The organism is Ruegeria sp. HKCCSP351 (assembly GCF_017872535.1).
GTDB lineage: Bacteria > Pseudomonadota > Alphaproteobacteria > Rhodobacterales > Rhodobacteraceae > Ruegeria.
This window is the reverse complement of record NZ_JAEDOV010000009.1, coordinates 1-115,343: the sequence shown is the minus strand read 5'-3', so window position 1 is coordinate 115,343 and position 115,343 is coordinate 1. Positions and strand designations below refer to the sequence as shown.

General features: G+C 56.1%; 108 protein-coding genes and 2 pseudogenes (1 of these 110 running past the window's edge). 67 read left to right on the top strand and 43 right to left on the bottom strand.

Annotated elements, in window-relative coordinates:
* The 8 genes from I9182_RS17150 to I9182_RS17115 all read left to right on the top strand — a co-directional run.
* On the top strand, positions 1–191 hold the 3' portion of the coding sequence (locus I9182_RS17150) for a citryl-CoA lyase (RefSeq protein ID WP_209506756.1). 625 nt of this gene lie to the left of the window's left edge; the window shows 191 of its 816 coding nt (coding positions 626–816); its start codon lies beyond the left edge, outside the window; its stop codon occupies positions 189–191.
* Positions 178–1,368 (top strand): Gfo/Idh/MocA family oxidoreductase, encoded by a 1,191-nt coding sequence (locus I9182_RS17145; protein WP_209599102.1) that lies wholly within the window; start codon positions 178–180, stop codon positions 1,366–1,368. Before I9182_RS17150 ends, I9182_RS17145 begins: the two co-directional genes overlap by 14 nt.
* Complete coding sequence (locus I9182_RS17140) at positions 1,358–2,032, top strand: hypothetical protein (RefSeq protein ID WP_209599101.1); 675 nt, start codon at positions 1,358–1,360, stop codon at positions 2,030–2,032. Before I9182_RS17145 ends, I9182_RS17140 begins: the two co-directional genes overlap by 11 nt.
* Positions 2,025–3,215, top strand: a complete 1,191-nt coding sequence (locus I9182_RS17135) for a Gfo/Idh/MocA family oxidoreductase (RefSeq protein WP_209599100.1) — start codon at positions 2,025–2,027, stop codon at positions 3,213–3,215. Before I9182_RS17140 ends, I9182_RS17135 begins: the two co-directional genes overlap by 8 nt.
* Positions 3,216–3,368: 153 nt before the next feature.
* Positions 3,369–4,283, top strand: a complete 915-nt coding sequence (locus I9182_RS17130) for a sugar phosphate isomerase/epimerase (RefSeq protein ID WP_209506760.1) — start codon at positions 3,369–3,371, stop codon at positions 4,281–4,283.
* Positions 4,264–5,673 carry an aldehyde dehydrogenase family protein gene (locus I9182_RS17125; protein ID WP_209506761.1) on the top strand — a complete coding sequence of 470 codons (1,410 nt, stop codon included), beginning with the start codon at positions 4,264–4,266 and terminating at the stop codon, positions 5,671–5,673. Before I9182_RS17130 ends, I9182_RS17125 begins: the two co-directional genes overlap by 20 nt.
* Positions 5,673–7,454, top strand: a complete 1,782-nt coding sequence (locus I9182_RS17120) for a thiamine pyrophosphate-binding protein (RefSeq protein ID WP_209599099.1) — start codon at positions 5,673–5,675, stop codon at positions 7,452–7,454. The genes I9182_RS17125 and I9182_RS17120 overlap by 1 nt, the downstream gene beginning before the upstream one ends.
* Positions 7,455–7,792: 338 nt before the next feature.
* Positions 7,793–7,951, top strand: coding sequence for a hypothetical protein (locus tag I9182_RS17115; RefSeq protein ID WP_209599098.1), 159 nt, complete (start codon positions 7,793–7,795; stop codon positions 7,949–7,951).
* A 124-nt stretch (positions 7,952–8,075) separates the two neighbouring features.
* Here the strand turns inward: I9182_RS17115 and I9182_RS17110 are convergent, their stop codons facing one another.
* From I9182_RS17110 to I9182_RS20455, 5 genes and pseudogenes are all read right to left on the bottom strand, one after another.
* Entirely contained in the window at positions 8,076–9,029 is a 954-nt protein-coding gene (locus I9182_RS17110) for a phosphotransferase (protein WP_209599097.1), read from the bottom strand.
* A complete protein-coding gene (locus I9182_RS17105) occupies positions 9,026–10,315 on the bottom strand; it encodes an aminotransferase class III-fold pyridoxal phosphate-dependent enzyme (RefSeq protein WP_245222699.1) in 1,290 nt (429 codons plus the stop codon). Before I9182_RS17105 ends, I9182_RS17110 begins: the two co-directional genes overlap by 4 nt.
* A 148-nt stretch (positions 10,316–10,463) precedes the next feature.
* Positions 10,464–11,819 (bottom strand): aminotransferase class III-fold pyridoxal phosphate-dependent enzyme, encoded by a 1,356-nt coding sequence (locus I9182_RS17100; RefSeq protein WP_209599096.1) that lies wholly within the window; start codon positions 11,817–11,819, stop codon positions 10,464–10,466.
* The gene (locus tag I9182_RS17095) at positions 11,816–12,430 is read right to left on the bottom strand and encodes an IclR family transcriptional regulator C-terminal domain-containing protein (RefSeq protein WP_245222709.1); all 615 of its coding nucleotides are present in this window, start codon (positions 12,428–12,430) and stop codon (positions 11,816–11,818) included. The genes I9182_RS17100 and I9182_RS17095 overlap by 4 nt, the downstream gene beginning before the upstream one ends.
* 48 nt (positions 12,431–12,478) lie before the next feature.
* Positions 12,479–12,625 (bottom strand): annotated as a pseudogene (locus I9182_RS20455) (helix-turn-helix domain-containing protein); the annotation flags it as partial.
* A gap of 113 nt (positions 12,626–12,738) precedes the next feature.
* Here I9182_RS20455 and I9182_RS17090 point away from each other — a divergent pair.
* The 12 genes from I9182_RS17090 to I9182_RS17035 all read left to right on the top strand — a co-directional run bounded on the left by I9182_RS17090 (position 12,739) and on the right by I9182_RS17035 (position 26,352).
* A complete protein-coding gene (locus I9182_RS17090; protein WP_209599094.1) occupies positions 12,739–13,683 on the top strand; it encodes a tripartite tricarboxylate transporter substrate-binding protein in 945 nt (314 codons plus the stop codon).
* 73 nt (positions 13,684–13,756) lie between these two features.
* Positions 13,757–14,296: a tripartite tricarboxylate transporter TctB family protein gene (locus tag I9182_RS17085; protein WP_209506767.1), complete on the top strand. Its 540-nt coding sequence runs from the start codon at positions 13,757–13,759 to the stop codon at positions 14,294–14,296.
* A gap of 12 nt (positions 14,297–14,308) precedes the next feature.
* Positions 14,309–15,826 (top strand): tripartite tricarboxylate transporter permease, encoded by a 1,518-nt coding sequence (locus tag I9182_RS17080; protein WP_209506768.1) that lies wholly within the window; start codon positions 14,309–14,311, stop codon positions 15,824–15,826.
* A gap of 4 nt (positions 15,827–15,830) precedes the next feature.
* Positions 15,831–17,315 carry an aldehyde dehydrogenase family protein gene (locus I9182_RS17075; RefSeq protein ID WP_209599093.1) on the top strand — a complete coding sequence of 495 codons (1,485 nt, stop codon included), beginning with the start codon at positions 15,831–15,833 and terminating at the stop codon, positions 17,313–17,315.
* Entirely contained in the window at positions 17,312–18,547 is a 1,236-nt protein-coding gene (locus I9182_RS17070; protein ID WP_209599092.1) for a Tm-1-like ATP-binding domain-containing protein, read from the top strand. The genes I9182_RS17075 and I9182_RS17070 overlap by 4 nt, the downstream gene beginning before the upstream one ends.
* Positions 18,548–18,960: 413 nt before the next feature.
* Positions 18,961–19,710, top strand: a complete 750-nt coding sequence (locus I9182_RS17065) for an FCD domain-containing protein (RefSeq protein WP_348540342.1) — start codon at positions 18,961–18,963, stop codon at positions 19,708–19,710.
* Positions 19,703–20,854, top strand: coding sequence for an aminotransferase class I/II-fold pyridoxal phosphate-dependent enzyme (locus I9182_RS17060; protein ID WP_209506771.1), 1,152 nt, complete (start codon positions 19,703–19,705; stop codon positions 20,852–20,854). The genes I9182_RS17065 and I9182_RS17060 overlap by 8 nt, the downstream gene beginning before the upstream one ends.
* Before the next feature lie 35 nt (positions 20,855–20,889).
* Positions 20,890–22,149 (top strand): sugar ABC transporter substrate-binding protein, encoded by a 1,260-nt coding sequence (locus tag I9182_RS17055; protein ID WP_209599091.1) that lies wholly within the window; start codon positions 20,890–20,892, stop codon positions 22,147–22,149.
* Positions 22,131–23,081 carry a sugar ABC transporter permease gene (locus I9182_RS17050; RefSeq protein ID WP_209599090.1) on the top strand — a complete coding sequence of 317 codons (951 nt, stop codon included), beginning with the start codon at positions 22,131–22,133 and terminating at the stop codon, positions 23,079–23,081. Before I9182_RS17055 ends, I9182_RS17050 begins: the two co-directional genes overlap by 19 nt.
* 10 nt (positions 23,082–23,091) lie before the next feature.
* Positions 23,092–23,934 carry a carbohydrate ABC transporter permease gene (locus I9182_RS17045; RefSeq protein WP_209506774.1) on the top strand — a complete coding sequence of 281 codons (843 nt, stop codon included), beginning with the start codon at positions 23,092–23,094 and terminating at the stop codon, positions 23,932–23,934.
* 11 nt (positions 23,935–23,945) lie between these two features.
* The gene (gene ugpC / locus I9182_RS17040; protein ID WP_209599089.1) at positions 23,946–25,013 is read left to right on the top strand and encodes a sn-glycerol-3-phosphate ABC transporter ATP-binding protein UgpC; all 1,068 of its coding nucleotides are present in this window, start codon (positions 23,946–23,948) and stop codon (positions 25,011–25,013) included.
* Between the two features lie 67 nt (positions 25,014–25,080).
* Positions 25,081–26,352: an AGE family epimerase/isomerase gene (locus I9182_RS17035; protein ID WP_209599088.1), complete on the top strand. Its 1,272-nt coding sequence runs from the start codon at positions 25,081–25,083 to the stop codon at positions 26,350–26,352.
* Between the two features lie 338 nt (positions 26,353–26,690).
* Here I9182_RS17035 and I9182_RS17030 read toward each other — a convergent pair whose 3' ends face one another.
* From I9182_RS17030 to I9182_RS17015, 4 genes are read right to left on the bottom strand one after another with little or no spacing between them, the layout of a single operon-like run.
* Complete coding sequence (locus I9182_RS17030; protein WP_209599087.1) at positions 26,691–27,062, bottom strand: hypothetical protein; 372 nt, start codon at positions 27,060–27,062, stop codon at positions 26,691–26,693.
* Between the two features lie 48 nt (positions 27,063–27,110).
* Positions 27,111–27,329, bottom strand: coding sequence for a glycine zipper 2TM domain-containing protein (locus tag I9182_RS17025; protein WP_245220605.1), 219 nt, complete (start codon positions 27,327–27,329; stop codon positions 27,111–27,113).
* A 20-nt stretch (positions 27,330–27,349) separates the two neighbouring features.
* Entirely contained in the window at positions 27,350–28,354 is a 1,005-nt protein-coding gene (locus I9182_RS17020) for a DUF1214 domain-containing protein (RefSeq protein WP_209599086.1), read from the bottom strand.
* A gap of 15 nt (positions 28,355–28,369) precedes the next feature.
* The gene (locus tag I9182_RS17015; RefSeq protein WP_209599085.1) at positions 28,370–29,434 is read right to left on the bottom strand and encodes a DUF1214 domain-containing protein; all 1,065 of its coding nucleotides are present in this window, start codon (positions 29,432–29,434) and stop codon (positions 28,370–28,372) included.
* Between the two features lie 150 nt (positions 29,435–29,584).
* Between I9182_RS17015 and I9182_RS17010 the strand changes: the two genes are divergently transcribed.
* Both I9182_RS17010 and I9182_RS17005 read left to right on the top strand, forming a co-directional pair.
* Positions 29,585–30,610, top strand: a complete 1,026-nt coding sequence (locus I9182_RS17010; RefSeq protein WP_209599084.1) for an AraC family transcriptional regulator — start codon at positions 29,585–29,587, stop codon at positions 30,608–30,610.
* A 263-nt stretch (positions 30,611–30,873) separates the two neighbouring features.
* A complete protein-coding gene (locus I9182_RS17005) occupies positions 30,874–32,049 on the top strand; it encodes an alpha/beta hydrolase (protein ID WP_209599083.1) in 1,176 nt (391 codons plus the stop codon).
* Positions 32,050–32,195: 146 nt separating this feature from the next.
* Here the strand turns inward: I9182_RS17005 and I9182_RS17000 are convergent, their stop codons facing one another.
* The 3 genes from I9182_RS17000 to I9182_RS16990 form a co-directional block, all read right to left on the bottom strand.
* The gene (locus I9182_RS17000) at positions 32,196–33,065 is read right to left on the bottom strand and encodes an EamA family transporter (protein WP_209599082.1); all 870 of its coding nucleotides are present in this window, start codon (positions 33,063–33,065) and stop codon (positions 32,196–32,198) included.
* A 3-nt stretch (positions 33,066–33,068) separates the two neighbouring features.
* Entirely contained in the window at positions 33,069–33,854 is a 786-nt protein-coding gene (locus tag I9182_RS16995) for a phosphodiesterase (RefSeq protein WP_209599081.1), read from the bottom strand.
* 137 nt (positions 33,855–33,991) lie between these two features.
* Positions 33,992–34,627 carry a TetR family transcriptional regulator C-terminal domain-containing protein gene (locus I9182_RS16990; protein WP_348540408.1) on the bottom strand — a complete coding sequence of 212 codons (636 nt, stop codon included), beginning with the start codon at positions 34,625–34,627 and terminating at the stop codon, positions 33,992–33,994.
* Between the two features lie 139 nt (positions 34,628–34,766).
* Between I9182_RS16990 and I9182_RS16985 the strand changes: the two genes are divergently transcribed.
* From I9182_RS16985 to I9182_RS16955, 7 genes are read left to right on the top strand one after another with little or no spacing between them, the layout of a single operon-like run.
* Positions 34,767–35,624, top strand: coding sequence for an ABC transporter permease (locus I9182_RS16985; RefSeq protein WP_209506785.1), 858 nt, complete (start codon positions 34,767–34,769; stop codon positions 35,622–35,624).
* The gene (locus I9182_RS16980; protein ID WP_209599079.1) at positions 35,621–36,409 is read left to right on the top strand and encodes an ABC transporter permease; all 789 of its coding nucleotides are present in this window, start codon (positions 35,621–35,623) and stop codon (positions 36,407–36,409) included. Before I9182_RS16985 ends, I9182_RS16980 begins: the two co-directional genes overlap by 4 nt.
* Positions 36,406–37,503, top strand: coding sequence for an ABC transporter ATP-binding protein (locus I9182_RS16975; RefSeq protein WP_209599078.1), 1,098 nt, complete (start codon positions 36,406–36,408; stop codon positions 37,501–37,503). The genes I9182_RS16980 and I9182_RS16975 overlap by 4 nt, the downstream gene beginning before the upstream one ends.
* 17 nt (positions 37,504–37,520) lie before the next feature.
* Positions 37,521–38,582, top strand: coding sequence for an extracellular solute-binding protein (locus I9182_RS16970; protein ID WP_209599077.1), 1,062 nt, complete (start codon positions 37,521–37,523; stop codon positions 38,580–38,582).
* Between the two features lie 60 nt (positions 38,583–38,642).
* On the top strand, positions 38,643–40,709 hold the full coding sequence (locus I9182_RS16965) for an FAD-dependent oxidoreductase (protein WP_209599076.1): 2,067 nt from the start codon (positions 38,643–38,645) through the stop codon (positions 40,707–40,709).
* A complete protein-coding gene (locus tag I9182_RS16960; protein ID WP_209599075.1) occupies positions 40,706–42,280 on the top strand; it encodes a trimethylamine methyltransferase family protein in 1,575 nt (524 codons plus the stop codon). Before I9182_RS16965 ends, I9182_RS16960 begins: the two co-directional genes overlap by 4 nt.
* Entirely contained in the window at positions 42,273–43,637 is a 1,365-nt protein-coding gene (locus tag I9182_RS16955; protein ID WP_209599074.1) for an aminotransferase, read from the top strand. The genes I9182_RS16960 and I9182_RS16955 overlap by 8 nt, the downstream gene beginning before the upstream one ends.
* A 118-nt stretch (positions 43,638–43,755) precedes the next feature.
* On the opposite strand, the gene I9182_RS16950 is transcribed toward I9182_RS16955, so the two are convergent.
* Together I9182_RS16950 and I9182_RS16945 are read right to left on the bottom strand one after the other, a co-directional pair.
* The gene (locus tag I9182_RS16950) at positions 43,756–45,735 is read right to left on the bottom strand and encodes a bifunctional 2',3'-cyclic-nucleotide 2'-phosphodiesterase/3'-nucleotidase (RefSeq protein ID WP_209599073.1); all 1,980 of its coding nucleotides are present in this window, start codon (positions 45,733–45,735) and stop codon (positions 43,756–43,758) included.
* 544 nt (positions 45,736–46,279) lie between these two features.
* Positions 46,280–47,191: a PhzF family phenazine biosynthesis protein gene (locus tag I9182_RS16945; RefSeq protein WP_209599072.1), complete on the bottom strand. Its 912-nt coding sequence runs from the start codon at positions 47,189–47,191 to the stop codon at positions 46,280–46,282.
* Between the two features lie 129 nt (positions 47,192–47,320).
* On the opposite strand from I9182_RS16945, the gene I9182_RS16940 reads away from it, so the two are divergent.
* Complete coding sequence (locus I9182_RS16940) at positions 47,321–48,223, top strand: LysR family transcriptional regulator (RefSeq protein WP_209599071.1); 903 nt, start codon at positions 47,321–47,323, stop codon at positions 48,221–48,223.
* A 154-nt stretch (positions 48,224–48,377) separates the two neighbouring features.
* Positions 48,378–48,710, top strand: coding sequence for a YegP family protein (locus I9182_RS16935; protein ID WP_209506795.1), 333 nt, complete (start codon positions 48,378–48,380; stop codon positions 48,708–48,710).
* A gap of 198 nt (positions 48,711–48,908) precedes the next feature.
* On the opposite strand, the gene I9182_RS16930 is transcribed toward I9182_RS16935, so the two are convergent.
* Both I9182_RS16930 and I9182_RS16925 read right to left on the bottom strand, forming a co-directional pair.
* A complete protein-coding gene (locus tag I9182_RS16930) occupies positions 48,909–50,561 on the bottom strand; it encodes a pyridoxamine 5'-phosphate oxidase family protein (protein WP_209599070.1) in 1,653 nt (550 codons plus the stop codon).
* Between the two features lie 73 nt (positions 50,562–50,634).
* Positions 50,635–51,255, bottom strand: coding sequence for a glutathione S-transferase (locus I9182_RS16925; protein WP_209599069.1), 621 nt, complete (start codon positions 51,253–51,255; stop codon positions 50,635–50,637).
* 171 nt (positions 51,256–51,426) lie between these two features.
* Between I9182_RS16925 and I9182_RS16920 the strand changes: the two genes are divergently transcribed.
* On the top strand, positions 51,427–52,314 hold the full coding sequence (locus I9182_RS16920; RefSeq protein ID WP_209599068.1) for a LysR family transcriptional regulator: 888 nt from the start codon (positions 51,427–51,429) through the stop codon (positions 52,312–52,314).
* 129 nt (positions 52,315–52,443) lie between these two features.
* On the opposite strand, the gene I9182_RS16915 is transcribed toward I9182_RS16920, so the two are convergent.
* The 4 genes from I9182_RS16915 to I9182_RS16900 are packed head-to-tail and all read right to left on the bottom strand — an operon-like array spanning position 52,444 to position 55,554.
* Positions 52,444–53,217 carry an ABC transporter permease subunit gene (locus I9182_RS16915; RefSeq protein WP_209599067.1) on the bottom strand — a complete coding sequence of 258 codons (774 nt, stop codon included), beginning with the start codon at positions 53,215–53,217 and terminating at the stop codon, positions 52,444–52,446.
* On the bottom strand, positions 53,214–53,966 hold the full coding sequence (locus I9182_RS16910) for an ABC transporter permease (RefSeq protein ID WP_209599066.1): 753 nt from the start codon (positions 53,964–53,966) through the stop codon (positions 53,214–53,216). Before I9182_RS16910 ends, I9182_RS16915 begins: the two co-directional genes overlap by 4 nt.
* 8 nt (positions 53,967–53,974) lie before the next feature.
* Positions 53,975–54,748, bottom strand: a complete 774-nt coding sequence (locus I9182_RS16905; protein ID WP_209506801.1) for a transporter substrate-binding domain-containing protein — start codon at positions 54,746–54,748, stop codon at positions 53,975–53,977.
* Between the two features lie 29 nt (positions 54,749–54,777).
* A complete protein-coding gene (locus I9182_RS16900; RefSeq protein WP_209599065.1) occupies positions 54,778–55,554 on the bottom strand; it encodes an ATP-binding cassette domain-containing protein in 777 nt (258 codons plus the stop codon).
* Between the two features lie 95 nt (positions 55,555–55,649).
* Between I9182_RS16900 and I9182_RS16895 the strand changes: the two genes are divergently transcribed.
* From I9182_RS16895 to I9182_RS16865, 7 genes are all read left to right on the top strand, one after another.
* Positions 55,650–56,288 carry a TetR/AcrR family transcriptional regulator gene (locus tag I9182_RS16895; RefSeq protein ID WP_209506803.1) on the top strand — a complete coding sequence of 213 codons (639 nt, stop codon included), beginning with the start codon at positions 55,650–55,652 and terminating at the stop codon, positions 56,286–56,288.
* A gap of 8 nt (positions 56,289–56,296) precedes the next feature.
* On the top strand, positions 56,297–57,484 hold the full coding sequence (locus I9182_RS16890) for a pyridoxal phosphate-dependent aminotransferase (RefSeq protein ID WP_209599064.1): 1,188 nt from the start codon (positions 56,297–56,299) through the stop codon (positions 57,482–57,484).
* Positions 57,481–59,079, top strand: coding sequence for a 5-guanidino-2-oxopentanoate decarboxylase (locus I9182_RS16885; protein ID WP_209599063.1), 1,599 nt, complete (start codon positions 57,481–57,483; stop codon positions 59,077–59,079). Before I9182_RS16890 ends, I9182_RS16885 begins: the two co-directional genes overlap by 4 nt.
* A 15-nt stretch (positions 59,080–59,094) precedes the next feature.
* Positions 59,095–59,877: an arginine deiminase family protein gene (locus I9182_RS16880; RefSeq protein ID WP_209599062.1), complete on the top strand. Its 783-nt coding sequence runs from the start codon at positions 59,095–59,097 to the stop codon at positions 59,875–59,877.
* Between the two features lie 405 nt (positions 59,878–60,282).
* Entirely contained in the window at positions 60,283–61,302 is a 1,020-nt protein-coding gene (locus tag I9182_RS16875) for a putative 2-aminoethylphosphonate ABC transporter substrate-binding protein (RefSeq protein ID WP_209506807.1), read from the top strand.
* A gap of 132 nt (positions 61,303–61,434) precedes the next feature.
* Positions 61,435–62,550, top strand: coding sequence for a putative 2-aminoethylphosphonate ABC transporter ATP-binding protein (locus I9182_RS16870; RefSeq protein ID WP_209599061.1), 1,116 nt, complete (start codon positions 61,435–61,437; stop codon positions 62,548–62,550).
* Positions 62,547–64,568: a putative 2-aminoethylphosphonate ABC transporter permease subunit gene (locus I9182_RS16865; protein WP_245220606.1), complete on the top strand. Its 2,022-nt coding sequence runs from the start codon at positions 62,547–62,549 to the stop codon at positions 64,566–64,568. The genes I9182_RS16870 and I9182_RS16865 overlap by 4 nt, the downstream gene beginning before the upstream one ends.
* A gap of 27 nt (positions 64,569–64,595) precedes the next feature.
* Here I9182_RS16865 and I9182_RS16860 read toward each other — a convergent pair whose 3' ends face one another.
* Positions 64,596–65,486, bottom strand: coding sequence for a LysR substrate-binding domain-containing protein (locus I9182_RS16860; RefSeq protein WP_209599060.1), 891 nt, complete (start codon positions 65,484–65,486; stop codon positions 64,596–64,598).
* Positions 65,487–65,606: 120 nt separating this feature from the next.
* Here I9182_RS16860 and I9182_RS16855 point away from each other — a divergent pair, with 120 nt between their 5' ends.
* The 4 genes from I9182_RS16855 to I9182_RS16840 all read left to right on the top strand — a co-directional run bounded on the left by I9182_RS16855 (position 65,607) and on the right by I9182_RS16840 (position 70,983).
* Positions 65,607–66,794 (top strand): 2-aminoethylphosphonate--pyruvate transaminase, encoded by a 1,188-nt coding sequence (locus tag I9182_RS16855; RefSeq protein ID WP_209599059.1) that lies wholly within the window; start codon positions 65,607–65,609, stop codon positions 66,792–66,794.
* Positions 66,795–66,812: 18 nt separating this feature from the next.
* Entirely contained in the window at positions 66,813–68,057 is a 1,245-nt protein-coding gene (gene phnA, locus I9182_RS16850; RefSeq protein ID WP_209599058.1) for a phosphonoacetate hydrolase, read from the top strand.
* Positions 68,058–68,060: 3 nt separating this feature from the next.
* Positions 68,061–69,524, top strand: coding sequence for a phosphonoacetaldehyde dehydrogenase (phnY, locus tag I9182_RS16845; RefSeq protein WP_245220607.1), 1,464 nt, complete (start codon positions 68,061–68,063; stop codon positions 69,522–69,524).
* A 106-nt stretch (positions 69,525–69,630) separates the two neighbouring features.
* Positions 69,631–70,983, top strand: coding sequence for an aspartate aminotransferase family protein (locus I9182_RS16840; protein WP_209599057.1), 1,353 nt, complete (start codon positions 69,631–69,633; stop codon positions 70,981–70,983).
* 425 nt (positions 70,984–71,408) lie between these two features.
* Here I9182_RS16840 and I9182_RS16835 read toward each other — a convergent pair.
* From I9182_RS16835 to pobA, 9 genes and pseudogenes are all read right to left on the bottom strand, one after another.
* A pseudogene (locus I9182_RS16835) lies at positions 71,409–72,066 on the bottom strand (transposase); the annotation flags it as partial.
* A 149-nt stretch (positions 72,067–72,215) separates the two neighbouring features.
* Complete coding sequence (locus I9182_RS16830) at positions 72,216–72,485, bottom strand: hypothetical protein (protein WP_209599056.1); 270 nt, start codon at positions 72,483–72,485, stop codon at positions 72,216–72,218.
* 267 nt (positions 72,486–72,752) lie between these two features.
* Positions 72,753–73,814 (bottom strand): 3-carboxy-cis,cis-muconate cycloisomerase, encoded by a 1,062-nt coding sequence (locus I9182_RS16825; RefSeq protein WP_209599055.1) that lies wholly within the window; start codon positions 73,812–73,814, stop codon positions 72,753–72,755.
* 66 nt (positions 73,815–73,880) lie between these two features.
* Positions 73,881–74,702: a 3-keto-5-aminohexanoate cleavage protein gene (locus I9182_RS16820; RefSeq protein WP_209599054.1), complete on the bottom strand. Its 822-nt coding sequence runs from the start codon at positions 74,700–74,702 to the stop codon at positions 73,881–73,883.
* A 48-nt stretch (positions 74,703–74,750) separates the two neighbouring features.
* Positions 74,751–75,368, bottom strand: coding sequence for a protocatechuate 3,4-dioxygenase subunit alpha (pcaG, locus tag I9182_RS16815; RefSeq protein ID WP_209599053.1), 618 nt, complete (start codon positions 75,366–75,368; stop codon positions 74,751–74,753).
* Between the two features lie 2 nt (positions 75,369–75,370).
* Positions 75,371–76,099 carry a protocatechuate 3,4-dioxygenase subunit beta gene (gene pcaH / locus I9182_RS16810; protein ID WP_209599052.1) on the bottom strand — a complete coding sequence of 243 codons (729 nt, stop codon included), beginning with the start codon at positions 76,097–76,099 and terminating at the stop codon, positions 75,371–75,373.
* 52 nt (positions 76,100–76,151) lie between these two features.
* Positions 76,152–76,529: a 4-carboxymuconolactone decarboxylase gene (pcaC, locus tag I9182_RS16805; protein ID WP_209599051.1), complete on the bottom strand. Its 378-nt coding sequence runs from the start codon at positions 76,527–76,529 to the stop codon at positions 76,152–76,154.
* Positions 76,522–77,310 (bottom strand): 3-oxoadipate enol-lactonase, encoded by a 789-nt coding sequence (pcaD, locus tag I9182_RS16800; RefSeq protein ID WP_209599050.1) that lies wholly within the window; start codon positions 77,308–77,310, stop codon positions 76,522–76,524. The genes pcaC and pcaD overlap by 8 nt, the downstream gene beginning before the upstream one ends.
* Complete coding sequence (gene pobA, locus I9182_RS16795; RefSeq protein ID WP_209599049.1) at positions 77,310–78,479, bottom strand: 4-hydroxybenzoate 3-monooxygenase; 1,170 nt, start codon at positions 78,477–78,479, stop codon at positions 77,310–77,312. The genes pcaD and pobA overlap by 1 nt, the downstream gene beginning before the upstream one ends.
* Before the next feature lie 97 nt (positions 78,480–78,576).
* Between pobA and pcaQ the strand changes: the two genes are divergently transcribed.
* The 9 genes from pcaQ to I9182_RS16750 all read left to right on the top strand — a co-directional run bounded on the left by pcaQ (position 78,577) and on the right by I9182_RS16750 (position 87,993).
* A complete protein-coding gene (pcaQ, locus tag I9182_RS16790) occupies positions 78,577–79,518 on the top strand; it encodes a pca operon transcription factor PcaQ (RefSeq protein ID WP_209599048.1) in 942 nt (313 codons plus the stop codon).
* 44 nt (positions 79,519–79,562) lie between these two features.
* On the top strand, positions 79,563–80,270 hold the full coding sequence (locus tag I9182_RS16785; protein ID WP_209599047.1) for a class II aldolase/adducin family protein: 708 nt from the start codon (positions 79,563–79,565) through the stop codon (positions 80,268–80,270).
* A gap of 197 nt (positions 80,271–80,467) precedes the next feature.
* Complete coding sequence (locus I9182_RS16780; RefSeq protein ID WP_209506822.1) at positions 80,468–81,493, top strand: LacI family DNA-binding transcriptional regulator; 1,026 nt, start codon at positions 80,468–80,470, stop codon at positions 81,491–81,493.
* Positions 81,494–81,586: 93 nt separating this feature from the next.
* Complete coding sequence (locus I9182_RS16775) at positions 81,587–82,891, top strand: sugar ABC transporter substrate-binding protein (protein WP_209506823.1); 1,305 nt, start codon at positions 81,587–81,589, stop codon at positions 82,889–82,891.
* A gap of 106 nt (positions 82,892–82,997) precedes the next feature.
* On the top strand, positions 82,998–83,864 hold the full coding sequence (locus I9182_RS16770; protein WP_209506824.1) for a sugar ABC transporter permease: 867 nt from the start codon (positions 82,998–83,000) through the stop codon (positions 83,862–83,864).
* A 12-nt stretch (positions 83,865–83,876) separates the two neighbouring features.
* Positions 83,877–84,707 (top strand): carbohydrate ABC transporter permease, encoded by an 831-nt coding sequence (locus I9182_RS16765; RefSeq protein ID WP_209506825.1) that lies wholly within the window; start codon positions 83,877–83,879, stop codon positions 84,705–84,707.
* 12 nt (positions 84,708–84,719) lie between these two features.
* A complete protein-coding gene (locus I9182_RS16760) occupies positions 84,720–85,724 on the top strand; it encodes an ABC transporter ATP-binding protein (RefSeq protein WP_209599046.1) in 1,005 nt (334 codons plus the stop codon).
* Complete coding sequence (locus I9182_RS16755) at positions 85,721–86,494, top strand: L-iditol 2-dehydrogenase (RefSeq protein WP_209599045.1); 774 nt, start codon at positions 85,721–85,723, stop codon at positions 86,492–86,494. The genes I9182_RS16760 and I9182_RS16755 overlap by 4 nt, the downstream gene beginning before the upstream one ends.
* The gene (locus tag I9182_RS16750; protein WP_209599044.1) at positions 86,494–87,993 is read left to right on the top strand and encodes a mannitol dehydrogenase family protein; all 1,500 of its coding nucleotides are present in this window, start codon (positions 86,494–86,496) and stop codon (positions 87,991–87,993) included. The genes I9182_RS16755 and I9182_RS16750 overlap by 1 nt, the downstream gene beginning before the upstream one ends.
* Here the strand turns inward: I9182_RS16750 and I9182_RS16745 are convergent.
* The 3 genes from I9182_RS16745 to I9182_RS16735 are packed head-to-tail and all read right to left on the bottom strand — an operon-like array spanning position 87,972 to position 90,662.
* Entirely contained in the window at positions 87,972–88,316 is a 345-nt protein-coding gene (locus tag I9182_RS16745; RefSeq protein ID WP_209599043.1) for an EamA family transporter, read from the bottom strand. The genes I9182_RS16750 and I9182_RS16745 overlap by 22 nt on opposite strands.
* Complete coding sequence (gene argE, locus I9182_RS16740) at positions 88,317–89,474, bottom strand: acetylornithine deacetylase (RefSeq protein ID WP_209599042.1); 1,158 nt, start codon at positions 89,472–89,474, stop codon at positions 88,317–88,319.
* 3 nt (positions 89,475–89,477) lie between these two features.
* The gene (locus tag I9182_RS16735; RefSeq protein WP_209599130.1) at positions 89,478–90,662 is read right to left on the bottom strand and encodes a M24 family metallopeptidase; all 1,185 of its coding nucleotides are present in this window, start codon (positions 90,660–90,662) and stop codon (positions 89,478–89,480) included.
* Between the two features lie 493 nt (positions 90,663–91,155).
* On the opposite strand from I9182_RS16735, the gene I9182_RS16730 reads away from it, so the two are divergent.
* The 7 genes from I9182_RS16730 (at position 91,156) to I9182_RS16700 (ending at position 98,424) form a co-directional block, all read left to right on the top strand.
* Entirely contained in the window at positions 91,156–91,530 is a 375-nt protein-coding gene (locus I9182_RS16730; protein ID WP_209599041.1) for a hypothetical protein, read from the top strand.
* A gap of 304 nt (positions 91,531–91,834) precedes the next feature.
* Positions 91,835–93,418 (top strand): ABC transporter substrate-binding protein, encoded by a 1,584-nt coding sequence (locus I9182_RS16725; protein ID WP_209599040.1) that lies wholly within the window; start codon positions 91,835–91,837, stop codon positions 93,416–93,418.
* A 67-nt stretch (positions 93,419–93,485) separates the two neighbouring features.
* The gene (locus tag I9182_RS16720) at positions 93,486–94,580 is read left to right on the top strand and encodes a Xaa-Pro peptidase family protein (RefSeq protein ID WP_209599039.1); all 1,095 of its coding nucleotides are present in this window, start codon (positions 93,486–93,488) and stop codon (positions 94,578–94,580) included.
* A complete protein-coding gene (locus tag I9182_RS16715; protein ID WP_209506834.1) occupies positions 94,580–95,587 on the top strand; it encodes an ABC transporter permease subunit in 1,008 nt (335 codons plus the stop codon). Before I9182_RS16720 ends, I9182_RS16715 begins: the two co-directional genes overlap by 1 nt.
* A complete protein-coding gene (locus tag I9182_RS16710) occupies positions 95,587–96,489 on the top strand; it encodes an ABC transporter permease subunit (protein ID WP_209506835.1) in 903 nt (300 codons plus the stop codon). Before I9182_RS16715 ends, I9182_RS16710 begins: the two co-directional genes overlap by 1 nt.
* A 4-nt stretch (positions 96,490–96,493) precedes the next feature.
* Positions 96,494–97,471 carry an ABC transporter ATP-binding protein gene (locus I9182_RS16705; RefSeq protein WP_209506836.1) on the top strand — a complete coding sequence of 326 codons (978 nt, stop codon included), beginning with the start codon at positions 96,494–96,496 and terminating at the stop codon, positions 97,469–97,471.
* Positions 97,468–98,424 carry a dipeptide ABC transporter ATP-binding protein gene (locus tag I9182_RS16700; RefSeq protein WP_209599038.1) on the top strand — a complete coding sequence of 319 codons (957 nt, stop codon included), beginning with the start codon at positions 97,468–97,470 and terminating at the stop codon, positions 98,422–98,424. Before I9182_RS16705 ends, I9182_RS16700 begins: the two co-directional genes overlap by 4 nt.
* A gap of 73 nt (positions 98,425–98,497) precedes the next feature.
* On the opposite strand, the gene I9182_RS16695 is transcribed toward I9182_RS16700, so the two are convergent.
* Positions 98,498–99,268 carry a transporter substrate-binding domain-containing protein gene (locus I9182_RS16695; protein WP_209506838.1) on the bottom strand — a complete coding sequence of 257 codons (771 nt, stop codon included), beginning with the start codon at positions 99,266–99,268 and terminating at the stop codon, positions 98,498–98,500.
* 121 nt (positions 99,269–99,389) lie between these two features.
* Here I9182_RS16695 and I9182_RS16690 point away from each other — a divergent pair, with 121 nt between their 5' ends.
* Genes I9182_RS16690 through I9182_RS16680 form a run of 3 tightly spaced genes read left to right on the top strand, consistent with a single transcriptional unit; the run spans position 99,390 to position 101,244 of the window.
* Positions 99,390–100,130, top strand: a complete 741-nt coding sequence (locus tag I9182_RS16690; protein ID WP_209599037.1) for an amino acid ABC transporter ATP-binding protein — start codon at positions 99,390–99,392, stop codon at positions 100,128–100,130.
* A gap of 8 nt (positions 100,131–100,138) precedes the next feature.
* Positions 100,139–100,897 carry an amino acid ABC transporter permease gene (locus tag I9182_RS16685; RefSeq protein WP_209506840.1) on the top strand — a complete coding sequence of 253 codons (759 nt, stop codon included), beginning with the start codon at positions 100,139–100,141 and terminating at the stop codon, positions 100,895–100,897.
* 11 nt (positions 100,898–100,908) lie between these two features.
* A complete protein-coding gene (locus I9182_RS16680) occupies positions 100,909–101,244 on the top strand; it encodes a carboxymuconolactone decarboxylase family protein (protein WP_209599036.1) in 336 nt (111 codons plus the stop codon).
* Between the two features lie 31 nt (positions 101,245–101,275).
* Here I9182_RS16680 and I9182_RS16675 read toward each other — a convergent pair whose 3' ends face one another.
* Positions 101,276–102,208: a hydrogen peroxide-inducible genes activator gene (locus tag I9182_RS16675; protein ID WP_209599035.1), complete on the bottom strand. Its 933-nt coding sequence runs from the start codon at positions 102,206–102,208 to the stop codon at positions 101,276–101,278.
* A gap of 107 nt (positions 102,209–102,315) precedes the next feature.
* Between I9182_RS16675 and katG the strand changes: the two genes are divergently transcribed.
* Complete coding sequence (gene katG, locus I9182_RS16670) at positions 102,316–104,496, top strand: catalase/peroxidase HPI (RefSeq protein WP_209599034.1); 2,181 nt, start codon at positions 102,316–102,318, stop codon at positions 104,494–104,496.
* A gap of 69 nt (positions 104,497–104,565) precedes the next feature.
* On the opposite strand, the gene I9182_RS16665 is transcribed toward katG, so the two are convergent.
* From I9182_RS16665 to I9182_RS16640, 6 genes are all read right to left on the bottom strand, one after another.
* On the bottom strand, positions 104,566–105,408 hold the full coding sequence (locus tag I9182_RS16665; protein ID WP_209599033.1) for a fumarylacetoacetate hydrolase family protein: 843 nt from the start codon (positions 105,406–105,408) through the stop codon (positions 104,566–104,568).
* Between the two features lie 18 nt (positions 105,409–105,426).
* Positions 105,427–106,182, bottom strand: a complete 756-nt coding sequence (locus tag I9182_RS16660; RefSeq protein WP_209506845.1) for an SDR family oxidoreductase — start codon at positions 106,180–106,182, stop codon at positions 105,427–105,429.
* A gap of 133 nt (positions 106,183–106,315) precedes the next feature.
* Entirely contained in the window at positions 106,316–107,146 is an 831-nt protein-coding gene (locus I9182_RS16655; RefSeq protein ID WP_209599032.1) for an amidohydrolase family protein, read from the bottom strand.
* Positions 107,143–107,571, bottom strand: coding sequence for an RbsD/FucU domain-containing protein (locus I9182_RS16650; RefSeq protein ID WP_209599031.1), 429 nt, complete (start codon positions 107,569–107,571; stop codon positions 107,143–107,145). Before I9182_RS16650 ends, I9182_RS16655 begins: the two co-directional genes overlap by 4 nt.
* The gene (locus I9182_RS16645) at positions 107,561–108,613 is read right to left on the bottom strand and encodes an aldo/keto reductase (RefSeq protein WP_209599030.1); all 1,053 of its coding nucleotides are present in this window, start codon (positions 108,611–108,613) and stop codon (positions 107,561–107,563) included. Before I9182_RS16645 ends, I9182_RS16650 begins: the two co-directional genes overlap by 11 nt.
* Positions 108,610–109,347, bottom strand: coding sequence for a GntR family transcriptional regulator (locus I9182_RS16640; protein WP_209599029.1), 738 nt, complete (start codon positions 109,345–109,347; stop codon positions 108,610–108,612). The genes I9182_RS16645 and I9182_RS16640 overlap by 4 nt, the downstream gene beginning before the upstream one ends.
* Before the next feature lie 81 nt (positions 109,348–109,428).
* On the opposite strand from I9182_RS16640, the gene I9182_RS16635 reads away from it, so the two are divergent.
* Genes I9182_RS16635 through I9182_RS16620 form a run of 4 tightly spaced genes read left to right on the top strand, consistent with a single transcriptional unit; the run spans position 109,429 to position 114,544 of the window.
* Positions 109,429–110,982 carry an altronate dehydratase family protein gene (locus I9182_RS16635; RefSeq protein WP_209599028.1) on the top strand — a complete coding sequence of 518 codons (1,554 nt, stop codon included), beginning with the start codon at positions 109,429–109,431 and terminating at the stop codon, positions 110,980–110,982.
* A 41-nt stretch (positions 110,983–111,023) separates the two neighbouring features.
* Entirely contained in the window at positions 111,024–112,547 is a 1,524-nt protein-coding gene (locus tag I9182_RS16630) for a sugar ABC transporter ATP-binding protein (RefSeq protein WP_209599027.1), read from the top strand.
* Positions 112,547–113,554, top strand: a complete 1,008-nt coding sequence (locus I9182_RS16625; protein WP_209599026.1) for an ABC transporter permease — start codon at positions 112,547–112,549, stop codon at positions 113,552–113,554. Before I9182_RS16630 ends, I9182_RS16625 begins: the two co-directional genes overlap by 1 nt.
* Positions 113,555–113,599: 45 nt before the next feature.
* On the top strand, positions 113,600–114,544 hold the full coding sequence (locus I9182_RS16620) for an ABC transporter substrate-binding protein (protein WP_209599025.1): 945 nt from the start codon (positions 113,600–113,602) through the stop codon (positions 114,542–114,544).
* A gap of 54 nt (positions 114,545–114,598) precedes the next feature.
* Here the strand turns inward: I9182_RS16620 and I9182_RS16615 are convergent, their stop codons facing one another.
* Both I9182_RS16615 and I9182_RS16610 read right to left on the bottom strand, forming a co-directional pair.
* A complete protein-coding gene (locus I9182_RS16615; protein ID WP_209599024.1) occupies positions 114,599–114,898 on the bottom strand; it encodes a CcdB family protein in 300 nt (99 codons plus the stop codon).
* Positions 114,898–115,128 carry a type II toxin-antitoxin system CcdA family antitoxin gene (locus tag I9182_RS16610; RefSeq protein WP_209599023.1) on the bottom strand — a complete coding sequence of 77 codons (231 nt, stop codon included), beginning with the start codon at positions 115,126–115,128 and terminating at the stop codon, positions 114,898–114,900. Before I9182_RS16610 ends, I9182_RS16615 begins: the two co-directional genes overlap by 1 nt.
* Positions 115,129–115,343 lie beyond the last annotated feature (215 nt).

The following is a 115,343-nucleotide window of genomic DNA, read 5'->3' as shown; positions in this document are numbered from 1 at the left end:
ACGGCGCAACAGCTGTGATCTTCTGCGAGCTTGGCTTTCCCGCGCCCTTGTCGCGGGGGCTGTTCTGCCTGTCCCGCTCGGTCGGAATACTCGCCCACGCTTGGGAACAGATGAACCAAGGTGGCCGCAACAAAGGGCCCATGCCCCCGAATTACTTACCCCTCTACGAAGACAGGAATGATGACACGTGAGACATCGAAATCCTTCCGGGTCGGCCTTATCGGTTGTGGTCGTATCAGCGATATCTATTTAAAAACAATATCTAAATTCTCAAGTGTCGAGGTCGTGGCTTGTGCAAGCCTTGATCCTTCGGAAAGCCGCGCCAAAGCGGATCAATACGGCATCGCCAAGGCCTGCACGCCAGATGAAGTGTTTGACGATCCAACGATAGACTGCGTTCTGAATCTGACAATTCCGGCGGCGCATGCGGAAATCAGTTTGCGCGCGTTGGAGGCGGGCAAGCATGTCTATTCCGAGAAGCCGCTGGTTATGAATCGAACGGATGGTAAGGCGATCCTGCACATGGCCTCTGAAAAGGGGCTCCTGGTCGGTTGCGCGCCCGACACATTTCTGGGCGGTCGCTGGCAGACCGTTCGGCGCTTGATCGAAGAGGGTGCCATTGGCAAACCGACAGGGGTTTTTGCCCATGTCGGGACCCACGGGACGGAGCGCCACCATCCCAACCCGGATTTCTACTATAAGGCGGGTGGTGGGCCATTGCTGGACTTGGGCCCCTATTACCTGACCGCGATGATTTTTTGCCTTGGGCAAATTGACCGGGTCGCCGGAATGGCGCGGCGCACGTTCGACAAAAGGATGATCGAAAACGGCCCTCGCAGCGGCGAATGGATAGATGTCGAGGTGGACACGCACTCTCTAAGCCTGCTGCAGTTCTTTTCCGGAGCAATAGGGTCGATGACCATGAGCTTCGACGTCTGGGACAGCGAAACCCCACGGTTCGAAATCTACGGTGAAACCGGCACCATCAGTATCCCTGACCCTGACCCGGTTCACGGAGCCAACATCTTTCAGGGGGATGTCTGCTTGAAGACGCGGGACACCTCGCGCTGGTCTCATCAGCCTCGTCCAACTGGTCGCGAAGACTGGCAGGTGGTCGAAAACAAACACGGGTTCAATGAAGACAGCCGCGGGCTCGGCCTTTTGGATCTGGCCCTGGCGGCGCAAGAAGGACGCCAACCGCGCGCAAGTGGTTCGCTGGCCTACCATGTTTTCGAGGTGATGGACGCGATTGAGCGGGCACCGAAATTCGGGGCCTATCAGACAATAGAAAGTCGTTGCGCGGCTCCGGAGCCTTTGCCGGTCGATTTTCTGAACGGTGAGAGGAAGGAGTCGGCCCATGCCGATTGAGACACTCGACTTTGCCCAGCCATTCTTTCGCGTGCAGCACATAACTGACGAGCGCAGAATTTCTATCGAGGGTCGCGCCATCGTCCTTAACCTTGGGGGACGAAATCTCTCTGTCGAGGATCAGACCATTGCACCGCTTTCGTCTGTGATCGTGCAAGACAGCGCGTTTGACGGCGTGGAACGTGCAGTCATTGTCCACGGTTTCGACGCCCATGCCGATGACAACGAGTTGTTCGCAAAGGTGAAAGATACGTGGCCATCTGCTTTTGATATCCGCCAAGAGGAGCGTCTGCGCGGTGTCAGCCATTACATGTCGCCAAAAGTCTTTGTGGGTAATGTTGGACTGACCATGTACCATTCCGGCTCGGTCCCTTTGAATGTCGGATTGCATAAGGATCATCCGTTCTGCCCGGTACCGGGGTTTCGCGAAGTGCATACTCAAATCGTAGGCTTCGGCAAAATGCAGCAATGCCGTGAGCGGGATGTTGAAACCCTTTACCTCGAAGAATTCATGGCCCCTGGCACGACGCACAAACCGATGTATGACGCCGAAGGCAACTATCCCTGGCATCAGTACGAGACGATTACCCCCAGCATTTTCATGGCGGTAGAAATACTACCCGAGGGGGTATGGGTCCCGGAAATGGAGGTTCAGAATGGCTGAGAGACTATTACCAGAAAACCTGAACTTTGATGGTCCTTTCCCCCGCTTGTCTCGCCGTTTGCGGTTAGGCGTTGTTGGCGGAGGACGTATCTCTGTCACGCAAGCAACGGCCGCGCGGATGACCGACCGGTGGGAGGTCGTCGCAGGAGCGCTCAGTTCTGACGCAGCGCGCAGTAAGGCGCGTGGGGCCGAGTGGTTCCTGCCGGCCGACCGGTGCTACGCGTCGTTCGAAGAGATGGCACAGGCCGAGGCGGCACGTACGGATGGCGTAGATGCCGTCATGATCACTACCCCGAACCACGTTCATTTTGAAGGTTCCAAAGCGTTTATGGAGGCAGGTATTGATGTACTGTGCGACAAGCCCCTGACCAACGAAGTTGCCGAGGCCGAGGGGCTTGAGGAGATCGCCGCGCGCACGGGACAGGTCTTTGCCGTCGGATATGCGATGTCGTGCTTTCCAGTGATCCGGCAAGCCAAGCAAATCGTGGCCGACGGAGCTATCGGTAAAATAAACCAAATCCACGTCGAGTTCATGCAAGACTGGATGACGCCCGAAGATGTGGCTGATGCGCCTCATGTAAAGTGGCGGCTGGACCCCAAGATTTCTGGTCCAACCAGCTGTGTCGGCGATATCGGCACCCATGCCGCGCATCTCGCCAGTTTTGTCTCGGGCTTGCCCTTGACCGACCTGCGGGCCGAGTTTCATGTCTGCGGCGCGCCAAAGCCTTTGGAAGACACGGTGTTGATGTTCACTCGTTACCAAAATGAGGTTCCGGGAACTTTGATGGCAACACGACTTGCCCCCGGAAATCGGGGTGGGTTGCGGTTGCGGATCTTCGGGAGCGAAGGAGGTCTGGAGTGGGACTTGGAGAATTCAGAACAGCTGAAATTCAATCGGTTTGGTGAGCCGGATCGTATCATCAGCCGAGGTCACGGGCACGGTATGGGACCCGGTGCGGAACGTCTGATTCGTACCGCGCGCGGCTTTCCTGAAGGGATTATTGAAGCTTGGGCTAATCTTTATACTGAGTTCGCAATGGCCGTAGCCGCGCGTCGGGATGGCGTAACCGTTCCGACCGATTGGCTTGCTTATCCCAGTGTCGAACAAGGCGCAGACGGTGTCCGATTCATTGACGCCTCTGTGCGCTCTCACCAGTCCGGAGGGGGCTGGGTCACTCTCTAAGGCTCTGCTTACACGAATGTAAAACACGCCCGGGCCGTTGCCCGGGCGTTTTCATTTCCTTCCCAGCATTAAAAGTTGATATTTTATAAAATACCAGATATTTTTAATAACGTGTGATGAAATAAGATTCGCAGGCACGTGGAGCTGTCGTTCATGGTGAAACCCGAAGAGGCAGGCGCAAGCCCCTCTCTCTATTCTTTGGCGCATCTGACGCTGATTGGCTGTACGCCGCCCGAGTTGGTCTATATCGCCGCACGGGCCGGTTACGATGCCGTCAGTCCCCGATTTATTCCGATGCATGTGCCCGGTGAATTCACTCAATCCCCAATCGACAAGGCACAGGTGCAGGCTACCAAAACTGCTCTCACTACCACCGGTTTGAAAGTCCTTGATGTCGAGCTTGCGCGCATCACCGAAGATGTCGATCCGCGCAGTTTTGAGCCTTCGTTGGAGATCGGTGGGAAACTCGGCGCCAAACGTATGATCATGAGCGCGTGGACCAACACCCGCGATGATCGTGATTTCCTGATCGACGTATATTCCGAGACCTGCGAACTGGCGGCGCCGTATGGTCTAACTGTGGACCTAGAATTTCCAAGCTTCTCTCGCTTGCGCACTCTGGATGAGGCGCTGGACATAGTCCGCGCCTCTGATCAGCCGAATGGAGGTATTCTGGTCGATACGCTTTATCTGCACCTCAGCCGTGTGGATTTGGGAGAGCTCTTGCACGTCCCCTCAGACCTGTTTCACTTCCTGCATATCTCTGATTGCCTGCCCGGCATCGCCGATACGCGTGAGGGCATGATCCAACTGGCCCGTGATGCGCGGCTATATCCCGGTGAGGGATGGATCGATTTCACCGGCATCATCGAACGGATGCCACCCGTCGACTATTCAATTGAACTGCCCAACCAAAGCCGCGTGGCCGAGTTGGGATATGAAGAACACGCGCGTCGCTGTCTCAGCCACGCCAAGCGAACATTCGGCGAGGCGCGGTCACAGCGTCGTATGCCCGATGCTGCAATTCCAAAACACCAAGAGGATCATCATGGGCAAAGAGCTCACTGAAAACGACTGCAACATGGCGGCCGACATGCTGGCACGCGCCCGCGCCGCCATGGCCGAGATCGAGGGTTGGGATCAGGGCAGGTTGGACCGCCTGTCCCAAGCAATCGCGTGGTATGCGGGGAACGAGAAAACCTTCACGCGCCTGGCCCAGCAAGGCGTGGACGAAAGCGGCATCGGAGATCGTGAAGGGCGTCCAGCGAAACGGTTCAAAATCCACATGGTACTGCGTGATGTCTTGCGCACGCCCTCGACGGGGATCGTCGAAGTCGACGAAGAAAAGGGGCTCGTGAAATACGCCAAACCTGCCGGTGTGATCGCATCCTTGATTCCCATGACTAACCCTGCGATGACACCGCCAGTGACCGGCGTGTCCGCCGCGAACGCCCGGAATGCGGTCATCTTCAGCCCGCACCCGCGAACCGCCCATACCACCTTTGAGATGGTCGAGGTCATGCGCGCAGCCTGCCGCGCCGCCGGTGCCCCCGAAGACCTATTCCAGTCGATCCGCAAACCATCGATCCCGTTAACACAGCACCTCATGGAGATTTGTGACCTGACACTGGCGACGGGTGGCAAGCCCATGGTCAAAGCGGCATATAGTTCAGGGCGTCCAGCCTATGGCGTCGGCGCGGGCAATTCATCCATTGTCATCGATGAGACAGCCGACTTGGACATCGCCGCTCAGAACACACGCATTTCAAAGACCTCCGACTTTGGGTCGGGCTGCTCGGCCGACGGCAACATCATTATCCAGCGTTCGGTTTACGACGATATGGTCAAGGCGCTGGAGGCCGAAGGTGGATACCTGTGTTCGGACGAAGAGAAGGCCATGCTCGAAGAGGTCATGTGGGACGAAAAGGGCAACCGCACGTTCCCGACCATCGCCTGTCCGCCTCAGCAAACGGCCAAGGTAGCCGGGTTCTCGATCCCAGAAGATCGCAAATTCCTGATGGTTGAAAATCAGGGGCAAATCGGGCCTCAGCACAAGTTTTCGAAGGAAAAACTGACCACGCTGATGGCGCTATATCACTTCGACACATTCGATGACGCGCTGGAAACGGTCAGCCAGATCTACAACACTGGGGGCAAGGGCCATTCCTGCGGCATCTACAGCCACAATGACGATCACATCGACCGGTTGGCGCGCCTGGCTCCAGTCAGCCGCATGATGGTTCGACAGCCTCAGTCCAAGGCCAATGCGGGTGCCTGGACTAACGGTATGCCTATGACCAGCAGCCTTGGTTGCGGCATTTGGGGCGGAAACATCACCAATGAAAATGTCACCATGAAACACATGATGAACTACACCTGGGTCAGCCGTCCGATCCCCGAGGATCGCCCCTCGGAGCAGGACCTGTTCGGTGAGTTCTACGGACAGGAGGTCGCGTGATGGACGGAGCGAAACTGGACGGCAAAACCGTTGCCGAACATATCGTTGACTTTCTCGAACGCCGTGAGGTCAAGCACGTTTTCGGCCTGTGCGGGCACACGAACATTGCGGTTCTGGCTGCGCTGGCGGAAAGTTCCATCGATTTCGTCACAGTACGACACGAACAAATCGCCAGCCATGCGGCGGACGCTTATGCCCGCGTGACGGGCAAGGCCTCGGTGGTCTTGTCCCACCTCTCCCCGGGGCTGACTAACTGCGCCACCGGGGTCGCCAACGCGGCACTGGACTGTATCCCGATGGTGGTGATCGCAGGCGATATTCCCACGCATTACTACGGCAAACATCCGCATCAAGAGGTGAACCTGCACGCAGACGCTGCCCAGTGGGAGATCTATCGCCCCTTTGTCAAACGCGCTTGGCGGGTAGATCGGGCAGACCTGATGGCCGAGATTCTGGAAAAGGCGTTTCACCTCGCCGAAAGCGGCCAGCCCGGGCCGGTGCTTGTCAATGTGCCGATGGACATCTTCTCCGAGGTGATCCCCTCGGACAGCTTCGACCGTATCCGCGATAACACGCGCGCGCTCAAAAAACCGTCGATTGACGATGAAACAGCGCGAGAGATTGTCGAAGCGTTGGCTACAGCCGAAAACCCGGTTGCTTACGTCGGCGGTGGTATCCTTCTGGCGAAAGCCGGTGAGGAGTTGCGCGAGTTCGTTGAACATTTGGGCTTGCCCGTCGCACATTCCCTGATGGGCAAAGGTGCGCTGCGGGACGACCACCCACTTGTGCTAGGAATGACTGGGTTTTGGGGCACCGAATTGGTAAACCAATCCTGCCTGAATGCGGACTACATCTTTGCCGTGGGAACACGGTTTAAAGAGGCAGATTGTTCCAGCTGGTATCCTGGCTATACGTTCAACATCCCCGGGTCCAAGGTCATTCATATCGACATTGAACCGCAGGAGATTGGTCGGAACTATCCCACCGAGATCGGAGTCGTTGCTGACGCCAAGGCCGCGTTACGTGTCCTCAATCGGGTCGCCCGCGAGATGTATCCGGACGGTTTCAACCGCCCCGCGCTGGAACAGAAGATCGCAGACTTCCGAACGGACTTCAAAGCGCGCAACGTGGACATGGTGACCTCATCGGCCTTTCCGATGATGCCCGAGCGCATTCTGGCAGATACCCGCAAGGCACTGCCCGATGATGCCATCATCACCACGGACGTTGGGTGGAACAAGAACGGTGTCGGACAGCAATTTAATATCCTGACCCCCGGTTCAATCCTGACCCCGGGCGGGTTCGCGACGATGGGCTTTGGCCCTCCGGGAGCGATCGGCGCAAAACTGGCAGCCCCTGACCGTGTGGTGATAAGTCTTGTTGGCGATGGGGGGTTCGGTCAGAACCCGTCGATGCTGGCAACCGCGGTCGAGCTTGATCTGGGCATTATCTGGCTGGTTATGAACAACAACGCCTTCGGCACTATCGCAGGCCTTCAAAAGGCGCATTACGGTCTGACATATGGGACCACGTTCCCCGGATCAGCCGCAGCTCCTGCAAACGGACCGGGTTATGCAGACATTGCACGAGCTTATGGTGCAGAAGGGCACAGGCTTAGTGCTGCTGATGAATTGTTGCCCGCATTGGAAGCGGCAATCGCCAGCGGCAAACCAACCGTTCTTGATGTCCCAATGATCAACAATCCAACACCAACGACCGGGCACTGGAACATCTTGGACATTTACTCACCCGACAAAGAGATCTCTCACGTGGCGACCTGAAGATGCTGGGCGCGGCCAACCGCGCCCAACACTTGGAGTTAAAAATGTGTCGCAGACTTTGGGCTAGGAATGACGAGAGTGCCTACTCTGAGCCTCTGGTCGACAGAGTAAGCTGGATCAGGCATTAGAATAGTCTTTTTCAAACGTCCGCACTTCCTGAACTAAGAAACCATGTAAGCCATATAATTTTTTAGCGAAGTTCCTCTCTGACCGAAGCAGGGTCCTGTTCATCCAGTTCTTTTTTGCCGTTTACAGTATCCTGTTCTCTGAAATCGGGTCGAGCGCGAAGGTCTTTTCAATACTCGCTTGCATCATTCGTCAATTGCTTTGTCACACACGTGGCAGTTAACACCGTGGCTCAGGCAGCGTTGGATCATGCGGTGCAAAATGAATGGCCAACTACCGCCATTGTCGTTCATCCGCGCAGGTACTTGGTGCACTTGGTTTATCGGGTGCCGCTGGTCCTGACAGCAATCAGTGCGTCCCGGCAGGTCTGACAGAGATCATTCTGAGTTATGAGTGAAAAATACGCACTACCGACTTGAACGACATTGGCGAATGAAAGCACCGCATCTGCATTGCGTACTTTAAAGCGGTCTGTTGTTTCGTCGATCCGATAGCTCAATCCCTTGTAACTTGATGATACCGCTCGAGATACGCAACCGCCAGTTCCTTGGCTTGCGCGATGAAACGTGCATTTCGGGTTTGTGTCGGATCTTCGTCTGCGCGCGTGATATTCCAGCCCACATAGGTCGCGGCGCGAAGAGCGAGAAACAGCAGAAAGTGGTTTGTGTTCATTGGGCGAGTACGCGTATATCCGTCGATCATCGCAGCTTTGAAAGCCGGATAACCTGGGTCCCAGCGATGTTTCAGCAGCGCCGTGGCCAGTTCAAACACGCGGAAACCGAAGCCGCCATCGTCAAAGTCGATAAGATGCAATGCGTCGGCCGAGCACATAACATTGCCAGGCACGAGATCAGCGTGGATGAGACCATAATCCAACGTTGCAGAAAGCCGCGTCAGATGATCCCGGGCTTTGGTTCTAAAGGCGAGGAAAAGCGCTTTCTCGTCAGGTGTGAGCCCTGGATTGTCCCAAAACCTGCCCCACATGGGATCTTTGCCGACAAGTCCATCAATATCCCAATGCGGTCTGTCACATCCCTTAGCGCTCGGCCAATGGTCACTAGTGTCATGAAGTTGAGCCATGGTCTGACCGAGGCGAAAGAAGAGGTCACATTGTTGGGATAACGGCAAGGACAATAAAGCTACATCAAGAGTTTTACCATCCAGCCATGTCAGGATGTCGACTTGTGTCCCTGAGACAAACTGTAAATTTGGACCGGCAAGACTTGGAACCGGGGCGGGTACTGAGAGGCCTGCGTGATCCAGCCAAGCCATCCAAGCAAGTTCCGCTTGCAGCTGTGCGTCTGTTCGATAGCCTCGGCGGTGGAGTCGGAGGACATACCGATCCAACGGTGTATCAACGCGGTAGATGGCGTTTTCCCGTTCTGCGATGAGCGTCGTTTCTGTGTTCTCGAGACCCCAGAGAGATAATGCGAGTTCAACATTGGTCATGGGTGCAGCGGCACCTCGTTCAGGACCAAGTCCAGCGTATCGACCAACAAATCGGCGTTCTCTTTGGAAAATGGCATTGGTGGTCGTATTTTCAGCGTGTTCTTATGGCGCCCTAATCTGGACAACAGAATTCCATGTTGTCGCATCGCATTGATAACGCGATCTGTGAATTCGGTCGCAGGTGTCTTGCTGTCGCGAACTATGACCATCTCGGTTCCGAAAATCAGGCCGGACCCACGGACGTCCCCGATGACATCATGCCGTTTGGCTATCGCCCACAACCTTTCGCGGGCATAGTCCCCGACACGTTTTGCGTTTTCAATAAGTGCCCTGTTCTCGATCTCTTCAAGTACGGCCATCGCAGCGGCACAAGAGACGGGGTTTCCGCCGAAGGTGTTGAAATAACGATAACCCTTTCGGAAAGCCGCGACTGTATCTGCATTCGCAACCACGCCCCCAACCGGATGACCATTGGCCATCGGTTTTCCCATGGTCACAATATCAGGGATGACACCCATCTTTTCATGGGCCCACATATGCGTGCCTGTGCGGCCAAAGCCCGACTGAACTTCGTCACATATCAACATGCCCCCTGCGTTACGCACAATGTCCGCCACGGGTTTCAGCCAGCCATCCGGATTGTTGGGAAAACCCTCGTTCAGGAAGTAGGGGCAAACGACAAGGGCCGCAAAACCGGTACCGTCAGCTTTCAGCTGTGCAATCTGGGCCGCTACTGTGTTGGCGAAGTGAACCCCGTTGGCGTCAGGTGAACGGTAACTGTCCGGGGCATCGACAAAGCGGAAGTACTTTTCCAGACCAAAGCTCACAGAGGGCAAGTTAGACTTACTGAGCTGGCTAACGAGTGAGGTATTTCCATGATAAGTGGCATCCGTGGCGATGATACCGCGTTTGCCGGTGACGGCCTCGGCCATCCGCAAGGCGATGTCATTGGCCTCGGACCCGGTGCAGGTCAAGATTGCCGTATCCAACGTAGCGGCCATCGTTCCAGTCAGACGCTCGATATACTCAAGGATTCCCTCGTGCAGATAGCGTGTGTGGGTGTTCAATGTGCTGGCTTGCTGACAAATCGCTTCGACCACCCGGGGGTTACAATGCCCGACATGCGGCACGTTGTTATAGCAATCCAGGTACTTGCGGCCGCCCGCATCCCAGAGCCACACCCCGTCGCCTTTCACAATGTGGACGGGTTCCTCATAGAATGTCGAAACATTTGGCCCCATCAGCCGCCTGCGCGCGGCCACCAGATCTGCTGTACTGCGGGTCAAAGCTTAATCCCCATTCCGTCATGACCTGAGCTCAACGACGATGTTGTGGCCGTTGATCGCACGTGAGGTTTTTGGCGCATCGCGGTTCCGGCCCGGATCGCAGGTCTGCTATTTGCCCCCGGAAAGGCAATGCCGGTCTCGGGCACGCTTAGCGTTCCATTGCGGCTGTGAAACCGGCGTCAAGCGCGGCCAGGATTAAGCTGGCATCGCCCTCGGTCAGCACCAAAGGGGGTGAAAGGATCAAGTTAGGTCCCGAGACCCGTACCATTGCTCCGTTCTGATAGGCCACCTCCTGAACGGTTGACGCGGTTGGTGTGTCTATCGGTTTTTGGGTGTTACGGTCGCTGACCATTTCGACTGCAGTCATCAGGCCGTAGCCACCACGCACATCCCCGATGATGTCGTATTTCTTCATCAGTGCGATGCAACCCTCATAAAGCTGGGTGCCGCGTGCCACTGCGTTTTCGACCACGTTGAGCCGTTTGGTTTCCGCAAGGCAAGCAAGCGCAGCGGCAGCCCCGACTGGATGGCCGGAATAGGTGTAACCATGGCCAATCTTGGCGTCAGGGTTGTTTTCGAAGGCCTCGACCATCCGGTCGCCAAGCATCACCGCACCAAACGGGAAGTATCCGTTGGTAATCGCCTTCGCTGTGGCCATCATGTCTGGCTGGATGCCCCAAAGGCGGGCACCAGACCATGCGCCGGTACGGCCATAGGCTGTGATGACTTCGTCCGTGATCAGCAGGATCCCGTTTCGGTTACAAATCTCTTGCACTGCAGGAGCGAAGGACGGATGCGGCGGGATCACGCCACCCGCCCCAAGGATTGGTTCCATGATCATGGCTGCGATTGTGTTGGCTCCCTGAAACGCAATCTCGTCTTCCAATGCCTGTAGGCATAGCTGTGCCAGCTTCTCGGGGTCTGTTTCGTTGAAAGGGTTGCGATATGTGTAAGGCGCCGGGATGTGGAAACAGCCAGGCAACAAAGGCTCGTAAGCGTTGCGAAAATTCGCGTTTCCGTTGACAGAGGCCCCGCCGACATGCGTTCCGTGGTATCCTTTCTTTAGGCTGAGGAATTTTGTGCGCCCGGCCTCACCCCGAAGCTTGTGGTATTGCCGCGCGAGGCGCAAAGTCGTCTCGACGCTGTCCGAACCGCCCGAGGTGAAGAACGCACGCGAAAGGCCGTCGGGTGCAAAGAATGCGTTTAGCTCAAACGAGAGCTCGATGGCGACGTCATTCGAAGTGCCGCGAAACGTGGAATAATAGGGGAGGGTGTCAAGCTGGGCAGCAATTGCATCTTTGACGGGTTGGCAAGAATAGCCGAGATTGACGTTCCAGAGACCGCCAACGCCGTCGACCACCCGATGCCCGTCGACGTCAATAATTGATACACCTTCTGAACCGGTTATAATCTTCGGCGGATGGTCTGCACTGTCCTTCGGAGAGGTCATCGGGTGCCACATCAGACGACCGTTGTGTTCTTTCAGGAAATTTGAGTCTTTCATGATGCAGGTTCCATTGCATTCGATTGCTTGACGGAGTGAGCCCAGGCCGCCTCGACATGGGCGGGAATTACTCCGCCCCAGTTTCGGGTAATCTCGCGTGCGGCGATGATCAGCTCTGCCAGGATCGTCTGCTCTAACTTCGGGGTGAAGCGCGTGGCGACAGAAGCAACAGCCACCGCGCCGGCGAATTGACCTGTTTGGTCAAAGACCGGGGCTGACAGCCCATAGGTTTCTTCCGCATAACTTTTATATGCGCGCCCAATTCCGGTTGCGCGGGCGGCGTCAACCAATGAGGTCAGGCCATCGGTATCAGTTGGTGTGTTCGCGGTGAATCTTTCAAGATCCTGTGCCGCGACACAGAGAAGATCTTCTGGCCCAAACGCCAGTGCGCACAGGCCGGATGCAGTCGCATGAAGGGGAAAGGTGTTCAGATCAATGACGGCACGGATCGCGTGGCGAGGGGATTCGCATTCGCATAGCCCATAAAGGGTTTGCCCGGAGAGTACTGTGGCATGCGCAGTCTCGCCCGTCGCATCCGCGAGGGCGGCAAGAGCGTGGCGTGCGCCTTCTTTACGGGGAACCGTGGCCTCGCGTATCTGCGCAAGTTGCATGACCGCAGGACCTAAGCGGTACTGCTTGGTAAGTGCATTTTGTTCAATAAACCCTGCATTTTCAAGGGATTGAAGATGTCGATATGTTGTCGCCTTGTCTCTTTTTGCAATCCGGCACAGCTGCGACAACCCGATTTCCGGGCGAGAGATCGAGAAGTAAGACAGCAGTTCAAGAGCTTTCGTAGCCGACGACATTGAGAACCTTTCAATTGCGGGGCGCAAAAAAAGTTTGACAGAAGTTCATTAACAAGGCAACCTTTTTTATAAAACAACGGTTCGTTATATGAACCACCAACTGGGAGCGCGAAATGTTGAAACTAACCAAATCCGCAACGGCCATGGCGATTGCGATTTCAGCGGTTGCTGGAGCAGCGCAGGCAGAATATCCGGAAAAACCCGTTGAGTTTGTTGTTCCATGGCCTCCGGGCGACCTGGAAGATGTCTTGACGCGTATGATCGCCGAGGACTTCTCAGAGGCTTATGGCGTTCCCACCGCTGTCGTGAACAAGCCCGGTGGCGGCGGTGGTCCATTCCCCGGTGCGATTGAAGTCGCAAATGCCCCCGCTGATGGCTATACGATTGGGTCATTCATCATCGCCATCCCGGTTGTGGGCCCGCAAATCGGTATCCCAGAGCTGAACCCCGACCCTTTCGTGCCGCTTGGCAACTTTCTAACCTATCCTTTTGTGATCGCGACGAGCGGTGACTCGGGCTATACGACTATGGAAGAACTGGCGGCCTACGCACAGGACAACGACGTTGTGCTCGGTCACTTCGGCGCGCCATTGGTTCCGACGCAGGTGACGCTTGGGCTGGCCAAGGAGATGGGTTTCTCCTACGCCTCTGACGCCGCTTTTGACGCGCTTGACTGCAACACTCTGGCGTCGGGCGACGTCGATGTCATCAACACTACGCTGCAGCTGATCCTGCCCTGCCTCGAAGATGTGAGCGTTCTGGCATCCATCGGGTCCGAGCGCATCAATTTGACGCCGGACACACCGACTGTGGCAGAACTTGCACCTACTCTGGACGTGTCTCTCTGGAATGGACTTTTTGTCCGTGCCGACACTCCTCAGGACGTGCAGGACAAAATCATCGCAGTCGCGGAAAAGACCGTGATGTCCGACCGCGCCCAAGCGCTGGCTGCCGAGACTGGCGCATTGGTTTACTGGCAGCCTGCAGCGGACGTAGTCTCGCAAATTGAGAAGGATACGCAGACTCTGGCCGGAATCGAATCCATGCTGTCCGAATAGGGCTGGACCTGCCTGCTGGGCAGCATTGGACTGCCCAGCCATCCACCTGCTTTCTCCTGCAACGGATAAATCCATGTCGCGCGTCAAAACGCTCCAGTCGCTCTTCAAGCGCTACCGCAGGCCCGGCGATATTGTCTTCGCGTGGCTAGTTCTAGTCGTCTCGGTCTTTCTTCTGTCGCAACTGATGGACCAAACCGCGTGGCGCAATGGCGGGAAACTGTTTGCGCAACCCCGGTTCTGGCCAGCGGTGTCGCTGAGCGGTATGGTCATCTTTGCCGCGTTTCACCTTTTGGGATCCGCCTTGTCCGAGCGCTTAGATGGCCGCTGGCAAGAAGTTCAGCTCTGGCTCGCGTCGTTGGAATATGCAGGCTGGTTTGTCCTGTATGCTCTGGTCGTTCCGTATTTGGGCTATCTGCCGTCCACCGTCTTGTTCGCTTTGGCATTGTCCTTGCGTGCCGGTTACCGAAAGGTTTCTACCCTGATCGCTGCGACCTTTTCGGCGGTGGTGATCGTGCTTCTGTTCAAGACCTTTCTGAAAGTCAATCTGCCGTCAGGGCTGATCTACGAGAGCTTGCCCGAGGGTCTGCGGCAGATCATGCTGACGCATTTCTAGAGGCCGCAAAATATGGAAAACCTGATTGCCGGACTGGAAATGCTTGCGCGCTGGGATGTCATGCTGGCCTTGCTCGTGGGTTCAATCGGCGGCGTGATTATCGGAGCAATTCCCGGCGTCGGACCGGCTGTCGCTATTGCGATTTTGCTACCGGCGACATTCTCCCTAGATCCAATCGTTGGTCTTACGATGCTGTTGGGAATTTACGGATCGTCAATGTACGGAGGTGCTATTCCAGCAGTTCTGATCAACACGCCAGGCACGGCGGTAAACGCCCTGACCTCGTATGATGGCTATCCGATGACAGAACGGGGTGAGGCACACCGTGCGGTATCACTCGCATATTCAGCATCGTTCTGGGGTGGCATATTTGGCATTCTGTGCCTGATCCTGCTGTCTCCGGTGCTTGCTTTAATCGCGCCAATGTTTGGTAGCCGAGAAATCTTTCTTGCCGCTTTGTTAGGCATCATTCTAGTGATCCTTGCGCATCGGGGGCAGATCTTTGCAGCAGGTTTGTTGGCGATGTTCGGAATCTTCCTGCAGACCATTGGCCTTGACGCAGTGACATACACACAACGCTACACGTTTGGGCTATCGTTCTTATCGTCGGGGGTGAACCTTATTGTGGTGGTGTTGGGCCTCTTCGCGCTCAGCCAAGCTTTTTTTCTATTAACAACACCCGACAGCAGCCCCGACGCCCAGCCAGTTACCGGCCGGATGGGGGCCGGTATTAAGGAACTGCTGGGCCACAAGCGCGTAGCAACTGTTGCGTCGAGCTTTGGTGTCCTGTTGGGGATGATCCCTGGCACGGGCGAGTTCACAGCCCAGTTCATGTCCTACACTTATGCGCAAAAAACTTCGAAAGATCCGGATAGTTTCGGTAAAGGATCCCCGGAAGGTCTGATTGCTTCGGAGGCGGCCAACAATGCGGTTCCGGCTGCGGCAATGATCCCGCTGCTTGCGCTTGGCATTCCGGGTGAGGCGCTGACAGCGATGATGCTGTCGGTCTTTTATGTTCACAATGTTATCCCGGGACCGCAGCTGTTCCAGAACAATATTGATCTGGTCTACGGCCTCTACTTTGCGCTGATCGCTTTGAACGTCATCGTTATGGTCTTTCTGCTGTTTTCGACAAACCTTATGACCAGGATTATCCGCGTACCGACTCGCTTTCTGGGTGTGATGATCTTGTTGTTGTCCTTTGTGGGTGTCTATTCGCTCCGCAATTCACTGACCGACTGCATGATCTCGGCAGGCTTTGGCGTGTTGGGCCTTGTTCTAAAGCGACTGAACTTGCCGATTGTCCCAATCATTCTGGGCATGGTCCTTGGTGGTATCATGGAGGTAAAGCTGCGCTCGGCTCTGCCGCGGTTGAAGACGCCACTGGACATGATCGACCGACCGATTGCGGCAATAATATTCGGTCTGATCGTCATTGTTCTGGCTCTGCACTTACGGACGCTGATCAAGGAATGGCGCGCTCATCAGCCGGAAGAAGACCACGACATGCACGACAGCCATACGAGGTAACTTGATGGATCAGTCCAAGATCGATGCCCTGCGGGCCCGACCGGTGGCCGCGTTTGATCACTTGATCGACGGCAGGCATGTCGCCGCTTCCGATGGTGGGCGGATGGAGATAATCTCGCCAATCGACGGGACGGTCCTGACCACGGTAGCGGCTGGTACACCTGCCGACATGGAAGCAGCAATCGCATCAGCCCGCGCCGCTTTCGACGATGGCCGCTGGGCGGGTCAACCACCAGCCGCTCGCAAGAAAGTGCTGTTGAAATGGGCCGATCTGATCGAGGTCAATGCCTTGGAACTGGCTGTCCTTGGTGTGCGCGACAATGGAACCGAAATCAGCATGGCGCTGAAGGCCGAGCCCCTCTCTGCCGCCGCGACGATCCGGTACTACGCAGAAGCCCTCGACAAGATTTATGGCGAGATCGCTCCGACACCCGGCAACATCCTCGGCATGATCTATAAAGAGCCTGTGGGTGTCGTGGGGGCAATCATCCCTTGGAACTTTCCGCTGATGATCGGTGCGTGGAAGCTGGGACCTGCTTTGGCGGTGGGCAATTCTGTGGTCCTAAAACCGGCCGAAACCGCGTCGCTGTCGTTAATGCGGATGGCGGACCTGGCGCTAGAAGCCGGACTGCCACCCGGTGTCCTTAACGCAGTCACTGGCAAGGGCCATGTCGTAGGCGAGACATTGGGCTTGTCGATGGATGTGGATGTCCTTGTTTTTACTGGCTCGGGGATGACGGGGCGGCGGCTGATGGAATATTCAGCGCGGTCCAATTTGAAACGGGTGTATCTGGAGTTGGGCGGCAAGTCCCCCAACATAGTCTTTGCCGACGCCCCAGATCTGGATGAAGCCGCCAAGGTTACGGCCGCCGGGATCTTCCGTAATGCAGGTCAAGTTTGCGTGGCTGGGTCGCGTCTGCTGGTTGAGGATGCGATCCATGACGATTTTGTCGCCGCTGTCGTAAAGGTGTCCGAAGCAATGCGTGTGGGTGATCCGTTGAGGATCGACACTCAAATCGGGGCTGTAAATTCAGAAGCGCAGTTGCAAGCGAACCTTGCTTTCGTTGACACCGCAACACGGGAAGGTGGGCGGGTTGTCATGGGTGGATCCCGTGTTTTGCAAGACACGGGCGGCTACTACATGGCCCCGACAATCGTGACCGGTGTGACCCGCGACGCGACTTTGGCACAAAAGGAAGTGTTCGGTCCGGTTCTGGGCGTTACCTCGTTCGCAACAGAGGAAGAAGCAATCTCATTGGCTAATTCCACAGTTTTCGGGCTTGCCGGGGCGGCATGGACCAGCAACCTCAGCCGCGCTCACCACATGGTAAAGTCCGTTCGAACCGGGGTCATGCATATCAACACATATGGCGGGGCCGATGGTACGGTGCCATTGGGTGGTGTAGGGCAATCCGGAAATGGATCCGATAAGTCTTTGCATGCCATCGAGAAATACGTGAATCTTAAAACCGCGTGGATAAAGCTATGAATGACGCAAAAACAATTCTGGTCATTGGCACCTTTGACACCAAAGATGATGAGCTTGGCTTCCTTTCGGGCGTGATCCGCGACCAGGGCGGCAAAGTCCTGACGATGGATGTCTCAGTACTTGGAGACCCGTCAAAGCCTACGGACTACTCGAAACATGATGTCGCCGCAGAAGGTGGCAGCACGATACAGGCCGCTATCGATAGCGGTGATGAAAACCACGCGATGCAAATCATGGCCCGAGGTGCCAGTCTGCTGGCGGCGCGCCTTCACGCCGAAGGACAATTTGACGGCATGATTGTGCTGGGCGGTACGATGGGTACGGATCTTGCGCTGGACGTGGCCTCGGCTCTGCCACTCGGCACCCCAAAATACATCGTCTCTACGGTATCCTTTTCGCCACTGATCCCTGCCGAAAGACTAGCTGCTGACACGCAGATGATCCTCTGGGCTGGTGGGCTGTATGGTTTGAACTCGGTCTGCAAGGCCTCCCTCAGTCAGGCTGCGGGCGCTGTACTAGGTGCTGCCAAGGCGGCGCAGAGGCCAAACCCTGACAAGCCGCTTGTTGGAATGACGTCACTTGGCACCTCTGCACTGAAATACGTGATCCCGCTGAAACCCGCGCTAGAGGCGCGCGGTTTCGAAGTGGCTGTATTCCATGCGACCGGCATGGGCGGGCGCGCCTTTGAAAGCCTCGCAGCACAAGGAGCCTTTGCCTGTGTGTTCGATTTCTGCACGCAGGAGCTGGGCAACCATGTCAACGGATCAAACATCTCGGCTGGTGCGGATCGATTGACAAATGCCGGGTTGACCGGAACGCCACAGATCGTATCTCCCGGGTGCTATGATCTGGTCGATGTGGTTGGCTGGCAGCCTGTTGCAACAAAGTGGGATAGTCACCTCAAGCACGCCCACAACCGCCTGATTACTTCGGTCGTTCTGCAAGCCGCCGAAACGAACCTGGTGGCGCTGGCCCACTGTGATCAACTCGCCAAGGCGAAGGGGCCCACAGCGATCATTCTGCCTGAGCATGGCCTGGGGGAATGGGATCGCGAGGGCGCGGACCTCCATAATCCAGATGGCCTTAAGGCGTTTCTAACAGGAATTGAAGCCAACTTACCCAAGACGGTCGAGGCACACAGGCTGGCTTGTCATATCAACGACAAGGCATTCTCGGACAAGGCGCTGGAGATTTTCGACGGCTGGCGGGCCGACGGGACAATCTCTGTCTAGTTGCACGCCGACACTTAGATGGCCAGAAGATCGATCGGTGCGGTATCGGTGGCCAAGATTCTAGATTGCACCTGCGGTATCGGAACCTGAAGGTCGCAATCCAAATCCCCACACGCGCCTGAAGGGTTTCCGTTTTCCAAACTCGGTTAATCCCTATGCAATTCAGTTGCTTGACTGCTGATCCCCTCGTCTTCGCGACTATGGGGACCAGGTCAGCAGCTTCAGATATTGGGCCGCTACACCTTCCTTCGCTTACCTGTGAAAGGTGACGATCCTGCTGCAATGGACCGCAGATAATCTGCGCTGAACCTTTCCGGTTTGCCTTACGAAAAAATTTAATGTCCGACATTATAGTTTATTTTGTCGGACATTAAATGTATCAATGATTGGACCATGATTCGGAGCAGTGGCACGTGGAAACAAGAACACCTCCACAAGAAACGGCTGAGAGTGTCGGCAATTCCCTGAAGCCGCTGCCGCCTGGCAGTAGTAGCCGGGACGTTCTGGATGCTCTCTCTGGAATGATCGAACTGGAAGGTTTGAAAGTAGGCGATCGCCTGCCGCCAGAGATCGAAATTGCAAATCAGCTTGGGATCGGACGGGCGAAGGTTCGCGAGGCCCTGACAAGCTGGCAGAACATGGGCATCGTTGTGCGGAATAAGAAAGCCGGGACGCGATTGGCGGCCGAGGTATCTGCCAACACGATCCACCTTCCATTCACGCTGAAGCTCGAAGCCGAAAGCCTTTTGCGGACGCACGCCGTGCGTCGGCCACTGGAAATTGAGGCAGCAAGGTTGGCAGCACTGAATTGCTCAGACTCGCAGCGGCTTTTGATTTCGGCCCGCGTTGCAGAACTCATAGCTGTTCATTCTGCGGGTGAGGACTGGCGTCAGGCAGACTACCGGTTTCACGCTTCACTGCACGAAGCGTGCGGAAACCCATTGTTCGGTCAGCTAATCCGGCAGATTCAAGAAGCCTTTAACGAAGTATACGAAGCACCATTCGGCCAACCGCACTTGGGTCAAGCCACAATTCCAATGCACACGCAACTTGCCGAAGCAGTCGTCGCTGGCAGAGCAGAAGAAGCCGCAAGGATTGTCGGTGAGATCATGGACATGGTCGAAGCAGAAGTCCTGGAAATCATGGAAAGTCAGAATGTCTGATTACAAAGACCTTGCAACGCGTCTTGCAGCAATCTTCCCGGACGCGGCAGGTTCGGTCACGCCGCCTATTGTTCAAACCTCACTATTCACTTTCGACAATTATCAGAGTTTTGAAGACCGGATGGCGGGAAGATCAGAAACAGCCATCTACACGCGCGTGGAAAACCCGACCGTCGCCGCGTTTGAAACGCTCATGGCTGAAGCCGAACAAGGTCAGACAGCCGTTGCATTTGCTTCCGGGATGGCCGCAATTTCTTCGACGCTGCTGGCATTTGTCAAACCCGGTGACCGGATTGCCTGCGTCGAACATGTCTATCCGGACACATTCCGGTTTATGGAGCGCATCCTGCGCCCGTTCGGGGTGCATATCGACTATCACGTGCCGGAGCGTTTCGAAAACGACCCCGAACTGCTTGCCGATGTAACGCTAGCCTATCTGGAGAGTCCCGGTTCCGTCGTTTTTGAGGCGATGGATCTGCGCCGCGTCGCAGAGCATGCCAGACGCCACAATGTGCTGACGATGATCGATAATTCATGGGCAAGCCCGGTATTCCAACGCCCCCTCACACTGGGCATCGATATCGTCATCCACTCAGCCTCGAAATATATCTCGGGGCACTCGGACACGGTTGCGGGCGTGGTGGTTGCCTCCAAAAACCATATCGCCCGCATCCGTGATCTGACACTTCCTTTGCTTGGTGCTAAACTGGCACCTTTTGAAGCGTTCCTGTTGACGCGCGGCCTGCGTACTTTGCATGCGCGCATGATGCAGCATCAGGCGACTGCCAACATCTTCGTCGATCGCCTGGCCACTGCTTCGCAGGTGAGGCGAGTCAACTCACCCGGGGCCAACGACGTTCCCGGGTTGACGGGGCGGTCCGGACTTATGTCGGTTGAGTTTGATGACAGTGTCGACATCGCAAAGTTTTCTGATGCTTTGAACCTATTCCGCCTCGGCGTGAGCTGGGGCGGCTTCGAAAGTCTGATCCTGCCTGCGCGCGTTGGGCTTGCTCAGGCTGGCGAACAGAACTCAATGCAGAAATTTGGGGTCTCACCCAATCTGGTGCGCCTGAGTTTGGGGCTCGAGTCGGCAGAAGATCTATGGGCCGATTTTGCTTCGGCTCTCGCCGAAAGTACGGCTTAGAACTGTTCGCTCAATAAAATCAACAGGAGGAAAACATGAAAAAACTACTATCAGGAATGACGGCTGCGGCCGTGTTCATGGGTTCGGCATCTTATGCCGAGACCACACTGAAACTGGTCGAGGTTATTACGAGCCCCGAGCGTACAGAGGTGCTTCAGGGGCTGGTTGATGAATTTGAAGCCAATAATCCCGACGTCACTGTCGAGATTGTATCGCTGCCGTGGGGCAACGCGTTCGAAAAGCTGGCGACAATGGTGGCAGGTGGCGACATCCCGGATGTGGTTGAAATGCCCGATACCTGGCAGGCTCTTTATGCCGGGTCCGATCAGCTGGTCAGTCTCAAGGACCATGTCGCTGGATGGGAACACGGGGCAACGCTGACAGACAAGACCGTTGCCATGGGCAGCCAGGCGGGTGATCTCTATATGATCCCGTACGGCTTCTACCTGCGGGCGATGTTCTACAACAAAAAACTGCTGGCCGAAGCCGGTATCGACACCCCTCCGACTACGATGGAAGAGTTCAAGGCTGCCTCTGCCGCGGTGTCCGAGCTTGACGGCAAGTACGGATACTGTCTGCGCGGTGGTCCCGGTGGAACAAATGGCTGGATCATGTTCGCCGCAGCCATGAACGGCACCAACGAGTTTTTCACAAAAGACGGTGTCAGCCGCATCAACGAGCCCGGCTCGGTCGAAGGCATCCAGTTCATGATCGACATGTATCAGAACGGATATGCGCCCAAGGACGCCGTCAGTTGGGGCTTTAACGAGATTGTGGCTGGTTTTTATTCCGGCACCTGTGCGTTCCTCGATCAGGACCCGGATGCACTGATCGCTATTGCCGAGCGGATGCCTGCCGAAGATTTCGCGGTCATTCCGATGCCTGTTGGACCTTCGGGCAAAGCTTTCCCGACCATTGGGTTCGCAGGCTGGTCGATCTTCAATGCAACTGAACATGAAGACGAAGCCTTTGATCTGGTTGCGGCCCTGTCGACGCCCAAAGCCAACGCCACGTGGGCAAAGCGTGTTGGCGTCATTCCGATCCACAAAGGCGCCGATCAGGATCCTCATTTCCAGACCGAGCAATTCAAAGGCTGGTTCGAAGAACTGAACGGTGAGCAATATGTGCCGACAACAATGCCAACCAACCTGGAGCAGTGGGGCTATTTTGGCAGCACACTTCTGCTGGAAACCAGTCAGGAAGCCCTGTTGGGACAGCGCAGTGCGCAGGACGTCGCGGATGAGTGGGCAGAGTTCCTCACCGACGAGCATGCCAAGTGGAAGGCAAAACAGTGATTTCGCGCATTCAGAAAACTGTCAGGCCCGGGGAAACCCGGGCACGACGCTCGCTCTACCTGCAATACATGGTCGAGCCTTTTTTCTATTTGTCGCCCGCAGTTCTTTTGATCGGTGCGGTGATCATGGTTCCGCTAATCATCGGAATCTCATATTCGTTCCAATCCATTGAGCTGTTAAAGCCTTTTGCTTCTGGCTGGATCGGTTTTGAAAACTACGGTGACCTGTGGCGAGACCGCAAGTTCTGGATCGCGATGGAGAACACGCTGTTCTGGACCTTTTGGTCGATAACGTTCCAGTTTCTGCTTGGCCTTGGCCTTGCTATGCTTTTGAATACGCAGTTCTTTGGAAAGAAACTTTTTCAGGCGCTTGTTTTCCTACCCTGGGCTGTCCCGACCTTCCTTTCCGCGCTGACTTGGGCGTGGCTTTTTAACCCTGTCATCGGCCCGCTGCCGCATTGGCTGGCCGCGCTTGGCATTCTGTCAGAGCCCTACAATATCCTTGGCGACCCCAAGCTTGCCATGTGGGGTCCGATCACGGCAAATATCTGGTTCGGCGTGCCGTTCTTTGCGATCACGCTGCTGGCGGCTTTGCAATCAATACCCGATGAGCTTTATGAGGCCGCAGAAGTCGATGGCGCGACCCCCTGGCAGACCTTCACCAAGATCACGTTGCCGTTTCTTGCTCCGATGATCGCGATCACCGTGATGCTGCGGACAATCTGGATCGCCAACTTTGCCGACCTGATCTATGTGATGACCGGTGGCGGGCCTGCGAATTCGACGCAAATCCTGTCGACCTATATCTTCACCACCGCTTTTCGCAAATTGGACTTCGGTTACGCGTCAACCATTGCTGTGGCGCTGCTGCTGATCCTTCTGATCTATGCCGTTATCCTGCTCTGGCTTCGCAAGAAGCTGGTCAAGATTTGAGGAGTTGGCCATGTCAGCTGTCAGGAAACCCAACCCCCTGCTGGTTGTGGGCAAATACGCGGCACTTGCGTTCTATCTGATCTTTGCGTTGTTCCCGCTTTATTGGTTGCTCAAGATCGGGTTGACCCCGGACGCGCTGATCTTTTCAGAGGGCACCCGGCTGTTTCCAAGCGAGGTCACCTTTTCAAATTTCAAGACGGTCATTTTTCAGACCGACTTTGTGGCCTATTTCCGGAACTCTCTTGTGGTGTCGCTGGGGGCTGCGTTCTTTACTACTCTGTTTGCGGCTGGGGCGGGCTATGCCTTTTCGCGCTTCGTTTTCGCGGGCAAACGCATCATCATTGCCTTGATGCTTATCACCCAGATGTTCCCGCTTCTGATGATCATTGCACCGATCTATAAGATTGTTGCCGACCTCGGACTGCTGAATTCGCTGACAAGTCTGATCGTTGTCTATACTGCGTTCAACATCCCCTTTGCTACTTTCCTGATGCAGTCTTTCTTTGATGGCATTCCCAAAGATCTGGAAGACGCGGCGATGATGGATGGCTGTACGCGGTTTCAGGCGCTGCGCAAAGTGGTGTTCCCACTGACATTGCCCGGTCTCGGGGCGACGCTTGGATTTGTCTTTACTGCCGCATGGTCCGAGCTGTTGTTTGCGTTGATGCTGATTTCAAAGAACGACGCGATGACATTCCCGGTTGGCTTGTTGACATTTGTTTCCAAATTCTCGGTCGATTGGGGGCAAATGATGGCGGCCGGCGTGCTGGCACTGATCCCCAGTTGCCTCTTTTTCATCTTCATTCAACGCTATCTCGTGCAGGGCCTCACGTCCGGCGCGGTCAAAGGATAGGAGGCCAGATCATGGCACGTATCGAACTTCGTGACGTTGCAAAACGCTATGGATCCGTTGAGGTCCTGCGCAACATCAACCTTGAAATTCAGGATGGTGAGTTCATCGTTCTGGTCGGCCCGTCAGGCTGCGGCAAGTCCACTTTGCTGCGCATGGTTGCTGGTCTTGAACCGATATCAGGCGGCGACTTTCTGATCGATGGCGAGCGTATGAACGATGTGAGGCCAAGAGATCGGGACATCGCGATGGTATTTCAATCGTATGCGCTTTACCCGCATATGGATGTTGCGCGGAACATGGGTTTTTCGATGGAAATCCGCAAAGCTCCGGTGGCTGAACGCATATCAAAGGTCGCCCAGGCGGCAGAGACGCTGGGGTTGACCAAATTGACGGATCGCTTGCCCAAGGCCCTTTCGGGTGGTCAACGTCAGCGGGTTGCCATGGGGCGGGCCATCATCCGGGACCCACGCGCCTTTCTGTTTGACGAGCCTTTGTCAAACCTTGACGCGGCTTTGCGTGTCGAGATGCGGCTGGAGATTGCGCGGCTGCATCAAAAACTAGGTGCGACCATGATCTATGTGACCCATGATCAAGTCGAAGCGTTGACGCTGGCAGATCGGATCGTTGTTCTGAACGCAGGGGATATCCAGCAAGTCGGCAGCCCGCTCGAGCTTTATGAAAGACCGGCCAACAAGTTTGTTGCGCAATTTATCGGCTCACCCACCATGAATGTTGTGCCCGCTCTGGGAACCGAAACAGGTGTGAATGTCGGGAATGGGGTTGAAATCAGGATGCTCGATCAACCCCTTACCGCTCAGGCGAAAGAACTGGGTGTAAGGCCGGAACATATCGATGTTGTGGACAACGGTGCCGGTGATCTGTCGGCCGTGGCGGATGTTGTTGAACATCTGGGATCGGACACGAACATTTACGTCAATGCCGAGGGGATAGGCCCCATGATGGTGCGCAAGCATGGCAATATCCCCGTGAAATCCGGGGACCATCTCGGTTTGCGTATTCAAGCGCAGAATGCACATCTGTTTGCTTCGGATGGTACAGCGTTGCGACGGGCTTGCTGAGATGGTGGATAATTTAGAAGATCGGGCTTCGTCGCACGCGACAGAACTCCATCCGCGGGATCTTTAGATGAACGAAAACCAGCTGTTGCTACCTGGGTCGCAGTCCGAAGCCGGGTTTTGGATTGAAACGTCAAGACATCGCGATTGGTTGATGAACGAGGCCAAGCGGCAACTTACGTTCTTCAGCGCGAGTTGCCGGGATGAGCCTGGGTTTCATACACTTGGTCACGATGGCAGCCCTCTGCCCGGCAAGCTGCAGGAGCTGCACACGACGACCCGGTTGATTCATTCTTATGCACTAGGACATCTGTCTGGTTTTAAAGGCGCTGAACGGATCATTGATCACGGCATGACATTTCTCGAAAGCCATCACCGAGATCGCGACCACGGCGGATATCTCTGGGCGTTGGATGGGGATCAGATCAAGGATGACCGCAAGCTTGCTTATGGGCATGTCTTTGTCCTTCTTGCCTCGGCAAGTGCGAAACTGGCGGGTCACCCCGATGCAGACAAGCTAATGACAGATGTCCGAAGTGTTCTGGAAAAACACTTCTGGGACGAAGAAGCAGGCCTGTTTCGCGATGAATGGAACAGGGATTGGACGCCGTTTTCCACATATCGTGGAATGAATGCGAATATGCACGGCGTTGAGGCGATGCTGGCGGCCTTTGAGGCCACAGGGGACGAGATTTATCTGTTCCGGGCTGGTCGCATTCTGGACTTCTTCATTGGTAAAATAGCACCCAGTGAAAACTGGCGGCTTCCCGAACACTATTCGTCTGATTGGCAGATCAACCGGGATTATGCGGGTGACCCGATGTTCAGACCTTCCGGAACAACGCCGGGGCATTCGTTCGAACTGGGGCGGCTTCAGCTTCAGCATTGGGATTTGTCGGGCCGAACCGACCCCAATGCTCTGGATAGGGCGCGCCGCTTGATTGCGCAGGCTTTGAATGATGCGTGGCTGCCTGGCGGCGGTTTGGCCTATACACTCGATTTTGATGGCCGCGTTGCCAATGCATCGCGGTTCTGGTGGCCCATCACCGAAGCCATTGGGGCGGTTGCGGCTCTGATCGCGCTAGACAGAAGGCCAGAAGACGAGGAGTGGTACAGAAAGCTCTGGACCTATGCGAATGAAACATTTGTGGATCATCAGCATGGCGGCTGGTTTCCAGCAGTGGATGGGGCAGGCGCTGTAGTGACATCTATTTTTGACGGCAAGCCGGACATCTATCACTCGTTGCAAGCCTGTCTGTTTCCGCTGTCAGGACGTCTGTCGAGGATGATACCGCTTGAGAAACCGGAATACTCCGACAAGCCTCAGACGCCGTTTTCTTAGTCTGCTCAAAGGTTCACTTTGCGGGGTCTGTTGTGGTGAACCGCACGGAACTGCCAAGAGCTTTGGTGGTGGTTGATCAATACATAACACCGCGTATGCCGGTTAGTGACCGGTTTTGGCAATAAAAAGGAGCGCGACATGACAGACACGTATCAGTGATGCACGCGGCTGGAATGCAGGCTGTCGTCTTCCAGACCTGCCGGGGTTGATTTTGCCTTGTAAGGAGCGTTTCTTTCACACCTTGAGTTAGATGCCCTTCATCACCCGATCTGCCACAGCTTTTCGCAGCGTCCCGTCTCATCTTCTAACCATGCTATGATGCGCCGAAGCGTTCTCGTTTATTCGAACTCTTCAAACGTCTCTCGCACAGCATCGTCAACGGCCCCGGCCAGCAACCTGCCACCATCGTTGTCGCAGGCGTCTTCAAGCTCTTCGACGAACTCGGTCTTGAGATCGCCCAGATATTCTTCGGGGACGGTGGCCACGACATCGATCTGACGGTTGTAGAGCGACACCATCGCCATCAGACGCACGATCTGGCTTACCTGATCGGGGTCATCCTCATGCTCTGCAAGAACACTGGCGCAGCTAAAATGCATGAACGGTGCAGCTGTGGCGATGATTTCGTCCATCTCCGCATCGGCAGAGGCAGTGCTCGCCAGCGCGGTCATGCATATCCCAAAAATGGCCGAATGGGGAACAAGTTTCATGTGATCTACCTCATTTGTCTAATAGCGTTCGGCACGCGCAGCGTGGCCCTAGCGTTTTTTACGATAGCCGGCGATGGCTCCGACGACGGCTCCGGCCTTTGCCCCGTCACTGCCGGAAACAAGATACCCAACACCAGCCCCCACGACCGCACCGCCAACTGTGTTCTTTGTTCGTTTTGACTGGGCCTCTGCTGGTAGTGGTAAGGCCAGGATTGCAGCCATCAGCAAGGCGAGTGCGGTGGCCTGTGACTTTGTTGAAAACGGCATATCTCGGTCTCCTTATCGGTTCAGTTGACTCGTTCGGCCGATGGAAAGGTCCAAGTTCCATCCAGAATTTCGGCGCGCGGCTGGTACAGGCGGACGGTGTAGTTCCAGTTTGGCGGGGTCGGGATACAGTTGTTCCGGCCATCGTCACATGCGCCGAAATTGATAGTGTATGACCCGTCCTCGTTGGGCTTGGCTGAAACGTTGTTGTAACTGTTGCGGCCAAGCTCGTTCGGCTCAAGATAGCCGTCGGCATTGTAAACTGTGATCGACCAAAACGCGTCGACCGGGACGTCGCTGACCGTAATCGCATGGGGTGTTTCACCATCATTTGCATCGACACTGGCGATAACGGCCGATGCCGTGCTCGCCGGTTGCCCGGCCCAACCAGCGATGGCGCCGACCAGGTGATCGATCGGGTCGACCTCGTCCTTGCGGCCAAAGGCATTGGCAGCATCAAAGCCGACCGCGCTTGCCAAATCGTTCACCGCCTTGCGCGCTTCGACCAGGCTTTCCATATCCCAGTCCGGAGCCTCGAACGGGCCGTTGCCACCGCCGCTGAGCACGATTCCATCCTGCGCCGCATGTGCCTTGGTCAGATCTTCTGCGTCAGCAGCATCAACAAATGTCCGGAATAGGATAAACGCAAAGCGTGTGCCGACATTTTCCTCGGTCAGGTCATAGGTGCCCGGCGTTGCCTCGACAAAGGCATAGTGATCCTGGCTGATAGCTAGCATCGACTGAAAGCGACCATCGCTTTCGGGCAAAGTAATTTGAACCGGCTGGGATAGGTCTAGGATCACCGCGGAATAAAGCGTGTCCTGATTTGCGCGGATGATCGGCTGCGGAGCATCCGCTGAAACCAGCGCACGTTCGTGCACGATTTCGCCCACGCCTACCCCATAGGCGGCAAGATTTGCCCGGATCATCGTGTCAGATTCCGCCCGCACAAGGTTGTGGATGCGCACCTGTTCAGACACGGCAACAGAGGGCGCGCAAAGCGCAAGGGCAAAAAGAAGACGTCGCATGAGAAATCCTTTCCGTTAATTCAAAAGGCGGGCCGGGGGGAAGCTCCACGTCCCATCCAGAACCTCGGGCCCGGGCTGATACATACGCACGGTATAGTTCCAGCCCTCCATGATCGGCAGGCAGTTGACCCGCCCATCCAAACACCCGCCCAGGTGAATGGTCATTGATCCATCACCATTGCGCGCACCTGTCACCGAATTGACGTTATAGGCGTCTTGTGCGTTGGGCTGGAAAAAGCCCCTGGCGTTATAAAGGCTGACAGACCAGAACGCCCCGACCGGCACCTCGGCGGGGACATCGATGCGATACTCGGCCACTGGCAGATTGGGCTCGACACCGACGTAATAGGCCTCATGTTCGGGCAACCCGCCCCAACCGCCAGCGGTGCCGATCAGATGCCGGACCGCCTGAACCTGATCACGCGCGCCGAACATATGGGAACTGTCCGGCACATAGGGGCCAAGGGCCAAAATGCTTTTTAACAGCCCCTCAAAACTGGCTTCGTCATAATTAGGAAGGATGAACGGACGGGCCGATCCGGCCTCGACCAGCATCTGGTCCTGCAACGCGTTGACGGCGGCCACATCCGAAGGATCAGCGGCATCGACCAGCACACGCATGAAGACGACGACATAGGGCGTGCCGAAAGTCTCGACATCCAGCGCATAGGTACCACCGCCGTGAATCACCTCTTCGATGTAGTGATCCTGATTGAGGACCATTGCGGTCATATAGCGGCCATCTGCATTTGGCAGCGTCAGGGTTGCGCCTTCGCTGATGTCGATAACAGCGGTGCTGTACAGCGTGTCGCGGTTCATCCGGATTGTTGGTTGATCATCCACCGGGGTCGGCTCGCGAAAGTGAAAGAACCTGTTCACGCCTCCGGCCAGAGACACATATTTGCCCAGCTCAAGATCAGTCGCGGCGCGGATGAAATTGTCGATGGTAATCGGGATCTCGCGGCTGTCACTTAAACTGTCGACGGTTGTATCCATTTCCTGCGCGTACGCCGCCTGAATCCAGATCGTGGCCAGCAACGTCAGCGACAGACTGATTGAGACGGGGGAAGACTTACTCACAAACATGTCCCTTATGAAATCAGAGGTTTCGTCGGTGATTACGGGTTCGGGGAATGGCGGTGTAACCCGTTGTCGCAGAGCGATTGTGCAGCGCCCTTATGGGTTGTGTCACCGGACAATTCCCGACAAACTAACCCAATGCGCCGAAACATGGTTACAATTCGCGAGTTGGCCCATGTCGTGGAACTGCTTGAAGATTTCGCAGGGGCAAGCACCGTCACTGACGCACTTCAAGCGGCCGGCCTGGACCGTTCTGTTTTATCTCTGAAAGCGGGTTTTGCACCCTACGCATCAGAGGGCATTCTGGTCGAATCGGTGGCCCGAGCGATGGGCGACAGGCTTCTTGGTGCCCGGATTGGCCGCATATTCGATTACGCGCGCTATGGTGCGTATTCCAGTTTTGTGCTGAGCGCGCCTGACCTGGCTACCGCGCTGGCGCGTGGGGCACGTGCGTTCTTGCTGATACACCCAGGTTCAGAGATCGTATTCCGTCAGACCGAGACACATGTCGTGGTCGGGCGCAGCGCGGTCGGGCTGACGGTCATGGGTCACAGACACCTGGACGAAGGCTCGGTGTTTGTCCTCGTCACCGTTATTCGCCATTTTCTGGGCAAAGGCTGGCACCCGGACTGGATTGAACTGCCACATGAGGCGCGCGTCGATGTCCCGCAGATCGAAGAGATGATTGGGGCCTCAGTGCGTCTTCGGGACAGCCCGCCTAGTATTGCCATCCGACTGAGAGATTTGCAAACGCGCAACTGTTCGCCCCGCAGTCTGGATGCGAACATCGACCTTGATGATCTGGCGGCGTTGATGGGCGTTAATCCTGTACAGACCATTGGGGATGCAGTGGAACAGATATTGCAGATCACTGTCGCAAACGCGGACATGTCCGAGGAAACCGTAGCAAGCCATCTTGCGATAGGGCCGCGAACCCTGCAGCGCGCGCTGCGTCAGGAAGGTACGTCCTTCAATGCCGTCCAATCCCGCTTTGCAAAAAGCAAGGCACAGCATCTGCTGACTCACACCGACAGGTCAATTGACCAGATCGCCAGTACGCTTGGTTATAAAGACCCCCGCAGCTTCCGACGCGCTTTCAACCGCTGGACAGGCGTTTCGCCCTCTCTCTACCGAACCCAGCGGCGCACAGGATCTGACCCAGTTCTGGCGGACTAGACCCATTGAGGTCGCGCCGGGTGCGGGCGCCGGGCATCGAAACCGGACCCCTTTTGCGACTGATACCTATGGTCGCGCGTGGCAATAAACGTTTGCCAATGTCGAACTATTTGCAAAAGAAATGTGTGAAATCTTGTGCCGCGAGTTCACAAAGCGGCGGGAACATCCGGAGCGAAAAGGGTCTGATGCATAGGTTTTGGTGGCTATTGATCTGTGTCGCCCTGACAGGGTGTGCGGCGAAAACCTACAATGAAATTGACATCATGCCTTCGCCAACGGTCTTTGCCAATGGCACGCTCGACCCGTTCGGGGATGTGACCGAGGGCAATTTTGAGGCGCGGACGCGTCTGTTTTACGCAACCGACCGCCAGCCTGCGGAACCGGACGACCCACAGAAAAGCTATAATAACGCACGGGGGCACGTGTTGCGGGCGGGTGTCGCGCAGATTGCGTCGGACCCGCCGCTTGAAAGCTGGGAAAACGCAAGGCGCATCACGCTCGCCGCGGCGCGGGATCGGGATTATAGGCTGCGTGTGGCGGGTGTGACCGAGACCGGCATTCTGCCATTCAGCGCAATCAAATACATGGATACGCCACCCAGCCGTGCCGAAGTCGAATCTGCTGGTCGCCGTTTTGCGTCACAAATCAATGCGCAATTGGCGCAATCGGCCAACAACGACATTTTCATTTACATCCACGGCTATAATGTGGATTTCGACTATTCCACCCTGGTCTCAAGCCAGTTGCAGCATTTCCTGGGCTATCAGGGTGCTTTCATAAGTTACAATTGGACAGCAACCCCAAGTACGCTGGCCTATTTCCGCGATCAGGAATCGGCGCTGGCCTCGCGACGCTATCTGCGCGAGCTGATTGCCTTTCTTTCGACCCATACCGATGCCCGTCGCATTCACCTGATCGGCTACAGCGCCGGGACTAGGCTGGCCTTTGATGCCGCTTATCAAATCGCGTTGGGAGCCGAGGAAAACGCGCGGTTGGGCAAACTCATCCTGATTGGCAGCGACCTGGACCGCGCTTATTTCCTTCATGCTATCGAGGACGGTCTTCTCGATGCGGTTACGGACCTGACGATCTATCAGTCGCAAACGGATTCCGCGCTGGCGATCTCTAGGTTTGTCTTTGGCCGCAAGCGCGTCGGAGAGACCTCGCCGCCCGGCGAAGCAGTGCCTGCGGTGCAAGCGGAACTGGCCCGGACCCCAAGGCTGCATGTCATCGACGTGACGGATGCCGAAGAGGCGGGCACCGGCAACGGGCATTGGTACTTCAGATCTTCGCCATGGGCCAGCAGCGATCTTTTCCTGTCATTGTTGACCGACAAAGACCCAGCCGCGCGCGGCCTGGTGCGCGCATCCGGAGAGATCATCTGGCGATTTCCAGAAGACTATCCGCAAAGGATCAAGGAACTGGGGCGCTTTTACTGAAGGAAAGGAACCGTCAGGTTTTCCCGGCTGCATAGCGCTTTAGACCGTCTGATCTTGACCCGCGTAGTCGGAATTCCTGAGTGTTGGCCGCCGCAGTATAGCGTTTTCTCCCGCCCCGAAGCACGGCAGTTTCAGCGGAAACAGGGTTAACCTCGGGACAGCGTAATCAACAGGATTCCCAATGCGATCAGGCTGGCCCAGCCGATACGGTGCAGAAAACGGGATTCCTTGAGGATGATCGCTGCGAGGGTCACCGAAACCGGGATTGAAGCTTGCCGGACCGCACTAACTGTGGCGGCCTCAGCCCCAAGCTGAAAAGCGGTCAGGATGAACAGGTAAGACACGTAGGAAACGATCCCGGCAAATACGATCCGCACCGGTGCCTGTGCCCAGCCCCGCACGACCCCCATGAAAGGGGCTGACAAGTGGCGATCTTCCCACGCCCTGATGCCAGCAAGCAGCGGTGTCACCAGAGTATAGGTGAAAAACAGGAAAGGTGCCGGATTGGTCAGTTTCATGGCGTGGGCATCGCTTAGCGAATAAGCAGCCGATCCCAGCATCGCCATACTTGCCAGCGAGAATGCTCTGTGATCGTGCAGCAGCCCGCCGGGCGACTTCTGGATCATCAGGCTGCCTAGAAGGACCAGCGCGATTCCCACCAATGTGAACCACGAATAATGCTGATCAAGAGCCAGCCAGCTGAAGGCGACAATAGCAATCGGCGACGAACGGATGATCGGGTAATAGACCGAAAGGTTCCCACGTCTCAGGGCCGACAACGTGCCGTAGTAATAGAAGGTTAGTCCAAGGACCGAAATCGCGACAAAGGGCCAGACCTCATAAGGTAAGCTCAGATCATGTCCCATGACCAGCGTATGAACCGCAGCCATGATCACCCAGGTCAGAGAAACTCCGACATAGCATGACACCGGATGCGCAACCCCTTTCAGCATAAGGTCGCGCAGCGGGTGGGTTGCCGCCGAAACGAGAACCAATGCGATCCAGTAGGTCTCCATACCTCAGGTCTGATGCAATGGGTTGCGGTGCAGGAAAGTGTTGAAATGCACTGTCAACTGATCCTCGCCAATCTGTACGACGCCGTAGGCCGGAGGTTCGTCGCAGAACTCGCCATCGACACTGGCCGCATTCAACGGAATCTGGTGGTTGAGGCTGGGCAGGCTGGTGAATGGAAAGCCGCGCCAATTTACGTAGGTCATGCGGTGTACATGGCCGTAAAATACATGCCGAATATTGTGCCCGTGTTTGAGGGCATCAGCAAAGGCGTCCGCCTCGACCAGCCTGATTTCGTCCACCAGGGGAATGCCAAGGTCAAAGGGTGGGTGGTGCAGAAACACATAGGTTGGCTTGTCCTGGGCTAGGATCAGTTGCTGCCTGAGCCAGTCCAACCGGGCAGGGCAAAGCTGCCCTTCATGCACATCGCGCCCGTCTTTGGTTGAATCGAGAAACAAGAAAACACCCTCATCCGTTTCGAACCGGTGCTGGACAAACCCGTTGGCATCCTTTGGATGATCCGGGAAGACCGATTGGAAAACAGCTCGGTCGTCGTGATTTCCTATCAGCAGAAAAGAGCGGAGCGGAAAGGCGACCATTCTCGCCTTGAGCGCCCGATAGGCCTCTTCCTCGGCAAATTCAGCCAAATCGCCAGAGATGACACAGAACGCCGCATCGGAATGCCATCGAATGATATCGTTCAAACAGGCGTCCAGCCGCTGGGACGGAAAGCCGCCATTTAGCCGACCGGAGTCGCGGACGAGGTGAATGTCAGTGATGTGAATGAACTTCAACCGCTATTTTCCCCGATTATTGTAATAAACAAGGTATCGACGAAGCTTGCCGATCGCACGGATTTAGTAAGAAATTCCCTGGGATCACTCGCACATACGCGACAAGTTTGGTAGTCGAATTTGAGTGCCGCCATCACCTAACTCTCAAATCTTCCGGGAAAGAGTCCGCATAAAAACCTTCGAACAAGGTTGACAGAGCGGCGGCGTGAAAATCCCTGCATGTCGGTTAGGTAATTCACCCACATCCCCTCCAGCAAGGCCAGCGTTCCGCTGGTTGCGTCATCTACCAAGTTCGGGTCACGCCCTTTTTGTGGGGCTATATCTGTGAACGCGGACCGCAAGGTTTCGACAAGTTTGTCATCCTGCGTGCTGCTGTATCGGGCGATACCTGGATGAGAGCTTGCGATACCCCGAAACGCATGCCAGATTTTAGTACTGCGGGGATTGAGCAGAGCTTCTGACAGGTCGGCCTCAATCACTGCCATAACACGATCTTCGGGCTTTGCGCTCGCGCCCAGATCCGTTCTTCTGTCCATCTCGGCATAATACTCGGTGCTGAAATGTTGGGCGGCTGCGGTCAGCAAATTGTCCTTACCCCCGAAATGCAAATGGATCATTCCGCGCGACAGACCGGAACGCTCGCAGATTCGGCTGACCGAGGTATCGGTAACCCCAATATCGGCAATCGTGTCCAGAGTCGCGTCGATCAGTAGCTGTTTGTTGGCTTCCGGATCCCGCTTCGAACCACGTTTTTGTTCCTTGGTGATTTGCACTTTATTCAATGTTACCAACCGCTTGCGAATGCCTCATAGAGGTGGCTCACAGGAATATTGACACGAAAGACATTTCTGGCGCAACATTTAATGGACGATCGTCCATTAGTAACTCGTGAATTGCGGGAAGGGAGGTTGGGTGATCTTTCGTAGTGAAGCGTCCCGGGGATATACCCTCAGCGCGCCAGCCACGGCTTACGTGGGCTTTCTGGTCGCGGCGCCATTGGTGATCCTGATTGCCTATTCATTCTGGACCCAAACCTATGTGACGCTCGACAAGACACCAACGCTGAAGAATTACAGCGATGCGTTTGCGGATCCGCTGGTCCGGCACCTGATGCTTCGGTCGATCTGGATTGCCGGAGCGGTGACCATAGTCACCGTCGCGCTGGCCTATCCCATCGCGTATTTTATCGCGATGAAGGCCCAGAAAAAGACCATCTGGTTATTACTGATCACCATTCCATTTTGGTCCAGCTATTTGCTGCGCGTATTTGCCTGGAAACTCATTTTGGGTTTCAACGGCGTTATGAACTCTGCGCTTCTGGCGCTGGGTCTGATCAACGAGCCTCTCGACTTCCTGCTCTACAACGAATTCGCAGTTGTGCTGACGCTCGCTCATGCCTGGGCTCCATTTGCGATCCTACCGATCTATGTCTCATTGCAGAAAATCGATCCCAGTCTGCTTGAGGCTGCAACAGATCTTGGAAACAGCCCCATTCAACGTTTTATGCGGGTGACGCTGCCGCTGACGATCCCAGGTATCATTGCTGCTTGCCTGATCATCTTCATCCCTACAGTCGGTGATTATGTGACCCCGGCTCTGGTTGGTGGTTCAGATGGGAAGATGATCGCCAATCTTATTCAGGTGCAGTTCGGGGCCGCCAACAACTGGCCACTTGGGGCTACGCTATCGTTAATCGCGATGCTGTCGGTGGGCTTTGTGGCCATCGTGTTTGTCATGTCCGCCACGCGGCTGGGGAGGCGGATCAGATGAGACGTCCTACGACCCTGACAGCCTATGCGTTCCTGTATCTGCTGTTTCTGTACCTGCCGGTTTTGTTCCTGCCTTTGTTCTCTTTCAACAGCGGCACAATCGTTGCGTTCCCGATCAAGGGCTGGACACTGGACTGGTATCGTAAGCTAGGCGAGCAGGACACGTTGATCCAGGCGCTTTGGAACTCGCTTGCCGTCGGAACTGTTGTTGCCCTTCTGTCGACCGCCATGGGGCTGTTCGCCGCCCGTGCCTTTGTTCGGTACCGTTTTCGGGGTCAACGCGCGGCAGAAGGTCTGGTGATGCTGCCTTTGGTGATCCCAGGTATTATCGTCGCCTCTTCAATGCTGGTCCTGTTTCTGTTTCTTGGTCTCAAGCCGTCATTGCTGACAGTCATTCTGGGCCATACGTTTCTCGCGCTGCCGTTCTCTGTCTCGATCCTGAAATCCGCTTTTGATGACTTCGACGCATCCCTGGAGGAAGCATCTTACGATCTGGGCGTCGGAGTGTTCGAAACCTTCCGTCGCGTGACGCTTCCGGTCGTCGCTCCCGGTATCGTAGCCAGCGTTTTGGTCACGTTCACAGTCAGTTTCGATGAATTCGTCCTCGCCTTTTTCCTGTCCGGCAACCAGCCAACCCTGCCGGTTTACATCTGGAGCCAGATACGCTTCCCCGCCAAGCTTCCAAACGTTTTGGCACTGGGATCGATCCTGTTGCTAACCTCGGTCCTTCTTCTGGTTCTGGCCGAATACTTCCGCCGCCGTTCATCCGCATCAGAGGTCCGATGACAAAAAGAAACATCATAGAGCTCAGGGACGTTGAAAAGCGCTACGGCACATTTGTGGCCGCGAGCGGAATAAACCTTGACCTCAAAGAGGGCGAGTTCTTTTCGCTCCTCGGTCCTTCGGGATGTGGCAAGACCACGGTTTTACGCATGATCGCGGGCTTTCAGGAACCCACCAGGGGAAAGGTGCTGATTGACGGTCAGGATATGGAGGGGGTGCCCGCCAACAACCGCCCAACGAATATGGTTTTCCAAAGCTACGCAATCTTCCCGCATCTCAATGTCGGGAACAACGTTGCCTTCGGGTTGCGGGGCAAAGCGCCCAAGGCCGAGATCGACCAGCGCGTCGCCGAAGCCTTGGAAATGGTCGAACTGGGTGGTCTTCAGGATCGCGGTGCAAGCGAGTTGTCGGGCGGGCAGCGTCAAAGGGTGGCGCTTGCCCGCGCGCTGATTATGCGGCCAAAGGTGTTACTTCTGGATGAACCCCTGTCAGCGCTCGACAAGAAGCTGCGCGAACAGATGCAGTTCGAAATGCGCAATCTGCAACAGTCGCTTGGCATTACCTTTGTGATGGTCACGCATGATCAGTACGAGGCGATGACCATGTCCGACCGTATCGGCGTGATGTTCAATGGACAACTCAAACAGGTGGACACGCCAACAACGCTTTATGCCCGACCCTGCGACCAGCAAGTGGCCAACTTCATCGGTGAGATGAACATATTGCCAGCCCAATTGCTGGGTGAAAACGGTGACGCGTTGTCAATCGATGCGGCTGCTTTCGGGCGGATGGATATCGAGAGAAATCCCAATGTGGCGACCAGCGCCAGAAACATGAATATTGGTATTCGGCCGGAACAGCTGGAGATTGCTGTAGACCGCCCTGAAGACTACCCATCAACGGTTCAGGGTACTGTCAGCAACGTCGCCTTCTACGGTGAGAATATTCACTACCACATTCAGGTGGCTGGGGCCGAGAAACCAATCTCGGTCTCGGTTCCAAACTATTTTCATACGGTCGATTTCAAACGCGGCGACGCTGTTTGGCTTGGGCTTCAGGCGGCCAGTGTGATCGATCTTGGTACGAACTCGGAATAAAACAGAGGGAGGATAGAATGAAACTTCAGGGAATTGCGGCCTTCGCATGTGCGACGGCGTTAACGACAGGCAGTGCCAGTGCAGGCGGTGCCGATCTGACGGTTTTTGACTGGTCGGGATATGAAGATCCCGGGTTCTTTGCCAGTTACATGGAAAAATACGGGGACGAAGCGCCAAGCTACTCCTATTTCGGAAGCCAGGAAGAAGCCTTTACCAAGCTGAGCTCCGGTTTTACTGCTGATCTGGCGCATCCTTGTTCCGACGCGGTCAGAAAATGGGTCGCACCCGATCTGATTCAGCCTTTGGATGAAAGCAAGCTGACCAACTGGGTGGATGTGCTGCCCGAGATCAAAGAGGTCGACGCCATCGTTCTGGACGGCCAGCTTTACATGCTGCCGTTCGAATGGGGGAACACGGGCCTTATCTATCGCACCGACAAGATCTCGGGGGATGATATCTCGCTGCAACTGATGGCGGACCCGGCCTATGCAGGCAAAATCGCCATCCCGGATGCCGCATCGTCAGCTTATGCCCTGGCCGCGCTGGCCACCGGAAACGCGGATGACTACACCGACCTGAGTGATGAGCAATTCAAGGAAGCATCGGATTTCCTGCGCGCGATCCACCCGAATATGCGCTTTTACTGGTCCGACGCGGGTCAGTTTGACCAAGCCATGACCAGTGGCGAGATCGAAATGGGGTGGGCCTGGAACCAGTCCGAACTGAATCTGATCTGGAACGAAGTGCCCGCCGCCATGATGCGTGACGTGGACAAAGGCATTGCGACCTGGGCGTGTGGCTATGTGCATCTGAAATCGTCCACGACACCGGTCGATCAGGTCTATGACCTTTTGAACGCGCTTACGGACCCTGCCAGTGGTCAGTACATCATCGACAACTGGGGCTATCCGCATTCCAACGCAAAAGCGTTCGAAATCGCCGATCAGGCCAATATCGAAGCCTATGGTTTTTCCGATCCCAAAAGCTTCTTCGAAGGCAGCTTGTTCTTTGATGCTGTGAACCCCGAGCTTGAGGCAAAGATGCTGGCCGAATTCGAGCGGATCAAAGCCGGCTTCTAACACAACCCATCATCCGGGGCCTAAGGGCTCCGGAATCCAACAACAGGAAAACGCGTGATTATGTCGAACGCGAACCCATATGCTCTGCTTTTCGAACCGATCCGGATCGGGCCGGTGACAGCCAGAAACCGCTTTTATCAGGTGCCGCATTGCACCGGGATGGGGCATCTCAGGCCGCGGGCGGACGCTGCCGTGCGGGGCATGAAAGCAGAAGGTGGCTGGGCCGTGGTGTCCAATCAGGAAACCGAGATTCACCCGACCTCGGACTTGTCCCCGTTCCCCGAAGGGCGATTGTGGGATGCACGCGATGTACCTACGCTGCGGCTGATGACTGATGCAGTGCATGCACATGGCGCGTTGGCGGCCATCCAGCTGGTTCATAACGGCAACCACGCGCAAAACCTGCTGACCCGCGCTCCGGTTCTTGCACCGTCCGAGATGTCTGTGGATACGACGCAACCAAAGCACGCGCAGGCCATGGACAAGGCCGACATCCGGGAACTCCGCCGTTGGCACCGCGACGCGGCCCTGCGCGCGAAAGAGGCCGGGTTTGACATCGTTTATGTCTATGCCGGGCACAACATGACATTGGCGCAACATTTCATGCTGTCCCATATGAACCAGCGCAGCGATGAATATGGGGGGTCGCTTGAAAATCGTGTGCGGCTGACCCGTGAGTTGCTGGAAGATACCCACGATGCCATAGGCGACAGCTGTGCCGTCGCGTTCCGCTTTGCCATTGACGAGATGATGGGCGCCGACGGTATGCAGGCAGCAGAAGAAGGCAGGGCCGTTGTCGAGCTATTGGCCGATCTTCCCGATCTGTGGGACGTGAATGTGGCGGATTGGTCCAATGACAGCGCAACGACCCGTTTCCAGCCTGAAGATGGCTATCAGAACGCGTTTCTGTCCCACGTCAAACAGATCACCCGAAAACCTGTTGTTGGCGTTGGCCGACTGACGTCCCCGGACATGATGCTGTCGATGGTCAAAAAGGGAATTGTCGACCTCATCGGTGCCGCGCGGCCATCCATTGCGGACCCTTTCATTCCAAAAAAGATCGAGGAAGGCAGGATCGACGAAATCCGCGAATGCATCGGCTGCAATATCTGCGTGTCGTCGGACAATCTGGGTATTCCGATCCGTTGCACACAAAACCCGACCATGGGCGAGGAATGGCGCCGCGGCTGGCACCCCGAGATCATCGCGCCAAAAAAAAGCGACGCAGAAGTGCTGGTCATCGGCGGCGGACCTGCGGGGTTGGAATGCACGATGCAATTGGCACGACGCGGGTACAATGTGACACTGGCCGAGGCCTCGGCCGAACTTGGTGGACGGGTTGGAAGGGAAAGTAGACTTCCCGGCCTCGCCGCTTGGTCGCGGGTGGTTGACTATCGCCTGAACGATCTGAAACAGCGGGCCAATGTTCAGTTATTCACTGACAGCAAGCTCGAAGCCAGACAAGTCGCCGAGCTTGGCATCGAACATGTCTTTGTTGCAACCGGCAGCCATTGGCGTGCCGATGGAGTGGGTCGCAATACGCAACGCCGCCTGCCTAGGGTCACGCCGGATGCCAAGGTGTTGACGCCTGATGACATCATGAAAGGCGTTCTGCCCCCGGACGGCCCGGTGATGATCTATGATGATGATCACATCTATCTGGCGGGGGTGATTGCCGAGAAATTGGCGACAGCCGGATATCAGGTCATTTTTGCCACGCCAGAGAGTTTGGTTTCAGCCTACGCCGTTCATACTTTGGAACAGTCCCGCATTCAGGCCCGAATGATCGAACTGGGGGTGGATATCCGCTGCAATCAGGTGCTTGCGGCGGTTCAGGGCGACGCGGTGCGGATCGGCTGTGTCTTTTCTGGTCGCGAAACTGAAATCCCGTGCGCCTCAACTGTTCTGGTGACCGAGCGCCAGCGTGAAACCGCCCTTTTCGACAGCCTGAAGGGCGCCGGTTTGAAGACGCTTGACCTCATTGGTGATGCCGCGTCGCCGGGATTGATCGCAGACGCGGTTTTTGCCGGCCATCGCGCCGCCCGCGACTTCGAGCGCCCAAAGGCCGATGCAGACAAAGACTGGTTTCGCCGTGAGATTATTGATTTGGCAGAGGATGCGACATGAACAGCACCAATGAAACAACCCGTTCACGTCGTCGCGGGGGCGGCGGGCGCGCAGCGCGTCTGAAGGTACAAGAGACGACCACGGGTAACGAAGCCGTACGTGGGGGTCTGAGCGGCGGACGCTATAGACCTCTGAGTCAAACCGACATGGAGAACATCCATCATGCAGCCCTGACCGTCCTGGAACAAACCGGCATTACCGATCATTTCCCCGAGTTGCTTGAGCTGGTGCTTCCCAAAGGTGCAGTGCTGAGTGACCTGAACCGCCTGTGCTTTCCACGCGCCTTGATGGAAGACATCCTGGCGGGTGCTGCCAAGGAGTTTTACGTCTATGCCCGAGGGGAACGCGAAGGCAAGGACGACATGCATTGCACGGCAGAAAGCGTCTATTTCGCCAATTCCGGTACCGCGGTGACAACATTCGATTCCAAAACCAAAACCTATCGTCCGTCGATTCTGCGTGATGTTTATGATTTCACCCGCTTGGTAGACCGTTTGGAAAACATCCACATGCTGGGCGACACAGTTCTGGCGACGGATGTGACCGATGATTTCACCCATGACATGAACACCATTTATGCCATGCTTGCAGGTAGCCAAAAGCCCGCCTGCCTAACGTTCCGCGACCGCAGCCACATCCCACATGCCATCCGCATGTTTGACCTGGCTCAGGGCGGCGAGGGGGCTTTCCTGAAAAAGCCAAGCGTCATATTTGGCGGCTGCCCCATTGTTTCCCCTCTGCGGATCGGCAAGGAAAACATGGAAATCCTGATCGATACTGCCAAGCTGGGCCTGACTGTCGATCTGGCCGTGCCGCCTCAAGCCGGGGCCACGGCTCCGGCGACGCTTGCGGGAACGCTGGTTCAGACCGTGGCCGAAACACTTGCCTGTGTCGCCATCGTCAACCTGATCACGCCGGGTTGCCCCATCTGCTTTGCGGCCTGGCCCTTCATTACGGACCTGCGCAGCGGGTCTTTTACTGGCGGCAGCGGCGAACAGGCGCTGATCGGTGCCGCAGCAATTCAGATGGGCAACTTCTACGGCCTTCCTACCTCGGTGGGTGCAGGTATGACCGATGCAAAAATACCTGATGCGCAATACGGGCTGGAAAAGGCGCTGACCTTTACCCTTGCAGCGCATGCCGGTGCCAATCGCCTGTGCGAGTTTGGTGGCATGATCGGTAGTCTTATGGGGTGCAGCTTTGAAAGCATGGTGATCGATGACGAAGCGGGCGGCATGATTCTGCGATCGTTGCGCGGGATAGAGGTTACCGATGAAACCATGGCGGTGGATGTGATCCACCAATGTGCCATAGATCCGGGTCATTTCCTCGGCAATCCTCACACGCTGAGCTATATGAACAGCGAGTTCGTCTACCCTCAGCTGATGGACCGTGAGCGCACGGATACTTGGGAGAATGAGGGGAAAACTGATCTGTTGGACCGCGCCCGCGACAAGGCGAATTCCATCCTCGACAGCCATTTCCCGAACTATTTTGGCGCCTTGGACGCTCGGGTGCGCGAAGAATTCCCCATTATACTTAGCGCAGAAAGTATGGCCCGCCATGGATAACTCAAACGCCAAGCAATGGGACAATGATCACTTCCTGCATCCGTGGGAAGGGATGGAGGCTTTGGGTGAAAACGACCGCACGTTTATCGAAGGAGCCAGCGGCATTCATCTGATAAACGAAAAGGGCGAACGCCTGATCGACGGACCGGGGGGTATGTGGTGTACTCAGATCGGGTATGGGCGCGCGGAAATGGCCGAAGCAATGGCCGAGCAAGCCCGGAACCTTGCCTATTTCTCACCCTTCAACAACACCAACTCGACTGCGGCACATTTTGCCCGCGAAATCGCCAAACGCGCGCCGGGCGACCTGAATAATGTCTTCTTTACAACCGGCGGTTCGACTGCGGTTGATACAGCCATCCGGTTTGTTCATTTCCGCAACAACCTTGTGGGTCGGCCGGAGAAAAAGAAAATCATTTCAAGGCAAAAAGCCTATCACGGAAGCACATATCTGGCAGCCAGCGTCAGTGGGAAGGAACGTGACAGGCTCTGGCTCGACAAGGCCGACGACCTGGCGCATTTCCTGCCGAACGTGAACCCACTTTACCGCACGCCTGGTCAAAGCGATGAAAATTTTCTGAACGAGAAAGTTGCTGATCTCGAAAACGCCATTGTGGCACTTGGCCCGGAAAACGTTGCCGCTTTTATCGCTGAGCCGGTTTTGGCCTCGGGCGGCGTCATTGTGCCACCAATTGGGTATCACGCACGCTGCCTGAACATCTGCAGGAAGTATGATGTTCTGTATATTTCCGACGAGGTCGTTACGGCTTTCGGGCGATTGGGTCATTGGTTCGCCTCCGAAGCTGTCTTTGGCATTCAACCTGACATAATTACCTGCGCCAAGGGGATGACATCCGGGTATGCGCCGATGGGGGCCGCGATTATCTCAGACCGGTTGATTGCGGATGTTGCGGGAAAAGATGCCACCTTTTCGAATGGATATACCTATTCGGGCCATCCGGTCAGCGCGGCAGCCGGGTTGAAAAACATCGAGATTATCGAGCGGGAAAAGATACTCGAACACGTTCGAGAAGTCGGTCCGGTTTTTCAGGATCAACTTCAGCAGTTACGTCAGATTGACATCGTGGCTGATGCGCGTGGGATGGGATTGATGGGGTGTGTTCAGTGCTCAGTCGATGGCGATCCCCGAAGCGAGCTGGGGCGCGACTATGAGATTGGCAGCCGTATCGATATGGAATGCCAAAAACGCGGTCTGCTTGTACGGCCCGTGATCAACATGTGTGTTCTTTCACCGCCCCTCATCATTTCAAAAAGCGAAATCGAACATATGTTTGCTATTCTGCGAGAAGGGCTAGAAGCGACATCCGAATGGCTCGGCAAGATTAGTGACCGGTGAATGGTGCGGGCAATCTGGCGCTAGATTTTGCAGAACTGGATGGACAGACATTTTGTACTCACCCACTACCAGTGTAAATGGTGGTGGGTGAGATTATCTAAGCAGCAAGCCGGTTAGATCAAAGTTTAATGCGGAAGGCTGCGAAACCGTCTGCGCCTTCCCCTGCGTCCTCGATTGTCACACCTTTGACATCGCCCATATAGTCGCGGGCTTTTGGACCGGTCTCGAACAACACAGTGGTGTCCGCCAGCGGCGAAAACGACCAGTTGGCATCCGCTTTGGGATCGATTGTGCCCTGTTCGACAATGTAGCGCACAATGACGTCGCGGTTGGTGTCCGGTGCTTCGAACACGATCGTGTCGCCCAATGCGCCCGGGAACGCGCCGCCGCCTGATGCGCGGTAATTGTTGGTGGCAATGATGAATTCCATGTCATCCGTGACAGGGGCCCCATTGAAGGCAAGGTTCACGATCCGGGCCGCATCGGGATTCACCTCTTCACCCTTTGGTCCAAAGCGCGACGGCTGTGACAGGTCAATCTGATAGGTCACGCCGTCCATCACGTCGAAATTGTACGACGGGAACTCGGGGTTCAGAAGGATCGCATCCTTGGATCCGGCCTCGACCTGATTGAACATTCCGGCCGAGCGTTCCAGCCAGCCACGCACCTGCGCTCCGTTCACTCGAACAGCGCGGACCGTGTTTGGATAGAGGTACAGATCGGCCACGTTCTTGATGGCAACGTCCCCGACCGGGACATCGGTGTAATACTCCGGACCGCCTCGGCCGCCAGCCTTGAACGGTGCCGCTGCAGACAGGATCGGCAGCCCTTCATGCTCGGTGCCTTTCAGCATGTCTTCGACATACCATTTCTGCGCGATCGAGACGATCTGCACAGACGGATCATCCGCGACCAATGCGAAATAGCTGTGCAGCGGAGCCGAGGTCTTGCCGACCGCGCGCCGAACATAGGCGAGCGTTTCGTCATGAGCTTTCGCAACCGAATCCAGAACCTTCTGATCATCTTCGACCAGAGCGGTGATCGAGCGGTCTTCGTTGCGTTTGGAAATCGGTCGCGCCTCGGAGGTTGTGGTAACGACGCGCCATTCATTGCCGTCCCGTTCCAAAAGCAGGTCCAGCAGGCCAAGATGCGACCCCCAGAAACCGCCCATGACGGCAGGTTTGCCCATCAGCGTGCCTTTTTCCACATCGATCCCTGGGCGGTCAGCAAATGTCGGTGACGGGAAAACCAGGTGATTGTGGCCGGTGACCAGCGCGTCGATCCCGTCGACACCTGCCAGAACCACCGATGCGTTTTCCATGCCGTCTTCATGATCGGCACCCCCGATCCCCGAATGCGACAGGGCGATGATCAGGTCACATCCCTGTTCCTTCATCTCGGGCACATAGGCCTGAGCCGTCTCGACGATATCGCGGGCTTGAACATTACCCTCCAGGTGCCTGCGGTCCCAATTCACGATTTGTGGTGGGGTAAAGCCGATGACACCGATCCTGATAGGATGTTTGGTGCCGTCGCCCATCTCGATGTCACGGTCGAGAATAGCATAGGCCTGAACAAGGGTCTTGTCGTCACGCGGGTTTGCACCTTTTTCCTTGGCGACGTTGGCCAGAACAACAGGGAATTCGGCACCGGCCAAAGCCTTGTTCAGGAATTCCAGACCGTAGTTGAACTCGTGATTGCCCAGCGTCGCGGCATCATACCCGACCGTATTGAAGGCCGTGATGATGGGATGGCTGTCGCCGTCCTTCATGCCGCGCTCATAAGCGATGTAGTCACCCATCGGGTTGCCTTGCAGGAAATCGCCGTTGTCCACCAAGAGCGAGTTTTTCGCCTCAGACCGGATTTCGTTGATGATCGACGCTGTGCGGGACAGGCCCACCGTGTCACGGGGTTTGTCCGAATAGTAATCGTAAGGGAACAGATGGACATGGATGTCGGTGGTTTCCATGATGCGCAGATGTGCCTGATTATTGGCCGCCGCCACCGAAAACGGGTGCAGGGTAATTGCCGCCGCACCAGCGGTTGTCGTGGCGAGGAACCGGCGTCGCGAAATTGTAGAACGGCTGGAGAAAGACATGGGTCACCTTTCAGGTTTGTTGGTCAACGCGCCTTCTTGCCGGAGATTCGAAACAACCGTATGAACGGGGTGCCAGCGCGTCTGACGCGTCATGTGTAGGCGGTATTGTTTGGTACAATACCCCAACTTCCCGTACATGATAAGGCGTGGCAGAAGGGGAGCCGGGGCTAGCGATTGCTGGATCCAGCCAGAACCGGGAAGGTCCGGACCGATGAACGGTAACTCAGAGTCATAGAACATAGAAAAGCAGGCCTTGGGCAACACCCTAATGTTGGCACAACACCACATCGCGCTCCTCGTCTCGGAGGCTTTCCGGGGCGATCTTGGCGTATACCTCGGAGGAGTGAGATACCTCCAGTTTCCGAGCCACCTGCCTTGGTCAATTTGTGTTGTCAGATTTCGACGTCAGCGGGCGACAGCACGCCAAGATTACAGCTGCAAAAACTCACGGCGAATAACTGGCGGGGCACTCCAGAAAGGGTAGGGGGCGTCTGCACCCCTTCCAACAACAGCGACGTAGATGCCGCACAAAACGCGGTCCGCGTCAAACTGAAATTTGAAGGGACTTCATAACTTTTCCATGCCCGCCGGCCATAAGGCCGGTGATCGCGCCGTCACGAACTTCGAGTTCAACCTGAATCAAACTAGGCGAGGGGGTGTCCATGAACATGCCCTGTTCAATCAGAAATCCGTGCTGACGGCGGTGGCCCAGGTCGTGCAGGACACAGGCCAGCGGCCCTGCGGCCATTCCCGTCGCGGCCTCTTCATCGATTGCGTAACGGGGGGCAAACATGCGTGCGGTAGCGTCGCGTCCGTCCAAGCATTGGGCCGTTGTGAACACGTAATATCCGATCAGGTCCAGACGGTCGCTGATCGTTTTGATCTGCTCGAAATCGGGTTTGATTGAAGCCAGGGTTTCCCTGTCGGCAACTCCGATCACGACAAAACTGTTGCCGGTATTTACTAGGACGGGCGGCATTTCTTGATCCAGATTGCTCGGGGACAACCCCAGAGAACCCAAAACGTCCTGCAAACTGACACACTGAGAGGTCCAATCTTCAGGCGTTTCATATCTAGGGGCCAATTGTTCCATAAACGCGGCACCATCCTTGATCATGATCCGGCGGGGGCCGTCTACAGTTTCTTTTGAGGTTTCGGGACCAGGAATACGCCCAAGTGCATCCAGATGGGAAAAAGCGGCAATGGTCGCATGACCGCAATGCGCGATCCTGCGGTTCGGGGTGAAGAAGTCCAGTTTGAAACCCTCGGTCGCAGATTGCGAGACAAAGGCGGTTTCGGAAAGGCCAACCTGTGACGCGATCTTCAGCATCTGCGCTTCTGTTAACCCGTCGGCGTCCAGGACAACCCCGGCAGGGTTGCCGCCTACTCCGTTGTCCACAAAACCGTGCACGATCTGAACAGTCACGTTATGGTCGATGGCTTGGCTTGTATTCATGGCGTTTCTCCCATTTCTTGCGGGCGCTTTTGCTTTGTTAAAGTGTCTTCGCCTGAGACGTAGTGTGTTTCAACAGTCAGCAGAATAATGGTATGTTTGAATTTGTTATTTACAATTTTGGAATAATGCATGGACAAGTTTCGCGCGCTTCTGGTCTTTTCGAAAGTAGCCGACCTGGGTGGCTTTGCTGCTGCTGCGCGCAACCTGAACATGTCGCCGCCGGCTGTGACGCGCACTATCTCGATGCTGGAGCGGGATCTTGGCATCCGGTTGTTCGTAAGAACGACGCGATCTGTCATGTTGACCGAGAGCGGGCGCAGATTTCTGGAAGATGCCAAGCGTATTCTCGTTGATCTGGAACAGGCGGAAAACGCTGCGGTCGGGACCTATTCGGAACCCAAAGGATTGCTCAATCTCACTTCGTCCGTATTGTTTGGCAAATTGTTCATCACGCCAATTCTTGCGGATTTTCTGGAGCGCTATCCAAAAATCGAGGCGCGAACACTTTATGTAGACCGGGTCGTGAATGTAATCGACGAAGGTGTGGATGTTGGTGTCAGGATTGGTCCGCTCGCGGATTCCAGCCTTATGGCAGTGCGTTGTGGTTCAGTCAGACAGGTCGTTTTTGCAGCACCCGAATACCTTGAACGGGCAGGTGAACCCGAAAGACCGGAAGATCTGAACGGTCATGTACTGATCAATTCTCAGCCCCTGTCACCGTCGGGCCAATGGCAGTTTGATCAACTGGGCAAACCGAAACTTGTGCGTGTTCATCCACGGGTCAGCATGAATACCAACGATGCCGTGATCGAGATGGCGCTTCGCGGTCAGGGTCTGGCCCGGCTTTTGTCTTATCAAATCGCACCGTATCTGGCGGACGGACGACTCAGTGCTGTGTTATCTGATTTCGAACCGGCTCCTGCGCCGGTTCACATCGTGCACCACGAAGGGCGGATGGTGTCCGCAAAAGTTTGCGCGTTTGTCGAATTTGCCGCAAGTCGCCTGAAGCGTGAGGCAGCATTGGAATACTGAAGCATCGCATCTCGACCCACCACTCTTACCGTTTTTCGAGGAAATTGCTGTGTCGGCAGGCGAATGAAAGTGTCATCTTTTTTCTTGAGACGTTTGTGTAATTATAGGAATGTCTTCGAAAAATTTGATCGTAGGACAAGGGAGTTGACGTCAAATGGCTGGAAAGTTCGAACTATACAAAGATAAGGCCGGTGAATTTCGGTTTCGCCTGAAAGCGGGGAATGGTGAAACCATTCTGGCCAGTGAAGGATATGTTCAGAGGGCAAGTGCCACGAACGGGATCGAGTCTGTTAAGAAAAACGCGCCGGATGACAGTCGGTATGAACGCAAGGAAACCAAGTCCGGCGGCCATATGTTCAACTTGAAGGCAAGCAATGGTCAGGTCATCGGCACCAGTGAAAGCTATACCAGCGCTTCAGGGCGGGATAACGGGATCGATTCCGTCAAACGGAATGCACCAGACGCACGTGTCGACGATCTGACCTGACTTGACGCGGCTGCTCTGCGTAGTTTCTGAATGTGCGGGCTGCGGCGGCGAAGTGCGATAGTGCAGCGCGCCGCCCAAAAGCCAGGACGCCTGTTGGCCGGCATAGTTATTACCTACACGCGTCACATCAGGGAATTCTCACTAACCCTAGATCCCTTAGGCGGACTTTCACGAACACTTTAGGATCGTGGAAAATCATCAAACTGGGCCGAAGCTTTCGGTGTGAATTTGGTCTGTAGGGATGCCCCTGCGCTCCAGATCTGCTTGTATCTCGGCCATAAAATTGACAGGGCCGCACAGAAAATAATGCGCGCTGGCATCGTCGATCAGTTGCGCCAGAAGTGCCCCGTCGACACGGCCATGTAAGTCATAGTTCATTCCGAATTCGTCTTCTGAAGTTGGTTGGCTATAGGCCACATGCGTCGTGATCCCCGGCCGTCTGGAGGCCAGATCGTGAACTTCACCGGCCATAGGATGGTGTTGACCGTCCCGAGCACCGTGGATGAACCAGACAGGGCGATTGCCACGCTCGCCTGCGACCTTATTCAGAATGCTTAACATCGGTGTGATACCAACACCTGCGCTGACCAGAACCAATGGGCACCGGTCGCAGGTCATTGCGAAATCACCCGCAGGCCGACGGCTATTGATGATTGCGCCTGGCTCCAAATGATCGTGCAGAAATTGCGAGGCGATCCCCTGCGGCTCACGCTTGACCGTGATCCGATAGCGATGCTTGTTCGGTCCGTTGCTGAGCGAATAGGTACGGCGCACCGGTTCGGCGATCCCTGGAACTCTAAGCTCGATTGGCAGGTGTTGGCCGGGCTCGAACCCGGCTAGCGGGCCACCATCGCGGGCTTTGAAAACGAATGAGGTGACATCGACGCTTTCACGGGTCTTTTCGATCAGGCGGAGCGACCGGACTGAATCTGCATCCGAAGTCCATCTGAGGCTGACTGCCGCACGCGTTTCCACTACCTCGTCGATCTCCAGCGTCACCAGACGGCGCGCGCCAGGGACCTGTGTAACTTCGTCACTGCCCCAGTCGATCGTGGCAGTGCCGGTCAGTTGCAGCAAGCTGCCGCTTTCGAAATCGACGAACAGAAATCCTGCCTTTGGGTCGAGCAACAGGTTGCCGAATGTGTTGAAGTGGTTATTGCCGGCATAGTCGGGAAACCGCAGTCGCCGGTTGTCCAGAACCTGCACGAAACCGCGGTCGCCACCGCGATGGGACGCATCCATTCCATAGGTCGGGCTTTCGCCCTCTTCGCGGTAGCCGCTGGCGATAAAGAAAGTGTCGGCTGTTTCGACCCACCGGACCTGATCCGACGTCAAATATTGGTTGCGCGACATTGGTCCGGGCCTCGAATCTTCAACCCGGTGCCACGCACGTTCGCGGATGTATTGAGGGCAGTTGCCAAAGGTCTGGTCAACGTGAAAGTCAAAACCTGTTGGAGTGACGCGTCCGGCGCGGCCATTGATACGGTTGCGCCGACGCGTAGCCAACTCAATACCCAGGATGCCAATATCACTTTTGGGGTGAATGGCACCGTGCAACGCGTCACCTTGGGTCGGCAAGGCGGTTATGGAAAGCGTTTTGTTGTCTGGTGCAGTGACGAATCCGGCTGACCCTTCCAATAGCGTGACCCATGGTCGACCTTGCGCATCGCGCGCGGCCATCACAAGAAACGGCAGGGCGGTATGAAAATCACGATGCTGTTCGGGCATGTGGTCGCGGACAACTTTCCGCGCCCAGTGTTCAATATCGCGGACACCCATCCGCGCCTGCGCCATGTGTTCGCCCCGATGAAAAGGGGAGGTGCTGCTATCGCTGGGTTCGATGGGTGTCATGGGATCTCCCTTCTGATGCGGTGCATGGAAGTGCAGCGCGCGCCCGGCACTGACGGCCGGGCGCGCGCTGGTGTCAGGCAGCGAGGCCAACCTTGGTGCTTTGCATGGCCACAAAACCGGGCAACGCCTCAACCCTGGCCAACAGGGCGCGGATATTGGGATAATCATCCAGTGAAACGTTCCCCTCGGGCGCATGGGCCGTATAGCTGTAGATCGCGACATCAGCGATGGATGGGCTGGTTCCGACCAGCCAGTCGCGTCCGTTCAAATGCGCCTCAAGCCGGTCAAAGGCGGACTTGGCGATGGCCTTGGCACGTTCTGCATCCAGTTGAGCACCAAAGACGGTGATCAATCGCGCTGCCGCTGGGCCGTAGGCAATGTCGCCTGCGGCCAGCGACAAGAACTTCTGAACCTCCGCCTCGCGCACCGGGTCAGTCGGCAACCAGTCAGGCGCGTATTTCCGCGCAAGGTACACGAGGATAGAATTGGAGTCGGCGATCGCGATTTCACCGTCCTCAATCACCGGCACCTGTCCGGCAGGGTTCAGGGAAAGAAACGGCTCTTTCTTGTGTTCGCCAGACAGCAGGTCGACATCGATCAGCTCGTGATTGATGCCGCCAAGTTTGGCGAATAGTTCCACCCGGTGTGAATGCCCGGACAATGGATGACGGTGGATTCGGATGGCGTTTGGCATGTCTGCTTCCTTTCGGAGGAGTTTCTTGGGAGTGAGCTGACGATGTGGGTCAGCGATCACTGGCTAGAACATGGCAAAACCATTTCCAGTTATAATCCTGCATTTCATTCAGTAACTATGAACGAATTGGGTATAATAGGGCATAAATCAACCTGACGAAGGAGCGCTGCGTTGGATACAATTGACACGATGCGGGCATTTATGGCGGTTGCCCATGAGGGCTCGTTCACTGCCGCGGGGCGGAGGCTGGGCCTGTCTACAAGACTGGTCAGCAAGTATGTTGCCCAGTTGGAGGCTAAGCTGTCGACGCAGTTGTTCAACCGGACAACCAGAAGCGTTTCGTTGACGGACGTCGGCATCGCGTACCTTGAACGCTGTCGTCCGATCGTGGAACAAATCGACGAACTGGAGGACCTTGTTCAGGAACGGCAATCGGCGCTGGCCGGGCCGATCCGAATAACCGCACCAACCGGGTTCGGCAGCATCAACCTGACACAGGCTTTGGCCTTGTTCCTGCGGGCGCATCCCAAGGTCGATATTGACCTGAAACTATCGGACTCGCGCGTGGCGCTTGTTGAAGAGGGGTTCGATCTTGCCATTCGGATCGGAGTGTTGCGGGATTCGACCCTGATTGCGCGGAAGCTGTCGGACATGCCGCTGATCGTTTGCGCGTCGCCTGATTATCTGGCGGAAAGGGGCCGTCCGGGTGATCCGATGGCACTGGCTACACATAACTGCCTGATTGACGAAAATCCGGCCGACGCAACAGCATGGAGGTTTCGAGCTGGGACAAGGGATATTGCGGTCAAGGTGGCCGGGATGTTTCATGCCAATGCCCCGGCGGCGATTGCCAACATGGCGATTGCCGGGCTGGGTATCGCGCGTTGCCCGCACTATGTGATTGCCCGCAGTCTGGAAGAGGGTACCCTGGAGCACTTGTTTCAGGACTATGAAACGGAAAACTTCGGCCTCTATGCGCTCTATCCACCCAATCGTCACCTGACGGCCCGGGTGCGCGCGTTGATTGATTTTCTGGCGCAGCATTTTCGTTCAGGCTGAGGCTTCGCACCTGAACCAGGAGGTATAACCCAGTTACAAAATTCGCGCTGCGCTCTCAGCAGGTTGCGTTGTTTGTGTCTGCACTTGTTGTGAATGCAGCAAGTTTCGGTTCACTGTTTTTTAGGCTGGTTACCGCGCGGGCACCTGCAACTCTATGTGCCGGAACAGCAGAGAAATGAGGCCCGCGATGATCAGGTAAATTAGCGCCAACAGCAAAAGCGGCTCGTATACCACGAACGTATCCGCTCGAACTCTGGAAGACACGGCGTAAATTTCAACCACGGTAATGGTCGCGACCAGCGGGGTTGCCTTTAGCTGCAGGATGGTCTCGCCACCGAGCGTCGGCAATACACTGCGAATAGCTTGAGGAAGCCAGATCCTGCGAAACATCGTAAAGCGCGGCATGCCAAAGGACTGCGCCGCTTCAAGCTGGCCTTTTTTTACACTGGCGAATGCGCCGCGCATGATCTCGCCCTCATAGCCTGCGTAGGATAGGGTAAGAGCCAAAACTGCATAGGGCCAGGCCTGCCTTAGATAGGGCCACAGTTCACTGCCGCGAATCCACGGGACTTGAGGGAAGAGTGATCCAAGCCCGTAGTACAAAAGCCAAATTTGTAAGAGGATCGGCGTGCCTCGAATGATGGTGCAAAACACGCGCGCCGGGACCGACAGATACCAGGGCCCAATCGCCTGCGCGAGGCCAAGCGGGATCGCCAGTAGAAACCCGAGCGCTGTGGTGACGACAAGCAGCCAGATGGTTCTCCACAAACCTTCCAGTGCCAGCGGTGCATAGGTCGGAATCCAATCCCATCGTAACGAGAGTGCGCACCAGATTACGAACGCCGCAAACAGGGCCATCAGCACGATCCGGTGCGGTTGCATGAGTGCCCGCCAGTTCATCATCGGCTTGCTCCCTTCAACGAAGGTTGCCCGCGGCGGGCCCATTTCTCGATCCGGCCAAACACGACGCCGGAACACAGGGTGACGATCAAATAAAGCGCACCGGCAGCAAGGAAGAACGTGAAATATGCGCGCGTGCTTGCAGCAGCCTGGCGTGTTTCCAGCGTTAGTTCGCTGAAACCAACGATGGCAAGCAAAGCAGTGTCTTTGGTGGCGATCAGCCAAAGATTGGCCAGCCCCGGTGTGGCAAAGGACATCATCGCGGGGATCGTGACACGCCGCATAAGCATGAATGGCGGCATACCAAAGGATCGCGCCGCCTCAATCTGCCCTGAGGGTACCGCCTGGATAGCCCCACGCAACACTTCGGTCGCATAAGCCCCCTGCACAATGCCCAATACCCAGATACCAGCTACAACGCCGCTGATTTCAACCCGGCCATAACCCATTGCCTGTGCGGCCTGATTGATCAGGTCGGTCCCTACATAGTAGAGGATCAGGATAAGCACCAGTTCAGGTACGGCGCGCATCACGGTTGTGTATATGGCGAGAAGGTCGCGGGTGACCGGTCCGCCATATAGTTTCCCATAGGCCCCGAAAAGCCCGATGATCAGTCCGAAACCGAACGCGCCAAGTGCGATCTGCAACGAGTGAACGAGGCCACGCAGGAGATTACCGCCCCAACCCGGAGGGGTTAGGGACAGCAGCTCCAAGCTTTGGGCAAGCCCCAGGCTTTCGAGGAGCGCTTCCACGACGAAGCTTATTCGCTGTAGATGCTGGTCGTGAAATAGCGCGAGGTAATTTCCTCATGCGTACCGTCGGCAAGAATTGCCGCGATTCCCGCATTCAGTTTTTCACGCAGCGCGTCGTCACCCTTGCGAACACCGGCGCCGACGCCACGGCCCAGAATTGCCACGTCGTTCGCGACCGGGCCCTTGATTTCGCAGCAGGCACCGGTGTCGGTTGCGACAAAGTCAGCCATAGCAATGCTGTCCGCTTGAATCGCGTCGATCCGACCGGCGAACAAGTCCTGATTGGCCTCGTCCTGGGTTTGGTAAACTCGGATTTCTGCGGCATCTTTGAAGTGTTCGTTCGCATAGGCCTGGTGGATGGTTGATGCCTGCACGCCGATGATCTTGCCAGCCAGAGATTCCGGCGTTGGTTCGATGTCCATCGACTTGTCGGCGACGATCACTGCCGGTGTGTTGTAGTAGGGATCGCTGAAATCGATGGTTTTCAGGCGCTCTTCGGTGATCGACATCGACGCCATCAGAGCGTCGATTTGCTGACCGGTCAGCGACGGGATGATGCCGTCCCAGGCAACCGGTGTGATCACGCAGTCAAGCTCGGCCGCGGAACAAACCGCGTCAATCACCTCGATTTCCCAACCGACCCAGGTGCCCGAGGAATCGAGTGAGGCAAATGGGGGGTAGGGTTCGGCGGCGATCCCGATTTTAACTTCTTCTGCACTGACCGTTCCGGCGCTGAGCATTGTCGCAGCCACACCTGCTGCAATAAGGTTTCTTTTTATCATTTTAGTCTCCCTGTTATGATTTTGTTTACTCAGCCGACTGATTTCAGGAATTGCTTCAGCCGAGCGGATTTAGGATTATCAAAAAGCTCGTCAGGTGGCCCCTGTTCCTCGATTTTTCCTTCGAAAAGATACACAACGTGGGTCGCAACCTCACGCGCAAACTTCATCTCATGGGTCACTATCAACATGGTCCGGCCTTCGGCGGCGAGATCCCGAATGACGGTCAATACCTCGCCGACCAGTTCGGGATCCAGCGCGCTGGTGGGTTCGTCAAACAACATCACACTGGGATCGACCGCCAGCGCGCGTGCAATCGCTGCACGTTGTTGCTGACCACCTGAAAGGAACGAAGGGAAGGTGTCTGCCTTGTCGCCCAAACCCACGCGCTCCAGCAGTTGATGCGCCCGTTTGATTGCCTGGTCACGCGGCACTTTCAAAACGTGAACGGGCACTTCGATGACGTTTTCCAACAAGGTGCGATGAGTCCAGAGGTTGAAGGCCTGGAATACCATCGCCAGCCGCGTGCGGATACGCTCAAGCTGACGCCGGTCTTTGGGCAACCCGTCAGGGCGCATCGCGATCGTTTCACCGTTTACAACGATCTCGCCAGAGCTAGGCGTTTCGAGGAAGTTGATGCAACGAAGGAACGTGGATTTTCCGGAACCGCTGCCTCCGATGATGGCGACGACATCGCCCTGATGGGCAGTGAGCGAAACGCCCTTGAGAACCTCAAGCGAGCCAAAAGACTTGTGCACGTCAATGACCCGAATGGCCTCATCCGGCTTGGTCTCGGGGTCAACGTTCATTTGTTGTTTCCATCCCTATCCACCATTTTTTCCTTGCAGCTTTATCGATTCCCCACAATTATGCAACTGTATAATTATAATATCTGGAAAGAATAATGCCGGATCACGTAACAAAATTTAGGCGCGAACCAGCAGAGCAGCGTAAAGAGTCGTTGATTGAGGCTACGTTGTCTTTGATTGCCGAGCAGGGTTTGCAAGGGGCAACCGTTCGGGCGATTGCTGATCGGGCGAATGTGACTCAGGGTCTGATCCGGCATCATTTTTCTTCGAAAGAAGACCTGATTACAGCAGCTTACGACTATCATATGCGGCGAATGACCGCCATGACTGCCGCGCAGAGTGCTGAACCAAATGACTCCGCCAGATCACGGCTGGCGACGTTTGTAGTGACCGGGTTGACCCATCCCGTGGTCGACCCGGACTGGGTTTGTCTGTGGGCGGGGTTTCTGAATAAAACGCGCAAAGATACCAAAATGCAGGAGATCCACGAGCAGACCTACCGTGATTTCCGTGATCGGCTAGAGGCGCATATTTCAGATGCTCTGCAAGAGGCGGGTATGCCCCCAAAAAGCTGCCACCTAAGACGAATGGCCATCGCTTGCAACGCGGTGATCGACGGACTGTGGATGGAAGGTGGCGCCCTGCCAAGCGCTTTCAAAGCGGGCGAATTGCCAGAGATTGGGCTCGACTCAGTCGGATCAATCATCGGTTTGGACTTAACGGTTATTGAGTAGGATCGAAGATGAAAGAAACAGCGATAACCGAACGCCTGTCCGGGTTGGGTGGCGCAAAGTGGGAAGTGCATCTTGCAGCTCAACGCCGTGTTGCAGAAGGGCAGGACATCATCGAATTGACGATCGGTGAGCCTGACGTTCCAGCACCTACCAGACTTGTGGACGCGGCTGTGAACGCCCTGCATCAGGGTCGAACGACCTACTCGAGTGGACGCGGTGAAGCCGGGCTGCGTGCAGCATTGGCAGAGCGCTACTCCGATAGGTCCGGCCGGGCGATTTCCGATTTGCAAGTGTTGTGTTTCCCAGGGACCCAAACTGCGCTTTATGCCGTACTAATGGGTGTTGCGGAAACCGGTTGTGAAGTGCTGGTAGGTGATCCGATGTATGCGACCTATCAAGGTGTAATCCGCGCCAGTGGGGCGGACGTCGTGCCTGTTCCTCTGCGACCGGAGAATGGCTTTCGGATTGCTGCCGATGACATCGCCGCTCGCATCACCCCGAAAACCTCTGCCATTTTGCTCACAACGCCACACAACCCGACGGGTTCGATCCTAACCAAGGCAGATCTGAATGCTATCGGGCAGCTGGCCATCGATCATGATCTCTGGATCATTTCAGATGAGGTCTATGAAGAGTTGGTTTTCGACGGAAACGAATTTGTTTCGCCCCTGTCCCTGCCAGAGTTGTCTGATCGGGTCATTGTGGTGTCATCCATATCAAAATCGCATGCCGCCCCTGGATTCCGCAGCGGATGGTGTATCGGCCCCGAGGCGTTTGCAGAACGCCTTTTGCCTCTGTCTGAAACCATGCTTTTCGGCAATCAACCCTTCATCGCGGACATGACCGAAATGGCCATTCGCGAGGGATCGGATGTCGCGGCAGGAATGGCGCAACGCTTTGCCAATCGCGCGCGCATCTTGCAGGACAGGTTGTCGACTGAAACGCGGCTGCGTGTTCATCGTCCTCAGGCCGGCATGTTCGCGATGATCGACGTTTCGGCGACCGGACTGAACGGCAACGATTACGCATTTCACCTGCTGGAACATGGCAAAGTGGCTGTAATGCCGGGCACATCGTTTGGCGACACAGTGGATGACTGGGTGCGTATCGCACTGACGGTGGATGACGCGGACTTTGCCACGGCTTGTGACCGGATCATCAATCACGTGAACCAGTTGCAGTTGGAGAACGCATGACAAGCATTGGTGAGGCGTTGGTGTCCCAACTGGTTGCGCGCGACGTAGATACTGTCTTTGGTATTCCTGGCGTACATACGGTCGAGCTGTATCGGGGGCTTGCATCCTCTGGTATCCGCCACGTCACCCCCCGGCACGAACAGGGCGCGGGGTTTATGGCGGACGGGTATGCCAGGGTGTCCGGCAAGCCCGGCGTTGCATTTGTTATCACTGGTCCAGGTTTGACAAATACACTTACTGCGATGGGGCAGGCCAGGGCAGATAGTGTTCCGATGCTTGTGGTCTCTGGGGTGAATACGCTGTCCAGCCTTGGTAAAGGTTTAGGACACTTACACGAGTTGCCGGATCAGAGGGCGATGGCGCGGACAGTCGCGTTGCGGTCCGAGCGCGTTGAGGGCTCGGATGATTTGCTTCCGGCCATGGATCGGGTCTTTCGACCGTTCCAATCGGGACGCCCGGGGCCGACGCATATCGAAATTCCCTTGGATATTGCTGGGGATCAGTATGTTGAAACAACGGTAGCGTCCGGATCTCTGACCGAAAAACCAGAAGACATGGCGCTAATTGACAAAGCTGTCAGCCGATTGGCCGCAGCCAAGGCTCCGGTGCTGTTGGTCGGTGGCGGTGCGCGTCGGGAAAGCGCGGCAATACGTTTGCTGGCGGAACGTTTGGATGCGCCGGTCGTGCAGACCGTAAATGCGCGCGGGCTGATGTATGGTCATCCACTCAGTGTGCCGGCAAGCCCAAGTCTTCAGGCTGTTCGCGATTTGATTGAAGGATCAGACGCGATACTGGCGCTGGGAACTGAACTGGGGCAAACGGACTTTGACATGTACGCAACCGGAAACATCGCCAGTATGTCGTCCCTGATCCGGGTCGACCTCTGCCCCGACCAAATGCGTCGCCACGAAGCCGAAGTGGCAATTGTTGGCGATGCAGGCGTTGTAGCCGCTGCGATATTGGAAGCTTTGGGTCCTGCGACCGCATCCTTGAACGGTGCACGACGTGCCGAAGCGGCACGCCGCGGTGCTTTTGAGGAAATCGGTGCGGATATGCGCGCGCTTCACGACATTCTCGTTGCGATGCGCAGGGCCGTTCCAGACGCGATCATGGTAGGCGATTCCACTTATCCGATCTACGCGGGCAATCTCTACTATGACCATGATCGTCCTGGTGGTTGGTTCAATGCGTCGACCGGGTTTGGCGCACTTGGATACGGCATACCCGCAGCGATCGGCGCGTCGCTCGCAGCGCCGAATGCATCTGTGCTCTGTATCTCTGGCGATGGTGGGGCACAGTTCAGCCTGCCCGAGTTGATGACCGCAGTTGATGAAAACCTGCCGATTATTTTCGTTATATGGAACAATCATGGCTATCAGGAAATCGCGACCTCGATGCAAGCTGTCGGGGTGACCGTTCTTGGGTGCGAACCAACACCGCCTGACTTTGAAGGCGTGGCCCGCTCCTGCGGGATGCCGTTCTGGCGGATCGGGCCGGATGCAGCAGAGGTGGCGCAAGCTTTGACTGCTGCGCAGCGCCATGAAGGCCCACGACTTGTTGAAATCCGCGCACCTAATCAATCACACTCCTCATAAAAAGCGAGAACGGAAATGACTGACCCGACTTTTCAGTTTACTCGGGCGATTACGCGCCGCCCGGCTGCATCCATCACCATGGGTTTGCGTGCAGAAGATATCGGTACACCAGATTTGGACGGGATGCTGGCTGCACACGCACACTATGTAGCAACGCTGAAGAGCACCGGCGCCGAGGTGATTGAACTGTCACCGCTGGATACGTTCCCGGATGCAGTGTTTGTCGAGGATACAACCCTTTGTCTGCCGCAGGGCGCCGTTATGATGCGCCCAGGGGCACCCAGCCGCATGGGGGAAGTGGCCGAGATGGAACCAACTATTCGCTCGGTTTACGACGACGTGCACCGTATCAAAGGACCGGGTCATATTGAAGGCGGGGATATCCTGGTCACTGGCCGCGAAATCCTAGTTGGGCGTTCGGATCGCACTGACGCGGCTGGTGTTGCCGAACTGACCGACATCGTTTCGAAATGGGGCCACACCGTGCGTGAAGTGTTCACACCGCCGGGTGTACTGCATTTCAAAACGGATTGTTCTCTGTTGGATGGGGAAACCATCCTTTCAACAAAGCGTCTGGACGATTCAGGATGTTTCGAAGGGTACTGCGTTTTGCACGTAGCCGAAGGTGAGGAAGCAGCTGCGAACTCGATCCGGTTCAACGAGCTTGTGCTGGCCCCGGCTGGGTTCCCACGTACAGCAGAAATGTTGCGGAAAAACGGCTACGAGGTCGTAGAAATCAACAACACCGAATGTGCAAAACTGGATGGCGGAATGTCATGCCTATCTCTTAGATTCTGAAGGCTTTGTACGTTACTTTATCCTATGGCGATCGCAATTGATGGTCCTGACAAAAAAGTCAGGGCCATCGGTTCAGAATTGAGGCATCTGATTTATTAGGCAACTACATCAAGTAGGCGTAAATCGCGTTCAGTTCCGAACACTTGGGATATAGTGGTCTTCCGGAATGTTTGTGGCGGAACCAGTCTTGCCCATTCACGCTTCTGCTCATGCTCCTCCGCAAAACCTTGTCTGGTCTCTTTGAAATTCACGGTCAAATTGATCCATAGGACTGGCTTATGGTTTTGAAGGTATAATCGATTTTTCTTGACACCTTATTCTGTCAAAATGCCAATGCTAAAATGTGAATGTAACGCCGCACAAGAATGGCGAACCTGTCGAACAATTCACCAACAGAGGAAAACAATGAAACACACCACATCATTTCTCGCAGCTTTGGCCGTCGGCGCACTGACCGCGACGGTAGCGGCATCGGAAACAGAATTGACAGTTTACACCGCCGTTGAGGCGGAGGATCTGGCACGATATGCCGAAACGTTCAATCAGAGTAACCCGGATATCAAGATCAACTGGGTTCGTGACTCGACCGGGATTATCACGGCGAAACTGCTGGCCGAGCGGGACAACCCTCAGGCGGATGTCATTTGGGGATTGGCAGCGACCTCTCTGCTGCTGCTGAAATCCGAAGGCATGCTGGAGCCTTACGCCCCGGCTGGCGTAGATAAGCTGGATGCGAAATTCGTCGATGGTGACAACCCACCTGCCTGGGTTGGCATGGACGCCTGGGTTGCCTCGGTCTGTTACAACACGGTTGAGGCGGAAAAGGCTGGGCTTAAGCCGCCCACCTCGTGGAAAGACCTGACCGATCCGATGTACAAGGATCAGGTCATCATGCCGAACCCGAATTCGTCTGGCACGGGGTTCCTTGATGTGTCCAGCTGGCTTCAGATGTTTGGCGAAGAAGGTGGCTGGGAATACATGGATGCGCTGCACGAGAATATTGCGCGCTACACCCATTCCGGCTCCAAGCCTTGCAAACTGGCCGCGGCGGGCGAGATCCCGATTGGCATTTCTTTTGCATTCCGTGGGGCGAAATCCAAAGCTGATGGTGCACCGCTGGAGATCATTGTGCCTTCGGAAGGCGTAGGCTGGGACATGGAGGCAACCGCAATCGTTGCCGGTACCGCAAATCTGGAAGCCGCGCAGAAGCTGGTGGATTTCACTGTCACCAAAGAGGCCAACGAGATGTACAATACCGGCTATGCGGTCGTGGCGTATCCCGGTGTTGCAAAACCGGTTGAGCACTTCCCAGAGGGTCTTCTGGATGCGATGATCAACAATGATTTTGAGTATGCCGCCAACAATCGCGCGGCAATCCTGAAGGAATGGCAGTCTCGCTATGACGGAAAGTCTGAAGCGAAATAAACCCATTGGCAGGAGGGGCTTTTGTGCTGCTCCTGCACGCCACTCTCTTGTTCCCACCAACAACACCAACTCACCCGGCGCGCACCGGCCAGGATCGGTCGTGCCCGAGGTGCAGATGTGAGGACCTCTCCCGTGCTTCAGAAAACACCACCCGGTGAACTGTATCTCAGCATCCAGAATTTGTGGAAAGCGTTCGGCAGCTTTCTGGCACTCAAGGACATCTCTCTTGAAATCAAAGAAGGTGAATTCATTTGTTTCCTCGGCCCGTCCGGCTGCGGCAAGACCACCTTGTTGCGGGCGATTGCAGGGCTGGATCTGCAGACCAAGGGTACGATTATGCAGGATGGCAAGGACGTCTCCAACCTGCCCCCGTCCGAGCGCGATTTCGGGATTGTGTTCCAGTCCTATGCGCTGTTTCCGAACCTGACGATCGAAAAGAACATCGCATTTGGTCTTGAAAACACCGGCCGCAGCAAGTCGGATATCGCAGTTCGGGTGAGCGAGCTGTTGAACCTTGTTGGCCTGCCGGATCAGGGCAGGAAATACCCGGCGCAATTGTCCGGTGGCCAGCAGCAGAGGATTGCGCTGGCCCGCGCCATCGCAACCAACCCCGGACTTTTGCTGCTGGACGAACCCCTTTCGGCACTGGATGCCAAGGTGCGCGTTCACCTGCGGCACGAGATCAAGGAATTGCAGCGCAAGCTGGGTGTGACCACCGTGATGGTGACGCACGATCAGGAAGAAGCGCTGGCCATGGCCGACCGCATCGTGGTGATGAACCACGGGGTGATCGAACAAGTTGGATCGCCCACAGAGATCTACCGCGAACCGGCCAACCTGTTCGTGGCCGACTTTATCGGTGAAATGAACCAGATCCAGTCGCAGGTCACCAAAGGCGGGCGGTTGAGCGTCGGGGAAAAGACCTTTGCCTGCCTCAGCCACACGTTCAATGATGGCACCCCGGTCATCGCGGCCATTCGTCCCGAAGACATCATCCCTCATGAAGCCGGTTATCTTGACACGGGCGGCAATCGGAACTGCATCGAGGTCACGCTCGATGAAATGGAGTTCCTGGGCTCGTTCTGGCGCTGCCGCCTGAACAACGAACGGTTTGGATCATCGGAACTGATAGCGGATTTTTCGATCAACGCCGTGCGTCGCCTTGAGTTGGAAGAAGGTCGCAGCATGGTGATCGAGCTTCCCGAGAACCGCCTGATGGCGTTTGACATTCCGGGGGCCGGGGCATGAGCACGATGTCGACCAATCAGGACACATTGCCAGCTGGGCCGGATATCAGGCCCAGGCTCAGCCGCGATGACATCCTGATGCGCGGAAGCATGATGGTGATCGCGCTCTATCTGATTGTGACACTAGCGCTGCCGCTTTACACGATGCTCTCCAAGTCCTTCTCGACCTACCGGGTCGAGCTGTCCCAGTATGAGTTTCAGGTCAGTGATGAAGCGGGTGTGTTCGACGGAACGATCCTGACGGCTGACGAACTGAACAGGCAATTGGGGGTGTATTCCGATACCGATCTGACAACCGGCTCGGACGGGCGTTTGCCGGTGACCGGGTTCTTTCCGGATTTCAGCTTTCGCAGCCCGGTCATGTACCAGATGCGGAACACGACGGAGGCCGGGCGCTTTCTGGTCGGGTCGACTTTGAACGAAGGCACCGATTGGGTCGAGCTTGATTCCAACACGTTCCGCCGAGTGCAGATGCGACCGGTTCAAGCGCGGGGTCTGGGCAACTTCATCAACTACTTCTCAACCCCGGCCCTGTTCAACTCGATCAAGAATTCCCTTTGGATTTCGGTTGTCAGCACAATCGTTACGGTGACGCTGGCGTTCTGGTTTGCCTATGCGCTGAACCGAAGCTGCATGCGGTTCAAGGGGGCCTTTCGCCTTATCGCGATGGCGCCGATTCTGGTTCCCTCGCTGCTGCCGGGCATCGCGCTGGTCTACCTGTTCGGCAATCAGGGGATGATCAAGGAGTTGCTATTCGGCGCCAGTATCTATGGCCCCATAGGCATCGTGATCGGATCGGTCTTCTTTACCTTTCCACACGCGTTCCTGATCATATCGACCGCGCTCGCGATATCGGATGCGCGGTTGTACGAGGCCGCTGTCAGCTTGCGCTCTACCCCCTGGCGGACATTTTGGACCGTCACCATACCAGGCGCGCGCTATGGCCTGATTTCAGCAGCCTTTGTCGTGTTCAACCTGGTGATCACCGATTTCGGCCTGCCAAAGGTGATCGGCGGCCAGTTCAACGTGCTTGCCGTGGATATCTACAAACAGGTGATCGGCCAGCAGAACTTTGAGATGGGCGCCGTGGTCTCGGTGGTTCTGGTCATCCCCGCAATTCTGGCTTTTGGCATCGACCGGATGGTTCAGTCCAAGCAGGTGGCGTTGCTTTCTGCGCGTTCGGTTCCATATCAGGCAACGCCAAACCCTAAAACTGATCGCATATTCCTGATCTACTGCAGCTTGATCGGCCTGTTCATCGTTGGTCTTCTGGCCGTGTGTCAGTTTGCGGCGCTGATCAAGTTCTGGCCCTACGATCTGAGCCTGAGCCTCAAGAACTACCAGTTCAACAAGATGGATGGCGGCGGCTGGGGGTCGTATTTCAACTCGATCAAACTGGCCTTCCTGACGGCGGTGATCGGCACGACGGTTGTCTTCTTCGGTGCGTATCTGGTGGAAAAATCGAACGGTTTCAAAACCGGGCGGTCGATCTTTCAGATGTTCGCCATGCTGCCGATGGCCATCCCGGGCATGGTTCTGGGGCTGTCGTATATCTTCTTCTTCAACAACCCGTCCAATCCGTTCAATGCGATCTACGGCACCATGGCGATTCTGGTGATTTGCACGGTGACGCATTTCTATACCGTATCGCACCTGACGGCGGTCACCGCTCTCAAGCAGATGGATAAAGAGTTCGAGTCGGTGTCAGCCTCTCTCAAACAGCCAACAATGAAGCTGTTTGCCCGTGTGACGGTGCCGGTCTGCCTGCCTGCGGTGCTGGACATCTCAATCTATCTGTTCGTCAACGCGATGACGACTGTGTCGGCGGTTGTGTTCCTCTACTCACCCAAAACCACACTCGCGTCCATCGCGGTGCTGAACATGGATGATGCCGGGGACATCGCACCCGCAGCTGCGATGGGCATGATGATCTTCTACACCAACGCAGCCGCCCGGATCGTCCACCTGATTGCGTCAAAAGGCATTCTGGCCCGCACACAGGCCTGGCGCAGCAGGTAAGCCCCACAAAACTCAAATCCCCGCAGGTCACATATCAGCGGGGGTTTCTTTCTCCTTAAGCACCCGCTCAGCAAAGTCCATAAACGCCCGTATGATCTTGACGTCGCGACGCTGGGAAAGTGAGATCATGCTTTCACCCATTTGCAAGTTCACACCCTTCAATTTGATTTGCTGCAATCGATCATCGTGCCCGTATTCCGCCTGAGATACAAAACCGATTCCCGCACCCGAGGCAACAAGCTCGCGAACGGCCTCTCGGCCTTCTGCAACGATCGCCGGGTTTAATCTGATGCCGTGTTTCTCGGCTGCATCCTCTAGTTTCTCGCGTGTTTTTGACCCGTGCTCTCTGAAAATCAGGGGCAATTCGGACAACTCTTCCAGGGATAAGGTTGGTTTGGATGCCAAATGCACGCCCTGACCAGCAAAGGCCACAATTTCAGTGGACCCCAAATTCAATACGTCCATGTCCTTGCCAGGAGACAGGCTACCGACAACGCCGATTTCCGCATTGTAAGACCGAAGCTCCTCCAGGATTTCTTCGGTGTTGCCGGATCGTACGGTGATCGTGATTTTTGGGTATTTCTTTTGGAACGAACCTAGAAAAGACGTCATGTGATGCGCTGAATCGGCAATGATTCTTAATTCTCCATCAATCGCGGCTTTGGTTTCAGAGAGATAATCCTCAATCTGATCTTCAATCTCGAAATACTGTTTCGTGAATCGATAAAGCTGTTCGCCTTCGGGCGTTAAGTTCACGCGTTTTCGTTCACGCTGGAACAACAACAGGTCGTGATCCTGTTCCAGTTTTCGAACCTGTTCGGAAATCGCCGGCTGGGTCAGATACAAAGCCTCAGCCGCACGGGAAAATCCACCATGTTTGGCCACGTAATGAAAAGCTTTCAACTGGCTGTGTCGCATAACGGTTTCCTGGATATGAATGCATAGGCTGTGCTTATTAATGGATTGATAATTGCAATTTCACATATAGCAACCGTTACTGCAAATGTGTTCCTGAAAACGCTGTTCTGGAGCCTGGTAATGACGCCATCCATACCCAAAATTGAGCAACCGCGCCTTGGCGAACCCTACCTTCTGACACCCGGTCCTTTGACAACGTCCTACGCGGTCAAAGAGGCCATGTTACGCGATTGGGGAAGCTGGGATGACGATTTCCGCGCCATGACGCGGGAGGTGCGATCAAGCCTGTTGAACCTGCTTGGTGAAGGCGCTGACGAATTTGATTGTGTGCCGATGCAGGGCAGCGGATCGTTTTCTGTCGAGGCGATGCTGGCATCCTTTATTCCGCGGGATGGAAAGGCGCTGGTGTTGGCCAATGGTGCTTATGGGCAGCGTTCGGCCCACACGTTGCAGTACCTGGGTCGTGATCATGTCGTATTGGACAAGGGCGATTACCTGCCTCCGAGGGGTGACGAGGTGGCGCGCATTCTCGCGGATGACCCGGACATCACGCATGTCGTCGCCATTCATTGCGAAACCAGCTCGGGCATCCTGAACCCGGTCGAGGAGATTTCAGAGGTCACATATGCCGCCGGGCGCAAGCTTTTGATCGACTCGATGTCCGCATTTGGAGCGATTGAGCTCAAACCCACTGAAATTCGATACGAGGCGATGGTGTCTTCGGCGAACAAATGCATCGAGGGCGTTCCGGGCTTTGGGTTCATCGTGGCGCGCAAATCCGAGCTGGAAGCCGCAAAAGGTAACAGTCATTCGCTGTCTCTGGATGTGCATGCCCAGTGGGCGCACATGAATAAAACGGGCCAGTGGCGGTTTACCCCACCAACGCATGTAGTCGCCGCCTTCATCGAGGCGCTTCGGGCGCACACCGCCGAAGGAGGTGTTGCAGGTCGCGGCGCCCGCTATACCCGCAACCGGGACGTCATGGTCGCCGGTATGCGTGAACTGGGTTTCGAGACGCTTCTGGATAATCGTTGGCTCAGCCCGATCATCGTCACCTTCTTCTGCCCGGCTGATGAGAATTTCGTTTTCGATCAGTTCTATAACCGGATGAAGGAAAAAGGGTTCATTATCTACCCGGGCAAGCTGACCGTCGTCGACAGTTTCCGCGTCGGTTGCATCGGTCAGATGGACGAAGATGTCATGCGCAAAGTTGTGATCGCTGCAAAAGAATCTCTGGAAGAAATGGGCGTGACAAGCGCTGCTCCCCCTCTCCGGGCACTGGAAGAACGCGCCAAGTTGGCTGCATAAACATCAAGGAAAACACAGATGACCATTCAAACCCCTGTCGAAGCAAATGAGCGTGTCTACCCGACGCCGAAGGTGCCCGCTATTGCCATCTGCCTTGATGGATGTGAACCAGAATACCTCGACGTGGCGATTGCGAAAGGGCTGATGCCCAACCTCAAACGAATGCGGGAGGAAGGTACGGACCGTCTGGCGCATTCTGTTATCCCGTCGTTCACCAACCCCAACAATCTTTCGATTGCCACCGGGCGTCCGCCGATCGTGCATGGAATCTGCGGCAACTACCTTATCGATCCCGATACTGGTGAAGAGGTGATGATGAACGATGTCCGCTTCTTGCGCGCGCCGACCATCTTCTCGCAGTTCTATGATGCAGGTTTCCGAGTGGCGATGGTAACCGCCAAGGACAAGCTTCGCGCGCTGCTTGGTGCTGGGCTGAAGTTTGACGAGGGCAGGGCGGTTGCATTCTCTTCTGAGCGTTCGGGTGAAACGACGCTTGAGGAACATGGCATCGACAATGCCAGCAAGTGGCTGGGCATGGATGTGCCCGAGGTATACTCGGCCGAGCTGTCGGAATTCGTTTTTGCTGCTGGCGTCAAGCTGCTGAAAGAGTTCAAGCCCGACGTCATGTATTTGTCGACCACCGACTATATCCAGCACAAGTTTGCACCCGATCAAAAGGGCGCATTGGATTTTTACGCCATGTTTGACCGCTATCTGGGCGAGTTGAACGCATTGGGGGCCGCCATCGTGGTGACGGCTGATCACGGCATGAAGCCAAAGCACTTGGCAGATGGATCCCCTTCGGTCGTCTATGTGCAGGATCTGATGGACGAATGGCTGGGCAAGGATGCGGCACGAGTCATCCTTCCGATCACTGACCCCTATGTCGTGCATCATGGTGCACTGGGTTCGTTCGCGACCGCTTATCTGCCGGATGGCGCGGATCAGGGCGACATCATTGCCAAACTCAAGGCGACCAGCGGCATCACTCATGTTCTGACCAAGACCGAGGCGATCGAGCAATTCGAATTGCCGGGCGACCGCATTGGCGACATTGTGATGGTTTCTGGTGAAAACATCTGCATCGGCACGTCCGAGCACCGCCATGACCTTGCGGCCCTGAAGGAACCGCTGCGCAGCCATGGTGGTTTGACGGAACAAGAAGTTCCCTTCATCGTGAACCGTGTCATCGACCTGCCGAACCAACCCGTGCTGCGCAACTTTGATGCCTTTTTCTACGCAACTACAGCGGCGGCACAGTAAGCCATGAAAGACCAGACCATGTCGAAAATCGAAGTTCGTAACGAAGGAATGCGGATCGGTGGCGAGATCGTCTTTACCGATGAAACCATTCCCGTTCTCTACCCGTACACAAACGAAGTTGTGGGTCATGTTCCCGCCGGCGCCGCAGAACATGCACGCAGGGCTTTCGAAATCGCGGCGAATTACAAACCTAAACTGACCCGGTACGAGCGCAGCCAGATTCTGCAGCGCGCAGGCGAGCTGATCGGCGAGAAACGCGATTACCTTGCGAAATGGCTCACGTTGGAGTTGGGCATTTGCCACCAGCATGCGATCTACGAAACCAAGCGCGCGCAGGACGTGTATCAATTCGCGGCGGCCGAGGCATTGAAGGATGATGGTGAGATCTTCTCCTGCGACCTGACCCACAACGGCAAGGCCCGCAAGATTTTCACCACCCGAGAGCCGGTGAAAGCAATCAGTGCGATTACGCCGTTCAATCACCCGTTGAACATGGTCAGCCACAAGATCGCGCCGTCGATTGCCACCAACAATTGCATGGTTTGCAAACCGACCGAGCTGACGCCGCTGACCGCGCTGACACTAGCCGACATACTTTATGAAGCAGGCCTGCCACACGAGATGTTCCAGGTGGTGACCGGCTGGCCGGCTGACATTGGCGATGAGATGATCACCAATGAACATATCGACATCATCACGTTCACAGGGGGTGTGCCGGTGGGCAAGATGATCGCCGAAAAAGGCGTCTACAAGCGTCAGGCGCTGGAACTTGGCGGCAACGACCCTTTGATCGTTCTGAATGACCTCAGCGATGCGGATTTGGACAAGGCGGCAGCCATTGCGGTGGCGGGGGCTACCGGAAATTCCGGCCAGCGGTGCACGGCGGTCAAGCGCATTCTCGTGCAGGAAAGTGTGGCCGACAAGTTCGTGCCGCTGGTTCTGGAGAAGGCCAAGAAGATCAAATTCGGCGATCCGCAGGACCCCGAGACCGAGCTGGGGTGCGTGATCCACGACAAAGCCGCAGAGATATTCGAGAACCGCGTTCTTCAGGCTGAAAAAGAGGGTGCAGAAATCCTGTATCACCCGGGCCGTCAGGGCGCATTGCTGCCGCCTATCGTCGTCGACAAGGTTCCCCATGACAGCGAGCTGGTGATGGAAGAAACTTTCGGTCCTATCGTGCCGATCGTGCGCGTGCCAGACAACGACGAAGAGGTGATGGCGATCTCGAATTCGACCGAGTTCGGCCTGTCTTCGGGGGTATGCACCAATGACCTGAACAGGGCCATCGCCTTTATCAACGGATTGAATGTCGGCACCTGCAACATCTGGGAACAGCCGGGTTACCGCATTGAAATGTCACCCTTTGGCGGCATCAAGGACAGCGGAAACGGGGTGAAAGAGGGCGTTATCGAGGCGATGAAGTTCTTCACCAACGTCAAAACCTATTCGCTGCCCTGGCCCAACTAAACCTTGCGTCCTTTCCCCACAAACGGGAAGGACGCTTCAAATCCTCCCTGATACTGGCGGGCCTTTTGGGGCCCGCATCTTTTGATGACAGAAATGAGGAGCGGACATGCCACAGATTGTCCACACGGAAGGGGAATCAAACACATCCGAAGCGCGCAAGGCATGGTTGCGAAAGTCCATGGGACCGAAGTCGGCACCTCTGCTCAAACGCGATGCGGATGTGTTCCTGCATCAATCTCTGTCATCACCCTGCGTCAGCACTATTGCAAAGGCCGAGGGGATCTGGATCGAGGATATGGAGGGTCGCCGGTACATGGATTTCCATGGCAACTCGGTGCATCACATAGGCTATGGGCACCCGCGTCTGATAGCCGCCATCAAAGCGCAGCTTGATGATCTTCCTTTTGCACCCCGCCGCTTTACCAATGACCCGGCAGTGGATTTGGCAGAAAAACTAGCAGATATCGTGCCTGGCGATCTGGGGAAAATGCTCTTTACCACTGGCGGCTCTGACGCCAACGAGGTTGCCCTCAAAATCGCGCGTGCCGCGACCGGTCGGTTCAAAACAATCAGCTTCTGGGATGCCTTCCACGGTGCGGGCTTCGGCGCCGCAAGCGTCGGTGGCGAGGCAACGTTCCGCAGTCATATCGCGGGTCCCCTCTTGTCGGGCACTGAACATGTCGCGCCTTTCGCCTGTTATCGGTGCCCATACAATCACGCGGGACCGGAAACCTGCGGGTTGGCCTGCGCGAAAATGGTCGAATATGTTCTGGAGCGTGAAGGAGATGTGGCCGCAGTCATAGCCGAACCGATGCGCGCGGTGCCCTATGTACCACCGCCGGGGTTTTGGAAATCCGTGCGCGAGGCGTGCAATCGTCACGGCGCGCTTTTGATCATGGATGAAATCCCGACCGGCCTTGGCAAAACCGGCAGGATGTTCGCCTTTGAACATGACGAGATCATTCCCGACATTGTGACGCTTGGAAAAGCGCTTGGCGGTGGTATCCTGCCCCTTGCCGCTTGTGTTGCCCGCAAACAATTGGATGTCTGCGGGGATTTTGCCATTGGTCATTACACACACGAAAAGAACCCGGTCACTGCGCGGGCCGCTTTGACAACACTTCAGATCATCGAAGATGAGGGGTTGGTTCATCGGTCGGCCACGCTGGGGGAGCACGCAATTGGTCGTCTGATGGACGAACTTCAGAACGTACCCATCGTTGGAGACATCCGGGGTAGGGGTTTGATGTTCGGGGTCGAAATCGTTGATGATCGCGTTGAAAAGATACCGGGCAATGCGCGTGCCGAACGGATTTACTATGCCTGTCTGGAGGCCGGTTTGAGCTATAAGATCAGTCAGGGATGCGTTCTGACATTGTCGCCACCGCTGACCATCTCGCAATCGGATCTGGACCACGCAATCGACATTGTGGTTGCTGCTATCAAGGCCGAGAGTTGACACGTCGGATCAGTCAGTCTCAGCTGTTGTGAAACGGGGCTAGCCGGGACAGCATCTAAAGTTCCAAAGTACGGTTTGCGATAACGAGTTCGATGGCGCTCGGCGTACAACGAATTTTGGGTTTGGCCGATGGCGTTGTAATATCCAAATGCAGTTAGCCCTCAAACGCCGACAAAGCGACGGAGAAAGGCAGAAACTTCAATTCGGGCATTGGCGCAACTGAAACAGACCAAACTGGCGGAATTTCAGAAACTCAATATCAACAGAGCGGGGTCTTTCATGGTACCGAATGTAATTCAGAAGCTGAAAGACCTTTTGTTACTGCGCTCTATAGACAGCAGGCCGTCGTCTTTGCAAAAAAATGTAAAAAACTATGCAGATCAACAGGCGACTACATTCTACCTGCCATAGGTAATTCGGACTGCCTATGTCGGCAAAGTCATTAGGCTGCCTGTCAGTCTGGCCCTGTTGCATAAACCAGATGATGGGCGCGTTTTGGCCTTCCCCGGACAGACGTATCCCACAGACTCCGTGGCCGGGATGCCGAGCGCGGTGTAGCCGTTCAGGACGGCGATGCGGTCTTGGATCTCGGCGACCTGACGGTCGACATGCCTCGCCATGAGCCGTTGGCCCAGCAGTTTCACACAGTGCATCTTCGCCCCGACGCGGCTCCCACGATGGTATCCACTCTATCGTCGCCACAGGGCGCGGCCGAGGTATTTGACGTGCAGGGCTTTGTTGCGGGCCACGGCTCCAAAAGTAATCGTCTTCCAGGGCTTCGCGTTCTTGCGGGGTGGGATGACGGCATGGGTACCGCTATCTGCAATCTCATCGAGGTACTCGCGCGTGCCGTAGGCACCATCTGCCGTGACGCCCGGTGATCCCGACCGCTCGGATTTTCAGGGTTTCCTCTTTGATCCCAAGGCGAATCTTGCGCCAGACCCGCCGTTTGGGGCCACAATGCTTGCGGGCGTGCCACTCGCCTTCACCTTCGACCTTGATCCCGGTGCTGTCGATCAGCAAGTGCAGCGGCCCGTTGGACCTGTGATACAGGGTGTTCATGGTCAGGGTCTTCTGGCGGCGATATTCCAAGCATGGCAGCGGCTTCGGTCACCGTCCCGGTCGAAACCATCGCTCGAAATGCCTCAACTTGTTTGAACGTGACCTCCATGAGGTGTTGGTTTCTTTGACCTTGTGTTGGAACGATCGTTCTTCGCGCGTTTCTGCGGGCGTCACCACACGGTGATGACCTCAACTTCTTCGGAACATATCTCGGTAAAACCATGCGCCAGCATTGCATCGAAGCTCAAAGTGTCGCTGACCCCCAGAACAAAATCATCAGCTCTGCATTGATGCACGGCTTCGCCCCGGATCACGTACAGGAAGTCCAATCCTTTGCGTTGGTATCTTGGCAGCGATTTGGATTGGTCGCGGGCAATCGTGACATTGCTGATTGAAACATGCCGCCAGCCCACCGTGCTTGCCCAGCAAACGGTCGCCATGCGTGTAACTCTTTGTGATGCGTCGCGAAGGCAATCCTTCGCCTGCCTAAACATGATGCACATCTGCCGTTACATCGGTAAGGACGAAGAGGGCCATCAGAGGGACTTCCAAAGCGGCAGACAGTGACTGGAGCGTGGCAAGCGATGGTGAGACTGATCCGCTTTCAACCCGGCCGAATGTACTGGCCGTTTGCCGCATGGGTTGATGGTTGAGTCGCAGGGACAATACAGCGCCCAAACTCTTCAAGACGCAAAAGGTTAGTGCTGTCACTCCACCGGGCCGATCCGGTCAATCTGTTGCAGTAATGTATGGCAACTGATCAGAGCCTGCCCCGTTGCCAGGATCATCTGGGGCAGGATCATCCATTCCAGCGTCCAGGCGGCACCGGATCTTTCCTGCTCGTGCACCAGTGCCTGATGCATTCCCGACAGTTGGATTGCGTTGAAACGGGCCAGAGCGACCAGCAGTTCCGCGCGGACCGGGTTGCGCTTGTGAGGCATCGCCGAAGATCCGCCGCCACCTGTCAGCGAAACCTCGTCCACCCCCTGCTGAGCCATGAGCGACACGTCCTGACCGATCTTTCCCAGCGCGCCCGTTATCAATGATAGCCATGAGGCAAATTCCGCAAGATTGTCCCGGCGGGTATGCCAGTTTGCATCGCAACTGATCAGGCCAAGCCTATGGGCCATATGATCTGCGATTGCCTGTCCGGATCCGTGCATCCCGGCGCGGTCGCCAACGGCGCCGCCAAGTTGCAGCACAAGCAATCTGGGCTGCAATTCGGTCAGGCGTTTCTGGTGATCGGCCAATGGCAACCGCCAGTTTTGCAGGCGCGTGGCAACTGTAATCTGCAATGCCGCCTGCATTCGGGTTCGCCCCATCATCACGCATTCGCCGTGTGCCTGTTCCAGCGCCACAAGCGCATCCGTCAGGTCTGAAAGACGGGCCGAAAACAACTCCAGAATGTCCTTGATTGACAAGACCAGAGCGGTGTCGACAATATCCTGCGACGTCATCCCCTTATGCAGCGCCACGTGGCAATGATCAGGCAATGCTGCTTTGAGCGACCGCACCAGCGCGGGCACCACCACGCCATCCAATGCCGTCCCGTCGCGCAGCGCCTGCATGTCGGGACGGTGTTGTCGGATAAGTTTTGCCGCGGTATCCGCCACCTCTGCTGGTACGGAGCCGACGGCTGCCAAAGCCTCAGAATATGCGGCCTCGACGGACAGCATGTGTCGCAGCTGAGCCTCTGTACCCAGCATCTCTGAGGTCTGTGGGTCCTCAAACAGCCCGCTGAGCCAGGGATGAGTGGAAAGCTGTTCCATCCTATTTGTGGCCTTTGAACTGAAGAGGGCGGATATCAATCGTCATGGCGCCAATTCTCCTTGCGCTCAAAGAGCCAAAATTTCGCGAGCCTGTTGCCATGTTGCGACCGGACGTTCGTGCTTGGCGCATAGCTCGGTCACGCGATTGACCAGCGCAGCATTCGAAGGCGCAAGCGTGTTCCGGTCCAGCCGGACATTGTCTTCCAGGCCTGTTCGCGTGTGCCCACCCGCAGCAATGGCCCATTCATTTACCACAATCTGGTTTGGACCGATCCCGGCCGCACACCATTCAGCATCCGGTGCGCGATCCTGCATGGACTTCACGTAAAAGTCGAATACGGCCCTGTCGACCGGCATCGCGTTTTTGACACCCATGACAAACTGAACATACAGCTTGCCATAAAGCTTGCCTTCCTTGTGCAATCTGATCGCTTGCAGGATGTGGGACAGGTCAAACGCCTCGATCTCGGGTGTGACTTCGTATTTTCTCATCTCGGCTGACAGCCAGTCCACCAGATCGGGTGGATTTTCATAAACCCGGGTGGGAAAGTTGTTCGATCCAACCGACAGCGACGCCATGTCAGGTGACAGGGGCAGCATTCCGCCCCTGGCCTGGCCGGCGCCTGACCGCCCACCGGTGGAAAACTGGATGATCATTCCGGGGCAGTGTTTTTGCAAACCCTCTTTCAGGAGAGCGAATTTTTCGGGGTCGCTGCAGGGCGTCTGATCATCGTTGCGAACATGGGCGTGGACGATGCTGGCCCCGGCCTCGAACGCCTCTTGCGTGCTTTCGACCTGTTCCGCAACCGAGATCGGCACCGCGGGGTTGTTCTTCTTGGTGGGCAGGGAACCGGTGATAGCCACGCAGATGATGCAGGGTTTGGTCATGGTGATTTCCTGAATTAAGTGCTGCCTTGGAAAGACAGCACCAAGTAGTCAGATATCAAAAAAGACGGTCTCATCTTCGCCTTGTATCTTGATATCGAAGCGATAGACAACTTGACCGTCCCGATTGGTCCGTTTGGCCAGCAGCGTTGCGCGGCGGCGTTCCCATTCGATGAGATTAAGGACCGGGTCCTTGCTATTGGCCTCTGCCTCGTCCTCGAAATAGATACGCGTATTCAGGCCGACATTGATACCCCGGGCAACAACCCAAAGGTTGATATGAGGCGCTTGCTGGCCCACGTTTCGCCCCGGTGTCGGACCGGGTTTGACTGTGTCGAACGCCCATTCGCCGGTTTCAAAGTTGGTGATGACGCGTCCCCAGCCGCGAAAGCCGTCTTCGACATCGCTGCCGCCCTCAGGATGGGCATAGACGCCCCTGGCATTTGCCTGCCAAGCCTCAAGCAAAACATCCTTGATGGGCGATCCTGCCCCGTCCACGACCAGCCCTTCGACCCGAATACGCTCACCCTCGGCATTTGGTCCGGCTATGTCCCAGCCCAATTCCTGCCTGTAGATTTCAAATCCGGCAGCCCCGGGTGCCAGACCGATATGGACGTAAGGCCCAGCTGTTTGCGAGGGGGTTTCCTTCAGATAATTAAGCTGTTGCATCTTCAGTTTCCCTCCAGACGGTTTTCAAACAGGGTCGAGCGCCGACCGCGCAAGACCACGTCGAATTTATAGGCGATGGTATCCAGTGGGATCGTTGAATTCATGTCGAGCCGCGAAATCAGGCGGCTGATCGCATCGGCGTCAGGAATAGTTTTCACGATCGGACACCTGTCGATCAGCGGGTCGCCTTCGAAATAGCATTGTGTGATCAGGCGTTGCGCAAAACCTGTTCCGAATATCGACATGTGGATATGGGCGGGACGCCAGCTGTTCACCCAATTGCGCCAGGGGTAGGCCCCGGGTTTTACGGTGCGGAAGAAATAATACCCGTTTTCATCTGTCAGGGTGCGGCCGCAACCACCGAAATTGGGATCGATCGGTGCCAGATAGGTATCTTTCTTGTGACGATAGCGCCCACCTGCATTCGCCTGCCAGATCTCCACCAACGTGTTTGGCACCGCACGTCCGTTTTCATCCAGCACCTTGCCGTGCAGAATGACACGCTCGCCAATCGGGCTTTTTCCGGGTTGCGCATAGTTCGAGATCAGGTCGTTATCCAGAGGGTCAACATCGTTGTGGCCAAAAACCGGGCCGGTGACCTCACTGATCGAGTTTTGCAGCGAGATCAGCGAATATTGCGGTGAACGGGTCACGCTGGTCTTGTAGTCGGGCGTCAGCGCAGGTGGGTGCCACTCACGGTCACGCTGGTAGAATTCACCTTGTTTCAACATGGTCGGATCACACTTCCTTTTTGTCTGCCTCGGGTTTCTGCGCGTTTCCCATTCAGTCCTGTTCCATTTGATCATAGGTCAGTTTTGCCAGTTTGAGGGCCTGATTGGCGCGTGGCACGCCCGCGTAAATTGCGACGTGCTGAAACGCTTCAAGTACATCCCGCTTGCTGGCGCCGGTACGGGCTGTGGCGCGGATATGCATCGGGATTTCTTCGAAGTTTCCCAACGCGGCAAGCAAAGCCAGCGTCAGCATGGATCTCTCACGGTCACTAATCCCGTCCGAGGCCCAGACGGTACCCCACGCGCCTTCGGTGATAAGTGCCTGAAATGGACCGTCCAGATCAGACTTGGCGTCTTCGGCGCGATCCACATGGGCGTCGCCCAGAATTCTGCGGCGCACTCGCATACCGGACTCGTATTTGTCACTCATTGCGGTTCTCCATCAGGAAGGCGGACAAGTGTTCAGCATAGGTGGCGGGGGCTTCCACGCATGGCAGGTGCCCGGTGTTGGGTATCTCGACATAGTGCGCCCCGGGGATCATAGCACAGGTCTGCCGGACCAGTTCGGGCGGGCAGGCGCGGTCATCTGATCCGGCGATGGCCAAAACCGGCAATCGCAGCGTCCGGGTCATGGATTCAAGATCCGCATCTGCAATCGCGTTGCAGCATCCCAGGTACCCAGAAACAGGGGTACGTACCAGCATGTTGCGCCAAAGCAGCACGTTATCGGTTGCCCTGAAACCCGCCGCAAACCAACGGTCCAGAATTGCGTCTGCCACAGGCTCGATGCCGGACGACCGGATCGCGCCCATCCGGTCACGCCACATCTGCGCCGTCCCCATTTTCGTAGCGGTGTTGGACAAAACAAGGGCGCGGATCTGGTTCGGTCTGCGCGAAGCCAGCGCCTGACCGATCATCCCGCCAATCGACAGGCCGACAAACACCGTGTCGCGAACCCCGATATGGTCAAGCAAAGCCTCGGCGTCATCCGCCAGCTCAGCCATGCTGTAAAGCGCCTGAGGGCATTCCGACAGGCCGTGACCACGCAGATCGAACCGGATCAGGCGCAGCCCCTTGGGCAGCAAGGGCAAAACCTTGCCCCAAAGGCGCAGGTCAGTTCCCAGCGAGTTGGCAAACACCACAGGCGTGCCATCTGGATCGCCATCCTCACGCCAATGCAAGTGAATGTTATCCAGCGCCGCAATCTGCATCAGTAGGGCAGCCCGACGTAGTTTTGTGCAAACACCGATTGGGCCTCTTTGTTTTCGCGCAGGAAATCAATGTCAGCCTTTTGCATTTTCAGGTCAAAGCCGTTCTGTTCCGGAAAACGGTGCAACAGGTTGGTCGTGGACCAACTGAACCGCTCGGCCTTCCAGATACGGGCCAGCGCTTTTTCGGAATAGCGGTCGATGCCTTCGCTGTCGTGGTCTTCATAGAATTGCAGCAGTGCGTTGTGCAGATAGTGGATGTCGCTTGCCGCCGTGTTTAGCCCCTTGGCCCCGGTGGGGGGCACGATATGCGCGGCATCCCCACACAGGAACAAACGGCCCCAGCGCATTGGTTCAGTCACGAAAGACCGCAGCGCCGCAATTGATTTTTCGACAGATGGCCCGGTGATCAGTGTCGCAGCATATTGCGCGGGGATCCTGCGTTTCAGTTCCTGCCAGAAGGCTTGATCAGTCCAGTCATCGGCACTGTCAGACAGCGAGCATTGAATGTAGTACCGGCTGAGGTTCTCATTGCGCATGGAACAAAGCGCAAAACCGCGTTCCGATCCGGCATAGATCAGTTCGTCATGGACCGGGGGTGTTTCGGACAAAACGCCTAGCCAGCCAAATGGATAGACCTTTTCATATTCCCGGCGCACGGTCAGCGGGATGGTTTGACGCGACACCCCATGAAACCCGTCGCACCCGGCGACAAAATCGCAATCAATCCGGTGTCCGGTTCCATCCGCTTGATACGTCACATAAGGCGTATCGCTGTCAGCCCCGTGAATCTGAATATCATCGGCGTTGAAAACGATCTTGCCGCCCATCGCATCGCGCGCATCATACAGATCACGGGTTACTTCCGTTTGTCCGTAAACAACCACGTGGCTGCCGGTCAGCTCTTTAAAGTTAATGCCGAATTCGATATCGCCGTATGAGATCACTGTGCCGTCATGGACAAAACACTCCTTGTCCATCCGCTCTGCTACACCGGCCTCGCGCATCAGTTCCACAAAACCGGTTTCCAGAATGCCGGCGCGAATGCGGCCCAGAACATATTCTCTGGTTTTGCGCTCTAACACGATGGTGTCTATGCCTTTGCGGTGCAACAACTGGCTGAGCAAAAGACCTGAAGGTCCACCGCCGATGATCGCGACCTGAACGCGCATGTTGGCTCTCCTGATTTCGCGTATCTAATAATTGAACGCCATTTCTCGATATGTAAAATGAGTTCTGCTGGGACTTAGTTGCCGGAATTGGAAAGTAATGATAGATCGCCGCATCAAAGTTAGGCATATTCAATGTTTTATTGAGATATGTCGCGAGAAAAGCCTGAAAGTTGCGGCAGAGAAGCTGTTTCTCACGCAACCGGCGATATCCAAGACGCTCAAGGAGCTTGAGGATATTCTGGGCACTGTGCTGTTGTCCCGTAACCGGTCCGGTGTTTCTCTGACACGGCAGGGCGAAGTGTTTCTGCATTTCGCTGAAATGTCGCTGGCCGCTTTGCAGCAAGGCTTTTCGGGTGTGGAGCAGATCGAGGCGCGGGGCAGATCCAGTCTCCGGGTCGGGGTGCTGCCTTCGGTTGCGGCCCGCTTGATGCCAGCCGTTGCCACTGAGTTTTCCGAACTTGCGGGCAATACCCGACTGAGCGTTTTCGACGGTCCACATGGCCATTTGATGGAGCGTCTTCGTCTAGGAGATCTAGAGCTTGTTATCGGGCGTTTGGGTCGCCCTGAAACCATGCAGGGCATTTCCTTTACCCAGCTTTATGAGGAGAAGGTCGTCTTTGTCGTGCGCGCGGATCACCCACTGCTGAAAGCCCCCGATCTCAGGCGGATTACCGAGTGGCAAGTGCTTTACCCGCCTGAAGGATCGGCAATTCGGCCCTTGGTGGATCGCCTCATGATCGCGCATGGGATTGGTGAAATCGAAGATCGTCTGGAAACTGTCTCGGGTGCTTTCGGGCGGGTGTATACCCGGCAGACCGATGCGATCTGGATCATCTCGGCGGGGGTGGTTGCCAATGAAATCAGCGATGGCCACCTTGTGGCGTTGCCGTTTGATACGTCGATAACGCGCGGACCCGTTGGGCTGATGCGTCGGCCAGACCAGGTCCTGTCACCTCAGGCGCAGGTTTTCGGGTTGGCTTTGGACAATGCAATTGCAAGGTTGGGCTTGTCGGCTGATGGTGCGACCTCTGATAACTAAAGCTGGTCCATTCTGCCGGGGTGGCGCGAGGACAGGAGCACAAGATGGATGACAAGGAACGCAGAGTCCGCGAGGCGATTATCGAGAAATGCCTTTTTTTGAAATCCAGTGGTCTTAGCCAAGGCACATCCGGCAATATCTCGGCCCGATACGAGAACCGGATGCTGATCACACCCTCGGCGACGCCATATGACAAGCTGAACCCCGAGATGATCGTCTCAATGCCATTTGATGGAGAGTATGGGACCTGGGATGGCCCGCTCAAACCTTCGACCGAATGGCGGTTCCACTTCGACATTCTCAAGACCCGACCCGATATGGGCGCGGTGGTCCATGCACATCCGACCTATTGCACGGCGCTGGCGATTGCACACAAGGAAATTCCGGCAGCGCATTACATGGTTGCGGCCTTCGGTGGTACTAATGTTCGCTGCGCACCCTTTGCGCGCTTTGGAACGCCCGAGCTGTCGGAGCTGGCGATCGAAGCGCTGCAAGACCGAACCGCCTGCCTGCTTGGCAATCATGGGTCCATCGCCATGGGTGAGGATTTGGACAAGGCCATGTGGCGCGCGGTCGAACTGGAAACCATAGCCCGGCAGTATTACCTTTCTCTGGCCCTCGGTCCGGTGATCCTGACCGATGAACAGATTTCCGAAACGCTATCCGGTTTCGCTTCTTACGGTGTTCAGGGCGACTACAAGGATGTCGCAGCAGGTACTGCGCAGGAACAAGTTCCGTCTGAACAGACCTGACTGCCAAGTTGGCTGCGCTTAGGGGCGGTATATTGGGCTCAAGTCCAAAACATCGCGACGTGATCAGGAGGTTTTCGCCTGTTCGCCGTTGGTGCCACGCATCTGGCCATTCGCGCGGATACGGCTGCCTATTGATTTATTGGCGCGCGTAAAGAAAATGTAAGGTCAAAGCAAAAGAGTTCCGCAAGCGGGTAGGTATGGCAAAAATAAGAAATATGGAGGAGTTCGCGGCCCTGAGCGGGATTTCTCGGCCAACGGTTTCCAAATATTTCCACGACCCAGAAAGCGTTCGTTCCTCTACGCGGGCGCGTATCGAAGAAGCTTTGGAAAAGTTCGATTACCGCCCCAACATCTATGCGGTGAACCAGAACCGAAAGCTGACCAAGAATATCGGCATCGTTGTTCCCTATCTAGCCGATCCTTTTTTTGCCGAGATGGCCAGATACCTTGAGCAGAGCTGTATTGCTGCCGGGTATCGTCCATCTCTTTTCAGCTCGCACGGTGAGCAGAAGCTGGAGAATGAAATTCTCGATAGTTTGCGCTCTCTGAAACCGGCGGGCGTGCTGTTTGCCCCATTAGGGCGTGCCTCGGACCGCGCTCACATCGAGAAGTTTTGCGCCGAGGTGCCGACGGTTCTGTTTGACAGCAACCTTGAAGGGTTGGGGGCCGCATTTATTGGATCGGACAATTTCAGTTTTGTGTCCCAAACCGTGGAATACATGACCCGGACGGGTGAACCTCCATCTTTCTTTGAAATGCGCACGCCAGCAAACCCAAACGCCAACAAGCGACGCAAGGCATATATCGAGGTAATGGAACGTCTGGGGTTCGAGCCCCATGTCATTAAAATCGATGGTGAAGGCTGGGCGTTTGAAGAGATCGGGCATCAAGGTGCTTTGAGGGTGTTGGAGAAAGGCGCTCTCAGGACGAATTCGGTTTTGTGCAGCAATGACCGCCTTGCGATCGGATTTCTGGCTGCTTGTTATGAGCAGGGGATTCGGGTTGGGCGAACGGAAGAATGCTCATTCCGTGTCGCATCAAATGACGACCACCCTTTTGCAAAATTTACGTGCCCATCGCTGACAACAGCTGCGCATGATTATGACAACGTGGCAGGATGCAGTGTGGACACCTTGTTTGAACTCATTGAAAGCGGGGGAAAATTTGATGATCGAACGGAAACTCTGTTTCCGGCACGGCTTGTTTTAAGAGAATCTGCGTGAATTAAAACTTAACGCGCGTAAAGTTATTATTGACGTCGCGACAATTTATAAACTAGGGTCTCTGTACAGCATCCAAGCTCAGGGAGGACAGGGATGTATTTGAAGAACGCACTTCGTGCGGCGACTGCGTTGACTTTCGTCGCTACGGCAGCAGCCCAAGCGGAAACCATCACGATCGCGACCGTCAACAATGGCGACATGATCCGGATGCAGGGCTACACAGACAACTTCACCAATGCGACCGGCATTGATGTCGAATGGGTGACGTTGGAAGAAAACGTTTTGCGTCAGCGCGTCACGACCGACATCACCACCAAAGGCGGTCAGTTCGACATCATGACCATCGGCATGTACGAAACCCCGATCTGGGGTGCGAACGGCTGGCTGGTACCGCTGGACGGTTTGTCCGATGAATATGATGTTGGCGATCTGCTGCCTGCGATGGCAGGAGGGTTGAGCCATGATGGCACGCTTTATGCTGCGCCGTTTTATGGCGAAAGCTCGATGATCATGTACCGCACCGACCTGATGGAAAAGGCCGGTCTGGAAATGCCCGAAGCACCCACATGGCAATTCATCCGTGAAGCTGCGGCTGCAATGACCGATCGCGACAACGACATCAACGGCATCTGCCTGCGTGGCAAGGCGGGCTGGGGTGAAGGTGGTGCCTTTATCACCGTAACCGGCAATTCTTTCGGTGCGCGCTGGTTCGATGAAAACTGGAAGCCGCAGTTCGATCAGCCCGAGTGGAAAGAGGCGCTGACGTTCTTCGTCGACATGATGAGTGAATCCGGCCCGGCTGGCTATGCAACAAACGGTTTCAACGAGAACCTGTCTTTGTTCCAGCAAGGCAAGTGCGGCATGTGGATTGACGCCACCGTCGCCGCGTCTTTTGTGACAAATCCGGACGACTCAACCGTAGCTGACAAGGTTGGCTTCGCACTTGCACCAAATTCGGAAGGTGTCGACAAGCGCGCCAATTGGCTTTGGGCTTGGGCGCTGGCGATCCCGGCGGGAACTCAGCAGGAAGATGCGGCCAAGCAGTTCATCGAATGGGCAACCTCGAAAGACTACATCGAGCTGGTGGCTGAAAACGAAGGTTGGGCCAATGTGCCTCCGGGCGCGCGGACCTCGCTTTATGAGAATGACAACTACAAGGAAGTCCCATTTGCAAAAATGACTCTGGAATCGATCCTGATGGCTGACCCGCAGAATTGCTGTGTGCAGCCGACACCCTATACCGGTGTCCAGTTCGTAGCCATTCCGGAATTTGCAGGGATTGCCACACAGGTAAGCCAGGAATTCTCGGCCGTTTATGCCGGGCAGCAAACAGTGGATGAGGCGCTTGCCAAAGCGCAGGCCTTCACAGCAGAAGAGATGGAAGCCGCAGGGTACTGAGGCAACCTTCCCAGCAGGGGGCAGACTTTCTGTCCCCTGCTCCCACTTCCACAATTCGTGTTTTTCTCGCAGGCTGCCTTACGCCTGAACAGAGAGGTCTTGCACAATGGCAACTCAACATTCCAGATCAGTTGCACGCCTGATGATGGCACCCGCAGTGGTACTGCTGCTTGGCTGGATGCTCGTGCCGCTGACGATGACCCTGTATTTTTCCTTCAAGAAGTATCTTCCCCTGCGGGGCGGTGATCTCGGTTGGGTGGGTTTCGACAACTATATCCGATTTGTTTCGTCCAGTTCGTTCTGGCCTGCGGTACAGGCAACGCTTGTCATTGTGATCGGCGTGTTGGCGATTACGGTCATTCTGGGCATCCTGCTGGCGATGCTTTTAGATCAACCAATGTGGGGCCAGGGGGTGGTGCGCATCCTCGTTATTGCACCATTCTTTGTTATGCCGACTGTGTCGGCTCTGGTCTGGAAAAACATGTTCATGGACCCGGTCAACGGGTTGCTGGCCCATCTGTGGCGCTTTTTCGGGGCTGAACCGGTCTCGTGGTTGTCCGAAGCTTCAATGACCTCGATTGTCATGATCGTGTCGTGGCAATGGTTGCCATTTGCGACACTGATCCTTTTGACCGCAATTCAGTCGCTGGACAGTGAGCAACTGGAAGCCGCTGAAATGGACGGCGCTCCGCCACTCAAGCGGTTCTACCACATCATTCTACCGCACCTGAGCCGTGCCATCACAATCGTAATCCTGATCCAGACAATCTTTCTGCTTTCGATCTTTGCCGAGATTTTCGTCACCACCGGCGGCGCATTCGGCACCCGTACACTCACCTACCTGATCTTCCAGCGCGTGTTGGAAAGCCAGAATGTCGGTCTCGGATCAGCCGGAGGTGTCTATGCCATCATTCTCGCCAATATCGTTGCAGTCTTCCTGATGCGCATCGTCGGCAAGAACCTGGACGCGTGAGGAGGTAAAACCATGGCCCGCACCGTCACAATCCAACGCAAGTCGCTGAACACTGCCCTGGCCTGGGCCGTCGGTCTGCTGATCTTTTTCCCGATCCTCTGGACCATACTGACCAGCTTCAAAACCGAAGCACAGGCCATCGCAAGCCCGCCACTGTTCCTGAACTTCGACTGGACGCTTGAGAACTATGCTGTCGTGCAGGAACGCTCGAACTACATGCGTTTCCTTTGGAACTCGGTCATCATCGCAGGCGGGTCAACCCTGTTGGGTGTGATCATTGCTGTACCGGCAGCATGGGCAATGGCGTTTGTTCCTTCGAAACGTACAAAGGACATTCTGCTTTGGATGCTCTCGACTAAGATGTTGCCGGCGGTCGGTGTCCTTTACCCGATCTACCTGCTGTTCATCCGTCTGGGGCTGCTTGACACACGAGGTGGGCTGGTCGTCGTGTTGATGCTGATCAACCTGCCGATCATTGTCTGGATGCTTTACACCTATTTCCGCGAAATTCCGGGTGAAATCCTTGAAGCCGCGCGGATGGACGGGGCAACGCTGAAAGAGGAAATCCTGCACATCCTGACACCCATGGCTGTGCCGGGCATCGCTTCGACTGTTCTGCTGAACTTCATTCTTGCCTGGAACGAGGCATTCTGGACCCTCAACCTGACAGCCGTAGACGCGGCGCCGCTGACCGCATTTATCGCCAGCTATTCCAGCCCCGAGGGCCTGTTCTTTGCCAAGCTCAGCGCGGCTTCGACAATGGCGATTGCACCGATCCTGATCCTTGGCTGGTTTAGCCAGAAACAACTTGTCCGCGGCCTGACTTTTGGCGCTGTGAAATAAGGAAAACTTCTCATGGGACGTATTCAACTCAAGTCCGTGACCAAAAGCTTTGGCGACGTGCAGGTTATCCCGCCACTGGATCTGACCATCGAAGACGGAGAGTTCACGGTGTTTGTCGGACCATCGGGTTGCGGCAAGTCTACTTTGCTGCGCCTGATTGCGGGGTTGGAGGACATCACCTCGGGTTCCATCGACATTGACGGGGCCGACGCAACAAACGTACCACCCGCAAAACGCGGTTTGGCGATGGTGTTCCAGTCTTATGCCTTGTATCCGCATATGTCCGTTCGCAAGAACATCGCCTTTCCGTTGCGCATGGCGAAACTGGATCAGGCCGAAATAGACAAACGTGTGGAAGGGGCTGCGCAGGTTCTGAACCTGACCGACTATCTGGATCGCCGCCCCGGTCAGCTGTCCGGTGGCCAGCGCCAGCGTGTGGCCATCGGGCGGGCCATTGTCCGCGAACCCGCAGCGTTCCTGTTCGATGAGCCGCTGTCCAACCTGGACGCCGCGCTGCGCGTTGGCATGCGGTTGGAGATCAGCGAGTTGCACGAACGGCTGGCGACCACCATGATCTATGTGACCCATGATCAGGTCGAAGCGATGACGATGGCCGACAAGATCGTTGTGCTACAGGCAGGTGTGATCGAGCAGGTCGGAAGCCCGCTGGACCTGTATCGTACACCGCGGAACCTTTTTGTCGCTGGGTTCATCGGCTCGCCCAAGATGAACTTTATCGAAGGCGAAGAGGCTGCAAAACACGGCGCGCATACAATCGGTATCCGCCCCGAACATATTGCTGTGTCCGAGAGCGACGGAACCTGGAGCGGTGTTGTAGGCGTGTCCGAGCATCTCGGATCAGATACGTTTTTTCACATACATGAAACCGGTCTGGCGGAAACAATCACGGTGCGCGCGGACGGAGAGGTTGGATTTCGGCATGGCGACCGCATCTACCTGACACCACGTGCCGACGTGCTTCATCGCTTTGACGCCCAAGGGCTACGGATCGAATGAAGCGACTGGACGGAAAAACCGCGCTCATCACTGGGGCTGCGCGCGGAATCGGGCTGGCCTTTGCAAAAGCTTACGTCGCCGAAGGCGCGCGTGTGGCCATTGCCGACATTGACATCGCGCGGGCGCAATCCGCAGCCTCGGAAATTGGTGACGCTGCAATGGCGGTCGAAATGAATGTCGCTGAACAGGACAGCATCGACAATGCTGTTGCATGCACTGTGGATCAATTCGGTCAGATTGATATTCTCATCAACAATGCCGCCGTTTTTTCAGCAGCGCCCATCACCGAAATTGATCGCGCTGATTACCAGCGTGTTTTCGACATCAATGTCTCTGGTACCCTGTTTACACTGCAGGCCGTTGCGCGACACATGATCGACGCCAATGTCAAAGGCCGGATCATCAATCTGGCCTCACAGGCCGGTCGGCGTGGCGAACCTCTGGTCGCCGTTTACTGCGCCAGCAAGGCCGCCGTAATCTCTTTGACGCAGTCTGCGGGGCTCAATCTGATCGCCCACGGGATAAATGTGAATGCGATCGCACCCGGTGTTGTGGATGGAGAGCATTGGGACGGTGTGGACGCCTTCTTTGCGAAGTACGAAAACAAAAAACCCGGACAGAAGAAGCGCGAAGTTGCATCAGCGGTACCGTTCGGCCGTATGGGACGGGCCGAGGATTTGACCGGGATGGCTGTGTTTCTGGCGTCTGATGAAGCGGAATACATCGTGGCCCAGACTTACAATGTCGACGGCGGAAACTGGATGAGCTGATGACCCCTTTGGCGGACATAACACCGGTAGAGCTGCGCCTCGACCACCTTGGGGCGCTTCCGGCAGATATCAAGAAACCCGGATACCGGCGTGAAGACCTGACCCCTGGAATTGTTCATATCGGACTTGGGAATTTTCACCGTGCGCATCAGGCTTGGTACATTCACAGGCTGATGCAAAAAGGGTTGGCCCTCGACTGGGCGATCATCGGGGCCGGTGTTCGGGCCTATGACGCGGACATGCGCGAAAAGCTGATTGGGCAGGACTGTCTGACAACTTTGATCGAGCTTGACCCGTCCGGTGTTTCGGCCGAAGTCATCGGCCCGTTGATCGACTATCTGCCCATTGAACCCCGAAATGCACCCCTGATCAGGAAAATGTCCGATCCCGCCATTCGGATCGTGTCCCTTACCGTTACTGAAGGCGGCTATTTTCTGGATGCCAAGTCGGGTGCTTTCGACACAGATCACGATGATATTCGACACGACGTGCAAAACCCGCAACAGCCTCGCACGGTCTTTGGTGCCATTGTGGCGGCACTTGGCAATCGCCGTGCCGCCGGGCATCTGCCCTTTACGGCATTAAGTTGTGACAACCTTCAGGGCAACGGTACCATCCTGCGCAATTGCGTTGTTGAACTGGCGCGCCTTACGGACCCTGATCTTGCGGATTGGATCGATCAGAATGGGGCGTTCCCGAATTCGATGGTGGATTGCATTGTTCCCGCCACCACTGATCATGTCCGATCCCAGACCCGCGCCCTGGGAATTGAAGACTGCGTTCCGGTTTCACACGAGAACTTTCGCCAATGGGTAATTGAAGATGATTTCTGCGCCGGGCGGCCGATGTTGGAAAAAGTCGGCGTAACGATCACCAAAGACGTGCACGCATTTGAAACCCTGAAACTGCGTATTCTGAACGGCGGGCACCAAATTCTGGCGAATGTGGGCGAGGTTCTGAACATACCCACAATTTCGGACTGCATGAACGACCGGGAAATTTCGGCATTCTTTCTGAAAGTCCAGACCGAAGAAATTCTCCCTCATGCCAGTGCGGTTCCCGGGATGACGCCTGAACAGTATCTGGATCTGGTCAAACGCAGATTTTCGAACACGGCTATTCATGACACGACGCGTCGCGTAGCCTTTGACGGGTCTGCACGCCACCCCGGATTCTTGCTTCCGTCCATTCGCGATGCTCTGGCCTCGGATACCACTGTTACTGGGCTGGCACTGGTTGAAGCTTTCTGGTGCCGGATGTGCGCCGGTCTGCGTGAGGACGGATCAGAGATTGCGCCCAATGATCCTATCTGGAGCGACTTGCAGAGTGCGGCCCTTGCCGCCAGGGAGCAACCCAAAAAGTGGCTTGAGGCAGCAAACCTGTACGGGGATACGGGACGTGAAACCCAGTTCGCAGAAGCCTTCGCACGCTGGTTGCCACGGATCTGGCAGCACGGATGCAGGACGGCGATCAAAAGCTATCTGAATGCGCTTTCCTGACGGTTGTGATCTCGGCTCAGGTGGTTTCCATCGCTTCGATGGTCATGGTGATGGGAAATATCACGGCAATAAAGACCGAGTATTGCACTGCGCCAGCCAGTACCGGAACATTTCGAGGGATCACGCCGCAGGGCAGGGCAGAACACCGCCAACAGCGGCAGAAGACACAGACCAGCCAAACCATAACGGATCGCAAGCATGGTCATTGGTTCCACAAAGGGCAACCCCAGCTTGGCAATACTGTAGCCACCCGCCCAGAACAACACGAACAGCACCGGTGCACCCAACCAGAACATCGATACCGCGCGGGCCGAGGTCTTCATCTACACCAGCTTCGAAGATATACGCCGAAGCATATCAAGGCATTGGGCCATCTGGTCGACCGAGACGTATTCATCGGGTTTATGCGCTTGATCGATTGATCCGGGGCCGCAGACAACGACGCTCATCCCCAACTGCTGGAATATCCCGGCCTCGGTGCCGAAGGGTACAACGTCCGCTCCGTTTGCCCCTGTCAGTTCCATCACAAGGTCACGCGCCTCGTTCTCGTCCATCGGCTCCAGCCCGTCGACCTCACCGATTATTTCGGTCTTGATACCGGCATCGGGGTGAACAGCCTGCATTGCCGGGATCAGGGATTGCGCGCAAAACCGGTGTAGTTCGTCTTTGACGTAATCCGCATCCGCCTTGTGCACTGGTCGCATCTCCCAATCGACCCGCGCCTTACCGGGGATTACATTATGGGCCACCCCACCCACCAGCGAACCGGTGTTGATTGTTGTCCATGGCGGGTCGAACGGGCTGTTTGCCGGTGCTCTCCCTTGCAAATCAGCCTTCAGCGCAAGCAGTTTCGACACGTATTGCACTGCGTATTCGACTGCGTTTACACCGCGCTCGGGGGCCGAGCCATGGCCTTCGAACCCGGTAAAATGCGCTGTATATTCATAGCAGCCCTTATGGCCTTCGATGATGCGCATCGAGGTGGGTTCCCCGATGATGACCACAGCGGGTTTGATCGCTTTCTCCCGCAGGGTCTTGGCCAAGGCCTGCGCGCCAAAACAGCCGATTTCCTCATCATAGGTAAAGGCGAAATGCACCGGGCGCTGAAGGTCCAGCTTTGCGTAATACGGGGCCGTGATGACTGCCGCCGCGATAAACCCTTTCATATCGCAGGTGCCGCGACCAAACCACTTGCCGTCCCGCTCCTCCATCACGAACGGGTCCGAGGACCAGTCCTGATCGGCAACAGGCACTACATCGGAATGGCCTGAGAGAACGATACCACCGTCGCGCTTGGGGCCCAATGAAGCAAAAAGATTGGCTTTCGTGCCGGTTTCGTCATGCCATATTTCCACCGCTGCACCGCAATCGCTCAACCGGTCCGCGAGGTGCTTGATCATGTCCAGGTTGCTGTCTGACGAAACCGTGGGGAAGCCGATCAGTTCGCCCAGCAGGGTCTTGGCGTCTTCGAGGGTGCTCAAGGCTTAGTCTTTCACAAAGAGCTTTCGCTCGATATTGCATAGGGCTTCGGCTGGGGCGTTTTCGGTGATAAGAATGGTTTCCGTGGTCTCAAGGCCCCAGCTGTCCATCCACAGCGCAGGCATGAAATGGAAAACCATGCCCGGTTGCAGAATGGTCTCGTCTTCGGCGCGGATCGACGCTGTCCGTTCGCCCCAATCTGGCGGATAGCTCAGGCCGATAGGATATCCCATGCGCCCCTCCCGTTCGAGTCCGTGACGGGCAAGAACCTTTAGAAAAGCGTTTGCAATGTCGCTGGTCCGATTGCCAGCCCGGGCAGCCTCTAGACCCGCCGCTATCCCTTCGATCTGCGCGCGTTCCGCGTCCCGCATTTCTGGCGGTGGAGTGCCAAGAAATACTGTGCGGCAAAGCGGAGCGTGATAGCGCCGATAGCAGCCGGACAGTTCGAAAAATGTTGCTTCACCCTTCTTCATCGGTGCGCCATTCCATGTCAGGTGCGCGGCAGTGGCATCCAGCCCCGAGGGTGTCAAAGGGACAATGGCCGGGTAATCCCCCCAATCATCCTCAACCCCGGTAATCCCGGCATGAAAGATATCTGCGACAAGGTCGTTCTTGCGCACGCCCACTGCGGCGCGATCAATGGCCGTTTGGATAACTTTTTCCGAAATCCGGGCCGCCTTGCGAATAAAGACCATTTCTTCTTCCGACTTGATCAGGCGCTGCCAGTTAACCAGTGCCGTCGCATCCACCAGCGTTGCTTCTGGCAATTCCTTGCCCAAAACCTCGTGTGCCTTTGCGGAATAGTAATAGTTCTCCATCTCAACGCCGATACGGGCCGCGTCCAGCCCAAGCGCGCGAATGTGGCCAGCCAGATCCTGCATGGGATGGCGTATGGTTGATTGAACGTAGTGGTCAACATAGCCGCGAATGTTGTCCTTGGACATCCAGCATGTGCGCAACCCACCCAATGCATCCATCTGGCGTCCCCACCAAATCGGCTCTCCTTCCATGCCGAGCAATACGCCCTGATGCACATAAAAGGACCAACCATCATAGCCAGTCAGCCAAGCCTGGTTCGACGGGTCGGTGACAAACAGCAGTTCTAACCCCGCTTTTTCCATAGCACTTCGGGTTTTGGCGATCCTGCGGTCATATTCCGCTTGGCTGAAAGGGGCGTGTTCAATCGGCATGGCATCCTCGGCGGCTGGATATGACATGTACTTGAGCGCAATCTTACCAATTTGTACACAGATGAACTTGTGAGTGATACCTGAACCGCGACTCCTGTTAGAAGCCAATTGGTTGTTTGATGATACGATCACGCTGTGGGCACAGGGTATTCGCACTCGGCATCGAAAGACGCCGTAGAATAGAGCGTTGGAAGCACGCAAGGGTCCCAGTTCGGCGGACGGCGCGATTCCGAAAACCGCGCCAAAAACCATGAGCCCCCGAGGGTCGCGAAAAGCTCCTCGGACATCATCTGATCGCGGTTATCACGGGTCTCTCGGTTGCTTGTGCGGTTTTATGCTGCGCCGGAGCGAGGATCGGCATTTCTCCGCTGGATATGATTGCAATACGGCAACGGTGGCGCCTGATCTCGTGGGTGGCATGGTGCGTGGAGTAGGTGTCCTGAGGCACAGTGAAGGCTCGCTGCCAAACCCCAGATGTCCAAGGACTCAACCAATGTTACACACTGCGCCCACCTGTCGAGAGGCGTCCCCTTGTTTCGATGCATGTCGGTCCAGCGCGCTCGACACCAACGGCATTCTCAATTCAACGGGTGCCGCGTCTCCTGTGGTGAACGAGGCAGAGTGCCAGAACTTGCGCAACTCCATCGGTCAAGGGAAAGCGCGCAATCTTTGGGGAATGGTTGCGTGGGGTTTGTTGGTGATTGTCCAAATCGCTGCGTACGCCGCCATGTTTTACGGTGTGTTGGTTATGCAAATCTCGCTGCTTCCCTACGTATTTCTGGTCGCACTGACCGTGTTACTTTGGCTGGGTTACGATTGCATTCGCGATATGCGCAAGGATACTTCATCAGCTACCAGTCAGAGATAGATATCCATTCTTACCTGAATGACTTAGGGTCAACGACAGTCGATACCTGTGGCCATACTGCCGGACCTTGTGGAATGTAAGTGTCGCCCTTCGCGATTTTCCTGGGGCAGGGCGCTTTCGATTTCAAGACACTTCCTGGCAACGGGCATCTTTCACGAAAGTCAGTGACAGAGCCGGTTGACAACAGGTTTTGTATTTTGGATACATTTGTCAGGGATATCGCAACGACCCGTATTGTCACTGAACGCTCTGACGACAAAGAGCCCTGCGATTGTCTTGCAAAGTCCATTTCTGGGAGAAAATCATGAAACTCAATCTTCTGGCCGCAACCACGGCAATCGCCCTGTCGGGTGCCGTGGCACAGGCAAATACCCTTGTTTATTGTTCCGAAGGTTCACCCGAGGGGTTTGACCCTGCTCTGTTTACCGCAGGAACAACCTTTGATGCCTCATCGCATCCTATTTATAACCGGTTGCTGGAATTCGAAACCGGTACGACCAATGTGATCCCCGGCTTGGCTGAAAGTGTCGAGGCCAGTGATGATGGCCTGGAATACACGTTCAAGCTGCGCCAGGGTGTCAAATTCCATTCGAATGACGAATTCACCCCGACCCGCGACTTCAATGCCGATGACGTAATCTTCTCGTTCATGCGCCAAAAGGACGAGAACCATCCCTATAACCAAGTGTCTGGCGGCACGTGGGAATACTTCCAGGGCATGGGGATGCCGGATCTGGTCTCTTCTATCGAAAAGATTGATGACTACACGGTGAAATTCACCCTGTCCAAGCCAGAGGCGCCCTTTGTTGCGAATATGGCGATGGACTTTGCATCGATCATGTCAGCCGAATATGGCGACGCTATGCTGGCTGCCGGCACGCCTGAAAAACTGAATACCGCGCCCATCGGGACCGGGCCTTTCTCGTTCGTGGCCTACCAGAAAGACGCGGTGATCCGCTATGCGGCTAATGGCGATTATTGGAAAGAACCGGCGCAGGTCGAAAACCTGATCTTTGCCATTACGCCGGACGCGTCTGTTCGCTATCAGAAGCTGAAAGCTGGCGAGTGCCATGTGATGCCTTACCCGAACCCGGCTGACATTCAGGCGATGAAGGATGATGCAGACATCAACATGATGGAGCAGGAAGGGCTGAACGTCGGGTATCTGGCTTACAACACCACGATGGCGCCGTTCGACAACCCCAAGGTTCGCAAAGCGCTGAACATGGCGATCGACAAGCAGGCGATCATCGACGTGGTTTTCCAGGGTTCAGGCCAGGCTGCCAAGAACCCGATCCCGCCAACCATGTGGAGCTATAACGACGCTATCGTGGACGATCCATACGATCCCGAAGCGGCCAAGGCTATGCTTGATGCCGAAGGTGTCACAGACCTGTCGATGAAGATCTGGGCGATGCCGGTTCAGCGCCCCTACAACCCCAATGCCCGCCGCATGGCCGAGCTGATCCAGGCTGATTTTGCCAAGGTTGGTGTGGGCGTCGAAATCGTCTCGTACGAATGGGGCGAATACCTGTCACGCTCGAAAGAACTGAACCGCGATGGTGCTGTTTTGCTGGGCTGGACCGGTGATAACGGCGATCCGGACAACTTCCTGGCCGTTCTGCTGGGCTGCGACGGGGTCGAGGCATCAAACCGTGCGCAATGGTGCCACCAGCCGTTCGAGGATCTGATCCTGAAAGCCAAGCAAAGCACCGATCAGGCAGAGCGGACCAAGCTGTATGAAGAAGCGCAGGTCGTGTTCAAAGAGCAGGCCCCATGGGCAACCATTGCTCACTCGGTTGTATTCATGCCGATGAGCAACAAGGTGCAAGGCTACAAAGTGCACCCGCTGGGCGGCCACATCTTCTATGGTGTGAGCGTCGAGTAAGCCACCACTCACTCACCGGAGCTGCCTGTTTGGCGGCTCCGGCTTTTTATTGAGGAGGTCGGCCTGAATGCCGGATCTGTCCGAATATCGTCAACTGGCACGGGACATGTCGGTCGACGCTGTAGCTCTTGTACCTGGCCCGAACTTCACACGCGCTTTGGGAAAATCTTTCATGAGCCACGAACGGCCCTTCGTGGTCGTTGTCCCGGCTGAGGGACAGGCCGCGGCGATTGTGCCCAATCTGGAACTGGCCTCATGGGATCTTGTCGGGTTCGAGGGCGCTGTTTTCGATTGGCGCGATCAGACCGGTTATGACGATGCGTTTACCGCGTTGGCCGCGCATATGCCGATCCGCTCGCTGGCGGTGGAAGGTCAGGTGATGCGGGTTTTTGTCTCTGCCGCATTTACCCGTGCTTTGCCGGATTTGAGGATCGTCGACGGTGAACGCGAAATCTCGGGCCTGCGCAGCATCAAGACCGATGAAGACATTGCTGCGTTGCAGGCGGCCATCGATATCTCGGAACGCGCGTTGGAGCGTGTGATTGCAGATGTGCGTGTCGGCCAGACCGAAAAACAGGTCGAACAGGCCTTGATACAGGCGCTATTTGCAGAAGGGGCCGAGTCTCTGGCGTTTTCGCCCATCGTGGCGGCTGGCGACAACTCGGCACGGCCGCATGGGAAAGCGCGCAACGACTACCAGATCGGGTCAGGCGACGCGTTACTGTTCGATTTCGGTGCCCGCAAAGATGGTTTCGCCGCCGACATCACGCGAACCTTCTTTGTTCAGGACGTGTCGGACGAGGGCAGGGAAGTCTATGATACTGTTCTGCGCGCCAACAAAATCGGGTTCGAAGCCTGCCGCCCGGGTGTTACGGCCCATGACATCGACGATGCGGTCACAAGCGTGCTCGAAGCCTCGCCATTTGCGGATCGTATTCGCACCAAAACAGGTCACGGGCTGGGCCGGGATGTGCACGAGGCACCATATATCATGCGTGGGAATCATCAGAAAATCCTGCCGGGTATGGTCTGGACCAATGAACCAGGTCTGTATGCGCTCGACAGTTTTGGCGTTCGCATCGAAGATGACGTGCTTGTCACTGCGGATGGTTGCCGGTCGCTGACCCATTTTCCCAAAGAGCTTACAATCATAGGTCGCTGATGTTTGGTTACTTACTCACCCGCATTGGCCTGTTCGTCCCGACCTTTCTGGGCGTGACGTTGATCTCATTCATGTTCATCCGGGTGCTACCGGGTGATCCGATCATCGTCATGGCTGGCGAGCGCGGTATGACTGAAGAACGCTATCAGGAAATGGTAGAAAAGTTGGGTTTCGACAAACCGGTGTTGCAGCAATACTGGGAATACCTTGCCGGGGTTTTGCAGGGCGACCTTGGCGAAAGCTTTGTCACCAAAAAACCGGTCTGGGAGGAGTTCTTTTCGCTGTTCCCCGCGACAATGGAACTTTCGCTCTGCGCCATGATATTCGCCATCGCATTGGGTCTGCCTGCCGGGGTGATTGCGGCGGTGAACCGGGGGAAGTTTTTTGACAGGGCGCTGATGTCTTCGGCATTGGTCGGATATTCGATGCCGATCTTCTGGTGGGCGCTGCTGCTGATCATCGTGTTCTCGGGCAATCTTGGCTGGACGCCGGTCTCGGGCCGGATCGACCTGCTTTATTACTTTCCAAATGTCACTGGCTTTATGCTGATCGACAGTCTTTTGTCCGGGCAGGAAGGCGCATTCGCGTCGGCTGTTCGTCATCTGATCCTACCGACAATTGTGCTGGGAACCGTTCCGCTAGCCGTGATTGCGCGACAGACCCGGTCGGCGATGCTGGAGGTTCTGGGTGAGGATTATATCCGCACTGCGCGTGCCAAAGGGCTGTCGCCCACGCGTATCAACGGATTGCATGCGTTACGCAACGCGCTGATCCCTGTTGTCACGGTTATTGGATTGTCGGTCGGTTCATTGTTGGCGGGGGCAATTCTTACCGAAACCATCTTCAGCTGGCCGGGCATCGGCAAGTGGATGGTCGACAGTATTTTCCGCAGGGATTACCCGGTGGTGCAAGGGGGTTTGCTGATGATCGCGGTGATCGTGATGCTGGTGAACCTGCTGGTCGATGTCCTGTACGGCATCATCAACCCAAAAATCCGGAGACGATGATGACCGAGCTTTCGTCGACCCAGCCCGTAACTGAAAATCGTCCCAGCGCACTGCGAGAGTTCTGGTATTACTTCAGCGAAAACCGGGGTGCCGTGATTGGGTTGTGGGTCTTTGCAGGTTTTGTGTTCTGTGCGGCCTTTGCCCCTTTGCTGGCCCCCTATGATCCGACCGAACAGTTCCGGGACCATATCCTGCAACCCCCTGCCTGGCAGGAAGGCGGAAGCTGGGCCTTTCCGTTGGGTACCGATCCTTTGGGCAGGGATATGCTGTCGCGGCTGATCATGGGTTCACGCTATTCCTTCTTTGTGGGGATCGTTGTGGTCTGTGTTGCCGTAACGGGTGGCGTAATGGTCGGCCTTCTGTCGGGTTTTGCGCCCAAATGGGTTGATACATTGATCATGCGGGTGATGGACATCGTCCTGGCTTTCCCGTCTTTGCTGCTTGCCCTTGTTCTGGTCGCCATTCTGGGCCCATCACTGACCAACGCGATGATCGCCATCGCCATCGTGTTTCAGCCGCATTACGTGCGCCTGACCCGAGCGTCGGTTCTGGCGGAACGGCAGAAAGACTATGTAACCTCGGCCCGTGTGGCTGGTGCGGGCAAGTCACGCCTGATGTTCATCACGGTGTTGCCCAATTGCCTGGCGCCAATCATCGTTCAGGCGGCCCTGTCTTTTTCCACTGCCATTCTGGACGCGGCGGCCCTTGGGTTTCTGGGCATGGGCGCGCAGCCCCCCACGCCGGAATGGGGCACCATGCTGGCTGAAGCGCGCGAGTTCATCCTGCGCGCATGGTGGGTTGTCACCTTCCCCGGTCTCGCAATTCTGGTCACCGTGCTTGCCATCAACCTGATGGGCGACGGGTTGCGCGATGCGCTGGACCCGAAACTGAAACGGAGCTGATCGCATGAGCCTTTTGCAGATCCGTAACCTGACTGTCGAATTCGCCACATCTTCGGGCAGTTTCCGCGCCGTGGACGGTGTCGATCTGTCGGTCGACAAAGGCGAATTGCTGGCCATCGTTGGCGAAAGCGGTTCGGGCAAGTCTGTGTCGATGCTGGCACTGATGGGCTTGCTGCCCTGGACCGCCACGATCACCGCCGATGAGATGAGCTTTGAAGGCCGTGACCTGTCCGGTATCTCGGCCCGTGAACGGCGCAAGATCATAGGCAAGGACATGGCGATGATCTTTCAGGAGCCGATGTCTTCGCTGAACCCCTGTTTTACTGTCGGGTTCCAGATCAAAGAGGCATTGCGCATCCACCTTGGCCTGAACCGAAAAGAGCGTCACGAGCGTGCGGTCGAATTGTTCGATCAGGTTGGCATTCCCGCGCCTGAAAGCCGCCTGAATACCTTTCCGCATCAGATGTCAGGGGGCATGAACCAACGGGTTGTGATCGCGATGGCCATTGCCTGCAAGCCCAAGCTGCTGATCGCGGATGAACCGACCACGGCACTGGACGTGACCATTCAGGCGCAGATTCTGGATCTGCTGATCCGGTTGCGTGATGAGCATGACATGGGCCTTGTTCTGATCACCCATGACATGGGCGTCGTTGCGGAAACCGCCGAGCGGGTTCAGGTGCAATATGCCGGGCAAAAGGTTGAAGAACAGCCTGTCAGGGATTTGTTCCGAACTCCCCGTCATCCCTATACCACGGCTCTGCTCAGTGCTTTGCCGGAACGGGCGACGTCCAAGATTCTGCCGACGATACCAGGTGTTGTTCCGGGGCAATTCGACCGGCCAAAAGGATGCCTTTTCAGCCCACGGTGCCGCTTTGCCGACGCGACCTGCGCCCAGACCCCGCCGACCCCTCATGCCGAGGGATTTGGCAAGGCGCGCTGTCACCATGTTGAAAAGATTGCCGCCGGAGAGCTGGTATGACTACACCTATCGTTCAGGCCAAAGACCTGGCCCGGTTTTACACGGTCAAGGGCGGGTTGTTGTCCAAACCTGCAACCGTAAAGGCGCTGTCGGGGGTGGATTTCGACCTGCAACCGGGAAAAACACTTGCCATTGTCGGAGAGTCAGGCTGTGGCAAGTCTACGCTGGCCAGACTGATCACAATGATCGAAGAACCAACCTCGGGCAGCCTGACGATCAACGGGGTCGACATCACCCCTTCGCAATGGAGCAAGATGCGAGAGACGGTGCAGATCGTCTTTCAAGACCCATATGGCTCGTTGAATCCGCGTCAGCGCATCGGCCAGATCCTGCAAGAACCGCTGATCATCAACCGGCCACAGATGACGGCCGCCGACCGTGAAATGCAGGCACGCAAGATGATCGAGATGGTAGGCCTGCGCCCCGAACATTATGACCGCTATCCGCATATGTTCTCGGGTGGGCAACGCCAGCGGATCGCTATTGCAAGGGCGCTTATGCTGGACCCCAAGGTGCTGGTTCTGGATGAACCTGTTTCGGCGCTGGATGTTTCGATTCAATCGCAGATCCTGAACCTGCTGGTCGATCTTCAGGAACGGCTGAACCTGGCCTACCTGTTCATTTCACATGACTTGTCGGTTGTCCGGCATTTCGCCGATGACGTGATTGTCATGTATCTGGGGCGCGCGGTTGAAAAAGGCCCGAAAGAGCAGCTGTTCGCGGCACCCCGACATCCGTACTCCAAGGCGTTGCTGTCCACGACGCCCCGCGCCGACCCGGATGCCCGCAAAGAACGGATCAAGCTGGAAGGCGAGTTGCCGTCACCCATGAACATCCCGAAAGGGTGCGCTTTTGCGCAACGATGCTGGCTTGTGACTGATCAGTGCAGGCAAACATTGCCTGAACTGGATGATGAAACCCATCAGGTCGCGTGTCTGCATCCTCTTTTCTGAAGAACCAGATGGCAAACGAAAACGCCCGGGCCAAGGCACCGGGCGTTTGGAAAATTGCATATCCTTGATGGCGTCAGAGCCCCCATTTCTCGCGGTTTGCTTCAAAAAAGCCTTCCGCTCTTTTCACTTCGATCCAGTTGTTCACATAGTTGATCCAGATCTGATCGCCTTGTGGCAGGATCATCGCAATCGGCGAAGGTGACCGGGGACCGGCGTTTTTCACGCGGATAACAGGAAACTTCTCCTCAAGGGTCGAGCCCTCGATGTTCGACGTTATGAATACATCAGCACGACCGGCGATTACTTCCTGATACCCGCGGGCGGGGGCCTCGACCACCTTGATCTCGGCGTTTGGGAACCATTCACGGACCCGTTTTTCGAATGTGGTGCCCAAAGTCGTCGCGACTTTCACTCCGGCCTGATTGATCGAGTCATACCCGTCGAACTTGTCGGCCTTGTCCTTGGTGGTGTAGGGGAAGAGCTCCACCGAGATATAGCTGTCGGAAAAACCGGCAACTTTCATGCGCGGTGGTGAAATCGATGCAGACCCGGTCAGGTGGTACTTGCCTGCCACCACACCGTTGACCAGTGTTTTCCAGTCCGTGGGGACAAATTCGACCTCAACCCCAAGATCGGCGGCCAATGCGTTCATAATGTCGATGTCGTACCCTTTGTAACTGTTGGTTGCCGGGTCGCGCAGTGTCATAGGGTTCCAGTCACCTGTGGTCCCAACCTTGAGAACACCGGAATCCAGCACCTCGTTCAGCGCAGATTGCGCCTGTGCGGAACCTGACAATACAAGCCCCAACACGGCAACCGCCGCGGCTTTCCAAAAAACGCTCATAGGTATCTCCCGTTGGTGGCGTTACGACCTTGTGATTGCAATCCTCATTGATTTCAGTCCAAAGGGGAAGATAACCTCAAGAAAATATTACAATGGGGCAAAAACGGGGGCAGTTTAGCTTATGCCAGGCGCCGCAATCGAACTTGTGGGCGTGAATAAGTGGTATGACACGTTTCACGTTCTCAAGGACATTAACCTGACGGTCAGCAGCGGCGAAAAAGTGGTGATTTGCGGGCCTTCGGGGTCAGGCAAGTCCACCGTCGTTCGATGTATCAACCGGTTGGAAAAACACCAGAAAGGTATCATTCGGATAGATGGGGTTGACCTGACGGATGACGCAAAGTCAACGGCAACCATCCGGTCCGATGTCGGGATGGTTTTCCAGCAATTCAATTTGTTTCCGCATTTGACCGTTTTGGAAAACCTGACTTTGGGTCCGATCAAAGCGCGCGGCCTGAGCCGGAAGGACGCGGAGGAAAAAGCGCGCCATTATCTGGATCGTGTACATATTCCCGATCAGGCGGACAAAAAGCCCATGCAGTTGTCCGGAGGTCAGCAGCAACGTGTGGCGATTGCACGATCCTTATGCATGGAACCGCGCGTGCTGTTGTTCGATGAACCCACGTCGGCGCTGGACCCCGAGATGATCTCGGAAGTGTTGGAAGTTATGGTTGAACTGGCGAGTGAGGGCATGACCATGGTGGTCGTGACCCACGAGATGGGGTTTGCCCGGAAAGTGGCTGACAAAATGATCTTCATGGATGCTGGTGAAATCGTCGAAGAAGGCAACCCGGAACATTTCTTCACCAACCCTCAGTCTGACCGCTGTCGCAAATTCCTGTCTCAGATACTGCAGCACTGAGAGGGCCGATGAAAAAACTTCTACTAATTGTACCTTTGCTGCTGCTGGCAGGCTGTTCGTCTTCCCAGACCTGGGGTTGGTATGTGATCGACCCGACCACAGCATCGGGTTGGGTCAATGTGAAATTTCTGATCTCGGGGATGGGGGCAACGATCCAGATTTCACTGATCGCAGCGGCGATGTCGATCGTCATCGGATTGTTGGTGGCCCTGCCGGGGTTGTCCGAGAAACGCGGCTGGCGGCTGGTTAACCGTGTTTACGTTGAATTTATTCGCGCAATTCCCCTGCTGCCGATGCTGTTCTGGGTCTTTTATGGCTTGCCCATCGTGTTCAAGTCGATGGGCATGAATGTCCCCATCGATCCCTTTTGGGGTGCGATCATCACATTGGCGATTTCTGACAGCGCCTTCACTGCCGAGATTTACCGCGCAGGCATCCAATCCATCGCGCGTGGTCAAAGCGAAGCGGCGCAGACCATCGGGCTGAACTATGTGCAAACCATGCGTTACGTGATCCTGCCGCAGGCAATCCGGCGCATTCTGCCGCCCTTGGCAAACCAGTTCATCTACATCGTCAAGATGAGCGCATTCGCCAGCGTAATCGGGATGCAGGAACTGACCCGGCGCGCGAATGAGCTGGTGGTCACGGAATACCGCCCGCTGGAAATATATACCCTGCTGGTCTTTGAATACCTGATCCTGGTTCTGATCATCAGTGCGGGTGTGCGCTGGCTGGAGCGTCGCATGGGCGCGGATGAGCGCGGATAAGGAGAATGGATATGGACTGGAAAGCTTTCATGGCCGAGACCGAGGCCAATATCGGAACTTTTTCGAAGGAAGTGCCCGAAACCGTGCGCGGCTTTGGCATAATGGGCAAGGCCGCCAAGACCAATGGCGCACTGAGTGAGAAGACCAAGGAATTCATGGCCCTTGGCATTGCCATTGCGACCCGCTGCGACAGCTGCATAGGGTTTCACGTGCGTTCCCTTGTTCGGCTGGGCGCCACCCGAGACGAGATGTGCGAGGCCTTGGCGATGGCGACCTATATGGGCGGCGGGCCGTCTTATGCTTACAGCGCCAAAGCTTTGAAGGCTTATGATGTGTTTTCCGGGTAATTGCCGCGCAAATCACCAAAGCGGATTGTGATCAGCCGTTTGGTTCCGGGTCAGCGTGCCCTAGGCCTCCCGCGTTTTCCTCGGCGGTTTTGCGAATAATTGCACCGATTTTCAGGAGGTTTTCACCCAGCGGGTTGGTCTTTCGCCAGATCAGGCCGATGGTCCGGGTTGGTGGAGTATCCTGAAAGCGGGCGATGGACACGTCGGCCGACCGTGTTTCCAGCCCCACCGCCATTTCCGGTATCAGTGTCACGCCGATGCCGGCCCCGACCATCTGCACCAGTGTGGAAAGAGAACTGCCCTCCATAATGTGCTGCGGTTCGATATTGCGGATCGAACAGAACGAAAGCGCCTGATCCCTGAAACAATGCCCTTCTTCCAGCAACAGCAGCCGCATCGTTCTGAGCTGTGACGAACTTGGCATTGGCAACCCAGCGTCCCGCGCCGGGCGAACCAGCAGAAAGTCTTCGTTGAACAGCGAAAATTCCCGAAGGCTGGGTTCCGAGACAGGCAAAGCGACAACAGCAAAATCCAGTCTTGAGTCCAATATTTCGCCGATCAGGGTTTGGGTGACGGTCTCTTTGGGCTCGATCGTCAGCTGGGGGAATCGTTGCGACAGTGCCTTGATGATTGATGGCAGCAAGTAAGGCGCGACGGTGGGGATGACCCCGATTCTGATGCGACCCGACAAGGGACCAGCGGAAGATTGCACAAGATTCCCCAAATCCTCGACTCGCGTCAGGATTTCGCGGCCATGTTTTAGGACATCTTCGCCAAGCGCGGTCAGGCGCGTCTCGCGCGCTGCGCGTTCGACCAAGGGGCCACCCATGATGGCCTCCAGCTCTTTGATTTGTATGGAAAGCGCGGGCTGCGATATCGCGCTGGCCGCCGCCGCCTTTCCAAAGTGGCCGTGGGTGGCAAGTGCTTCGAAGTAGCGCAGGTGTTTAAGTGTGAGTGACTTCATAGGAAAAACTAATCGCAATGATAGTAATTACAAATTTCCAATTATCGAAACCGTAAGGTACGAGTCAAGACATCTGAACCCCTCGGTAAAGACACAGGAGATTTACAATGGACGGTAATCCCCACAATCACCAATCCGGCGGCTGCCCAGTCTTGCATGGCGGCAACACGGGTACTGGCAACTCTGTCACCAAATGGTGGCCGGATGCGCTGAATCTGGACATTCTGAGCCAGCACGACACGCGCACCAACCCGATGGACGCGGATTACAATCACCGCGAAGCAGTCAAAAGGCTGGATTTCAGCGCTGTTCGCGCCGATGTCGAAGCGTTGCTGACCGACAGTCAGGACTGGTGGCCGGCTGATTGGGGCCATTATGGCGGCCTGATGATCCGACTGGCGTGGCACTCTGCCGGGTCGTACCGTCTGGGGGATGGTCGCGGCGGCGCTGGTTCGGGCAACATCCGTTTTGCACCGCTGAACTCGTGGCCGGATAATGCCAGCCTTGATAAAGCGCGCCGTCTGCTCTGGCCTGTGAAAAAGAAATACGGCAACGCGCTGTCCTGGGCAGACCTGATTGTTCTGTCGGGAACGGTTGCCTACGAATCCATGGGTCTGAAGACCTTTGGCTTTGGCTTTGGCCGTGAAGATATCTGGGGCCCGGAAAAAGACGTCTATTGGGGTTCGGAGAACCAGTGGCTGGCCCCGTCCGAGAACCGCTATGGCGATCTAGAAACCCCCGGCACGCTGGAAAACCCTCTGGGTGCGGTGCATATGGGCCTGATCTATGTGAACCCTGAAGGTGTGAACGGTAACCCGGACCCGGCGAAAACAGCGCTGCACATCCGTGAAACCTTTGCCCGCATGGCAATGAACGACGAAGAGACGGCGGCGCTGACCTGTGGTGGTCACACAGTCGGCAAAGCGCATGGCGCGATGGCGGGCGATCATATCGGCGCCGAACCCGAGGCCTGCCCGGTCTCTGCTCAGGGTCTGGGATGGGACAACCCCGACCAGAACGGCAAGGCAACCAACGCGTTCACGTCTGGTATCGAGGGTGCGTGGACGAAAAACCCGACCAAATTCGACATGGGCTTTTTCGATTACCTGTTCGGATATGAGTGGGAATTGGGAAAATCGCCCGCGGGTGCCAACCAGTGGCAGCCTGTCGACATGCCGGAAGATGAAAAGCCGGTCGACCCGACCGATCCTTCTATTCGCCGTATGCCGATGATGACCGATGCGGACATGGCAATGAAGATCGATCCGACATACAACGCGATCTGTCAGAAGTTCATGGCCGACCCGGATTACTTTGCTGACACCTTTGCCCGCGCGTGGTTCAAGCTGACCCACCGCGACATGGGGCCACGCGTCAATTACTATGGCCCAGACGTCCCGACAGAAGAGCTGATCTGGCAGGACCCGATCCCTGCCGGTTCGACCGGGTATGACGTCGATGCCGTCAAGGCAAAGATCGCCGACAGTGGTCTGACCGCGGTCGAGATGATCACCACCGCATGGGACAGCGCCCGTACCTTCCGTGGCTCGGACAAACGCGGCGGCGCAAACGGTGCGCGTATCCGTCTGGCACCTCAGAAAGACTGGGCAGGGAACGAGCCCGAGCGTCTGGCAAAAGTGCTGGGCGTTCTGGAGCCGATTGCAGCGGAAACCGGGGCCTCGATCGCCGACGTAATCGTTCTGGCGGGTAACGTCGGTCTGGAACAGTCGATCAAAGCCGCAGGCTTTGACATGACGGTTCCGTTCTCGGCTGGTCGCGGCGACGCAACAGATGAGCAGACCGATGCCGATAGCTTCTCGGTGCTGGAGCCGCTGGCGGACGGGTTCAGAAACTGGCAGCTGAAGGAATACGCGGTATCACCCGAGGCGATGATGCTGGACCGTGCGCAACTGCTGGGTCTGACCGCAGCTGAAATGACGGTTCTGGTTGGTGGCCTGCGTGTGCTGGGTGCCAATCACGGCGGATCGGCGCACGGGGTCTTCACGGATCGCGTGGGTCAGTTGACCACCGACTTCTTCGTCAACCTGACGGATATGTCGCTTAGCTGGCACCCGGTTGACGGTGGCACATATGAGCTGCGTGATCGTGCCTCGGGTGAGGTCAGGTTCACCGCAACCAGCGCGGATCTGGTTTTCGGCTCGAACTCGATCCTGCGTGGTTACGCCGAGGTCTACGCCCAGGACGATAATGCCCAGAAGTTCGTGCGCGACTTCGTGGCGGCCTGGACCAAGATCATGAACAACGACCGGTTCGATCTGGTAGCCTAAGTCAAAAATTTTCAGGCGAGGGAAACCTCGCCTGATTTTGTGTTTGGGCAGACATCTGGTACCACCCGATTATCCCGCGATCACATTCTGTTTTTGAATGCCCAGACCTTCGATGCCCAGCTCCATCGTGTCGCCGGGTTTCAGATAGACTTGCGGGTTTTGCCCCATGCCCACGCCCGGCGGAGTTCCGGTCGAGATCACATCGCCCGGCTGCAGGGACATGAATTGCGACAGGTGTGAGATCACAGTTGCCACCCCGAAATGCATCGTCCGGGTCGAGCCGTCCTGATAACGGTGGCCGTTGACCTCAAGATACATCGGTAGATTCTGTGGATCTGCAATCTCGTCCCGCGTCACCAGCCATGGACCAATGGGGCCGAATGTGTCTGCCGACTTGCCCTTGACCCACTGCCCCGAGCGGTGAAGCTGAAAATCACGTTCTGACAGGTCATTGACTACACAATAACCTGCGACGTGATCCATAGCTTCGGCCTCGGAGATGTATTTTGCTTCCTTGCCGATCACCACGCCCAACTCGACCTCCCAGTCGGTCTTGACGGACCCCCGCGGGATTTCCACCGTGTCGTTCGGACCGATAATGGCCGATGTCGCCTTGAAAAAGATCACAGGTTCCTGCGGCAATTCCATACCGCTTTCTGCCGCGTGGTCGGCATAGTTCAGGCCGATGCAAATGAACTTGCCCACATGGCCGACACACGCCCCTAAACGGGTGTTGCCTTCAACAATCGGCAAATCCTGTGGATCCAGCGTGCGCAGTCGCGCCAACCCTTCGTCGCTGAGAACATCACCCGATATATCGTCGATGACGCCTGACAGGTCGCGAATTGTGCCATCGCCGTGCAGCAGCCCGGGCTTTTCGGCACCAAAGGCGCCAAACCGCAGTAGTTTCATATTGTGATCCTTTTCAGCTTAAATCGCCCATCCGCCATCAATGGCAAAGGGCTGACCAGTGGTAAATGCGCTGCTGTCACTCGCAAGGTAGAGCGCCAGATCAGCAATCTCATCCGCGGTCCCGATGCGCCCCATCGGCTGGCGGGCGATGAAATCCGTCATCGCTTTTTCGTAGTCGCCCGTCGCCCTCAAACGCTCGTGCAGGCTGGGGCTGTCAACGGTGCCGGGGCAGATAGCATTGCACCGGATGCCCTGCGTGACGAAATCGGCGGCGATCGACTTGGTCAGGCCAATTACGGCAGCCTTTGATGCGCAATATACAAATCGGTTTGGAACGCCCTTCATCGACGAGGCGACCGAGGACATATTGATGATCGATCCTCCGCCGTTTCTTAACATCGCGGGCAGGGTCAGACGGATCAGGCGATACATGGCCTTCACATTAAGATCAAAACTGAAATCCCAGTCGTCCTCTTCGCACTCAAGAATGGTCCCGTTTGCCACGTAACCCGCGCAATTGAACAGGATATCCAGCGGTGGCAATTCAGCCACGGCACGTTTCACGGCATGCGCGTCTGTCACATCGAGATGGATCGGAGAGATCCTGTCGATCTCCGAAAGCTCGGCCAAAGTGGTTTCGTTGATGTCGCTGGCAAAGACATGCGCGCCTTCGGCTGCGAACAGTTCGGCCGTTGCACGTCCGATACCCTGTCCAGCCGCGCTGATGAATGCGGTTTTGCCTTTTAGTCGGTCAGAAGGCTGATGGGATGTCATTCTGGTCCTCATGATTTCCCGAAACCGGGTAGTGTGTTGGGGATAACTGCCCTGTTGTTCGCGTCTCAGGGATAACATTTGGCTGGATCAGCGGGCCCAAAGCAGTGCGTATTTGGGGTTCGGTGCAGCACCGTCAAATCCTGACGTGATAAGCCTTGGCCGCATTCCCTCCGAGGATGGCCGCACGGTCATTGGTGGAAAGTTCGCTTAGCAGTTCATCGGTTGCATCTATCCAGCGTTCATAGCTGCCTGCCAATGTGCAGACCGGCCAGTCGCTGCCCCAGATCAACCGCGATGGCCCGAACGTGTTCAGTAGGTGATCCACATAGGGGTACAGGTCCCGAACCGTCCAGTCAGGCGCAGCTTCGGTGACAAAACCGGACAGTTTGCAGAACGCGTTGGTGCCCTGCGCGATGGCGGCCATGTCTTCGGCCCATCCGCCAAGTACGCCGTCACGGATCAGAGGTTTCGAGCCATGGTCAATCACAACCCGCATGTCCGGGTGCCGCGCCAGAAGTTGACGCAACGGCCCCAGGTGTTGGGGCAGGGTGAGAGCATCAAAAGTCAGATCGTTAGACTGGATGGCCTCAAAGGCAGGCGTCAATGCCGTGCCGAGCATCCAGTTCGGATCAGCGATATCCTGAATCATTGACCGCAGACCAACCAAAGCGGGATGAGCGGCAAGCTTGGCGATTTGCGCGCTCGCATCCGGAGCGTCAAAATCGACCCAGCCAACCACACCTTTGATAAAGGGTGTCTTGTCCGCCAGGGACAACAGGTACTCCGTCTCGGCGACGGTCGGCGCTGCCTGAACCAGAATTGTCCCGTCGATGCCCTGTGCTTGCAACAATGGCGCAAGATCATCTGGCCCGAAGTCCCGGTAAATCTGGCTCAAGTCCGGTGTCAGCCACCCATAGTCACCACGCGCCAGTGCCCAAAAATGCTGATGGGCGTCGATCTTCATGCGATCACGCCTTTCTTCAGGATGATGTTACCGTACAGCCTGCGCTCGCCGGTCTGAATGATGGCAAATGCTGATGCCGCGCGTTGGTAGAAGGCGAACCGATCCAGACCCTGAATTTGTGCGGGGTTGTCAGCCTGCGCGTCGATGATCTTTTGGAAATCTGCGACGGCCTCGGGCACGGCTTCGGGATCACCGACAACCTGCATGGTCAGCGCGGGGTCGGGCACGAATGAATCCAGCGGCATGACAGACAAAACGGCGCCAAGCAGGTCGCTTGCCGTTGAACCATCCGCACGGATACAGTCAGGCCCAAGGCTGGAGCCCGGGAAATTGGCATCTGCAATAACGATGTCATCGCCATGGCCCATGGCACGCAGGGCATACAGCAACTCAGGTGACAACAGCGGGTCGAGGTTACGCAACATTGACAGATTCCTTGGGCAAGGGGGCATCTGGCCGGATCAGGCCTTCGGTCCGCAGGTCTGACCAAAGCTGGGCGGGGATGGTCCGTTCCATTAGGGCGACATTGGCTTGAACCTCAGCCGCGTTAACAGCGCCCGGAACAACCGTTTTCACGGCGGGGTGTCCCAGAACAAATTGCAGCGCGGCTGCGATCAGTGGTGTGTCATGGGCCGCACAGACGGCTTCGATCCTGCGCACCCGTTCAAGAATATCCTTAGGCGCATCGGAATAGTTATACTTGGCCCCTGGCACCGCTCCGGTAGCGAGGATGCCCGAATTATACGGCCCGCCCAGAATGATACCCACATCACGCTTTTCGCAAAGCGGCAGAAAACTGTTCAAGGCTTCCTGCTCCAAAAGCGTATACCGACCTGCCAGCAGGAATCCGTCGAAATCGCCAAGGCCCAGCAGTTTTTCGCAAACCTGCCATTCGTTTACGCCCGCGCCAATCGCGACGATTTCACCAGCATCGCGCAGTTCAACCAGCGCTTTGTAGCCGCCGCCATCGAACAACTCGCGCACTTTGGCGTCTGACATTTCCTGACTGCCCTGACTGAAAGCGCAGACGTCATGCACCAGAAGAATGTCTGCATTGGCAACACCGATCCGGTCTCGGCTTGCCTCATATGACCGCATGACGCCGTCATAGGTATAATCGAACACAATGCGTTTCTGCGGAACGTCCACAAACGCTTCGGGCGTCACCTCATGTGGTTCGCAATCCAGCAGCAGACGACCGATTTTGGTTGATAGCTGGATGTTCTCACGCCCAAACCGCCTGATCGCTTCGCCAAAGCGATACTCGGACCGCCCCAACCCGTATTGCGGCGCGGTGTCAAAAAACCGGATGCCCGAGTCAAATGCGGATTGCAAAGCAGCCTGCGCATCAGCTTCCGAGACTTTGCGATAAAGATTGCCCAAGGGCGCGCCGCCAAACCCCATACGGGTCAGCGGTACAGGCCGGGACGTCCTGTTGTTCAGAAGGGCGGTTTGCGAAACGGTCATCCTGCCTCTCGGGTGTTTTGGGGGTTTAAATTGAACAGTTGCGGTCTTTCCTGTTGCAGCCGTTCGATCCGAGGCATCAGTTGCCCAAGGTGATGGCGCATGGCGTCTTGTGCCGCACGTTCGTCATGGGCGCTGATGGCGTCGAATATCGCCCGGTGTTCGGCCAGTGTTTCCGCGATGCGGCCGGGTGTCGGCAACAGCAACATCCGCGCGCGGCTGACCTGTAACGACACGGTCTGTGCCACATCCGGCAGGCGCAACATTCCGGTGAACGCCATCAACAGGGCGTGGAATTCCTCATCTGCGTGATAGAACCCGGCAATGTCTTCATCTTCGATCAACAACTGTTGCAGGCGCACATTGCGGCTCAGCTTTTTGCGCTGATCTTCGGTCAGGTCACGCGCTACCTTGGCCACTGTTGCCAGCTCCAGGGCCTCTCGCAGAAAGGCCCCTTCGCGAATTTCATCCATCGAGAAATAGGACACGCGTGTACCCGATTGCGGCACCACATCCACCAGCCCTTCGGCGGCAAGCCTGGTTATGGCGTCCGCGACAGGTGCGCGGGACACACCCAACTGCGCGCAGATCGGCGCCTTGCGAAGGTTAGCGCCGGGGGGGAAATCCAATGCCAGGATCGCCTGTTTGATGGATTGGTAAACGCGCTGCGCGAGCGACCCCTCAAATGTTGAAATGTCGGGCAGGCGGGTGGCGTCAATGTCATATGGGTGGTTCATAAATCAGAACTATCATACTAACATGCTAGTTGACAATAGCAGATTATCCCCGTAGCTCTGTGGCGAACAAGCGGGGATTCCATGCACCCAGTTTCCAAGAACAAAACCCCAGGCGGCCCGGCCCGTGACACAATCCGGTTGAACCCGGATGACAACGTGATCATCGCGTTGCGCGACCTGAAGGCCGGCGCGCAACCGGACGGGCTATCGCTGCAGCTTCCCACGGAAATCGCACGCGGGCACAAGATCGCCACCGTCCCGATTGCGGCAGGTGAGAATGTGATCCGCTACGGACAGATCATAGGTCAGGCCACAGCGGATATCGCCATGGGCGAGCATGTTCATGTCCATAATCTGGGTATGGGGGCGCATCAGCAGGACTACGCATATGCAAGCGCGAACACGCCACTGCCCGAGATTTCAGGCGACCGTATCTTCCAGGGTTTCCACCGCGCCGATGGCAGGGTCGGTACGCGCAACTACATCGGCATTTTGACAACGGTGAATTGCTCAGGCTCCGTGGCGCGGTTCATAGCCGAAGCCGCCGAGAAACGGGGCTTGTTGGACGCGTACCCGAATGTGGACGGCATCGTTCCGATCGTTCATAGCACAGGGTGTGGCATGTCCGGAAAAGATGAAGGCTATGCCACACTGTTCCGGACGTTGGCGGGATATGCCCAGCACCCGAATTTCGCTGGTATCCTGCTGATCGGTTTGGGGTGCGAGGTGATGCGGGTGGCCGATCTGGTTGGGGGTCGTCCGATCCGTCCTGATGGCGTGCTGCGTTATATGACCATACAGAGTGAGGGCGGCACACGCCGTACCATTGAACGTGGATTGGACGAGCTGCGCGGGATTGCCGACCTCGCGAACAAGGCCGAACGCAAACCTGCGCCGATCAGTGCGATAACGGTTGGAATGCAATGCGGCGGGTCGGATGGGTATTCCGGGATCACCGCCAATCCCGCTTTGGGTTATGCCTCGGATTTGCTGGTGCGGCATGGCGGGACGACGATCCTGTCCGAAACCTCGGAAATCTACGGCGCGGAACATCTTTTAACCCGGCGGGCCGAGACCATTGAAATCGGGGAAAAGCTGATCGAACGCATACGCTGGTGGGAGGGGTATACTCAGCGCAACGGCGGTGAGATGAACAATAACCCAAGCCCCGGCAACAAGCGCGGCGGGTTGACGACCATTCTCGAGAAATCGCTTGGCGCTGTCGCCAAGGGCGGCACCGCGCCCTTGCGTGGTGTTTACAAGTTTGGCGAGAAAATTGACAGGACCGGGTTTGTTTTCATGGATAGCCCCGGTTTTGACCCATGCTCGGTCACGGGGCAGGTGGCATCAGGTGCGAACCTGATCGTGTTCACCACCGGGCGGGGCTCGGTTTCGGGATATCAACCAACACCCTGCATCAAGCTGGCAACCAATTCCGAAATGTATGCCCGGATGTCGGAAGACATGGATCTGAACTGCGGGGACATCGTCACAGACGGCGTGAGCATCGAGGCAAAAGGCGAAGAGCTGTTCGAAATGCTGATCCGTGTCGCATCGGGTGAACAAACAAAAAGTGAAGAACTTGGTTTTGGCGGGGTCGAATTCGTGCCCTGGCAAATCGGCGCGGTGATGTAGGCCGCACCACCTCTTGGGGAGAGGGGTGTTTGGGAGGATAAATGACAAAACTGGTCGACATGTCGGGGATCGAGAAACACTTTCCCGGAGTCCATGCGCTGAAATCAGTGCAGTTCGATCTGATGCTGGGTGAAGTCCATGCGCTGATGGGCGAGAATGGTGCGGGAAAAAGCACGCTGATGAAAATCCTCTCGGGGATCTATCAGCGCGACGGCGGCACACTGCAAATCGAAGGGCGTGATGCAAACCCAACCTCGCCACGCGAGGCGCAGGCCTTGGGTATCGGCATCATTCATCAGGAACTGAGCCTGATGAATGATCTGACGGTGGCGCAGAATATCTTTATCGGCCGCGAACCTCGTAAACGGTTTGGGCGACTGAACGATGTCGCGTTGAATGCACAGACGGCCGAGATTTTTGCGTCCATGAACCTAAGCCTCGACCCCAGGGCGCAGGTCGGTAGTCTGACCATTGCGAAACAACAGATGGTCGAGATCGCCAAGGCTCTGTCTTTCCGGTCCAGGGTTCTGATCATGGATGAACCGACCGCGGCCCTGAACGATGCTGAAATTGCAGAGCTGTTCGTGATCATCCGCCGCCTGAAGGCCGAAGGCGTGGGCATTGTCTATATCAGCCACAAAATGGATGAGCTGAAGCAGATTGCTGACCGGGTTACGGTGATGCGCGACGGAGAATACGTTGGCACCGTTGACGCGGCAGCAACGCCGATCAGCCAGATTATCGCGATGATGGTAGGTCGCGAAGTCAAGGAAGAGCCGCTGGTCCCCCCCGATCTGAGCGATGCCGAGGTTTCGCTGGAAGTGACCGGGCTGAGTCGGGGTCACGAAATCCGCGATGTCAGCTTTTCGGTCCTGAAGGGTGAGATCCTGGGCTTTGCCGGGCTGATGGGGGCCGGACGTACCGAAGTTGCGCGGGCAATCTTCGGGGCTGATCCTAAAGATAGCGGAGAAATCCGGGTGCATGGGCAGGTGGTCTCGATCCGCACGCCATCCGATGCCGTCAAGGCGGGCATTGGCTATCTTTCCGAGGATCGCAAGCATTTCGGCCTCGCCACCGGGATGAGCGTTCGTGACAATGTTGCCTTGGCTTCGATGGATATGTTCACCGGACGTGTCGGTGTCCTGAACGATGGTGAAATCAGTACGACAGCCAAGGGTTACATCACGCAGCTGGGTATTCGCACGCCTTCGGACACGCAGGAGGTGCGTCTTTTGTCCGGCGGCAATCAGCAGAAAGTTGTCATTGCCAAATGGCTGCTGCGGGATTGCGATATCCTGATTTTCGATGAGCCCACGCGCGGTATCGACGTGGGCGCAAAATCTGAAATCTACAAGCTGCTGGAAGAACTGGCCGGTCAAGGCAAGACGATCATCGTGATTTCGTCGGAACTGCCCGAGATCATGCGCCTAAGCCATCGCATTGCCGTGATGTGCGAAGGCCGACTGACCGGCATTTTGCCGGGCGGCAAAGCCACCACTCAGGAAGACATCATGCATCTGGCGACGCAGCGGGCGGCGGCGATGCAGGTAACAGGAACAGCGTAATGACCTCAGCAACGGAAATCGAAAAGAAAAGCCCGCTGGCGGGGCTCTCGGAAAGCGGCGCCTATCAAAAGCTGCTGGCCTTCGCCAGCTTGATTGCCTTGCTGATCGGGTTTTCAATCGCGTCGCCGAATTTCATGCAAACCTCGAACATGATTGCCATTTTGCAGGCGACGTCGGTCAATGGGGTGTTGGCGGTTGCTGCAACGCTGGTCATCATTACCGGCGGGATCGACCTGTCCGTGGGAACTCTGATGACGTTCTGTGCCGTCATCGCCGGTGTCGTGCTGACCTATCTCGGTATGCCGCTGTTGTTGGGGGTTGCGGCAGCGATTGCAGCGGGTGCGTTCTGCGGGCTGTGTTCGGGTACCTTTGTCGCCAAGATGAAAATCCCGCCTTTCATTGCCACGCTGGGTATGATGCTGATCCTAAAAGGGTTGTCGCTGGTGATCTCGGGCACGCGGCCCATCTACTTCAATGACACGCCGGGCTTTGACCAGATTTCGCGCGGGTCGCTGATCGGAGAGGTTTTCCCTGCTTTGCCGATCCCCAATGGCGTGCTGATCCTTTTCCTTGTTGCCATTGCAGCTTCGTACATTCTGGGGCGCACGGTTCTGGGCAGATACACCTTTGCGCTGGGATCAAACGAAGAGGCGGTGCGCCTTTCAGGAGTGAACACTGATCTTTGGAAGATGCGCATTTACGCTCTGGCAGGCGGGATCTGTGGCATTGGCGGTATCCTGATCGCGTCGCGCCTGAATTCGGCACAGCCCGCGCTGGGTCTTGGCTATGAGCTGGAAGCCATCGCTGCCGTCGTGATCGGGGGCACGTCCCTGTCCGGTGGGCGCGGTACGATCCTTGGAACCCTGATCGGTGCCCTGATCATGGCGGTTCTGACTAATGGTTTGCGGGTGCTGTCCGTCGCGCAGGAATGGCAGACCGTTGTCACCGGCGCGATCATCATTCTGGCCGTTTACGCCGATATGGCGCGGCGCAGGAAGACAGGTTGAACAGTCACAAAAAATCAGAAACGAAGACCAACTGGAGGAGAAGACATGCTAACACGTCGTTTCATTTTGGGGGCCCTGAGTGCGGCCAGCCTTTCGATACCTGCAACTATGTCATCAGCGGAAGACATATATATTCCGCTGGTGTCCAAAGGGTTTCAGCACCAGTTCTGGCAGGCGGTAAAGTCCGGTGCGGAACAGGCCGCCGAGGAATACGGTGTCACGATCACCTTTGAAGGCCCGGACAACGAAACCATGGTGGATCGTCAGATCGACATGCTGGCGGCGGCCTTGGCCAATAACCCCAAGGCCATCGGTTTTGCCGCTCTGGACAGCCAGGCCGCCATTCCACTGCTGAAGCAAGCTGATGAAAAAGGTATTCCGATCATCGCTTTTGACAGTGGCGTTGACAGCGACATCCCAGTTTCTACAGCAACAACGGATAATCAGGCCGCGGCTGCGCTGGCTGCGGACAAGATGGCCGAGATGATCGGCGGCAAAGGCAAAGTGGCCGTTGTTGCGCATGACCAGACCAGCCGCACAGGCATCGACCGGCGCGACGGCTTCGTCAATCGCATTGCCGAAAAATACCCGGACATCGAAGTTGTCACGGTTCAATACGGTCAGGGTGACCACCTGAAATCGACCGAGGTGACCAAAGCGATCCTGGCGGCGAACCCCGATCTGAATGGCATCTTCGGCACCAACGAAGGCTCGGCCATCGGTGTGGTGAACGGGGTGCAGGAACTGGGGACCGAGGGGCTGGTCATCATCGGGTATGACAGCGGCAAGGCCCAGAAAGATGCGATCAAAAGCGGGCTGATGGCGGGTGCAATCACTCAGAATCCCGTGGGCATCGGGTATGAAACCGTCAAGGCTGCTGTGGCCGCGATGAAGGGCGAAGAAGTTCCTGCCCTGATTGATACCGGGTTTTACTACTACGACGCATCCAACATCGACGATCCAAAGATCGCGGCTGTTCTGTACGACTGATTTTCATTGTCATACTTGTTCCTGGCTCTTGGTTCTCCAAGAGCCAGAAGCTTGTCAGAATCCCTGCATTAGCATGTCGATGCCGGCGGTGATCTGCGCAAAGTGGTCATCAAGGTTGTCGACCGGCGATTTTAGAATGCCCACCGGAACGGCAGCCATGAATTGGGTTGCCATTACAAACGGTTTGCCCTGGATATCAAAGACGGGATTGAGCCGGGTGGCTGGGATCGGCGCGGTCGCTTCGGGAAGCAGGGGCACGACGACGCGTGTGTTCAACCCGCTCAGCAGATCGCTCTGGATGTCCAGAAGATACCCGTCACCTGACGGGTTGGGGAACACGTCGTATTTTGGCATCAGAACTGTCGGTAGGTGTCCAGCGGTAAGCCATTACGCTCGACATACGCGTTGGAACTCTCAAGTGCGGCCTTGTTTTCGGCTTTCCAGCGTTCAGCTTTTGCGCTGGCGACTGCGGCCCGAATGCCGTCTTCGGCTGCGCGGGACAGGTTGATCTTCAGATCCCGCGCCTCGGACAGCATATCGCCATCCAGTGATAGATTTGTCGGTTTGCGAGATGGAGCATTCATTTGACTACCCTCTGAACTGCGCCATTTTATCATCACATGATATGCGCGTCAAACATGCGCATAATGCGTGAAGCGCGGAAGCTCTCTGTTCAACGGCACGTGGCAATCAGGAGGTTTTGGCCTCAAAAGAGCTTTGCGCTCAGTTTTCCAACCCTCCCCAATTATTCTGCGACATTTTGTTTTTGTTTGTGTTTATTGAACTGTTGGTCGAAGAG

Coding starts and splice junctions, on each gene's coding strand:
- phnY (WP_245220607.1), top strand. CDS start 68,061: ATGAAAGACCAGACCATGTCGAAAATCGAAGTTCGTAACGAAGGAATG.
- pobA (WP_209599049.1), bottom strand. CDS start 78,479: ATGCGCGTTCAGGTCGCGATCATCGGCGGTGGACCTTCAGGTCTTTTG.
- I9182_RS17075 (WP_209599093.1), top strand. CDS start 15,831: ATGGATCAGTCCAAGATCGATGCCCTGCGGGCCCGACCGGTGGCCGCG.
- I9182_RS17100 (WP_209599096.1), bottom strand. CDS start 11,819: ATGAAAGACTCAAATTTCCTGAAAGAACACAACGGTCGTCTGATGTGG.
- I9182_RS16645 (WP_209599030.1), bottom strand. CDS start 108,613: ATGACCGTTTCGCAAACCGCCCTTCTGAACAACAGGACGTCCCGGCCT.
- I9182_RS16765 (WP_209506825.1), top strand. CDS start 83,877: ATGGCCCGCACCGTCACAATCCAACGCAAGTCGCTGAACACTGCCCTG.
- I9182_RS16750 (WP_209599044.1), top strand. CDS start 86,494: ATGACCCCTTTGGCGGACATAACACCGGTAGAGCTGCGCCTCGACCAC.
- I9182_RS16935 (WP_209506795.1), top strand. CDS start 48,378: ATGGCTGGAAAGTTCGAACTATACAAAGATAAGGCCGGTGAATTTCGG.
- I9182_RS16675 (WP_209599035.1), bottom strand. CDS start 102,208: ATGAAGTCACTCACACTTAAACACCTGCGCTACTTCGAAGCACTTGCC.
- I9182_RS17135 (WP_209599100.1), top strand. CDS start 2,025: ATGGCTGAGAGACTATTACCAGAAAACCTGAACTTTGATGGTCCTTTC.
- I9182_RS17140 (WP_209599101.1), top strand. CDS start 1,358: ATGCCGATTGAGACACTCGACTTTGCCCAGCCATTCTTTCGCGTGCAG.
- I9182_RS16955 (WP_209599074.1), top strand. CDS start 42,273: ATGGATAACTCAAACGCCAAGCAATGGGACAATGATCACTTCCTGCAT.
- I9182_RS16885 (WP_209599063.1), top strand. CDS start 57,481: ATGACAAGCATTGGTGAGGCGTTGGTGTCCCAACTGGTTGCGCGCGAC.
- I9182_RS16700 (WP_209599038.1), top strand. CDS start 97,468: ATGACTACACCTATCGTTCAGGCCAAAGACCTGGCCCGGTTTTACACG.
- I9182_RS17005 (WP_209599083.1), top strand. CDS start 30,874: ATGCCTTCGCCAACGGTCTTTGCCAATGGCACGCTCGACCCGTTCGGG.
- I9182_RS16705 (WP_209506836.1), top strand. CDS start 96,494: ATGAGCCTTTTGCAGATCCGTAACCTGACTGTCGAATTCGCCACATCT.
- I9182_RS16875 (WP_209506807.1), top strand. CDS start 60,283: ATGAAACACACCACATCATTTCTCGCAGCTTTGGCCGTCGGCGCACTG.
- I9182_RS17000 (WP_209599082.1), bottom strand. CDS start 33,065: ATGGAGACCTACTGGATCGCATTGGTTCTCGTTTCGGCGGCAACCCAC.
- katG (WP_209599034.1), top strand. CDS start 102,316: ATGGACGGTAATCCCCACAATCACCAATCCGGCGGCTGCCCAGTCTTG.
- I9182_RS16770 (WP_209506824.1), top strand. CDS start 82,998: ATGGCAACTCAACATTCCAGATCAGTTGCACGCCTGATGATGGCACCC.
- pcaC (WP_209599051.1), bottom strand. CDS start 76,529: ATGAGTGACAAATACGAGTCCGGTATGCGAGTGCGCCGCAGAATTCTG.
- I9182_RS16945 (WP_209599072.1), bottom strand. CDS start 47,191: ATGAATACAAGCCAAGCCATCGACCATAACGTGACTGTTCAGATCGTG.
- I9182_RS17045 (WP_209506774.1), top strand. CDS start 23,092: ATGTCAGCTGTCAGGAAACCCAACCCCCTGCTGGTTGTGGGCAAATAC.
- I9182_RS16735 (WP_209599130.1), bottom strand. CDS start 90,662: ATGCCGATTGAACACGCCCCTTTCAGCCAAGCGGAATATGACCGCAGG.
- I9182_RS16825 (WP_209599055.1), bottom strand. CDS start 73,814: ATGGAACAGCTTTCCACTCATCCCTGGCTCAGCGGGCTGTTTGAGGAC.
- I9182_RS16655 (WP_209599032.1), bottom strand. CDS start 107,146: ATGAAGATCGACGCCCATCAGCATTTTTGGGCACTGGCGCGTGGTGAC.
- I9182_RS16615 (WP_209599024.1), bottom strand. CDS start 114,898: ATGCCAAAATACGACGTGTTCCCCAACCCGTCAGGTGACGGGTATCTT.
- I9182_RS16830 (WP_209599056.1), bottom strand. CDS start 72,485: ATGGCGACCGTTTGCTGGGCAAGCACGGTGGGCTGGCGGCATGTTTCA.
- I9182_RS16860 (WP_209599060.1), bottom strand. CDS start 65,486: ATGCGACACAGCCAGTTGAAAGCTTTTCATTACGTGGCCAAACATGGT.
- I9182_RS16725 (WP_209599040.1), top strand. CDS start 91,835: ATGAAACTCAATCTTCTGGCCGCAACCACGGCAATCGCCCTGTCGGGT.
- I9182_RS16620 (WP_209599025.1), top strand. CDS start 113,600: ATGCTAACACGTCGTTTCATTTTGGGGGCCCTGAGTGCGGCCAGCCTT.
- I9182_RS16820 (WP_209599054.1), bottom strand. CDS start 74,702: ATGACCAAACCCTGCATCATCTGCGTGGCTATCACCGGTTCCCTGCCC.
- I9182_RS17125 (WP_209506761.1), top strand. CDS start 4,264: ATGGGCAAAGAGCTCACTGAAAACGACTGCAACATGGCGGCCGACATG.
- I9182_RS16635 (WP_209599028.1), top strand. CDS start 109,429: ATGCACCCAGTTTCCAAGAACAAAACCCCAGGCGGCCCGGCCCGTGAC.
- I9182_RS16730 (WP_209599041.1), top strand. CDS start 91,156: ATGTTACACACTGCGCCCACCTGTCGAGAGGCGTCCCCTTGTTTCGAT.
- I9182_RS16900 (WP_209599065.1), bottom strand. CDS start 55,554: ATGAACGTTGACCCCGAGACCAAGCCGGATGAGGCCATTCGGGTCATT.
- I9182_RS17085 (WP_209506767.1), top strand. CDS start 13,757: ATGTCGCGCGTCAAAACGCTCCAGTCGCTCTTCAAGCGCTACCGCAGG.
- ugpC (WP_209599089.1), top strand. CDS start 23,946: ATGGCACGTATCGAACTTCGTGACGTTGCAAAACGCTATGGATCCGTT.
- I9182_RS16865 (WP_245220606.1), top strand. CDS start 62,547: ATGAGCACGATGTCGACCAATCAGGACACATTGCCAGCTGGGCCGGAT.
- I9182_RS17010 (WP_209599084.1), top strand. CDS start 29,585: ATGGTTACAATTCGCGAGTTGGCCCATGTCGTGGAACTGCTTGAAGAT.
- I9182_RS16715 (WP_209506834.1), top strand. CDS start 94,580: ATGTTTGGTTACTTACTCACCCGCATTGGCCTGTTCGTCCCGACCTTT.
- I9182_RS16650 (WP_209599031.1), bottom strand. CDS start 107,571: ATGTTGCGTAACCTCGACCCGCTGTTGTCACCTGAGTTGCTGTATGCC.
- I9182_RS16980 (WP_209599079.1), top strand. CDS start 35,621: ATGAGACGTCCTACGACCCTGACAGCCTATGCGTTCCTGTATCTGCTG.
- I9182_RS16745 (WP_209599043.1), bottom strand. CDS start 88,316: ATGAAGACCTCGGCCCGCGCGGTATCGATGTTCTGGTTGGGTGCACCG.
- I9182_RS16665 (WP_209599033.1), bottom strand. CDS start 105,408: ATGAAACTACTGCGGTTTGGCGCCTTTGGTGCCGAAAAGCCCGGGCTG.
- I9182_RS16965 (WP_209599076.1), top strand. CDS start 38,643: ATGTCGAACGCGAACCCATATGCTCTGCTTTTCGAACCGATCCGGATC.
- I9182_RS16775 (WP_209506823.1), top strand. CDS start 81,587: ATGTATTTGAAGAACGCACTTCGTGCGGCGACTGCGTTGACTTTCGTC.
- I9182_RS16710 (WP_209506835.1), top strand. CDS start 95,587: ATGACCGAGCTTTCGTCGACCCAGCCCGTAACTGAAAATCGTCCCAGC.
- I9182_RS17120 (WP_209599099.1), top strand. CDS start 5,673: ATGGACGGAGCGAAACTGGACGGCAAAACCGTTGCCGAACATATCGTT.
- I9182_RS16905 (WP_209506801.1), bottom strand. CDS start 54,748: ATGATAAAAAGAAACCTTATTGCAGCAGGTGTGGCTGCGACAATGCTC.
- I9182_RS17035 (WP_209599088.1), top strand. CDS start 25,081: ATGAACGAAAACCAGCTGTTGCTACCTGGGTCGCAGTCCGAAGCCGGG.
- pcaG (WP_209599053.1), bottom strand. CDS start 75,368: ATGCAACAGCTTAATTATCTGAAGGAAACCCCCTCGCAAACAGCTGGG.
- pcaH (WP_209599052.1), bottom strand. CDS start 76,099: ATGTTGAAACAAGGTGAATTCTACCAGCGTGACCGTGAGTGGCACCCA.
- I9182_RS17025 (WP_245220605.1), bottom strand. CDS start 27,329: ATGCCGTTTTCAACAAAGTCACAGGCCACCGCACTCGCCTTGCTGATG.
- I9182_RS16895 (WP_209506803.1), top strand. CDS start 55,650: ATGCCGGATCACGTAACAAAATTTAGGCGCGAACCAGCAGAGCAGCGT.
- I9182_RS16720 (WP_209599039.1), top strand. CDS start 93,486: ATGCCGGATCTGTCCGAATATCGTCAACTGGCACGGGACATGTCGGTC.
- I9182_RS16975 (WP_209599078.1), top strand. CDS start 36,406: ATGACAAAAAGAAACATCATAGAGCTCAGGGACGTTGAAAAGCGCTAC.
- I9182_RS16890 (WP_209599064.1), top strand. CDS start 56,297: ATGAAAGAAACAGCGATAACCGAACGCCTGTCCGGGTTGGGTGGCGCA.
- I9182_RS16680 (WP_209599036.1), top strand. CDS start 100,909: ATGGACTGGAAAGCTTTCATGGCCGAGACCGAGGCCAATATCGGAACT.
- I9182_RS16630 (WP_209599027.1), top strand. CDS start 111,024: ATGACAAAACTGGTCGACATGTCGGGGATCGAGAAACACTTTCCCGGA.
- phnA (WP_209599058.1), top strand. CDS start 66,813: ATGACCATTCAAACCCCTGTCGAAGCAAATGAGCGTGTCTACCCGACG.
- I9182_RS17080 (WP_209506768.1), top strand. CDS start 14,309: ATGGAAAACCTGATTGCCGGACTGGAAATGCTTGCGCGCTGGGATGTC.
- I9182_RS16760 (WP_209599046.1), top strand. CDS start 84,720: ATGGGACGTATTCAACTCAAGTCCGTGACCAAAAGCTTTGGCGACGTG.
- I9182_RS17130 (WP_209506760.1), top strand. CDS start 3,369: ATGGTGAAACCCGAAGAGGCAGGCGCAAGCCCCTCTCTCTATTCTTTG.
- I9182_RS17090 (WP_209599094.1), top strand. CDS start 12,739: ATGTTGAAACTAACCAAATCCGCAACGGCCATGGCGATTGCGATTTCA.
- I9182_RS16685 (WP_209506840.1), top strand. CDS start 100,139: ATGAAAAAACTTCTACTAATTGTACCTTTGCTGCTGCTGGCAGGCTGT.
- I9182_RS17060 (WP_209506771.1), top strand. CDS start 19,703: ATGTCTGATTACAAAGACCTTGCAACGCGTCTTGCAGCAATCTTCCCG.
- I9182_RS16690 (WP_209599037.1), top strand. CDS start 99,390: ATGCCAGGCGCCGCAATCGAACTTGTGGGCGTGAATAAGTGGTATGAC.
- pcaQ (WP_209599048.1), top strand. CDS start 78,577: ATGATAGATCGCCGCATCAAAGTTAGGCATATTCAATGTTTTATTGAG.
- I9182_RS16880 (WP_209599062.1), top strand. CDS start 59,095: ATGACTGACCCGACTTTTCAGTTTACTCGGGCGATTACGCGCCGCCCG.
- I9182_RS16855 (WP_209599059.1), top strand. CDS start 65,607: ATGACGCCATCCATACCCAAAATTGAGCAACCGCGCCTTGGCGAACCC.
- I9182_RS16925 (WP_209599069.1), bottom strand. CDS start 51,255: ATGCCAAACGCCATCCGAATCCACCGTCATCCATTGTCCGGGCATTCA.
- I9182_RS16970 (WP_209599077.1), top strand. CDS start 37,521: ATGAAACTTCAGGGAATTGCGGCCTTCGCATGTGCGACGGCGTTAACG.
- I9182_RS16960 (WP_209599075.1), top strand. CDS start 40,706: ATGAACAGCACCAATGAAACAACCCGTTCACGTCGTCGCGGGGGCGGC.
- I9182_RS16840 (WP_209599057.1), top strand. CDS start 69,631: ATGCCACAGATTGTCCACACGGAAGGGGAATCAAACACATCCGAAGCG.
- I9182_RS17020 (WP_209599086.1), bottom strand. CDS start 28,354: ATGCGACGTCTTCTTTTTGCCCTTGCGCTTTGCGCGCCCTCTGTTGCC.
- I9182_RS16780 (WP_209506822.1), top strand. CDS start 80,468: ATGGCAAAAATAAGAAATATGGAGGAGTTCGCGGCCCTGAGCGGGATT.
- I9182_RS17110 (WP_209599097.1), bottom strand. CDS start 9,029: ATGACCAATGTTGAACTCGCATTATCTCTCTGGGGTCTCGAGAACACA.
- I9182_RS16695 (WP_209506838.1), bottom strand. CDS start 99,268: ATGAGCGTTTTTTGGAAAGCCGCGGCGGTTGCCGTGTTGGGGCTTGTA.
- I9182_RS17055 (WP_209599091.1), top strand. CDS start 20,890: ATGAAAAAACTACTATCAGGAATGACGGCTGCGGCCGTGTTCATGGGT.
- I9182_RS16660 (WP_209506845.1), bottom strand. CDS start 106,182: ATGACATCCCATCAGCCTTCTGACCGACTAAAAGGCAAAACCGCATTC.
- I9182_RS16950 (WP_209599073.1), bottom strand. CDS start 45,735: ATGTCTTTCTCCAGCCGTTCTACAATTTCGCGACGCCGGTTCCTCGCC.
- I9182_RS17030 (WP_209599087.1), bottom strand. CDS start 27,062: ATGAAACTTGTTCCCCATTCGGCCATTTTTGGGATATGCATGACCGCG.
- I9182_RS16755 (WP_209599045.1), top strand. CDS start 85,721: ATGAAGCGACTGGACGGAAAAACCGCGCTCATCACTGGGGCTGCGCGC.
- I9182_RS16940 (WP_209599071.1), top strand. CDS start 47,321: ATGGACAAGTTTCGCGCGCTTCTGGTCTTTTCGAAAGTAGCCGACCTG.
- I9182_RS17145 (WP_209599102.1), top strand. CDS start 178: ATGATGACACGTGAGACATCGAAATCCTTCCGGGTCGGCCTTATCGGT.
- I9182_RS16930 (WP_209599070.1), bottom strand. CDS start 50,561: ATGACACCCATCGAACCCAGCGATAGCAGCACCTCCCCTTTTCATCGG.
- I9182_RS17070 (WP_209599092.1), top strand. CDS start 17,312: ATGAATGACGCAAAAACAATTCTGGTCATTGGCACCTTTGACACCAAA.
- I9182_RS16625 (WP_209599026.1), top strand. CDS start 112,547: ATGACCTCAGCAACGGAAATCGAAAAGAAAAGCCCGCTGGCGGGGCTC.
- I9182_RS16610 (WP_209599023.1), bottom strand. CDS start 115,128: ATGAATGCTCCATCTCGCAAACCGACAAATCTATCACTGGATGGCGAT.
- I9182_RS16640 (WP_209599029.1), bottom strand. CDS start 109,347: ATGAACCACCCATATGACATTGACGCCACCCGCCTGCCCGACATTTCA.
- I9182_RS16785 (WP_209599047.1), top strand. CDS start 79,563: ATGGATGACAAGGAACGCAGAGTCCGCGAGGCGATTATCGAGAAATGC.
- I9182_RS16915 (WP_209599067.1), bottom strand. CDS start 53,217: ATGATGAACTGGCGGGCACTCATGCAACCGCACCGGATCGTGCTGATG.
- I9182_RS17095 (WP_245222709.1), bottom strand. CDS start 12,430: ATGCAACTTGCGCAGATACGCGAGGCCACGGTTCCCCGTAAAGAAGGC.
- pcaD (WP_209599050.1), bottom strand. CDS start 77,310: ATGCAGATTGCGGCGCTGGATAACATTCACTTGCATTGGCGTGAGGAT.